The sequence below is a fragment of the Phenylobacterium sp. SCN 70-31 genome (genome assembly GCF_001724605.1).
GTDB lineage: Bacteria > Pseudomonadota > Alphaproteobacteria > Caulobacterales > Caulobacteraceae > Phenylobacterium.
In genome coordinates this window covers 110,087-223,187 of sequence record NZ_MEEX01000001.1, presented here as the reverse complement: position 1 = coordinate 223,187, position 113,101 = coordinate 110,087, and the positions used below count along the sequence as shown (strand labels likewise).

Annotated in this window: 100 protein-coding genes (2 of these 100 cut by a window edge); 60 read left to right on the top strand and 40 right to left on the bottom strand. The window is 70.0% G+C overall.

What is annotated here, in order from left to right; translation table 11 throughout:
* The 5 genes in view from ABS78_RS01050 to ABS78_RS01030 are tightly spaced (at most 59 nt apart) and all read left to right on the top strand, a layout consistent with a single transcriptional unit that may run on beyond the window.
* Positions 1-1,185, top strand: the 3' portion of a protein-coding gene (locus tag ABS78_RS01050; protein ID WP_293373992.1) for a mandelate racemase/muconate lactonizing enzyme family protein. It extends 12 nt beyond the left edge of the window; only the last 1,185 of its 1,197 coding nucleotides appear in the window; its start codon lies off the left edge, out of view; it ends in the stop codon at positions 1,183-1,185.
* Between the two features lie 4 nt (positions 1,186-1,189).
* Positions 1,190-1,405: a 4-oxalocrotonate tautomerase family protein gene (locus ABS78_RS01045; protein ID WP_293373990.1), complete on the top strand. Its 216-nt coding sequence runs from the start codon at positions 1,190-1,192 to the stop codon at positions 1,403-1,405.
* 59 nt (positions 1,406-1,464) lie between these two features.
* Positions 1,465-2,391 carry a DUF4350 domain-containing protein gene (locus tag ABS78_RS01040; protein WP_293373988.1) on the top strand — a complete coding sequence of 309 codons (927 nt, stop codon included), beginning with the start codon at positions 1,465-1,467 and terminating at the stop codon, positions 2,389-2,391.
* A 22-nt stretch (positions 2,392-2,413) separates the two neighbouring features.
* Complete coding sequence (locus ABS78_RS01035) at positions 2,414-3,235, top strand: M55 family metallopeptidase (RefSeq protein WP_293373986.1); 822 nt, start codon at positions 2,414-2,416, stop codon at positions 3,233-3,235.
* A complete protein-coding gene (locus ABS78_RS01030) occupies positions 3,232-4,578 on the top strand; it encodes a hypothetical protein (protein ID WP_293373984.1) in 1,347 nt (448 codons plus the stop codon). Before ABS78_RS01035 ends, ABS78_RS01030 begins: the two co-directional genes overlap by 4 nt.
* Here the strand turns inward: ABS78_RS01030 and ABS78_RS01025 are convergent.
* Positions 4,575-5,021 carry an Lrp/AsnC family transcriptional regulator gene (locus ABS78_RS01025; RefSeq protein ID WP_293373982.1) on the bottom strand — a complete coding sequence of 149 codons (447 nt, stop codon included), beginning with the start codon at positions 5,019-5,021 and terminating at the stop codon, positions 4,575-4,577. The genes ABS78_RS01030 and ABS78_RS01025 overlap by 4 nt on opposite strands.
* A gap of 157 nt (positions 5,022-5,178) precedes the next feature.
* Here ABS78_RS01025 and ABS78_RS01020 point away from each other — a divergent pair, with 157 nt between their 5' ends.
* Positions 5,179-7,530: a transketolase gene (locus ABS78_RS01020; RefSeq protein WP_293373980.1), complete on the top strand. Its 2,352-nt coding sequence runs from the start codon at positions 5,179-5,181 to the stop codon at positions 7,528-7,530.
* The gene (locus ABS78_RS01015) at positions 7,527-8,834 is read left to right on the top strand and encodes a pyruvate dehydrogenase complex dihydrolipoamide acetyltransferase (RefSeq protein WP_293373978.1); all 1,308 of its coding nucleotides are present in this window, start codon (positions 7,527-7,529) and stop codon (positions 8,832-8,834) included. Before ABS78_RS01020 ends, ABS78_RS01015 begins: the two co-directional genes overlap by 4 nt.
* Positions 8,835-9,274: 440 nt before the next feature.
* On the opposite strand, the gene ABS78_RS01010 is transcribed toward ABS78_RS01015, so the two are convergent.
* The 4 genes from ABS78_RS01010 to ABS78_RS00995 all read right to left on the bottom strand — a co-directional run bounded on the left by ABS78_RS01010 (position 9,275) and on the right by ABS78_RS00995 (position 14,268).
* Complete coding sequence (locus tag ABS78_RS01010) at positions 9,275-10,636, bottom strand: PepSY domain-containing protein (RefSeq protein ID WP_293373977.1); 1,362 nt, start codon at positions 10,634-10,636, stop codon at positions 9,275-9,277.
* A gap of 10 nt (positions 10,637-10,646) precedes the next feature.
* Entirely contained in the window at positions 10,647-12,542 is a 1,896-nt protein-coding gene (locus ABS78_RS01005; RefSeq protein ID WP_293374035.1) for a TonB-dependent receptor, read from the bottom strand.
* A 248-nt stretch (positions 12,543-12,790) separates the two neighbouring features.
* On the bottom strand, positions 12,791-13,126 hold the full coding sequence (locus tag ABS78_RS01000) for a DUF2946 family protein (RefSeq protein WP_293374037.1): 336 nt from the start codon (positions 13,124-13,126) through the stop codon (positions 12,791-12,793).
* Between the two features lie 293 nt (positions 13,127-13,419).
* Positions 13,420-14,268: an FCD domain-containing protein gene (locus ABS78_RS00995; RefSeq protein WP_293373975.1), complete on the bottom strand. Its 849-nt coding sequence runs from the start codon at positions 14,266-14,268 to the stop codon at positions 13,420-13,422.
* 107 nt (positions 14,269-14,375) lie between these two features.
* Here ABS78_RS00995 and ABS78_RS00990 point away from each other — a divergent pair, with 107 nt between their 5' ends.
* Genes ABS78_RS00990 through ABS78_RS00965 form a run of 6 tightly spaced genes read left to right on the top strand, consistent with a single transcriptional unit; the run spans position 14,376 to position 20,024 of the window.
* The gene (locus tag ABS78_RS00990) at positions 14,376-16,019 is read left to right on the top strand and encodes an FAD-binding protein (RefSeq protein ID WP_293373973.1); all 1,644 of its coding nucleotides are present in this window, start codon (positions 14,376-14,378) and stop codon (positions 16,017-16,019) included.
* Positions 16,016-16,798, top strand: coding sequence for an alpha/beta hydrolase (locus ABS78_RS00985; protein WP_293373971.1), 783 nt, complete (start codon positions 16,016-16,018; stop codon positions 16,796-16,798). The genes ABS78_RS00990 and ABS78_RS00985 overlap by 4 nt, the downstream gene beginning before the upstream one ends.
* Positions 16,795-17,016, top strand: a complete 222-nt coding sequence (locus ABS78_RS00980) for a ferredoxin (protein ID WP_293373969.1) — start codon at positions 16,795-16,797, stop codon at positions 17,014-17,016. Before ABS78_RS00985 ends, ABS78_RS00980 begins: the two co-directional genes overlap by 4 nt.
* Positions 17,013-18,290, top strand: coding sequence for a cytochrome P450 (locus ABS78_RS00975; RefSeq protein WP_293373967.1), 1,278 nt, complete (start codon positions 17,013-17,015; stop codon positions 18,288-18,290). Before ABS78_RS00980 ends, ABS78_RS00975 begins: the two co-directional genes overlap by 4 nt.
* Positions 18,290-19,369 carry a zinc-binding dehydrogenase gene (locus tag ABS78_RS00970; RefSeq protein WP_293373965.1) on the top strand — a complete coding sequence of 360 codons (1,080 nt, stop codon included), beginning with the start codon at positions 18,290-18,292 and terminating at the stop codon, positions 19,367-19,369. The genes ABS78_RS00975 and ABS78_RS00970 overlap by 1 nt, the downstream gene beginning before the upstream one ends.
* A gap of 31 nt (positions 19,370-19,400) precedes the next feature.
* The gene (locus tag ABS78_RS00965; protein ID WP_293373963.1) at positions 19,401-20,024 is read left to right on the top strand and encodes a TetR-like C-terminal domain-containing protein; all 624 of its coding nucleotides are present in this window, start codon (positions 19,401-19,403) and stop codon (positions 20,022-20,024) included.
* A 6-nt stretch (positions 20,025-20,030) separates the two neighbouring features.
* Here ABS78_RS00965 and ABS78_RS00960 read toward each other — a convergent pair whose 3' ends face one another.
* From ABS78_RS00960 to ABS78_RS00950, 3 genes are all read right to left on the bottom strand, one after another.
* Complete coding sequence (locus ABS78_RS00960) at positions 20,031-21,050, bottom strand: LLM class flavin-dependent oxidoreductase (protein ID WP_293373961.1); 1,020 nt, start codon at positions 21,048-21,050, stop codon at positions 20,031-20,033.
* Positions 21,051-21,087: 37 nt separating this feature from the next.
* On the bottom strand, positions 21,088-21,666 hold the full coding sequence (locus ABS78_RS00955) for an NADPH-dependent FMN reductase (protein ID WP_293373959.1): 579 nt from the start codon (positions 21,664-21,666) through the stop codon (positions 21,088-21,090).
* Positions 21,667-21,739: 73 nt separating this feature from the next.
* Positions 21,740-23,437 (bottom strand): thiamine pyrophosphate-binding protein, encoded by a 1,698-nt coding sequence (locus ABS78_RS00950; RefSeq protein WP_293373957.1) that lies wholly within the window; start codon positions 23,435-23,437, stop codon positions 21,740-21,742.
* Positions 23,438-23,665: 228 nt separating this feature from the next.
* Between ABS78_RS00950 and ABS78_RS00945 the strand changes: the two genes are divergently transcribed.
* Positions 23,666-25,069: an MFS transporter gene (locus tag ABS78_RS00945; RefSeq protein ID WP_293373955.1), complete on the top strand. Its 1,404-nt coding sequence runs from the start codon at positions 23,666-23,668 to the stop codon at positions 25,067-25,069.
* 28 nt (positions 25,070-25,097) lie between these two features.
* Here ABS78_RS00945 and ABS78_RS00940 read toward each other — a convergent pair whose 3' ends face one another.
* On the bottom strand, positions 25,098-25,910 hold the full coding sequence (locus ABS78_RS00940; RefSeq protein ID WP_293373953.1) for a GntR family transcriptional regulator: 813 nt from the start codon (positions 25,908-25,910) through the stop codon (positions 25,098-25,100).
* Between the two features lie 219 nt (positions 25,911-26,129).
* On the opposite strand from ABS78_RS00940, the gene ABS78_RS00935 reads away from it, so the two are divergent.
* The 6 genes from ABS78_RS00935 to ABS78_RS00910 all read left to right on the top strand — a co-directional run bounded on the left by ABS78_RS00935 (position 26,130) and on the right by ABS78_RS00910 (position 33,683).
* Positions 26,130-28,346: a TonB-dependent receptor gene (locus ABS78_RS00935; RefSeq protein ID WP_293373951.1), complete on the top strand. Its 2,217-nt coding sequence runs from the start codon at positions 26,130-26,132 to the stop codon at positions 28,344-28,346.
* Between the two features lie 101 nt (positions 28,347-28,447).
* Positions 28,448-29,656, top strand: a complete 1,209-nt coding sequence (locus tag ABS78_RS00930) for an amidohydrolase family protein (RefSeq protein WP_293373949.1) — start codon at positions 28,448-28,450, stop codon at positions 29,654-29,656.
* Between the two features lie 103 nt (positions 29,657-29,759).
* Positions 29,760-30,959: a CoA transferase gene (locus tag ABS78_RS00925; RefSeq protein ID WP_293373947.1), complete on the top strand. Its 1,200-nt coding sequence runs from the start codon at positions 29,760-29,762 to the stop codon at positions 30,957-30,959.
* 21 nt (positions 30,960-30,980) lie between these two features.
* The gene (locus ABS78_RS00920; RefSeq protein ID WP_293373945.1) at positions 30,981-31,985 is read left to right on the top strand and encodes a Gfo/Idh/MocA family oxidoreductase; all 1,005 of its coding nucleotides are present in this window, start codon (positions 30,981-30,983) and stop codon (positions 31,983-31,985) included.
* A gap of 11 nt (positions 31,986-31,996) precedes the next feature.
* Positions 31,997-32,431: a hypothetical protein gene (locus ABS78_RS00915; protein ID WP_293373943.1), complete on the top strand. Its 435-nt coding sequence runs from the start codon at positions 31,997-31,999 to the stop codon at positions 32,429-32,431.
* Positions 32,432-32,525: 94 nt separating this feature from the next.
* A complete protein-coding gene (locus tag ABS78_RS00910; protein ID WP_293373941.1) occupies positions 32,526-33,683 on the top strand; it encodes a serine hydrolase in 1,158 nt (385 codons plus the stop codon).
* A 171-nt stretch (positions 33,684-33,854) separates the two neighbouring features.
* Here ABS78_RS00910 and ABS78_RS00905 read toward each other — a convergent pair whose 3' ends face one another.
* Complete coding sequence (locus tag ABS78_RS00905; protein ID WP_293373939.1) at positions 33,855-34,364, bottom strand: pyridoxamine 5'-phosphate oxidase family protein; 510 nt, start codon at positions 34,362-34,364, stop codon at positions 33,855-33,857.
* Between the two features lie 316 nt (positions 34,365-34,680).
* On the opposite strand from ABS78_RS00905, the gene ABS78_RS00900 reads away from it, so the two are divergent.
* From ABS78_RS00900 to ABS78_RS00880, 5 genes are read left to right on the top strand one after another with little or no spacing between them, the layout of a single operon-like run.
* Positions 34,681-35,826 carry a Gfo/Idh/MocA family oxidoreductase gene (locus tag ABS78_RS00900; protein WP_293373937.1) on the top strand — a complete coding sequence of 382 codons (1,146 nt, stop codon included), beginning with the start codon at positions 34,681-34,683 and terminating at the stop codon, positions 35,824-35,826.
* A complete protein-coding gene (locus ABS78_RS00895) occupies positions 35,823-36,683 on the top strand; it encodes a sugar phosphate isomerase/epimerase family protein (protein ID WP_293373935.1) in 861 nt (286 codons plus the stop codon). Before ABS78_RS00900 ends, ABS78_RS00895 begins: the two co-directional genes overlap by 4 nt.
* On the top strand, positions 36,680-37,852 hold the full coding sequence (locus ABS78_RS00890; protein WP_293373933.1) for a dihydrodipicolinate synthase family protein: 1,173 nt from the start codon (positions 36,680-36,682) through the stop codon (positions 37,850-37,852). The genes ABS78_RS00895 and ABS78_RS00890 overlap by 4 nt, the downstream gene beginning before the upstream one ends.
* Positions 37,853-37,866: 14 nt before the next feature.
* Positions 37,867-38,781: a PmoA family protein gene (locus tag ABS78_RS00885; protein ID WP_293373931.1), complete on the top strand. Its 915-nt coding sequence runs from the start codon at positions 37,867-37,869 to the stop codon at positions 38,779-38,781.
* Positions 38,778-39,866, top strand: a complete 1,089-nt coding sequence (locus ABS78_RS00880; RefSeq protein WP_293373929.1) for a Gfo/Idh/MocA family oxidoreductase — start codon at positions 38,778-38,780, stop codon at positions 39,864-39,866. Before ABS78_RS00885 ends, ABS78_RS00880 begins: the two co-directional genes overlap by 4 nt.
* Here ABS78_RS00880 and leuD read toward each other — a convergent pair.
* Genes leuD through ABS78_RS00860 form a run of 4 tightly spaced genes read right to left on the bottom strand, consistent with a single transcriptional unit; the run spans position 39,863 to position 44,793 of the window.
* The gene (gene leuD / locus ABS78_RS00875) at positions 39,863-40,507 is read right to left on the bottom strand and encodes a 3-isopropylmalate dehydratase small subunit (protein ID WP_293373927.1); all 645 of its coding nucleotides are present in this window, start codon (positions 40,505-40,507) and stop codon (positions 39,863-39,865) included. The two genes, ABS78_RS00880 and leuD, sit on opposite strands and share 4 nt — an antisense overlap.
* Positions 40,504-41,901, bottom strand: coding sequence for a 3-isopropylmalate dehydratase large subunit (gene leuC, locus ABS78_RS00870; protein ID WP_293373925.1), 1,398 nt, complete (start codon positions 41,899-41,901; stop codon positions 40,504-40,506). The genes leuD and leuC overlap by 4 nt, the downstream gene beginning before the upstream one ends.
* A 7-nt stretch (positions 41,902-41,908) precedes the next feature.
* A complete protein-coding gene (locus ABS78_RS00865) occupies positions 41,909-42,973 on the bottom strand; it encodes an isocitrate/isopropylmalate family dehydrogenase (protein WP_293373923.1) in 1,065 nt (354 codons plus the stop codon).
* Entirely contained in the window at positions 42,973-44,793 is a 1,821-nt protein-coding gene (locus ABS78_RS00860) for an aconitase/3-isopropylmalate dehydratase large subunit family protein (RefSeq protein WP_293373921.1), read from the bottom strand. Before ABS78_RS00860 ends, ABS78_RS00865 begins: the two co-directional genes overlap by 1 nt.
* Positions 44,794-44,974: 181 nt before the next feature.
* Between ABS78_RS00860 and ABS78_RS00855 the strand changes: the two genes are divergently transcribed.
* A complete protein-coding gene (locus ABS78_RS00855; RefSeq protein WP_293373919.1) occupies positions 44,975-46,414 on the top strand; it encodes an MFS transporter in 1,440 nt (479 codons plus the stop codon).
* A 30-nt stretch (positions 46,415-46,444) separates the two neighbouring features.
* Here ABS78_RS00855 and ABS78_RS00850 read toward each other — a convergent pair whose 3' ends face one another.
* Positions 46,445-47,248: an IclR family transcriptional regulator gene (locus ABS78_RS00850; protein WP_293373917.1), complete on the bottom strand. Its 804-nt coding sequence runs from the start codon at positions 47,246-47,248 to the stop codon at positions 46,445-46,447.
* Between the two features lie 265 nt (positions 47,249-47,513).
* On the opposite strand from ABS78_RS00850, the gene ABS78_RS00845 reads away from it, so the two are divergent.
* Entirely contained in the window at positions 47,514-50,792 is a 3,279-nt protein-coding gene (locus ABS78_RS00845) for a TonB-dependent receptor (RefSeq protein WP_293373915.1), read from the top strand.
* Here the strand turns inward: ABS78_RS00845 and ABS78_RS00840 are convergent.
* On the bottom strand, positions 50,778-51,230 hold the full coding sequence (locus tag ABS78_RS00840) for a MarR family transcriptional regulator (protein WP_293373913.1): 453 nt from the start codon (positions 51,228-51,230) through the stop codon (positions 50,778-50,780). The two genes, ABS78_RS00845 and ABS78_RS00840, sit on opposite strands and share 15 nt — an antisense overlap.
* 101 nt (positions 51,231-51,331) lie before the next feature.
* Between ABS78_RS00840 and ABS78_RS00835 the strand changes: the two genes are divergently transcribed.
* The gene (locus tag ABS78_RS00835; protein WP_293373911.1) at positions 51,332-52,594 is read left to right on the top strand and encodes a hypothetical protein; all 1,263 of its coding nucleotides are present in this window, start codon (positions 51,332-51,334) and stop codon (positions 52,592-52,594) included.
* A gap of 9 nt (positions 52,595-52,603) precedes the next feature.
* On the opposite strand, the gene ABS78_RS00830 is transcribed toward ABS78_RS00835, so the two are convergent.
* Entirely contained in the window at positions 52,604-53,563 is a 960-nt protein-coding gene (locus tag ABS78_RS00830) for a phosphoribosylaminoimidazolesuccinocarboxamide synthase (protein ID WP_293373909.1), read from the bottom strand.
* A gap of 388 nt (positions 53,564-53,951) precedes the next feature.
* Here ABS78_RS00830 and ABS78_RS00825 point away from each other — a divergent pair, with 388 nt between their 5' ends.
* Together ABS78_RS00825 and ABS78_RS00820 are read left to right on the top strand one after the other, a co-directional pair.
* A complete protein-coding gene (locus ABS78_RS00825) occupies positions 53,952-55,451 on the top strand; it encodes an MFS transporter (protein WP_293373907.1) in 1,500 nt (499 codons plus the stop codon).
* A 7-nt stretch (positions 55,452-55,458) separates the two neighbouring features.
* Complete coding sequence (locus ABS78_RS00820) at positions 55,459-58,743, top strand: carboxyl transferase domain-containing protein (RefSeq protein ID WP_293373905.1); 3,285 nt, start codon at positions 55,459-55,461, stop codon at positions 58,741-58,743.
* Positions 58,744-58,791: 48 nt separating this feature from the next.
* Here the strand turns inward: ABS78_RS00820 and ABS78_RS00815 are convergent, their stop codons facing one another.
* Positions 58,792-60,414, bottom strand: a complete 1,623-nt coding sequence (locus ABS78_RS00815) for an AMP-binding protein (RefSeq protein WP_293373903.1) — start codon at positions 60,412-60,414, stop codon at positions 58,792-58,794.
* A 162-nt stretch (positions 60,415-60,576) separates the two neighbouring features.
* On the opposite strand from ABS78_RS00815, the gene ABS78_RS00810 reads away from it, so the two are divergent.
* Together ABS78_RS00810 and ABS78_RS00805 are read left to right on the top strand one after the other, a co-directional pair.
* Complete coding sequence (locus ABS78_RS00810; RefSeq protein ID WP_293373901.1) at positions 60,577-63,129, top strand: TonB-dependent receptor; 2,553 nt, start codon at positions 60,577-60,579, stop codon at positions 63,127-63,129.
* A 26-nt stretch (positions 63,130-63,155) separates the two neighbouring features.
* A complete protein-coding gene (locus ABS78_RS00805; protein ID WP_293373899.1) occupies positions 63,156-64,046 on the top strand; it encodes a phytanoyl-CoA dioxygenase family protein in 891 nt (296 codons plus the stop codon).
* 116 nt (positions 64,047-64,162) lie between these two features.
* On the opposite strand, the gene ABS78_RS00800 is transcribed toward ABS78_RS00805, so the two are convergent.
* Positions 64,163-66,406 (bottom strand): CoA transferase, encoded by a 2,244-nt coding sequence (locus tag ABS78_RS00800; protein WP_293373897.1) that lies wholly within the window; start codon positions 66,404-66,406, stop codon positions 64,163-64,165.
* Between the two features lie 105 nt (positions 66,407-66,511).
* Between ABS78_RS00800 and ABS78_RS00795 the strand changes: the two genes are divergently transcribed.
* On the top strand, positions 66,512-67,351 hold the full coding sequence (locus ABS78_RS00795; protein ID WP_293373895.1) for a phytanoyl-CoA dioxygenase family protein: 840 nt from the start codon (positions 66,512-66,514) through the stop codon (positions 67,349-67,351).
* A 58-nt stretch (positions 67,352-67,409) separates the two neighbouring features.
* On the opposite strand, the gene ABS78_RS00790 is transcribed toward ABS78_RS00795, so the two are convergent.
* Complete coding sequence (locus ABS78_RS00790) at positions 67,410-67,832, bottom strand: hypothetical protein (RefSeq protein ID WP_293373893.1); 423 nt, start codon at positions 67,830-67,832, stop codon at positions 67,410-67,412.
* Positions 67,833-68,010: 178 nt separating this feature from the next.
* On the opposite strand from ABS78_RS00790, the gene ABS78_RS00785 reads away from it, so the two are divergent.
* Complete coding sequence (locus ABS78_RS00785; protein ID WP_293373891.1) at positions 68,011-68,694, top strand: TetR/AcrR family transcriptional regulator; 684 nt, start codon at positions 68,011-68,013, stop codon at positions 68,692-68,694.
* A gap of 4 nt (positions 68,695-68,698) precedes the next feature.
* On the opposite strand, the gene ABS78_RS00780 is transcribed toward ABS78_RS00785, so the two are convergent.
* A complete protein-coding gene (locus ABS78_RS00780; protein ID WP_293373889.1) occupies positions 68,699-69,541 on the bottom strand; it encodes a phytanoyl-CoA dioxygenase family protein in 843 nt (280 codons plus the stop codon).
* 86 nt (positions 69,542-69,627) lie between these two features.
* Between ABS78_RS00780 and ABS78_RS00775 the strand changes: the two genes are divergently transcribed.
* The 4 genes from ABS78_RS00775 to ABS78_RS00760 all read left to right on the top strand — a co-directional run bounded on the left by ABS78_RS00775 (position 69,628) and on the right by ABS78_RS00760 (position 76,621).
* Entirely contained in the window at positions 69,628-71,820 is a 2,193-nt protein-coding gene (locus ABS78_RS00775) for a CoA transferase (RefSeq protein WP_293373887.1), read from the top strand.
* A 182-nt stretch (positions 71,821-72,002) separates the two neighbouring features.
* Entirely contained in the window at positions 72,003-73,256 is a 1,254-nt protein-coding gene (locus ABS78_RS00770) for a serine hydrolase (RefSeq protein ID WP_293373886.1), read from the top strand.
* Between the two features lie 176 nt (positions 73,257-73,432).
* Positions 73,433-74,074 carry a hemerythrin domain-containing protein gene (locus ABS78_RS00765; protein ID WP_293373884.1) on the top strand — a complete coding sequence of 214 codons (642 nt, stop codon included), beginning with the start codon at positions 73,433-73,435 and terminating at the stop codon, positions 74,072-74,074.
* Positions 74,075-74,206: 132 nt separating this feature from the next.
* Positions 74,207-76,621, top strand: a complete 2,415-nt coding sequence (locus ABS78_RS00760; RefSeq protein ID WP_293373882.1) for a membrane-bound PQQ-dependent dehydrogenase, glucose/quinate/shikimate family — start codon at positions 74,207-74,209, stop codon at positions 76,619-76,621.
* 23 nt (positions 76,622-76,644) lie between these two features.
* Here the strand turns inward: ABS78_RS00760 and mnhG are convergent, their stop codons facing one another.
* The 7 genes from mnhG to ABS78_RS00725 all read right to left on the bottom strand — a co-directional run bounded on the left by mnhG (position 76,645) and on the right by ABS78_RS00725 (position 82,984).
* Positions 76,645-76,983 carry a monovalent cation/H(+) antiporter subunit G gene (mnhG, locus tag ABS78_RS00755; RefSeq protein ID WP_293373880.1) on the bottom strand — a complete coding sequence of 113 codons (339 nt, stop codon included), beginning with the start codon at positions 76,981-76,983 and terminating at the stop codon, positions 76,645-76,647.
* Positions 76,980-77,258, bottom strand: coding sequence for a K+/H+ antiporter subunit F (locus ABS78_RS00750; protein ID WP_293373878.1), 279 nt, complete (start codon positions 77,256-77,258; stop codon positions 76,980-76,982). Before ABS78_RS00750 ends, mnhG begins: the two co-directional genes overlap by 4 nt.
* Entirely contained in the window at positions 77,255-77,743 is a 489-nt protein-coding gene (locus ABS78_RS00745; protein ID WP_293373876.1) for a Na+/H+ antiporter subunit E, read from the bottom strand. Before ABS78_RS00745 ends, ABS78_RS00750 begins: the two co-directional genes overlap by 4 nt.
* Positions 77,740-79,320: a monovalent cation/H+ antiporter subunit D gene (locus ABS78_RS00740; RefSeq protein ID WP_293373874.1), complete on the bottom strand. Its 1,581-nt coding sequence runs from the start codon at positions 79,318-79,320 to the stop codon at positions 77,740-77,742. The genes ABS78_RS00745 and ABS78_RS00740 overlap by 4 nt, the downstream gene beginning before the upstream one ends.
* Complete coding sequence (locus ABS78_RS00735; protein ID WP_293373872.1) at positions 79,317-79,661, bottom strand: Na+/H+ antiporter subunit C; 345 nt, start codon at positions 79,659-79,661, stop codon at positions 79,317-79,319. The genes ABS78_RS00740 and ABS78_RS00735 overlap by 4 nt, the downstream gene beginning before the upstream one ends.
* A complete protein-coding gene (locus ABS78_RS00730; RefSeq protein WP_293373870.1) occupies positions 79,658-82,564 on the bottom strand; it encodes a monovalent cation/H+ antiporter subunit A in 2,907 nt (968 codons plus the stop codon). Before ABS78_RS00730 ends, ABS78_RS00735 begins: the two co-directional genes overlap by 4 nt.
* 225 nt (positions 82,565-82,789) lie before the next feature.
* Entirely contained in the window at positions 82,790-82,984 is a 195-nt protein-coding gene (locus tag ABS78_RS00725) for a hypothetical protein (protein ID WP_293373868.1), read from the bottom strand.
* A gap of 269 nt (positions 82,985-83,253) precedes the next feature.
* Between ABS78_RS00725 and ABS78_RS00720 the strand changes: the two genes are divergently transcribed.
* From ABS78_RS00720 to ABS78_RS00700, 5 genes are all read left to right on the top strand, one after another.
* On the top strand, positions 83,254-84,150 hold the full coding sequence (locus ABS78_RS00720; protein ID WP_293373866.1) for a universal stress protein: 897 nt from the start codon (positions 83,254-83,256) through the stop codon (positions 84,148-84,150).
* Between the two features lie 45 nt (positions 84,151-84,195).
* The gene (locus tag ABS78_RS00715; protein WP_293373864.1) at positions 84,196-86,904 is read left to right on the top strand and encodes an HAD-IC family P-type ATPase; all 2,709 of its coding nucleotides are present in this window, start codon (positions 84,196-84,198) and stop codon (positions 86,902-86,904) included.
* Positions 86,901-87,884 carry a bifunctional enoyl-CoA hydratase/phosphate acetyltransferase gene (locus ABS78_RS00710; RefSeq protein ID WP_293373862.1) on the top strand — a complete coding sequence of 328 codons (984 nt, stop codon included), beginning with the start codon at positions 86,901-86,903 and terminating at the stop codon, positions 87,882-87,884. The genes ABS78_RS00715 and ABS78_RS00710 overlap by 4 nt, the downstream gene beginning before the upstream one ends.
* Positions 87,881-89,074: an acetate/propionate family kinase gene (locus tag ABS78_RS00705; protein WP_293373860.1), complete on the top strand. Its 1,194-nt coding sequence runs from the start codon at positions 87,881-87,883 to the stop codon at positions 89,072-89,074. Before ABS78_RS00710 ends, ABS78_RS00705 begins: the two co-directional genes overlap by 4 nt.
* Positions 89,075-89,164: 90 nt before the next feature.
* Positions 89,165-90,250 (top strand): ATP-binding protein, encoded by a 1,086-nt coding sequence (locus ABS78_RS00700; RefSeq protein ID WP_293373858.1) that lies wholly within the window; start codon positions 89,165-89,167, stop codon positions 90,248-90,250.
* Positions 90,251-90,255: 5 nt separating this feature from the next.
* Here ABS78_RS00700 and ABS78_RS00695 read toward each other — a convergent pair whose 3' ends face one another.
* Entirely contained in the window at positions 90,256-90,627 is a 372-nt protein-coding gene (locus ABS78_RS00695) for a response regulator (RefSeq protein ID WP_293373856.1), read from the bottom strand.
* Positions 90,628-90,918: 291 nt separating this feature from the next.
* Between ABS78_RS00695 and ABS78_RS00690 the strand changes: the two genes are divergently transcribed.
* The 6 genes from ABS78_RS00690 (at position 90,919) to ABS78_RS00665 (ending at position 94,135) form a co-directional block, all read left to right on the top strand.
* A complete protein-coding gene (locus ABS78_RS00690) occupies positions 90,919-91,527 on the top strand; it encodes a response regulator (RefSeq protein WP_293373854.1) in 609 nt (202 codons plus the stop codon).
* Positions 91,528-91,727: 200 nt separating this feature from the next.
* Positions 91,728-92,156: a winged helix-turn-helix domain-containing protein gene (locus ABS78_RS00685; RefSeq protein ID WP_293373852.1), complete on the top strand. Its 429-nt coding sequence runs from the start codon at positions 91,728-91,730 to the stop codon at positions 92,154-92,156.
* Positions 92,153-92,323 carry a hypothetical protein gene (locus ABS78_RS00680; protein WP_293373850.1) on the top strand — a complete coding sequence of 57 codons (171 nt, stop codon included), beginning with the start codon at positions 92,153-92,155 and terminating at the stop codon, positions 92,321-92,323. The genes ABS78_RS00685 and ABS78_RS00680 overlap by 4 nt, the downstream gene beginning before the upstream one ends.
* A 489-nt stretch (positions 92,324-92,812) precedes the next feature.
* Positions 92,813-93,736 (top strand): adenylate/guanylate cyclase domain-containing protein, encoded by a 924-nt coding sequence (locus ABS78_RS00675; protein WP_293373848.1) that lies wholly within the window; start codon positions 92,813-92,815, stop codon positions 93,734-93,736.
* Positions 93,736-93,894 (top strand): hypothetical protein, encoded by a 159-nt coding sequence (locus ABS78_RS00670; protein ID WP_293373846.1) that lies wholly within the window; start codon positions 93,736-93,738, stop codon positions 93,892-93,894. Before ABS78_RS00675 ends, ABS78_RS00670 begins: the two co-directional genes overlap by 1 nt.
* Positions 93,895-93,928: 34 nt before the next feature.
* Complete coding sequence (locus ABS78_RS00665; RefSeq protein WP_293373844.1) at positions 93,929-94,135, top strand: hypothetical protein; 207 nt, start codon at positions 93,929-93,931, stop codon at positions 94,133-94,135.
* Here ABS78_RS00665 and ABS78_RS00660 read toward each other — a convergent pair.
* Positions 94,128-95,732 (bottom strand): ATP-binding protein, encoded by a 1,605-nt coding sequence (locus ABS78_RS00660; RefSeq protein ID WP_293373842.1) that lies wholly within the window; start codon positions 95,730-95,732, stop codon positions 94,128-94,130. The genes ABS78_RS00665 and ABS78_RS00660 overlap by 8 nt on opposite strands.
* A 165-nt stretch (positions 95,733-95,897) precedes the next feature.
* Here ABS78_RS00660 and ABS78_RS00655 point away from each other — a divergent pair, with 165 nt between their 5' ends.
* Positions 95,898-96,473, top strand: a complete 576-nt coding sequence (locus ABS78_RS00655; RefSeq protein ID WP_293373840.1) for a surface-adhesin E family protein — start codon at positions 95,898-95,900, stop codon at positions 96,471-96,473.
* Between the two features lie 25 nt (positions 96,474-96,498).
* Here ABS78_RS00655 and ABS78_RS00650 read toward each other — a convergent pair whose 3' ends face one another.
* From ABS78_RS00650 to ABS78_RS00640, 3 genes are all read right to left on the bottom strand, one after another.
* Positions 96,499-96,915, bottom strand: a complete 417-nt coding sequence (locus ABS78_RS00650) for a CHRD domain-containing protein (protein WP_293373838.1) — start codon at positions 96,913-96,915, stop codon at positions 96,499-96,501.
* Between the two features lie 77 nt (positions 96,916-96,992).
* On the bottom strand, positions 96,993-98,270 hold the full coding sequence (locus ABS78_RS00645) for a cytochrome P450 (protein ID WP_293373836.1): 1,278 nt from the start codon (positions 98,268-98,270) through the stop codon (positions 96,993-96,995).
* Between the two features lie 144 nt (positions 98,271-98,414).
* Positions 98,415-100,256, bottom strand: a complete 1,842-nt coding sequence (locus ABS78_RS00640) for an alpha/beta fold hydrolase (protein WP_293373834.1) — start codon at positions 100,254-100,256, stop codon at positions 98,415-98,417.
* A gap of 366 nt (positions 100,257-100,622) precedes the next feature.
* On the opposite strand from ABS78_RS00640, the gene ABS78_RS00635 reads away from it, so the two are divergent.
* From ABS78_RS00635 to ABS78_RS00615, 5 genes are all read left to right on the top strand, one after another.
* Positions 100,623-101,612 carry a hypothetical protein gene (locus ABS78_RS00635; RefSeq protein WP_293373832.1) on the top strand — a complete coding sequence of 330 codons (990 nt, stop codon included), beginning with the start codon at positions 100,623-100,625 and terminating at the stop codon, positions 101,610-101,612.
* A 522-nt stretch (positions 101,613-102,134) separates the two neighbouring features.
* Positions 102,135-102,344 carry a cold-shock protein gene (locus ABS78_RS00630; RefSeq protein WP_293373830.1) on the top strand — a complete coding sequence of 70 codons (210 nt, stop codon included), beginning with the start codon at positions 102,135-102,137 and terminating at the stop codon, positions 102,342-102,344.
* Between the two features lie 71 nt (positions 102,345-102,415).
* Entirely contained in the window at positions 102,416-102,712 is a 297-nt protein-coding gene (locus ABS78_RS00625) for a hypothetical protein (RefSeq protein ID WP_293373828.1), read from the top strand.
* Positions 102,709-102,927, top strand: a complete 219-nt coding sequence (locus ABS78_RS00620; RefSeq protein ID WP_293373826.1) for a hypothetical protein — start codon at positions 102,709-102,711, stop codon at positions 102,925-102,927. Before ABS78_RS00625 ends, ABS78_RS00620 begins: the two co-directional genes overlap by 4 nt.
* Positions 102,928-103,309: 382 nt before the next feature.
* On the top strand, positions 103,310-104,410 hold the full coding sequence (locus ABS78_RS00615) for an NADH:flavin oxidoreductase (protein ID WP_293373824.1): 1,101 nt from the start codon (positions 103,310-103,312) through the stop codon (positions 104,408-104,410).
* A gap of 23 nt (positions 104,411-104,433) precedes the next feature.
* Here ABS78_RS00615 and ABS78_RS00610 read toward each other — a convergent pair whose 3' ends face one another.
* From ABS78_RS00610 to ABS78_RS00595, 4 genes are all read right to left on the bottom strand, one after another.
* Positions 104,434-105,345: an SMP-30/gluconolactonase/LRE family protein gene (locus ABS78_RS00610; RefSeq protein WP_293373822.1), complete on the bottom strand. Its 912-nt coding sequence runs from the start codon at positions 105,343-105,345 to the stop codon at positions 104,434-104,436.
* Positions 105,346-105,446: 101 nt separating this feature from the next.
* Positions 105,447-105,965 carry a dihydrofolate reductase gene (locus ABS78_RS00605; protein ID WP_293373820.1) on the bottom strand — a complete coding sequence of 173 codons (519 nt, stop codon included), beginning with the start codon at positions 105,963-105,965 and terminating at the stop codon, positions 105,447-105,449.
* Positions 105,966-106,041: 76 nt separating this feature from the next.
* A complete protein-coding gene (locus ABS78_RS00600; protein WP_293373818.1) occupies positions 106,042-107,538 on the bottom strand; it encodes an amidase in 1,497 nt (498 codons plus the stop codon).
* Positions 107,539-107,617: 79 nt separating this feature from the next.
* Positions 107,618-107,800: a DUF3008 family protein gene (locus ABS78_RS00595; protein WP_293373816.1), complete on the bottom strand. Its 183-nt coding sequence runs from the start codon at positions 107,798-107,800 to the stop codon at positions 107,618-107,620.
* A 118-nt stretch (positions 107,801-107,918) separates the two neighbouring features.
* On the opposite strand from ABS78_RS00595, the gene ABS78_RS00590 reads away from it, so the two are divergent.
* From ABS78_RS00590 to ABS78_RS00580, 3 genes are all read left to right on the top strand, one after another.
* On the top strand, positions 107,919-108,698 hold the full coding sequence (locus tag ABS78_RS00590; protein ID WP_293373815.1) for a potassium channel family protein: 780 nt from the start codon (positions 107,919-107,921) through the stop codon (positions 108,696-108,698).
* Positions 108,699-108,852: 154 nt separating this feature from the next.
* The gene (locus ABS78_RS00585) at positions 108,853-109,110 is read left to right on the top strand and encodes a hypothetical protein (RefSeq protein WP_293373813.1); all 258 of its coding nucleotides are present in this window, start codon (positions 108,853-108,855) and stop codon (positions 109,108-109,110) included.
* A 56-nt stretch (positions 109,111-109,166) separates the two neighbouring features.
* Positions 109,167-109,730, top strand: a complete 564-nt coding sequence (locus tag ABS78_RS00580; protein WP_293373811.1) for a nucleotidyltransferase family protein — start codon at positions 109,167-109,169, stop codon at positions 109,728-109,730.
* On the opposite strand, the gene ABS78_RS00575 is transcribed toward ABS78_RS00580, so the two are convergent.
* The 3 genes from ABS78_RS00575 to ABS78_RS00565 all read right to left on the bottom strand — a co-directional run bounded on the left by ABS78_RS00575 (position 109,697) and on the right by ABS78_RS00565 (position 111,252).
* Entirely contained in the window at positions 109,697-110,125 is a 429-nt protein-coding gene (locus tag ABS78_RS00575) for a hypothetical protein (RefSeq protein WP_293373809.1), read from the bottom strand. The two genes, ABS78_RS00580 and ABS78_RS00575, sit on opposite strands and share 34 nt — an antisense overlap.
* 87 nt (positions 110,126-110,212) lie before the next feature.
* Positions 110,213-110,866, bottom strand: a complete 654-nt coding sequence (locus ABS78_RS00570; RefSeq protein ID WP_293373808.1) for an OmpW family outer membrane protein — start codon at positions 110,864-110,866, stop codon at positions 110,213-110,215.
* Positions 110,867-111,039: 173 nt separating this feature from the next.
* On the bottom strand, positions 111,040-111,252 hold the full coding sequence (locus tag ABS78_RS00565) for a hypothetical protein (protein ID WP_293373806.1): 213 nt from the start codon (positions 111,250-111,252) through the stop codon (positions 111,040-111,042).
* A 237-nt stretch (positions 111,253-111,489) separates the two neighbouring features.
* Here ABS78_RS00565 and ccoN point away from each other — a divergent pair, with 237 nt between their 5' ends.
* Positions 111,490-113,013 carry a cytochrome-c oxidase, cbb3-type subunit I gene (ccoN, locus tag ABS78_RS00560; protein ID WP_293374033.1) on the top strand — a complete coding sequence of 508 codons (1,524 nt, stop codon included), beginning with the start codon at positions 111,490-111,492 and terminating at the stop codon, positions 113,011-113,013.
* Positions 113,014-113,023: 10 nt separating this feature from the next.
* On the top strand, positions 113,024-113,101 hold the beginning of the coding sequence (gene ccoO, locus ABS78_RS00555) for a cytochrome-c oxidase, cbb3-type subunit II (RefSeq protein ID WP_293373804.1). It continues 660 nt past the right edge of the window; only the first 78 of its 738 coding nucleotides appear in the window; its start codon is at positions 113,024-113,026; the stop codon falls past the right edge of the window.

Sequence of the window (113,101 nt, the reverse complement as noted above, 5' to 3'; positions counted from 1 at the left end):
GCCGAGATCGAATGCGTCCACCTGCGCTTCGAGTACGACATGGCCAAGACGTTCAGGACGCCGGCCGGACCGGTGCACGGCCGCTTCGCCAGCCTCGTGCGGGTGCGCACCGACGACGGGCTGGAAGGGATCGGTTCGGCCTACGCCCACCCGGGCGTGGTCCAGGCCTCGGTGGATCACATGGCGCCGTTTCTGATCGGCCTCGCGCCGGATGATGTCGGCCGCCTGGCCGATCGGTTGAACGGGGTCAGCCGCTGGTACGGCCGCAAGGGCGGCGCCCTGGCCGCCATCAGCGGGATCGACACAGCGCTGTGGGACCTGAACGGCAAGCGCCTTGGCCAGCCGGTTTGGAAGTTGCTGGGCGGAACCGAAGGGCGTGCGCCGGCCTACGCGTCGGGCAACCTCTACTCCAGTCCCGAGGCCGTGGCCGACGGCGTGCGCCGCGCCCTGGCGCGCGGATTCCGGCGCGTGAAGATGCGGGTCGGCTGGACCTACGACTACGACGTGGCCGCCATGCGCGCCGCACGCGCGGCCATGGGGCCGGACCACGACCTGATGATCGACGGCACCCAGCGCTTCACCGTCGAGCGCGCTCTCGACTTGGCGCCGGTGCTGGCCGAGGTGAACGCCTTCTGGTTCGAGGAGCCGTTCGGCCCGGATGACCTCGACAGCTACGTGACGCTGCGCGAGCGGCTGAAGCCCTACGGCGTGCGGCTGGCGACCGGTGAGAACGAGTTCGGCCTGCACGGCTTCCGCGAACTGCTGCGCGCCGACGCCATCGACATCGTCCAGGCCGACGCTAGCCGGGCGGGCGGGATCACCGAGGTGATGGAGGTGGGCCGCATGGCCGCCGCGCACGGCGCGCTCCTCGCGCCGCACACCTGGTGCGACGCCGTCGGGGTCGTAGCCAACGCCCACGTCGTCGCCGCCTCGCCCAACGGCCTGACCTGCGAGGTCGACCAGACTGGCAACCGCTTCATCGAGGAGCTGGTCGGCCCGCTGCCGATCGCCGACGGCATGCTCGACCTGGGCGACCGGCCGGGGCTCGGCATCACCCTGAACGAGGACCTTGTCCGCGAGTTGCGCGTCGATCCGTTCCAGATGCCGGACGGCAACTACTGCGACGTGATCTTCGGGCGCGGCCAGACGCGCTACATCGGCGATTACGTGCCCAAGGCGGCCTAGCGGGATGCCGCTCATCCAGATCTCGCTGCGCGCCGGTCGATCGGCGAAGCAGCTCGAGGACGTGGCGGCGCGGGTCACCCAGGCGGCCAGCGAGGCGCTCGACGCCGCGCCGGCTTCGATACGCGTGATCGTGACGGAGGTGCCGCCGCAGAACTGGTTCTTGGGCGGCGTCCCGTTGGCGCCGCCGGAGCGCCAGGCGCGGAACCGCGACCCTTTGTGACCTCGAAGTCATATGGTTCTATCTCGGCCGTGACACGCCTCTCGCTATGCCTGCTCGCCATGGCCGCGATCGCGGCGGCGCCGGCGCGCGCCGACGACGGCGCGCGGCAGGCCGGCGACGGCGCCTTCCGGCCCGCGGTCACAGACCCGCGCTACGCCCTCGAGACGGGCCCTCGCGTCTGCCATGACGAGGCGCACCACGAGTTCCACCGGCTCGGCGCCCGCTTCGCCGCCTTCGCCGCCGTGCTGCGGGCCGACGGCTATCGCCTCTCGACGTTCGAGACGCCGTTCGACGCCGCGGCCCTGCGGCGCTGCGAGGTCCTAGTGATCGCCAACGCCCTGCCGTCGGACCAGCCGTGGGACGACCTCCCGCGGCCGACGCCGCCCGCGTTCACGGCCGCCGAGGTCGAGGCGGTCCGCGCCTGGGTGGCTGACGGCGGCGCGCTGCTGCTGATCGCCGACCACCGGCCGCTGGCGGGCGCCGCCTCCGGGATGGCCGCGGCGTTCGGCTTCCGGTTCGGCGACGGTTACGCTCTGGCCCTGCCGGCCGATGCGCCGCCCGGCCCGATCGTCCCGCGCATGCCCGACCTGTTCGCCGCGAAGACCGGCGCGTTGCGGCCACACCCGATCACCGACGGCCGTCTGGGCGGTCCTCCGGTCACCCAGGTGGCGACTTTCATCGGCCAGGCGTTCCAGGCCGAGCCCGGTGCGGAGCCATTGCTCGTGCTTCCCGAGGGCTTCTTCTCGCTGGATCCCGCCAAGCTCTGGGCGTTCGATGCGGCGACGCCCCGCCAGCCTGTCGCGGGCTGGCTACAGGGCGCGACCCGCAAGGTGGGGCGCGGACGCGTCGCCGTCTTCGGCGAGGCGGCGATGTTCACCGCCCAGGTCGCCTCGAACGGGCAGAAGATGGGACTGGATGCGGCCGGCGCCGAGCAGAACACCCGCTTCCTGCGCAATGTGATCGCGTGGCTGGCGGCGACAGAGTGACAGAGGTCGAGGAACAGGTGGCATGAAGCTCTACATTTCGGCGGACATCGAGGGCGTGGGCGGCATCGCCCACTTCGACAGCGGCACGGCCGGCCAGTTCGACTACGGCGAGGCGCGTCTGTGGATGACCAACGAGGTCGTGGCCGCCTGCGAGGGTGCGCGCGAGGCGGGCTGCGACGAGGTAATCGTCTCGGACTCCCACTACAACGGCCGCAACATCTTCGTGGACCGGCTGCCGTCCTACGCCAGGCTCGTCCGCTGCTGGCCGCGCCCGCTGCTCATGATGGAGGGCGTGCAGGAGGAGGGCGTCGTCGGCGCCGTGTTCCTCGGCTACCACGTCGGCGCCGCCTCCGCCGAAGGCCTGTGCCCGCACACCGTGAACGGGGGCGTGTTCAGCGACATGCGTCTGGACGGCGCCTCGATCTCGGAGACCCACATCAGCGCCCTGACAGCGGGCGAACTGGGCGTGCCGGTGCTGCTGGCGACGGGCGACGACGCCTATGCGCGCCACGCCGTCGAAGTGCTGGGCGAGGTCGAGACCGTCGTCACCAAGACCGCGCTCAGCCACACGGCCGCCGACACGCTGACCCCCGAGGTCTGCTGCGGCCTGATCCGCGAGGCGACCGCCAAGGCCGTGAAACGGCGGGCGGACTTCAAGCCCTACGACCGGCCCTGGCCGATGAACTTCGACATCGCCTTCAAGGGCAACCGGATGGCCGAACTCATGGCGATGCTGCCGCAGTTCGATCGGGTGAACGGCTACACGATCCGCAGCCGGCCCAAGTCGGCGCGCGAGATGTCGGAGATCCTGACCTTCCTGAACCAGATGGTCTCGCTGAAGTGAAGGCAGACGCCGCGGGCGGGGGGCGCCTGCCGATCGTCTTCGTTCACGGCAACGGCGAGACGTCGCAGGCCTGGTCGTCGCTCGCCGCGCGCTTCCGAACCCGGGGATACGACCGGCTGTTCGCCATCGACCTCGACCCGCCGGGCCACGGCTCCTGCGTGGCCTACGCCGAACAGCTCGCGGCCTTCGTCGCGCGCGAGGTGCGGCCGGGCCTCGGCGGGGGGGCGCCGCTTGCCCTCGTGTCGCATAGCCTCGGCGCGCCCGTCGTCCGCTACTACCTGTCGATGCTGGGCGGCGCCGCGGGCGTTTCGCACGCCGTCCACATCGCCGGCTGCGTGTCGGGGGCTCCGGCCTGCGACGTCATGCTGCTGCGCGATCCCGACGGCCGGATCTTCCGCCAGGCGCCCGAGATCCACACCGGCGGCTCACCCTTCCTGCGGGCCCTCGACGCCTGCGGCCCGCCGCCCGGCGTCCGTTGCCTCACGCTCTCTAGCCCCCACGACGCCCAGTACCTCCTGTTCGAGGACGGACCGCAGCTGGCGGGCGCTGACAACCGGGTGCTTCCCGGGCTGGGTCACTGGGGCCTGCGTGAATCGGACGACAGCTTCGCGCTGATGGCGGCCTTCCTGGAGGACGACGCCCATCGCTCAACGATCGGCCTCGGCGCGCCGTCGCCGCCCGACAGCCCGATCGGGACCTGGCTGGCCTGCGAGCCCGAGTTCCAGGGCCTGGAGCTGACCTTCAGCGACCGGGGTGTGGTCACGCGCCGGGCCGAGGGGCGCGAGACGCAAGGCGTCTTCGTCGCCACGCCGTCATTGCCCAGCCATCAGCTCGACCTGCGGTTCGGCGACGACCGCATCCTGGCGCTCTACCGTCTGACGATCAGCGGCGACACCCTGGGCCTCGTCCTGGGCGAGCCGGATGGCCCGCGACCGCACCGCGTCCGGCTGCCGGCCCTGTTCTGGCGCAGCGGGCCGAGGACTCGCCCCGACGCGCTGGTCGGTGCGTGGCGGTCCACCGCGCCGGGGACGCTGGGCGGCATCGGCATGGCGGCGTTCACGCTGCAACTCGCGGCGGACGGCGAATGGTCGATCCAGACCAGCGCCGGCGATGACATCCGGGTCGGAGGGGTCTGGAGCGCGGGCGCCCCGAGCGACGCCGGCCCACTTCGCCTGGACCTGACGATCATGCGCTCGAACACGCCGCGGCTCGCGGAGGGCGCCTGGTGGGGCGGCCTCGCAGAGGTGAAGGACGGCGAGATGCGGCTGGAGCTTCCCGCGGTCACGCGCGGGGCGATCCGGCCGCAGGTCATCGACTACCCGTCGGTGCTGGTCCGTGGCTAGCCGAGGGGCGGGGTGGTCCGCTGGATCACCGCGCGCAGGGCGAAGCTGGACTGGATGTGCGCCACGCCGGGCATCCGCGTAAGCGAGCGCGTGAGGAAACCCTCGTAGGCGGCGATCGACGGCACGACCACCCTCAGCATGTAGTCGGACCCGCCCGTCATCAGGAAACAGCTCATCACTTCCGGCGCGCGCACGATCTCGCGTTCGAACGCGGCCAGCGCATCCTCCGACTGCGCCGACAGGGTCACCGCGACGTAGACGCTGACGGTGTGCCCGAGCCGGCTGTTGTCGATGCGCACGCCGTAGCCGGCGATGACGCCGGCCTGCTCGAGCCTCCGCACACGCCGGAGCAGCGGGGTCTGCGACAGGCCGACCTGCTCGGCCAGTTCCCTCAGACTGGCGCGGCCGTCCTCGGCCAGCGCGGCCAGGATGCGGCGGTCCATAGCGTCGATTTTCGTCGGTGAGCTCATATGCGCTACTGATAGTGAGAACGTAGGTGATTAAGACCTTGGTCAGGCCTGAACAGGCCTGAATTTGGCAAACTCCACTTCGCGACCGAGGCTAATACTCTGCCCGCAAAAGCGTGGGGAGTTCTAGTATATGACTCGTCGGTCAGGAATGCAGGCGCAGAACGACGCGCTGTCGTTGATGACGGACCTGGACCGCAAGGTTCACTGGCTCTCGGCCTGGACGATCCACAACGCCAACCACCTGCGTGAGAGCCGCGACGGCCTGAAGGTGGGCGGCCACCAGGCCTCGTCCGCTTCGATGGCGACCATCCTGTCGGCCCTTTACTTCGGCGTGCTCGATGGGAAGGACCGGGTGGCGGTGAAGCCGCACGCAAGTCCGGCGTTCCACGCCATCCAGTACCTCTACGGGCGGCAGGACCGGGACCAGCTCGAGCGCTTCCGCGCCCTGGGCGGGGCCCAGTCGTATCCCTCCCGCACGAAGGATCGCGACGGCGTCGACTTCTCGACCGGCTCGGTCGGCCTGGGCGTCGCGGTGACGCTCTTCGCGTCCCTGATCCAGGACTACCTCGTCGCGCACCGCCAGATGGACCCCGCGGCGGCGGGCCGGATGATCGCTCTGCTGGGCGACGCCGAACTGGACGAGGGGAACATCTACGAAGCCCTCATCGAGGGCGCGAAGCACGACCTGCGCAAGTGCTGGTGGATTGTCGACTACAACCGCCAGAGCCTGGATGCGACCACCAGCGACCGCATGTTCGAGCGGTTCGACGAGATCTTCCGCGCGTGTGGCTGGGAGGTCTCGACCCTGAAGTACGGCCGCGCGCTGGAGCAGGCGTTCGCCGAGCCGGGGGGCGCGGCCCTGCGCGCCTGGATCGATGCGGCGCCCAACGACCTCTACGCCACGCTGAGCTTCAAGGGCGGCGCGGCCTGGCGCGAGCGGCTGTCGGCCGACATCGGGAGCCATCCCGGCATTCCGGCCCTGCTGGCGCGCCGCGACGACGCGGCCCTCGGCGACCTGATGACTAACCTCGGCGGCCACGACCTGGAGGCCTTACTCGACCTCTTCCGCTCGGTCGACGACGATCGGCCGCGGCTGTTCATCATCTACACGATCAAGGGGTACGGCCTGCCGTTCCAGGGCCACAAAGACAACCACTCGGGCCTGATGACCGTCGCCCAGATGGCCGCCTACCAGGACGCGATGGGTGTGCCGGCGGGCGAGGAGTGGGACCCCTACTCGGGCCTGCCCCGCGACGGCGCGGACTATGAGGCCTTCCTGACGCGCACGGCCTTCGCCGCCAAGGCCGCCCCGCCGGCGCCGTCGGCGATCCCCGTGCCCGACCGCGACGCGTTCCCGCGACCGACGGGGCGCCAGTCGACGCAGGTGGCGTTTGGCAAGGTGCTGAACGACCTGGCGCGGGCCGGCGGTCCGCTCGCGGACGCCATCCTCACGACGTCGCCCGACGTCACGGTCTCCACCAACCTGGGCGGGTTCGTGAACCAGCGGGGGCTGTTTGCACGGGAGCTTCGCGCCGACGCCTTTCGCGACGGCGCCGTCGCCTCGCCGCAGCGATGGCTGATGAGCCCTGACGGCCAGCACATGGAGCTAGGGATCGCCGAGCACAATCTGTTCCTGATGCTCGCGGCGGCCGGCCTCTCCGCGCCGCTGTTCGGCCGGCGGATCATCCCGGTGGGCACGCTCTACGACCCGTTCATCAACCGCGGCCTCGATGCCCTGAACTACGCCTGCTACCAGGACGCCCGCTTCCTGCTCGTGGCCACCCCGAGCGGGCTTACGCTCGCGCCCGAGGGCGGCGCCCACCAGTCGATCCACACGCCGCTGATCGGCATGGCGCAGCCGGGGCTCACCTACTTCGAGCCGGCCTACGTCGATGAACTGGTGGAAGTGATGCGCTGGGCGTTCGACCATCTGCAGGCCGACGAGGGCGGTTCAGTCTACCTGCGGCTTTCGACGCGCGCCCTCGAACAACCCGAGCGAACCCTCGACGACGCACAGGTGGGCGACCTTCTGCGCGGCGCCTACTGGCAGGTTCGGCCGCAGCCGGGGGCGGACCTCGCGCTCGTCTACACCGGCGCCATCGCGCCCGAAGCCCTGGAGGCGTTCGAGGCGATCCGCGAGGACGTGCCCGGGGCCGGCCTGCTCGCGGTTCCCAGCCCCGACCTCCTGCAGCGCGACTGGACCGCCGCCCAGGCGGCGCGCGCCGGGGGTGGGCGCACGCTCAGCCACGTGGAGCGCCTGCTGTCCGACATCGCGCCGATGGGGGCGCTGGCCACCGTGGTGGATGGCCCGCCCGCGACGCTGGCCTGGCTGGGCGGCGTGCACGGCAACCGCGTCGCCCCGCTCGGGCTGCAACGGTTCGGCCAGTCCGGAGACCTGCCGGACCTTTACCGCGCGTACCGGCTGGACGCCGACGCGATCCTCGACGCGGCCGCGACGGCCTTGGCGGGCGCATCGGCATGACGGACATCCTGATGCCCGCCCTGTCGCCCACCATGGAGGAGGGCACGCTCGCCAAGTGGCACGTGAAGAAGGGCGACACGATCAAGTCCGGCGACGTGATCGCCGAGATCGAGACCGACAAGGCGACGATGGAGGTGGAGGCCGTCGACGAGGGCGTGGTCGAGGACCTGCTGATCGCCGAGGGCGCCGAGGGCGTGAAGGTCAACACGCCCATCGCGAAGCTGACGGGGCAGGGCGACAGCGCGCCTGCGCCGAAGGCCGAGGCTCCGAAGGCCGAGGCCACGCCGGCCCCGGCAGCTGAGCCCGTAAAGGCCGAAGCGCCCAAGCCAGCTCCGGTGGCCGCTGTCCCCGCGCCTGCGCCGGCGAAGGTCGCCGACGGGAGCCGCGTCTTCGCTTCGCCGCTGGCGCGCCGGCTGGCCGAGCAGAAGGGGATCGATCTCAGCGCGGTTACAGGCTCGGGCCCGCACGGCCGCATCGTGAAGGCCGACATCGACAACGCCCAGCCGGGCGCTGCGAAGCCGGCTGCCGCGCCCGCCGCCGCTCCGGCTGCGGCCCCCGCGGCCGCCGCCGCGCCGCGTGAGCACAAGACGCTGGAGCAGATGGGCATCGCGCCCGGCAGCTACGATCTCATCCCGCTGGACGGCATGCGGAAGACCGTGGCGCGTCGGATGACCGACAGCTTCCGCGACGTGCCGCACTTCCCGCTGACCATCGACATCGAGATCGACGAGCTGCTGGCGGCGCGCACCAAGATCAACGGCCTGCTCCAGAAGACGGGCGTGAAGGTCAGCGTGAACGACATCGTCATGAAGGCCTGCGCCGTCGCCCTGATGAAGGTGCCCGAGGCCAATGCGTCGTACTCGCCCGAGGGCATCGCGATGCACCACCATGCGGACATCGCCATGGCGGTCGCGATCCCGGGCGGCCTGATCACGCCGATCATTCGCAAGGCCGAGACCAAGAACCTAGCCCAGATCGCCACCGACACCAAGGACCTGGCCGCCCGCGCCCGCGACAAGAAGCTGAAGCCCGACGAGTTCCTGGGCGGCACCTTCAGCGTCTCGAACCTTGGCATGTTCGGCATCAAGACCTTCGCCTCGATCATCAACGAGCCGCAGGGCTGCATCATGTCGGTCGGCGCCGGCGAGAAGCGGGCCGTGGTGAAGGGCGACGAGATCGTCATCGCCAATGTGATGTCGGTCACGCTGACCTGCGACCACCGCGTGGTCGACGGCGCGGTCGGCGCGCGCTTCCTGGCGGCCTTCAAGGAGATGCTGGAAGAGCCGCTCCGGATGATCGTCTAGCCTGCCTGGGACTCGGCGCCAAATGTCGTGCGGCTGGAGCCCGAGTACGAGCCTGCCGGCGAGGAAACTCACCAACGGGTTCTCCACGCCATCAACCCGGTGGAAGGTCGACAGGTCGCGTAACCCCGGCAGGACGTGCGAGCCAGGACGTGCGAGGCCTTGAACTCCGCGTCTCCGGGGTCGTTGGGCATCTCGTCACAGGCAGCCGGGAGCTGATTCCCGTCGTCTGGCCTCGAGTAGGACGGCTCGCGCCATCTGGCGGCTCCTGAACTTGCGTCGGTTCCGCCTACGGCCTTCGACCTGGGACGCCCACCGTCTTGGGGGCATCCCATGCCGTCGGGCAAGGCCCCTTGGGCTCTCCTGGCTACGCTGTCGTGCGATGGACAGCCGCGGTCGTTGTGGCGCCTCCCATCAAGGCATGAGATCTCCCACCTCCCCACCTACGGTCGGGCGGCGGCGTCACGACGCAGGGGGCGCAGAAGGAGATCAAGGCCCAGAACCACGATCAGCGACGCGCCCACGGCCGGGTATAGGAGGCCCAGGGGCGCCAGCACGGCGGCCAGCGCGCCGTAGGCTCCGGGGTCCGCCGGCTTTGGCGGCGCGGCGAGTCGGCCTCTCGGCCGTCGCTTCCACCACATGATCATCGCCGAGATCCCGAGCAGCCAGACGGCGACGCATCCGGCCAGCATCAGCAGGCGGTTGGGCTCGCCGTACTGCTGGCCCTGGTGAGTGTGGATGCCCCACTGGATGGCCTTCGCCGCCGGGCCGTACTGCGCGTAGTCGATGTCGGCGAGCGTGCGGCCGTCCGAGGACAGGTAGAGGCTGCGGGTCTCTTCGACGCGGGATGGGAGGCGCGAGACCGACCAGGCCTTGTCGGGGCTGTCGGGAATCGCGACCGCGAAGGGGCGCGCGACGCCGGCCGCATCGGCGCGCTGGATCGCGCCGGCGAGGGTCAGCAGCGCAGGCTGGATGGCATGGGCGCGGTGCGCCGAATGCATCTCGACGCCCTCCATCGCCCACGGCGTCGCGGGGTCGGAGCCCTTGTCGTGCGCCGCATGCGCCCAGGTCCAGGCCGGGGCCGGCGGTTTCGGCGCCCCCCAGCCGGCGTCATTGGTGAGTTTGCGGACCTCCGCGCCCCAGAAGGCCGACCACGGCATGCCGGTCACCGCCAGGAAGAGAACCACCGCAGCCGCGAAGACGCCCGTGACCGCGTGCAGATCGCGCCAGAAGACCCGTCGGGCGGGCGTGGCGCGCACGGTGACCACCCCGCCGGACGCGCCGCGCGGCCACCACAGGACGACGCCCGTGGCGACCATCACGATGGTCCAACCGGCCACCAGCTCGATCATCATGTTCGGGATCTTGCCGGCGATCGCGAGGCTGTGGATCCGCTTCACCGTGTCCATGACGCCGACGCCGGCGATGCTGCCGGTGACATGCGCGTCCGCCGGATCGACGAAGACGGTGCGCGTCCCGCTGGGGCTCTGGGTCTCGACGCGGATCGCGCGGCCGGCCTCCGCCGGGACTTCGACCCGGGTGGCCTTGCCGCCGGACGCCTGGGCGGCGGCGCGCACCCAGGCGTCCGGCGACGCGGTCGGGACCTTCGCCTCGACGGTCGCCATGGACCGGTAAAGCATACCTTCGATCTCGGTCCTGTAGAGATAGGCGCCGCCGGTCAGCGCCATCAGCATCAGCACCGGCAGGATCAGCAGGCCGGCGTAGAAGTGCCAGCGCCAGAAGGCGCGGTAAACCGCGCCGGCGGCGTCGGCGGCGACCGGATCTGAGGCGTGCGTGGTGGTCATCGGTCCGCCCTCACCAACGGCGCCGCAGGCCGCCGTAAACCGACCGCCCCATGCCCGGATTGAAGAGCTCCGAGGTGGGCGTGGCCGTCCCCGCGATCGCGACCGTGGAGATGTAGCGCTTGTCGGTAAGGTTGCGCCCTTCGAGGTAAGCCGACCAGCCTTGCTTCGTATCGAATCCGAAGCGAAAGCCCAGGAGGGCATAGCGGTCGATGGTCAGGGTGTTGGCGTTGTCGGCGTAGTAGCGCTCGGGCGACCACTCGACGTTCGGGCCGGCGTAGAGGCCGCTGGGGTGGCGGTAGAGCGCCTCGGCGCGCAGCAGGTGCTTCGGCACACCCGGCAGCTCGTTGTCGCCGTAGCGCGCATCGCCGTCGAAATTAAAGTCGTTGAGCGTGTAGGCGACGTTGAGCGAGAGGCCGTCGCCCTCGATGAGGGCCGACTTCGCGACCGGCGCCATGAGGCCCGCTTCCAGGCCCTGGTGGACCGTCCGACCGGCATTGATCGTGCTGCAGGCGCTGAACGGCCCGGTGGTCAGGCACTGCAGCTCGTTCCTGATCTCGGCGCGATAGGCCGATAGATCCCAGGTCAGCTCGCCGCGCCGGCCCCGCGTGCCGGCCTCGTAGGTGGTGGCGGTCTGGGCCTTGAGCTCCGCCGTGCTGACCGGCGTCGCGAACGAGATGGTGTCGTAGCTCGGGACTTCGGCGCTGCGCGAGATGTTGGCGAACACCTGCCAGTCCGGAGCGACATTCCACAGGACGCCGACCTTCGGGCTCCATTCGCTGTAGCTGCGCTCGCCGGATTGATCGCCGTTCGACAGGAAGCGGTCGCGACGGTCGCGGGTGGCGCGCAGATACTGGACGCCCAGGATCAGCGAGAGGTCCGGCCGGACGTAGAGCGCGTTCTCGGCGTAGGCGGTGATGGTCTTCGACGTGTCGACCATGGACGCCACCAGGGCGCCCTTCACGGCGCCGGCGTTGTTCACGAACTGCTCGGTGTCGAGCTTGCCGTTGTTGACGTTCAGACCGGCGACGAGCCGGTTGCGCATCTCGCCGAACTGGCGGTCGTCAGTGGTCCGGACGAAGCCGCCGTAGTCGTCCACCGTGAAGTCCAGATACTGGAAGATCGGGTGGTCGACGCGCCGGTCCAGGTAGTAGGCGCCGACGTCGATCGTCGTGTTTCCCAGGCTGAAGGTCGTCTTGTTGGCGACCCGGAACGAGTCGATGTTCCGCTGCTGGTCCTGCACCACCCAGCCCGGGTTGGCGGCCTTCGGATCGTCGAGCGCCGAGGCCTTGCCGACCTCGCCCGGGATGCGGGCGCGCCAGGCGTAGGCGTTGATGTAGAAGCGGGTCTCGAGCTCGGGTGAGAGCCGGTAGCCCAGGTTGGCGTTCAGGCGCTTGAACGCGCCCTTCGAATGCTCGCGATATCCATCCTCAGACTGGGCCGAGGCGCTGACGAAGCCATCCCAGGCGCCGTCGGCGAATCCGGTGCTGACCTGGCCGCGTACGAAGCCGAAGCTGCCGACATCCAGGCGTCCGTCGAAGCGCTGAGCGTCGCGACCGGTCGGCATGACGAAGTTGATTGCGCCGCCCAAGCTGTTTCCACCGTAGCGAAGGGCGTTCGCGCCCTTGAAGACCTCGACATAGCGATAGGCGCTGGGATCGACCTCCGAGAGGTCGAGCAGGCCGTCAGAGGTGTTGATCGGCACGCCGTCCGCCAGCGCCTGGATCCCGCGGGCGCCGTAGGCGCGAGACAGGCCCGAGCCGCGGATCGAGACCCGCGCGTCGGGGCCATAGCGTGGCTGGGTGATCACGCCCGGCACATAGGCCAGTACGTCCTTGATGGCGGCGGCGGGGCCGCTCTTGAAGGCGCTGTCGGGGATCACCGCGACGCCGCCGGCGGTACGCTGGATATCGGCCGTGGCTTGGGCGGTGGTCGGGACCGTGAGCGCGGCGCGCTCGCCGGAGACGACAACGCGCTCGACGGTGTTCGGGGGTTCCGCCTCTTCGGCGCAGGCGAGGACGGGCCATGCGAGGACGGGCCAGGCGCAGGCGCCGAGCAGGAGGGCGCGGCCGAGCGCGCGGGTGATGAGGACATGTGAATGCAGTTCCAGAACGCAGGATGACGGGCGCGCAAGGGTTCGCGCGCCGGCGAGGTCGATCAGGCGGTGTGGAGCGGGGGGCCTTGTCCGGGCGGGCGTGGCGGTGCGCGGGCGGGCGGAATGCGGAGCTGCGGCGCCGGAGGGGCGTCCTGGATCTCGACCGCGTAGGCTACGCGGGAGACGACGAGGATCGGGGGCGGTGTGTTCGCCGGGGCCGGGCAGAGGCAGTGTTTGCAGTTGTGGCTGACCGGGGGCGCCCCAGGATCGACCGGCGCCGTCTGAAGGCCCATCTCGGTGCAGAGCGTCATCTGTCCGGAGGACGCCGGCGTGGCCGCCGCCAGGGTCGGCAGCAGCGCCTGCACGAGCAGCGCGAAGACCGCGATGATCGCGATCATCGCGCGCCTTTCGGCGCATGCGGTCATGGTCAGTGCTGGCCCCACGGCAGGCTTCCTACACCGAATGGGCGACCAGACAACCGGCTTGTGGTCCGCAATCGCCGCCGCGCCGTGCAATCCACGGCGGACCGCCGTGGAGATCCCGCGGTGTCCCCTGGGAATTCTCGCAGGAAGACGGGCGATGGGCATGGACGGAGCGGATCTCGCACTTTCCACGAGCCGCGCCAGGGACCCGGGGGGAAGTCATCGACGATGAATGGAATCCGGCGGCGCCGGCCTTCCGCCCACGGGCCTCAGTAGAGGTCGAGCACCGTCGCTTCGCCCAGTTCGGACAGGACGACGTCCTTCACGCGGTGCATGTGATAGCGCCAGGTCGCCTCGGCGCCGTCCGGGTTGCGATGCAGGATCATGTCGTAGAGCACGCGGTGGCTCTCGAGCGCGAGCTTGTTCAGTTCCAGTTGGTCGGGCCGCGCCCGGGAGACGAAGTGGGTGACATGGCGGCGGAAGATGTCGTCCAGCATGCCCACCATCAGCGCCAGCGGCACGTTGCCCGCCCGCTGAACCAGGATGCGGTGCAGTTCGGCGGTGGCCAGGGCGAAAACGTTGAAGTCGGCGAGGTGCGCCTCTTCCCATTCGAGGTGCTCGCGCAGGGCGCGCAGGTCGTCCTCGGTCCGTATCTCGGCCAGCGAGCGCATCAGCGACGGCTCGATGATGAGGCGGGCCTGAAGCACCTCCTTCAACGTGGCTCCCCGCATCTGGAGCAGCAGGCCCACCGATTTCGCCGCCGCCTCGTCCTGGGGCACCTTGATGCGCGCGCCGCCGTTGGCTCCGCGCTTCACCTCGATCAGGGTCTCGGCTTCCAGGATTCGGAACGCCTCCCGCAGCGACGCGCGTGAGACGTGGAACTGAGCCATCATCTCGGCCTCGGACGGCAGCGCGTCGCCGGCGAGGAGTTCGCCCAGGACGATCCGCCGACGGAGGGTCTCGGCGATCAGTTCGGCCGCCTTCGGCACGCGGATCTCGGCGTTGCCGGGCGCAGGCCGGGCGATCCGATCGGGAGTCGCCTCGCGCGGCGGGTTCGACGGGCGCCGACGATCCTCGGTCTTCGGAGGCTGCGGCGGGGAGGTGGGGACGGCTTTCACGACATCGACTTTCCACAAGGGAGCGCGCGGCGCAAAGCCCATCTTGCGCCGGAGGCCTTCCGACAGTTATAGTATAATAAATAAACTTATTGGGAGGATTAGGGCCGATGTCGATCGCGTGGGACCATCAGTGCGACATGCTGGTGGTCGGGGCCGGGGGCGGAATGGCGGGCGCCCTCGAGGCCAGCGATCGCGGCCTGGAGGTCGTCGTGGTCGAGAAGTCCGCCTGGATCGGGGGCGCCACCGCCTATTCGGGCGGCACGCTGTGGCTGCTGGACAATCCGTTCCTCAAGGCCAGGGGGATCGCGGAATCCCGGGAGCAGGCGCGCCGTCACATGGACGCGGTGGTGGGGGATGCGGGGCCGGCCTCGAGCCCCGCGCGCCGCGACGCCTACGTCGACGGCGGGCGCGCCCTGGTCGAGCTCATGGCGCGCCACGAGGTGCCCCTCGTCCATTCCGGCTGGGCGGACTACTACGCCGAGCGCGACGGCGGCGTGCCCCAGGGGCGGACGGTCCACACGCTGCCGTTCGACGCGCGGCGGCTGGGCGCCGACCGGGAGCTCCTGCGGCCGGCCGCGATCGTGGTGCCGGCCAATTCCGTGGAGGTGGCGGTCCTCGCGCTGGGACCGCGCACGCCGAAGGCGGCGATGACCTGGCTGCGCGTCGGCCTGCGCACGATCCTGGCCAAGCTCCGCGGAGCGGTCCTGCTCACCCGCGGGCAGGCGCTCGTTGCGCGGCTGTTCGAGGCCCTGACCCGGGCGAAGGTCCCGATCTGGCGGGAGACCCCGCTGGTCGAACTGGTCTGCGAGGAGGGGCGGGTCACAGGCGCGCGCCTCCGCCGCGACGGCCAGTTGGTGTCGATCCGCGCCCGCAGGGGCGTCCTGCTCGCCGCCGGCGGCTTCGCCCGCAACGCCGGGATGCGGCAGGAGCACCAGGCTCCCGTGGGCGTCGACTGGACGATGGCGCCGGTGGACGACACGGGAGACGCGATCCGGCTGGGCCAGGACCTCGGCGCCGCCACCGACCTGATGGACGAGGCGTGGTGGGTGCCGGGCACCAGCCCCCCGGGGTCGGTGATGCTGCACGTCTGGGACCGCTGCTTCCCGCACGCCATCATGGTGGACGCCGAGGGGCGCCGCTTCGTCAACGAGGCCGACCCCTACATGGAGGTGGGCCAGATCATGCTGGAGCGCCAGCGCGCCCTGGGCCGGCCCGGCTGGATGATCCTCGAGAGCCGCCATCGCGACCGCTACGCCTTCGGCATGACGCCGCCGCGGATGACGCCCAAGGCCTGGTTCGAGAGCGGCTACATGAAGAAGGCGTCCAGCCTGGACGAACTGGCCGACCTCTGCGGCCTCGACCGCGAGGTGTTCCGCGGCTCGATCGCCCGCTTCAACGGCCATGTCGCCAAGGGGCGCGACGAGGACTTCCGCCGCGGAGACAGCGTCTACAACCGCTTCTACGGCGACAGCCGGGCCGGGCCCAATCCGAACCTGGGTGCGATCGAGAAGGCGCCGTTCTACGCCGTCCAGGTCCATCCGGGAGACGTGGGGACCGCGGGCGGCCTGCTCACCGACGAGCACGCCCGCGTGCTGCGCGCCGACGGCGTGGCGATCCCGGGCCTCTACGCCGCCGGCAACACCAGCGCCTCCGTGTTCGGGCGCACCTATCCCGGCGCGGGCGCCTCGATCGGAGCCTCGATGGTGTTCTCGATCCGCGCAGCCCAGCATATGGCGGGCGTGAACGCGTGACCGGCGCTCATGATCTCCGCCACCTCCAGACCCGGCTGGGCCGGGTGGCCTATGTGCGCCGCGGGGCGGGACCGCCGCTGGTCCTGCTGCACGGCAATGGCCATGCCTGGCACGAGTTCGAGCCGGTGCTGGACGCTCTGGCCGCCGGCTTCGACGTGGTGGCGTGGGACATGCCCGGCCACGGCGCATCCGACGATCTCGCCGCGCCGCCCACGATCACGGCCTTGGCAGGCGCCCTGGGCGATCTGATCGACGACCTGTCGCTGTCCCGCCCCGCCCTGGCCGGCACCTCCGTCGGCGCGATGATCGCCCTGGCCGCGGCGAACGCCCGCGCCGACGTGCGCGCGGTGGTCCTCGCCGAGGTCCAGTACCGCACCCGAGCCTGGTGGGACGCCGCCTGGCCGCGTGTCGAGCAGTTGTTCGGTCAGCCGGTGCAGACCCGCGACGAGATCCAGCAGCGCTTCGTCTCGCCGGTCGCGGACCGTGTCGCCCAGCGCTGGAACGCCGATCGCGCGCGCGTCGGCGCGACGGGCCTGATCGCGGTGATGGAGGCGATCCGCGGGTTCGACGTGGCGTCCGAACTGCGCGCCCTCCGCCAGCCGGGCCTGATGCTGTTCGGCGAGGCCGGGCCGACCGTCGACATGGCCGACGCCGTGCGGGCCGACCTGCCCGGCCTGCGGATCGAGGTGCTGCCCGGGGCGGGCCATTTCCTCACGGTCGACCAGCCGGCCGCGTTCGCCCGCCTGGTGGCCGAAGCCGTGAATGGCGCGGGCGAATGATCGAGAGCCAGCTTACGCCCGGCCTGCGGGTTCGTATCGACCGGAACCGGTGCGTGTGCAGCGAGAGCTGCGCGCGCCTCGCCCCGAATACCTTCGAGACCGACGACGAGGGCCTGGTGACGCTGCTCGCCGGACCGTTCGACGGCGAGACCGCCGTTCGCGCGGCGGCCGCCAACTGCCCCGTCGCGGCCATCATCCTGGAGCCTGTTGACCGATGACCCTCAAGGACGAGATCTCGCCCGCCGGAGCGAGCGGCGTGGGACGCTACGACTGGGAGCGCGAGACCACCCAGCGGACGGGCGCCGGGGCGGTCGACGATCCCTATCCGCTGATCGCCGTGCGGCGCGCCGAGGGGCCGGTCGCCAGCGACTCGTTCTTCGGCATGTTCGGCCTGCCCGACCCGATGGCCGCCGCGTGGCCGGGAGCGCAGCGCTTCGCCACCCTGTCGTACGCCGCCACCGAGGCGGTGCTGCGCGACAACGTCACGTTTTCCAACGCCGGCATCCGGCGGATGACCGAGGACGTCTTCGGCCCCGTGTCCCTCATGGGCTCGGACGACCCGGAACATCGGCAGTTCCGCCTGCTGATCCAGCCCGCCTTCGGCAAGAAGGCCATGGGGCTCTGGACGTCCTGGGTGAAGCCGCGCCTGGACGAACTGATCGACGGCTTCGTGGAGCAGGGGCGGGCCGAGCTCTACTTCGACTACTGCGCCCAGTTCCCAGTGTTCGTGATCGCCATGACCCTGGGCGTCGCGCGCGAGGATCTGGACCACTTCCACGAACTGGCCGCCAAGCTCCAGATCGGCGCCGCGCCGCCGGACGAGGCCCGCGCCGCTCGCTTCCAGGTCGAGGATTACATGCGCCGGGTCATCGCCGCCCGCCGCGTCCAACCCCGGGACGACCTGATCAGCCTACTGATCGACAGCGAGCTGAAGACCGCGGAAGGATCGGAGAAGATCACCGAGGAGCAGATCCTGGGGCTGGTGTGCAACCTGCTGCCGGCGGGCGCGGGCACCACCTACCGCAGCCTGGGCATCGTTCTCGTCACCCTCCTCCAGCGGCCCGAGCTGCTGGCGCGGCTCTACGGCGAGCGCGACCTGATCCCCCTGGTCATCGAGGAGGCCTTGCGGTGGAATGGGCCGGTGCTGACCGCTCCGTTCCGCCTGGCCACCGCTGACGCCGAGATCGAGGGGGTGAAGATCCCCAAGGGCGCCCTGGTCGAGCCGGGAATCGCCGCGGCCAACCGCGACCCGGCCCGTTTTGACCAGCCCGACGCCTTCGATCCCTTCCGTCCGGCCCAGGCCAACCTGGCGTTCAGCTTCGGCTCGCACTTCTGCGTGGGCGGCCAGGTGGCGCGGATGGAGCTGCGCAGCGCCCTGAACGCCTTGCTGGACCGCCTGCCGAACCTGCGCATGGACCCAGATGCGCCGCCGCCGCAGCTCACGGGGCTGCTCTATCGGATGCCCACGGGCGTCCCGGTGGTGTGGGGCTGATGCGCGCGGCCCTGTTCCTCGAGGCCGGCGCGCCGCTGTCGGTCCAGGACGTCGAGCTGTTGCCGCCGGGCCCCAACGACGTGGTCGTCCGCGTGACCGCCACGGCGCTGTGCCAGACCGACGTCAGCGTACGGGCCGGCAAGTACGGCTATGGCGCGCCGCTGATCATGGGTCACGAGGCCTGCGGCGTGATCGAGGCGCTGGGCGCGGCGGTGACCGGACTGTCGGTCGGCGACCGGGTGGCCACCTCGTCCGCCCCGGCCTGCGGCGCCTGCGAAAACTGTCTGGGGGGGCGCCCGCACGTCTGCGTCCTGGCCCAGGAGGTGCGCAAACCCGTCCGCGCCAGGCTGCCGGACGGCTCGCTGGCCATGGGCCTCTACGGCGTCGGCTCGTTCGCCGAGCGGATGACGGTGAACCAGGCCTCGGTCGTGGCGCTGCGCACGCGGCTGCCCGACGCCGAGCTGGCGCTGATCGGCTGCGGCGTCACCACGGGCCTGGGGGCGGTGCTGAACCGGACCGACCTGAAGCCGGGGGGCTCGCTGGCCGTGATCGGCTGCGGCGCGGTGGGCCTGGCCGCCATCCAGGGCGCGCGGATCGCCGGCGCCGTCACCGTCATCGGCATCGACCCGCGCGAGGCCCGGCGCGCCGACGCCCGCGCCATGGGGGCCAGCCTGACCCTCGATCCCGGTCCATCGGTCGTCGAGGCCGTGCTGGAGGCGACGGGCGGGCGCGGCGTGGACGCCTGCATCGACGGCGTAGGCTTGCCCGCCACGGTCGATCAGGCCTACGCCATGACCCGGCAGGCCGGCAGCGTGGTCATCGTCGGGCTGCCGCCCCAGGGCGCCACCTTCTCCTTCGACGCGTGGCCCTTCTTTCTCTCGGAGAAGCGGATCTCCAGCTCGCTCTTCGGGTCGGCCGACATCCGCCGAGACTTCCCGCGCTACGCGCGGTTCGCCGAGGAAGGGCGGTTGAACCTCGGCGGCCTCGTCTCGAGAACCCTCACCCTGGACCAGGTGAACGAGGGGCTCGACGCCCTGGCGGCCGGCGACGTGGTCCGCGCCGTCATCGTGCCCGATTGAGGCCGTCTCCCACCGGCGCTAGACAACCGGCATGACGTCCCCGCCGCGCAGGGCCGGCGGTCGCCCGCGCGACCCCGCCATAGACCGGAGTCTGGCCGAGGCGGCCCTGGCCGAAATGGCGGCCCACGGCTTCGCGGGACTGTCCATCGACCGGGTCTCCGAGATCACCGGCGTGGGCAAGATGACCATCTACCGCCGCTTCTCCGACAAGAGCGCGCTGGCCGTGGCGGCGCTGGCCTTGCTGACGGCCGAAGAGGGGCCGGCCGACACCGGCGATCTGGCCGAGGACCTGTCGCGCCAGCTCGCGCTCGCCCACGGCAACCTCGAGGGGCGGGGCAGCGTGGCCCTGCTGGGCGCGCTCCTGGCGGAGCGCGAACGGCGGCCGGAACTGATCCACGCCTACCGCGAACGGCTGTTCCGTCCCCGGGCCGAGAAGATCCAGGCTCTGCTCCGCGACGCCCGCGATCGCGGCCGGCTTCGCGCGGACCTGGACGTCGAGGCCGCCGGCCTGAGCCTGCTGGGCTTCCTGGCGGCCAGCTATATCGCCGACGCCCCGGTGGACGCGTCCCGCCTGCGCCGGTCGGTGGACGCATTCCTGGCGGGCGCGCGTCCGGGGCCGGCCCCGGACGAACCGGCCCCGGACGAACCCGGCTGAACCGGGTCAGACCGTCACGGGCTCGCGGCGGAACGCCGGCATCACCTCGCGGGCGAAGAAGCGCAGCCGTTCGATCCCGCCCCAGGGATCGTTGAGCAGCACATAGTCCACGCCCGCAGCCTCCAGCCGCTTGAGCGAGGCGATGCAGTCCTCGGGCGTGCCCACGATGGTGGCCGCCCGCGTCGCTTCGTCCGACGTGTCGACCGCGAAGGGGCCGGTGGGCGCCGCCGGCGCGGGCCGGCCCGGGATCTGCGCCGTGGCGGACAGGTGGGCGATGGCCGCATGGCGCCGCCGGATCTCGTCGTCCACCTTCGCCGGATGGTCCACCAGCATGAGGCCGCGGGTCAGCGCGATCTGGCCCGGCAGGCTCTGCGCGCCGGCCTCGGCCTGCGCCTCGCGGTACCAGCGCACGCGCCGGCCGGTGACTTCGGCCGAGCCGAACTGGTCCAGCAGCAACCGCTGCCCGCTGAGCGCCGCCTGGCGCACCGAGCCTTCACTGCCGGCGGCCACCCAGACGGGGGGCGGCGACTGCACCGGCCGGGGCTCGACGACCACGTCCCGGAACCGCCAGAAGCGGCCATCGTGCGAGAAGCGTTCGGTCGAGCTCCAGCTCTTCAGGACCAGCGCCAGCGCCTCCTCGTAGCGGGCCTGAGCCTCGGCCGGATCGATGGCGAAGCCGTGGAATTCGTTGGCGCGGTAGCCTCGGCCGACGCCGAAATCCAGCCGCCCGTTCGACACCAGGTCCACGGTCGCAGCTTGCTCGGCCAGCAGCAGCGGATGGTGCCACGGCATCACCGTCACGGCGGTGCCCAGGCGCATCGTGCGCGTGCGCCCGGCCAGGTAGGCCAGCAGCGATAGCGAGGCGCTGACCTGACCCGAGCCGGTGAAATGGTGCTCGACCAGGAACACGGACTCGAAGCCGAGCTGCTCGGCCTCCACCACATAGTCGATGAACTTGCCGTACGACTGGCTGTCGCCGGTGTGGCCCGCCGGGCGCGAGGCGCCGCCGAAGAGTCCGAAGCGCATGGGTGTTTCTCCGTATAGATACGATACGGTATCGTATCTATACGGAGCGGGCAAGCTCGGTCTCGGCGGCGTGGCGGCGGCGCACCGCCTGCGCCACCTGCCGGCCGACCGTCCGGAGCTGGGCCTCCACCGTCGCATCGGTGCATCCTTCCTCGGCGAAGAGTCCGGCGCGCACCGAGATCGCCGCGGCGAACGGCGTGGGCCAGCCGCGCAGGGCGTGCGTCACCGCCCGTAGCGCGTCGATGGTGGTCATCGCGGCCTGCGAGCCGAACCCGGTGGCGATGCAGCCCACGGGCAGGTCGTCGAAATAGGAGCGTGGGTCGCGGGCCATGTCCTCGGTGTAGTCGAGGGCGTTCTTCACCAGGCCCGAGATCGAACCGTGGTAGCCGGGACTGGCGACGATCACGCCGTCGGCGCGGCGCAGCGCGGCCAGCAGCGCCTGGGCTTCGGGCGTCCGGTCCGGGTCGGCCGGATCGTACATCGGCATGCGGAGCTGGGGGCCGGCGAAGCACGCCGTTCTCACGCCGTGACGCATGGCCTCGTCCAGCGCGATGCGCAGGGCCGACTCGCAGGTGGACCCGGCGCGCAGCGTGCCGCCCAGACCGACGATCAGCATGAGATCGGCTCCTCGCGAACCTGTTGGGGGACGTGCGGTTCCCGATGGGGGGCGTTGACGGCGATCATCGCCGTCAACCCATCCCGTAGGCGCCCAGCTTCGAGGCGGCCTCCGGGACCAGCAGGGCGTAGTCCACGCTGGGCGACGACAACTCGGAGCTCAACACGTCCAGAACATAGGGCCCCGGCTGGGACAGCGCCGCCGCCAGGCCCTCGCGCGCCTCGTCCAGGGTGGCGGCCCGGCTGGCTCCGGCGCCCATGGCCCGGCCCACGGCGGCGAAGTCCACGGGACGGAAGACGGACTCGGGGGTGATGCCCAGCGACCGCTCGCCCTGGATGACCCAGCCGTATCCGGCGTTGTTGAGCATCACGAAGATGATCGGAAGTTCCATGCGGACAGCGGTTTCGATCTCGCCCAGCCAATAGGCGGCGGCCCCGTCGCCGGCGACGGCCACCACCCGCGTGCCGGCGGGGGAGCCCAGGGCGGCGCCCAGGGCCGCGCCGCCGGCCCAGCCGATTCCCGCCAGCCCACGGGGCGCCAGGAAGCCCCGGCCCGCGCGCCGGATGGGATAGCGCGCGGCCGTCCACCCCGACGCCAGGCTGGCGTCGGTGACGAGGATCGAGTCGTCCGGCGCCAGATCCGCGATGGCGGCCACGACCGCCTCGGGCGCGACCGCCGGATCGTCGGGCGCCGTTCCCGGCTGCGGGGGCAGGACGCCCTGTCGGGTCCAGGCGAAGCGGGGCGAAAGGGCGGTCAGGCCGTCGGCGATCTGCGCCGCGGCTTCGCGGATATCGGCTACGATGCCGATGGCGGCCGGGATGGCGCGGCCCAGTTCCTCGCCGTCGACGTCCACGTGGATCAGGGTCTGCTCGCGCCCGGGCAGGCGCCAGAGGAACGAGTTGAACTGAGCGAACTTGCTGCCGAGCACCAGGACCACGTCGGCCTGTTGCAGGGTCTGGCTGGCGCCCACGTCCCCGAACACGCCCACCACGCCTCCGGCGCGGGGATGCCGCTCGTCGATGATTCCCTTGCCGTTGATGCTGGTCACCACCGGCAGGCCGAACGTATCGGCCAGCCGCGCGACCTCGGCATAGGCGCCGCTGGCCACCGCGCCGCCGCCGGCCAGCACGATCGGGCGTTCGGCGGCGGCCAGCAGGGCCACTGCGCGCGCCACGTCGCCGGCGGCAGCGGCGGGGCGGTGGCGTGGCCATGACGCGGCCTCGGGCGTGAAGCGCGACAGGTCGAAGGCGTCCACCGGCGACGCCATCACATCCTCCGGAATCTCCAGCACCACCGGGCCGGGCCGCCCCGTGGTGGCCACCCGCAGCGCGTGCTCCATCATGTCGGCCAGCATCTCGGGGCGGTGGACCCTGGCCAGCCACTTGCTGACCGGCCGCAGCAGATCGGCCTGTTCCAGCGCCTGCGACGAGACCCCGCGCCGGCGAAGGTGCTCGCGTCCGGTCTTGATGTCGGCCACCAGCGCCAGGACAGGGACCCCCGAGGCGTACGCCTCCGCCAGGCCCGAGACCAGGTTGGTGGCGCCCGGCCCGACGGTGGCGTCGCACATGCCCACGCGGCCGCTGACCCGGGCATAGGCGTCGGCGGCGCACGCGCCGTTCCGTTCGTCATGGACCAGAACATGCCGGAAGCCCCGCGCGCGCGCCGCGCCGTAGAACGGCACGGTCTGCCCGCCCGGCACGCCGAAGCAGGTATCTATGCCGACCGCCTGCAGAATGGCGACGATCTCGTCCGCGACTGTCGAATGGCCCATGAACGCATCTCCCTCATAAAAGGTATAATAATTGTACTATCATGCGGCAAGGCGTGATTTTGGGGTTTGCGCGGAGCCTTTGGCCCCGGGGGACGATGAGGGAGTCCCTCGCGGCCCGGCCCCAAAGGCGAGGCCGCAAAGCTTAGTGCGGTATTTTGGTGCAATTAGTATACTATTTTGAGAAGACGACGCCGGATCGAGCGTCGGAACGACGAAGGGGAACGGAACGTGGCGGTGGATTTCGGAAGCGTACGACGCGCTGCGGCGCCGGCCGGCGAGGCGGCGGGCCAACCCGGGCTATGGCGCCGCCTGGCCTTCGCCGGGCCCGCCTTTCCGCTCTCGGCGATGCTGTTGCCGGTGCTGATCTATCTGCCGGACCATTACGCCCGGAACCTGGGCATGGACCTCGTGGTCCTGGCGTCGGTGCTGATGGCGGTGCGGATCTTCGACCTCTGGTTCGATCCCGTCCTCGGCTTCGTCATCGACAAGACGAACACCCCGATCGGACGCTATCGGCCGTGGTTCGTGGCCAGCCTGCCGATCTCGGTCGTGTCGATCTGGATGCTGTTCATGGCGCCGGTGGGGATGACCGGCTTCTACCTGCTGTTCTGGCTGATCGCGGCCAACGTGGGCCAGTCCATGGGCCAGCTAAGCCACATGGCCTGGGCAGCCGCCAGCGCCCCCACCTACGACCAGCGCTCGCGCATCTACGGCTGGCTGCTGGCGCTGTCGATCTTCGGCACCTTCGCCATCATGGCGACCCCGCCGTTTTCGCGCATGGTGCTGGGCATCGACCATTCGCGCGGGGTGGAGGCGATGGGCTGGCTGGTGGTGGCCGTCCTGCCGGTGACGTTCCTCGTCGCGTTGGCGGCCACGCGGGAGCCGCCGACGCCGCCGGCTGCGGCCAAGCCGAACCTGCGTCAGTATCTCGACATGCTGCGCCGGGGCCGGGTGCTGCGCGTCCTGGTCACCGACATCACCTGGGGCACGGCCCCTGCGCTCGCGGCCACGCTGTTCTTCGTCTACATGGACGCCATCAAGGGCATCCCCCGTGAGGTCTCCAGCCTGATCCTGCTGGTCTATTTCGTGGGCGGGATGGTGGGAGCCCCTGTCTGGACGCGCCTTGCGCGGACCGTCAGCAAGCACAAGGCGATGATGTTCGCCGGCCTGACCTATGCGGTCTTCCAGTCGGCCATGATGCTGGCGCCGGCGGACGCGCCGCTGGTGGTGGCGGGGTTCATGTTCCTGGCCGGACTTGCCAGCACGGCGGGACAGATCCTGTTGCGCTCGATGATGGCCGACGTGGCCGACGAGGAGCGGCTGCACAGCGGCGTGGAACGGACGGGCCTGCTGTTCTCGCTGCTCACGGGCTCGGTGAAGATCGGCTCGACGCTGGCGATCGGGATCGGGCTCTACACCCTCAAGGTGTTCGACTTCGACTTCGCCAAGGGATCCGCCAATCCGCAGGATTCCCTGGTGGCGCTGGGGATACTCTACGCGCTCGTTCCGGCCGGTCTGGGCGTCGCCACCGCGCTGGTCATCAGGGGGCATAAGATCGACGCCGCGGCGCACGCGGAAATCCGCCGCCAACTCGATCTGCGCGACGCCCAACTTCGCGGAGAGGCTGGGTAGCCGGCGGGGGGCTTCGGGGGGCGGGAGGTCAGTAGAGGTCGACCACCGCCGTCTCGCCCAGTTCGTCGATGATGATCTTGTGGAGATCGATCATGTGCGAACGCCAGGCGGTTTCGGCGCCGACCGCGTCGCCGGCCTTCACATGATCGACCATGCGCTGGTGGTTGGTCACCGCGAGCTGGTTCAGCGCGAGCTGGTCCGGCCGGGCGCGGCCGACGAACTGGGTCACGTGGCGGCGGAAGATGTCGTCCAGCATTCCCACCATCAGGGCCGCGGTGACGTTGCCGGCGCGCTCGATCAAGATCTGGTGGAGCCGCGCGGTGGCGAGTCCGAACGCCGCGAAGTCTTCCATCGTCTCGCGCTCGTGCCGCATGTGGGCTTCCAGCGCCGCCACGTCCTCGTCCGTGCGGTGGGCGGCCAGCCGGCCGGCCAGCGGGGGTTCGATGAACGCCCGCGCCTCCAGCACCTCGCCGAGCGTGGCGCGGCGGATCTGAAGCAGAAGGCCGAACGAGCGGGCGGCCCGGTCGTGCTCGGGCAGACAGATGCGGGCGCCGCCGCCGGCGCCTCGGCGCACCCGGATCAGTCCTTCGGTCTCGAGGATGCGGAATGCCTCGCGCAGCGTCGGTCGCGAGACGTTGAACTGCTCCATGAGCCGGGCTTCTGCGGGCAGAGGATCGCCCTCCCGCAGCTCTCCCCGGGCGATCTGGCGCCGGATAACGTCGGTGATCAGCTCTGCGGCCTTCGGAATCTGCACCCGGATCTGGTCCCGTTGCTCGTGAAGGATCGTCGTCGTCCGGGGCTCGGATAGGCCGCGGGGCCGGCGGAACCCTTGGATTTTCATCTCGGGCTCTATCGTGGTGCGGCGCAGCGCGCAATGACCTTGGCGCGGAGCGCCTTCGCCGGGTTTCTCCCAATGCGTTGATCTTCAAGTCGAAATTCGGAGAACGGAAGATTTTGAAAATCAATAAATCTTCTATTGATTAGAATTATCTAACGATTTAAAACGCTCTCAAGCTCCGGGAAATAGGGAGCGGCGTTCAACGCCCAGGGAGGGGACATCATGATGGCATTGCGTGGTCGGCGCGTCAGTCTGCTGGCGGGTGGAGTCCTGACGGCGGCGGCTGTCGCTTTGCCTCCGGCCGCCATGGCCGCGGAGGACTCCGGCGGTTCGACGGTCGGCGAGGTGGTGGTCACGGCCCAGAAGCGCGCCGAGAACGTGAAGGACGTTCCGATCGCCATCACCGCGGCCAGCGGCGAGACCCTCGAGGCCCGCCAGATCACCAACTTCCACGATCTCGTGCGGGTGGCGCCCAGCTTCAACTCCAATCAGCTCGGCGACGCGCGCGCTTCGGCGATGAACCTGCGCGGCGTGTCGTCGACCCAGGGCAATCCCGGCCGGCATTCCTCGCTGGGAGTCTTCGTCGACGGGGTGTTCATGGCCCGCACGGGGATGGCCTCGTCGCAGGACTTCCTGGACATCGAGCGGATCGAGGTGCTCCGCGGCCCGCAAGGCACGCTGTTCGGGATGAACACGGCGGCCGGGCTCGTGCACATCATCACCCGAAAGCCGGACATGAACGCCTTCGGTGGCTACGGCGAGGTGGTCTACGGCAACTACAATCTGATCGAGGGGCGGGCCCGGATCAGCGGTCCGATCATCGCCGACACCCTGGGTTTCAGCCTGTCGGCCGGGGCGAAGTCGCGCGGCGGCTTCACCTACAACGCCACGACCGGGCGGGACGTGGACGACGAGAAGAAGTTCAGCGTCCGGGGCAAGCTGTTCTACAGCTCCGAAAATTTCGACGCGCTCCTGAGTGCGGACTACGCCAAGGAAGACACGGAGTGCTGCGCGGCGGTCGTCTACAAGCTGCTGCCCGGAGCCAGCCTGAACGGCGTTCCCACGGCGCCGATCGCGCCTCCGGGCCTGGCCTACGATCGCGTGACGCTCCAGAGCGGGATCAACACGAACCCGGTGCGCGGCGACGGGATTTCGCTGGAGATGAACTGGACCGTCGGCGATCACACCTTCACCTCGCTCACCGCGAAGCGCTTCTGGACGCTTCAGCCCCTGAACGACCCCGACGCGCTTCCCCAGCGCTTCATCGACAACTTCCTGATCGACCAGGGCCACCATCAGTTCAGTCAGGAATTCCGGCTGACGTCGCCGTCGGACGGTCGCCTCAACTACATCGTCGGCCTCTTCTATTTCGACCGCCGATCCACGGATTACGAAGACATCCGGCTCGGGCCGGACGCGCCGGCGGCGCTCAAGATTCCCGGCACCAACGCCGCGACGATCACCGATGCGCGGGTGAAGGACCGGACCTATTCGATCTTCGGCCACGCCAGCTATCACTGGACCGACAAGTTCACGACCTCGATCGGCCTTCGCTACACCCACGAGCCGCAGTCGGTGGTCTTCAACCAGACGTCGAACAACCGGGTGTTCGCGAATCTGGGAGCCACGGTCGACAAGCGCAGCGACGACGCGGTGACCTGGAAGGTCGACGCCAGCTATCGCTGGACTCCGGATCTAACGAGCTATGCGTCCGTCGCGCGCGGCTTCAAGCCCGGCGGCTTCGAGATCACGCGTCGCTCGAACATGCGGGGTTTCCAGTTCGATCCCGAGACCAACATCAACTATGAGCTGGGACTGAAGGGCGCCTTCCTGGACCGTCGGCTGTCGCTCAATGTGGCCGCCTTCTACACCCTGTACCGCGACTTCCAGACGCTCGCCTTCAACGGCACCTCGTACACCACCGCCAACGCCGAGGAGTTCAAGACCCAGGGCATCGAGGTGGAGGCCGAAGCGCGTCCGATGGACGGGCTCTGGGTGACGATGGCCACCAGCTTCGTCGACGCCAAGTACACCGACTTCAAGAACGGCGCCTGCCCGCCCGGCGTGGCGGGGGTCTGCGATCTGTCGGGCAAGCGGCTGAACGGTTCGGCCAGATTCAACTTCAACGGCGCGGTCCGCTACGAGCGCCCGGTGACCGACACCTGGTCCGCCTATACCCTGGTCGACTACCACTACAAGAGCAGCGTCTACATCGGCCAGAACCTCGATCCCAACACGCGCCGCGGCGGCTACGGGGTCTTCAACGGCCGGATCGGCGTGCGGGACAACGACGGCCTGTCGATCGAGGCGTTCGCCAACAATCTGCTGAACCGGGACTACGTGAACTTCATGTTCCTCGCCCCGCTCTCGCAGGCCACCTACGTCGGCTACGTCGGCGCGCCGAGGGTCTACGGGATGCGGATGTCCAAGAGGTTCTAGGGCCGGCTGCGGCCAACGTCCGGATCACGAGCCTTTCACTTGATCCGAATAAATAGTGCTATAATTGCTCTACTTTAAGCTATCTGCGTTCGGAGGAAGCCATGCCCTACGTCGAGAACGAGATCATCCACGACGCCGATGCGCATATCGTGGAACTGCCCGACTGCCTGGACGACTACATCGAACCCCGTCTGAAGGACGCCTATCACGCCGCCCGCAACGCCGAGCCCGAGTATGCGGCCCGAATGCTTGGCCGGGAGGCGCTGATCAGGGAGAAATTGAGCGCGAAGCATGCCGATCCCGAGTTCCGGGCCGGCGCTGCTGAGAACCTGATGTCGCGGAAGGGCCACGAGTCCCTGGGCGGCTTCCTGGCCGAGGACCGGCCCCAGGCCCTGGACCTGCTGGGGTTCGCCACCCAGCTGATGTTTACGTCGATCGCGCTGCGCAACTTCAACCTCGACACCGGCGACGACATGGACTTGTGCTACGGCGCGGCGCGGGCCCACAACCGGATGATCACCGACTTCTGTTCGGTCGACCGGCGAATGCTTCCGGTGGCTTACATTCCGATCGCCGACATGGAGCGTGCGCCCGAGGAAGCCCGCTTCGCGCTTGAACTGGGCGCCAAGGGATTCATGATCCCGCAGCAGCCGCCCAAGACGCATTCCCCGAGCCATACGGGCCTGGACCCGCTCTGGGCCATCGCCCAGGAGGCCGGCGTGCCGATCCTGTTCCACATCAACGGCACCGACCTGAACCCGTCCTACCGCGAGAACGGCAAGCCCAACGTGGTCATCGTCAGCGGCGACGGCGACTCGAACTCGCTGGGCTACATGTCGATCCCGCAGCCGGTGCAGACCACCCTGGCGGCCCTGATCTTCGACGGCGTCATGGATCGCTTCGAGAACCTCAAGTTCGGGGCCATCGAACTGGGCGCTTCGTGGGTGCCGAGCTGGCTGCGGCTGATGGACAACTCGTTCGAAGCCTTCGCCCGCCACGAGGAGCGGCTGCGCAACCTCAGCGCCCGGCCCAGCGAGATCGCGCGCCGCCAGGTGCGGGTGACGCCGTTCCCCACCGACGACGTGTCGTGGATCATCCAGAACTCGGCCGAGGAGATCTGCATGTTCTCGTCCGACTACCCGCACGTCGAAGGCGGCCGCAATCCGCTGAAGCGCTTCCGCGAGAATCTCGTGGGCTCGTCGCTGTCCCAGCGGGCGATCGACGGTTTCTTCCGCGACAACTACATCGACATGATGGGCAAGGCGCTGCCGGAGGACCTCCGGTATCCCAAGCACCTCGTCGCGGCCTGATCCTCCCCGGAACTGGCGCCCCGTCCCGAAGGTCGAGCATCGGCGGCGGGGCGCCGCTCATTTTTACGGAACAGGAGGCCGCGACGGCCTCGGGGGAATGACGATGTCGCTGCAAGGTGCGCCGCTGGCCGGCGTGAAGGTCCTGGAGATCGGCCACTACATCGCCGCGCCGCACTGCGCGATGATGCTCGCCGACCAGGGCGCCGACGTGATCAAGGTCGAGCCGGCGGGCGGCGAGCCTGGCCGCAAGGCGCCTCCCTACAGCGCCGCCGGCGAGAGCCTGGCCTTCGCCTGCCACAATCGCGGCAAGCGCAGCGTCGCGCTGGACCTGCGCCGGACCGAGAGCGGTGAGGCTCTGGAGGCGCTGCTGCGCTGGGCCGATATCGTCGTGACGAACTACGCCTACGGGATTCCCGAAAAGCTGGGCTTTGGCTTCGACCGCCTGTCCCAGGTCAATCCGCGAGCCCCGATGATCCACATCACCGGCTTCGGCCAGGAGGACGACCGGCGCGACTACCTGGCGTTCGACCCCGCCATCCAGGCGATGAGCGGGTTCTCGGACCTCACCGGCGACGCCGAGGGCCCGCCGACCATCAGCCAGTTCTTCGTGGCCGACCACGCCGCCGGGATGGTGGCCGCCTATGCGGCCATGTGCGCCCTGTGGGAGGCGCGCGCCACGGGGCGGGGCCGCTTCGTCCCTGTCTCGATGCTGGAGGCCATGACCTCGCAGCTCAGCTATCACATCCCCACGCGCGGTGCGGCCGGCAAGTCGCCCACGCGCTTCGCCCGCGCCCCGGAGGCCTTCGACTTCTTCCCGACCCGCGACGCGCCGATGTACCTGGCCGCCGGGACGCCCGCGAGCTGGCGCGCCTTCAGCCAGCTGATGGGGCGTCCGGAGTGGGCGCCCGATCCGAAGAAGCGCCCCAACCTGCTGGAAAACCCGGACCTCAAGGCAGAGGTCGACGCCGTGGCCGGCGCCTGGTTCGCGGCCCGCACCTCAGCCGAGGCGCTGGACGCGCTGCAACGGGCGGCCATTCCGTGCGGCGCGGTGCGCAGCGTAGCCCAGCTCTACGATGAGGAGGTGGCCGCCGGCTCGGCGGTGGTGTCGTTCGTGGATCTCGCGGGTGGCGGCCCACCGGCTCCGGTGCCGGGTCCGGCCGTGACCTTCCCCGGCGCGCCCGCCGATCGGGCGCGCGTGGCCTCCCTGGGCGAGCACAATGCGGCGGTCCTCGCCGAACTGGGCGTCCCGGCCGACATCGTCGCAGCCCTGACCGCCGCCGACCGCCCCGCGGTTCCGGCCTGATCGCGGATCGGGAGGCGCAGGATGAACAAGGTCAGGATCGGCGTCCTTGGCTGCGCGCGGATCAACAAGGCCGCCGTCCTCGACGCCGCGGTTGAGGTTCCCGGTTTGGAAGTCGCGGCCGTCGCCTCACGCGACGCCGCCCGCGCGGCCGACTACGCGGCCCGTCACGGCGTGGCGCGCAGCTACGGCGCCTACGAGGCCCTGCTGGCCGATCCCGACATCGACGTCGTCTACAATCCGCTACCGAACAGCCTGCACGCCGAGTGGTCGATCCGGGCGCTGGAGGCGGGCAAGGCGGTGCTCTGCGAGAAGCCCCTGGCCTCCAATGCGGACGAGGCCGGGCGGATCGTCGAGGCGGCGGGCCGCGCGGGCCGGCCGCTGATCGAGGCGTTCCACTATCGCCACCATCCCGTCGCCGCCCTCATCCTCGAGACCGTGCGGTCGGGCGCTCTCGGCCGGCTGACGCACATGCGCGCGGCGATGAAGGTGCCGGGCGGCCTGCTCGCCGCGGACGACATCCGCTTCCAGCTCGCCCTGGCTGGTGGCGCGACGATGGACCTGGGGGCCTATGGTCTGAACCTGATGCGCTGGGTGGCCGGCGCCGAGCCGCAGGTGGCCGAGGCGCGGGCCGAGCTGGCGGCGCCGGACGTCGACGCCGCGATGCACGCGCGGCTGATCTTTCCCGGTGGCCTGACGGGCGAGCTTGACTGCGCCCTGGCGGCGTCCGAGTTCGAGGCGGGCCTGACGGTGGAAGGCGAGCGAGGCCGCGTCCATGCGGTCAACCCGTTCCTTCCCCAGCGGGGACACAGCGTGACCATCGAGACCGGTGGCGAACCCGTGGTCCATCGCCTGGACCGCACCTCCACCTATGTCTTCCAGGCGCGGCATCTGGTCGAGGTTGTGCGTGACGGCGCGACGATCCGCACGCCGGGCGAGGACGGCGTGGCGAACATGGCGGCGATCGACGCCGTCTACCGGGCCGCCGGCCTGAATCCCCGTGGCGCGCCCGTCGCGTCGCCTGCCTGACGGAGTCCCAGATGGACCGCCTGCCATTCGCCTCGCCCGCCTGGGTGGCCCTGATGCACGGGACGTTGGAGGAGCTGGTGGCCGCCGACCGGGATGCGCTGCGCGACGTGGACTTCTCCATGTGCGAGATCATCAGCCGCGTCCCGCCCGACGATGGCGCCGTCGTCCTCGGCGCGCGGTTCCGCGACGGCGGCGTGGCGTTCTTCGAAGACGCCGAGGCCGGGGCCGACTATGTGGTGCGCGGCGACTACGAGGCCATGCTGCCTGGCGCCCGGCTGGTCCATCGCACCGCCACCCCGGACGACATGGCGGCCCAGGCCGCGCGTCGGCGGGAGATGGCCGCCGCCGGCCGCCTGTCGTCGTCGGGCGACATGAGCCGCGCCTCGAAGCCGCTGTTGCGGGTGCTGGCGCGGATGCACGACCGGATGGCCGAGCGGACGGCCTGAACGATGGGCCCGAAGCCGGTGGCCTGCATCGGTCCGCGGGGGAGAGCCGCCATGACCGGTCGAAGGATGTATCGAACAGGGATCGGAGGGCGTGATGCCGCTGCTTTGTGGACTGGCCTGCGCGGCCGTGCTGGCCGGAGGGGTCGAGACGGCGCCGGCGCCCGAGGTGTCCGATATGCGTAGCTGGACGCCGCAGCAGCGCGCCCTGGCCTTCCGCAGCGTCGAGAAGATGTTCCCCGTCGCCGACGTGAAGCGCGGCGAGAGGGTTCGGCCGCTGCCCGTCGCGGATCGTCAGATCGCGCCCACCTTCACCTATGGCGGCCAGAGCCACGACGTGGCCAGCTTCATGGCTGCGCAGGACGTCTCGGGCCTGCTGGTGCTCCAGGACGGCCGGATCGTGCTCGAACGCTATGGCCTGGGCCGTGGCCCCGACGACCGCTGGACCTCGTTCTCGGTGGCGAAGTCGGTGACCTCCATCCTCATGGGCGCCGCGATCGCTGACGGCCGGGTCGCCGGCCTGGACGCCGAGGTCACCGAGTACGTGCCCGAGATGAAGGGGAGCGGCTACGACGGCGTCACTGTCCGCCAACTCCTGACCATGACCTCGGGGGTGCGCTGGAACGAGGACTACACCGACCCGAACGCCGACGTCGCGCGGGTGGGCGCGGCCGTGACGGAACCGGGGGTCAATCCGGTGGTCAGCTACATGCGCAAGCTTCCGCGGGCGCATACGCTGGGCGAGGCGTTCACCTACAACACCGGCGAGACTGACCTGGCCGGCGTCGTGGTCTCGCGGGCCGTGGGCAAGCCCCTGGCCCGGTACCTGTCCGAGAAGATCTGGGCGCCGTATGGCATGGAGCAGGACGCGATCTGGCTGCTGGACGCCGGCGGCCACGAGCGGGGCGGCTGCTGCATGAGCATGACCCTGCGTGACTACGCCCGCATCGGGCAGTTCATGCTGGACGGCGGCGTGGCGGGCGGACAGGCGGTGCTGCCCGCGGGCTGGATCGGCGAGGCGACGGGCGCCCTTGTGCGCACCGACCAGCCCGAGCGCGAGGCCTACGGCTATTTCTGGTGGGCCCAGGGCGACGGTTCGTTCGCCGCCATAGGAATCCACGGCCAGGCGATTATCGTCTATCCCGCCGAGCGCCTGGTGGTCGCGATGAACGCGGCCTGGAAGGACGCCCGGTCCGAGGACCGCTATCGCGAACGCGACGCCTTCGTGCAGGCGGTGCGGGCGGCGCTCCGGTAGGCCCAGCCGTCCATATATGGCCAGACGGGCGAGAGTATTCTCGTCCCGTCAGGGCTCTCAGGTCGCCGTCTCTGCGTCGAGATTGGCTCGACCACCCGCTCACCGAACCTTGCAGGTTCGCTGCGCGCCCCGCGGCGGTGACCATCCAGGAGTTGGCGCGCGATCGACGACCTAGAGCGGCGTCTTCGCGTTGTCTCCCATGTGCGGCGCTTGGCCCGTCACGGCCGCGACGGCCATCTTGACGAGGGCGACGGCCTTGCCGGGGCTGTCCCACAGCTCGCCGGCGTCCGGCGTCAGGGTCAGGAGCCGGATGGTCGGGTCGGTGGCGTCCTCCCACCAGGCCTTGTCGAAGTCCGTCCACAACGCCGCGATCTTCTCGCGGTCGTTGGACACTCGCGCCTCGCCCGAGATCAGGACGTACTTGTAGTTCCGGTTGTCGGCCCAGACGCAGGACACCGCCGGGAAGCGGTCGATCTCTGCGTTCTTTCCCCCGTCGGCGTCGACCAGGAAATGGACGGCGTGCTCGTCGCGACGGACGCGCGCCGAGAGCGGCCGGCTGCGCTGCTGTTCCCCGTCCCAGGTCGTGAACATGCAGATGTCGATCTTCTCGGCGAGTTCCCAGATCCGGTCCTGCACCTCGGCGGGGGATTTGGGATTGTCGTTGGGGCGTTCCTTGGCCATCGGGGTCTCCTCCAGGGCAAGTCGTCCAAACGCGCACACTCCGCCCCCGTTGCAGGCGGTCGGCGCGGCGTCGTGATTCACGGCGCGATGTCGGTTGCTCGCGACAGGGCGGTGGTTCCCGAGGAGTGCGAGCACGCGACGGTCGGCGTCGTCCGCCGGGGCTGAATCCGAACGTGCATGCGCGCCGGCGGAGCCCGGCTTCCGCCATGCGGGAAAAGGGGCGCGTCTTCGGCCTCGGCGCTGTCAAGACGCGCCGTTCGCAAATAGATGCGCCGCCCGTCAGGCCCTCTCGGGCCCTCCCAGCGAGGACTTGCGAATGAAGCGGCGCAGCATCGGCGTGATCATGAACGGTGTGACCGGCCGGATGGGCGGCAGGGACCACCTGGAACGCTCCATCATGGCCATACGCGCCGCCGGGGGCGTCCGGGTCGGCGACACCGAACTCTGGCCGGAACCCGTCCTGATCGGCCGCGACCCCACGCGCCTGCGGGCGCTGGCCGACCGCCACGGCCTCGATCGCTGGGGGCTGGATCTCGACGCGGCGCTGTCGGACTCTGCCAACGAAATCTACTTCGACGCCCAGGCCACGGTGCAACGGGAAGCCGCGGTCCGGCGTGCGATCGCCGCGGGCAAGCATGTCTATGTGGAGAAGCCGGCGGCCCTGACCAGCGCGTCGGCGCTGGCCCTCGCCACCGAGGCCGACGCCCGGGGCGTCCGCCACGGCGTGGTGCAGGACAAGCTGTTCCTCCCGGGGATCCTGCAACTTTCCCGGCTCATCGAGGAAGGCTTCTTCGGCCGGATATTCTCGGTCCGGGGCGAGTTCGGCTACTGGGTCTTCGACGACATCGTCGGCGGCCGGCAGAGGCCGTCGTGGAACTATCGGGCCGAGGACGGGGGCGGGATCGTCCTCGATATGTACGCCCACTGGCGCTACCTCTTCGATGAGCTGTTCGGCGGCGTGAAGGCCCTGGTCAACCGGTCGGAACGCCATGTCCCGATCCGGGCGGACGAGACCGGACGGCGCTACGACGCGACGGCCGACGATGCGGCCTACGCGATATTCGAACTCGGAAACGGCGCGATCGCGCACTTCGTCTCGTCGTGGTGCGTCCGGCCCTATCGGGACGACCTGTTCGTCATGCAGGTGGACGGCGAGCGCGGAAGCGCCCTGGCCACGCTCCGCGACTGCAAGATCCAGCCCGCCGCCGCGACGCCGGTGGCGCGCTGGAATCCGACGGGACCCGCGCCGGAGCTCCGCGCGGGGTGGATCGCGGCGCCGGAACGCGAGGAGCCGATGAACGCCTTCCGGGTGCAATGGGAGCACTTCCTCCGGCACGTCGTGCTGGACGAACCCTATCCCTGGACGCTGGCGGCCGGCGCCCGGGCCATCCAGCTCGCCGAGCTGGCCCAGGTCTCCTCGGCCGAAGCCCGATGGGTCGCCGTACCGGACCTCGTGGCATGACGCGGGATCTCGCAACGCCGTGGCGGGAGCGGTTCAGCCTCAACCAGGCCACGGTTCCGCGGTGGAACGCCGTGGAGGTCGTGGAGGCGAGCGCCAGGGCCGGTCTCCGCTGGGTCGGCCTCTGGCGTGATCCCGTGGCCGAAGTCGGCCTGCCGGCCGTGCGGAAGGCGCTGGAACACACCGGCCTGGCGGTGTCCTCCCTCTGTCGCGGTGGCTGGTTCGGAGCCTCGACGCCCGCCGAGCGACGGCGGCGGCTGGAGGACAACTTCCGCGCCGTGGACGAAGCGGCCGCGCTCGACGCCGAGACGCTGGTGCTGGTGGTGGGGCCCCCGGTGGGGGAGTCGCTCTCGGACGCGCGGCGCAGGGTCGCCGACGCCGTCGCCCAGACCGCCGCCTATGCGAAGACCGCGGGGGTGCGTCTCTCGATCGAGCCGCTGCACCCCACGTACTGCGCGGACAGATCGGTCATCGTCTCGCTCGTCCAGGCCCTGTCGCTGGCCCGGGCGAACGAGGGCGTCGGGGTGATGCTCGACAGCTATCACCTCTGGTGGGACCCCGAGTTGCCCGCCGGAGTTGAAGCGTCGGCAGAGCACATCCACGGCCTCCAGCTCGCCGACTGGCTGTCGCCGCCGCCGGATCACCTCAACGGGCGCGGCATGCCCGGGGACGGGTGCATAGATATCGCCGGCTTCGTCGCACTGGGGGAGGCGGCCGGCTATCGCGGCCCCATCGAGGTGGAGGTCTTCAATCCGACCGTATGGGCCCGGGATCCCCAGGAGGTCCTGGATCAGGCCCTGGACGGTCTGCAGCGTCACGTCGCCGTCGTGCTCGAGTCCCGCGAGGTTCGCCGCCCATGAACAACCGCACCGTCCGCCTCGTATCCGAAAGCGGCGATCTCACCCTCTTCACGCTTTCCGAACCGGTGTCGACGCCGAGAACGGCCAGGCCACCGGCGAGCCGTCAGGCGTTCGCCGCCGCCCACGTGGTGGCCGACCCGCTCGACACGCCGTCGAGCGATGGGCGAGCGCGGCTCGACTGGGACGCCACCCTCGCGCTCCGCCGCGACCTCTGGGGCCTGGGCTTCGGCGTGGCCGAAGCCATGGACACGGCCCAGCGGGGCTCCGGCCTCGACTGGCCCACGGCCCTGGAGCTGATCCAGCGCAGCGCCCGTGATGCCCGCGCCCTCGGCGGACGGATCGTGGCGGGCGCGCAGACCGACCATTGCCCGCCCGGCAGCCTGGGCGCGCTGGACGAGGTGGTCTCGGCCTATCTCCTCCAGGCGCGGGCCATCCAGAGCGCGGGCGCGGGGGTCGTGCTGATGGCCAGCCGGGAGCTTGCGCGTCTGGCGCGGAGCCCCGACGACTACGCCACGGTCTACGGCCGGGTTCTCGCCGAACTGGACGACGGCGTGATCCTGCACTGGCTGGGCCCGGCATTCGATCCCGCCCTGGCCGGCTACTGGGGGGATGCGGACCTCGATCGCGCCACCGAGGCCTGCCTGGACGTATTGGGCGCTCACGCCGGACGGGTGGCGGGCATCAAGCTCTCGCTTCTGGACGCCGGCCGCGAGATCCGGATGCGTCGCCGTCTGCCCGAAGGGGTGCGGATGTTCACCGGCGACGACTTCAACTTCCCCGAACTCATCGCGGGCGACGCCGAAGGCCACAGCGATGCGCTGCTGGGCGTGTTCGACGCCATCGCCCCGGCGGCGGCGGACGCCTTCGCCCGGCTGGACGCGGGTGACCCTGATGGCTTCCGGGCGCGGCTGGAGTCGTGTGTCCCCTTCGCGCGTCACGCCTTCGCGGCGCCCACCTACTTCTACAAGACCGATCTGACCTTCATCGCCTTTCTCGCGGGGCGTCAGCCGCACTTCCGCATGATCGACGGGCTGGAGGCGCGGCGTTCGATTCCTCACCTGTGCCGCCTGGTCGTCCTGGCCGATTCGGCCGGGCTGCTGTCCGATCCCGAGCCGGCGGCGCGGCGCCTGAGGGCGTTCCTGGAGACGGCCGGAATCGCACAGCCATGACGGAGGCCACGCCCGTGACGCCGAGATTCGACGACGCGGGCGTCGACATCCTGCGCGACGGTCTGACCCTGGCCCGCTACGTCTTCCGGCCGGACGCCCGCCCTGCGTATGCGCCAAAGCCCTATCTCGCGCCCGTCAGGTCCCTGACCGGCGAGGACGTGACGGTGGTGCGACCCCACGATCATCCCTGGCACAACGGTTTCCAGCTCGCCTTGCCCTATGTGGGCGACTGGAACTTCTGGGGTGGGCCGACCTACGTCGCCGGCGAAGGCTACGTCGATCGTCGCAACAACGGCTGGATGCGCCATGAGGCCTTCGACCACATCGTGGCGCAGGGCGCCCGACTGGACCTCGGGCAGACCCTGTCCTGGCTGGCGCCGTCCGGAGCCGAGGTCGCCGCGGAAGCCCGGACCCTGACGTTCGACGCCGCAGGGGCGGCGCAGGGCGTCTGGCGGCTCGGGCTGGACAGCCGCATCGTCAACCGCACGTCCGGGCCGCTGCGTCTCTCGAGCCCTACCGTGGAAGGCCGCCCGGCCGCGGGGTATGGCGGCTGGGTCTGGCGGGGTCCCAGGAGTTTCACAGGCGGGCAGGTCGTCGCCCCGGAACGCGTGCCGGACGCCATGGGCGCCCGGCTGCCCTGGCTGGCCTTTGTCGGTCGGCATGACGGCAGCGGGCGCGCCACCACGTTAGTGATGCGCGTTCCGGATGACGCCCCGCCGCCGCCCTGGTTCGTCCGGAACGAGCCCTACGCGATCATGGGGCCCGCGCCGTTCTACGCGGCGCCGCAACAGCTCGCCTCGGGAGAGACCCTGCGCCTGACGTGCGAGGTCCACATCGCTGACGGCCGGCTGACCGCGCCTGCGATCGCGTCGCTCCTGGCCGCCGCTGCGCCAGACGGCGGCGGCGTTGGAATGGGGACGGGGGCGTGACCGCGGTGCTGGACACCGTGATCGTGGGCGCCGGCCAGGTCGCTCAGGCGCATGCTCGGGCGTTGGCGGCCTCGCCCCATGTCCGGCTCGCCGCCGTGGTCGAGCCCGATCCGGTGGCGCGGGAAGCCTTCGCCCGCCGCCACGGGGCGCCGGCGGCCTATGCGGATCTCGACACGTTGTTGACGGCCATGCGACCGGACCTGGCTCATATCTGCTCCCCGCCCGGGGTTCACGCCGATCAGGCCATAGCCTGCCTGGACGCCGGAGCCTGGGTCATGTGCGAGAAGCCGCTCTGCGGCGGCCTGGCCGAACTGGACCGGATCGCGGCCGCCGAACGCCGGTCGGGCGCGCGATGCGCCGGGGTCGCGCAATGGCGTTTCAGCCCGCGGACGCAACGGCTTCGAGATCTGATCGATCGCCAGGCGTTCGGACGACCCTTGGCGGTCAGCGTCGAAACCGCCTGGTTCCGCGACGAGGCCTACTACGCCGCACCCTGGCGCGGGCGCTGGGAGAGCGAGTTGGGCGGTCCCACGGTGGGCGTCGGCATCCACCTCATGGATCTTGCGCTGTGGCTGCTCGGGGACTGGGTCGACGTGGCCGCCCTGGCGTCGACCCTGGATCGCGAGATCGACGTGGAGGACGTGTCGGTGGCGGCCGTGCGGTTCGCGAGCGGCGCCTTGGCCACAGTGGTCAACAGCGTACTTTCCCCGCGGGAGGAGTCGCGGCTCCGTATCGATTTCCAGTACGCCACCGTCGAGTTCAACGCGCTCTACAGCGAGGCCCCCGGCGATTGGCGGCTGACGGCGAGGCCAGGGTACGAGCCCCTTCTGAGCGCATGGGAACGGGAAGCCGGAGCCGGACCCAGCCGCATGACACGTCAGTTCGGCCGGTTCGCGTCGGCGGCGCTTGGCGAAGGCGACGTCGAGGTCTCTCTCGACGAAGTCCGGCCGGTCCTCGATCTGGTTTCGAGCCTGTACAAGTCTGCGGCCACGGGGAATGTCGTCCGGCGCGGATCGATCGCGCCCGGCGACCCGTTCTACGCGCGCGTGTCGGGCGATCTCGGACCCGGGGCGTTCCGCCCTTAACGCCCGTCGGAGAGGTTCGGCGCGACGGCGGCCGAGGGGCGGACGGGAGACACCCAGGGCCGGAGAGCGCGATCCGCGGCCTCGAACGCGGCGATGTCCCCCAGGCGGCCTAGGATCAGGTCGAGTTCGTCCACCCCCCTGAGGAGACCTTCGCGCCGGAAATCGGAGATCGGAAAGGTGAGGCGCGTACGGCCGTCGTCCACGCTGCGGGCGTCGAGATCCAGGCTCAGATCGCCGCCGTCCCGCGCGGTCTCGGCCAGGGCGCGAACGGCGTCGGACGGAAGGCTGACCGGCAGGATGCCGTTCCGGAAACAGTTGGACTCGAAGATGGCGCCGAAGCCCGTGGCGACGACGGCCCGGAACCCGAGAGCCTTCACCGCCCACGCCGCCGTCTCGCGGGAACTCCCGCATCCGAAGTTGGCGCCGGCCAGCAGGATCTCCGCCCCCTGGAACACAGGGTCGTTGAGCGGGCAGTCGGCGCGCGGCGCGCCCGTCTCGTCGAAGCGGAGAGGTTCGAAGGCGTACTTCACCATCGCCTCGCGTCCCTGCAGCACGCGTCCGATGGGCGTGATGATGTCGGTGTCCACGTCGTCCAGCAGCAGCGGAACGGCCTTGGAGGTCAGTCGTGTGAACGCCGTCATCGCAGTATCTCCCTGACGTCGACCAGGGCGCCCGCCACCGCCGCGGCCGCGGCCATCTGCGGACTGGCGAGATGCGTCCTGGCCCCTGGGCCCTGGCGGCCGACGAAGTTTCGGTTCGAAGTGGACACGCAGCGTTCGCCGGGTGCGACGACGTCGCCGTTCATGCCCAGGCACATCGAGCATCCGGGCTCCCGCCAGGCGAATCCGGCATCGAGGAACACGCGATCCAGGCCCTCGGCGCGGGCCGCCTGGCTCACGGCCTGAGACCCGGGGACGATCCAGGCGCGCACATGCGCCGGCACGCGACGGCCGCGCACGACATGGGCGGCGGCCTGGAGGTCGCCGAGCCGTCCGTTTGCGCAGGACCCGATGAAGACGTTCTGGATGGCCACACCCGAGATCGGCGCCCCAGGTTGAAGACCCATGTAGTCGAGGGCCGCCTCCCAGCGCCGTCGGGTCGCCGGGTCCGGCGCCGCGGCGGGATCGGGGACTCGTCCGTCGATTCCAGCGACGTCCTGTGGGGTGACGCCCCAGGTCACCTGCGGCGCGACGGCGGCGGCGTCGGCCACCACTTCGCTGTCGAACGTCGCTTCCGGGTCGGTCGGCAGCCGGCGCCACGCCGCCACCGCGTCGGTCCATTCCGCGCCCCGCGGCGCATAGGCGCGGTCGCGCACGTAGGCCTCCGTCACCGCGTCCGGCGCGATCAGGGCGAAGGTGGCGCCCAGCTCGGTCGCGAGGTTGCATAGCGACATGCGGTCCTCCATCGACATGGCGTCGATCGCGGTCCCGGCGAACTCGACCGCGTGGCCCGACGCGCCGGCCGTCCCGAGGCGGCCGATGAGCGTGAGGATCAGGTCCTTCGCGGCCACGCCGGGCGCCAGCCGCCCCTCGCAACGGATGCGCATGGTCGCGGGCCGCGGCACGACCAGCGCCTGGGTGGCCAGAACGTGCAGCACTTCGGTGTTGCCGACGCCCCACGCCAGGGCGCCGAAGGCTCCGTGGGTGGAGGTGTGGCTGTCGCCGCAGACGATCGAGAGACCCGGCAATGTCAGGCCGAGTTCCGGCCCTGTGACGTGCACGATGCCCTGTTCTGCGGACCCCAGGTCGAAGAGGCGCACGCCGTGACGGGCGCATGCGGCCCGCAGAGCCTGGAGCGCCCGCTCGTTGCCTTCGAGCCATGCGCCCGGAGCCGTGGGAACTCCGTGGTCGGCCATCGCGAAGGTCAGTTGCGGGGCGCGCACCCGCAGCCCTCGGTCGCCAAGCATCTTCAGCGACAGGGGGCCGCTGAGGTCGTGCAGGAAGTGGCGGTCGATGCGGATCAGGTCGGCCCCGTCGCCGACGTCGGCGATGCGATGGGCGTTCCAGAGCTTCTCGAAGAGGGTCGCTGGGCGCATGCGGGCCTCACAGTTCGCCGATGAGCGCGCGGCAGAAGTCGCCGGTCGTCGCCGAGCCGCCCTGGTCCGGCGTCAGCCAGCGACCCGCCGCATAGACGCGGCCGAGCGCTGCGCGCAGGCGCTGGGCGCCGGGCTCCAGTCCGATGTGTTCCAGCATCATCGCGCCGGCCAGGAGCGTCGCCGTGGGGTTGACGCGACCACGCCCGGCGATGTCGGGCGCGGTTCCATGAACCGGTTCGAAGTAGGCGTAGTCCGGCCCGTAGCAGCCGCTCGGCGCCACGCCCAGGCCGCCGGTCAGCGCCGCGGCGGCGTCCGACAGGATGTCGCCGTACAGGTTGGGCAGCAGGATCACGTCGAACCGGCCCGGCGCCATCACGAGCTTCTGGGCGAGGTCGTCCACCAGCAGCGTGTCGAATGCGATGTCGGGATAGTCGGCCCCCACGGCCCGGGCGACCTCCACGAAGAGGCCGTCGCTCTGCGGCAGCATGTTCCACTTGGCCCCCGCCGTGACCCGGCCTGGCCCGCCGGCCGCCTTTCGCCGCCGGGCGACCTCGAATGCGAACCGGGCGATACGCCGCGAGCCGGCCTCGGTGATCGCCTTGATGGCGTAGCGGCCTGGTCCCAGCTCGTGCGCCTTGCGGCGCAGGGGGCGGCTCGCCAGATCGAGCGGTTCGAGATCCCGCAGGTCGCCCTCGAGGCGCACATAGGCGTCCTCCAGGTTTTCCCGCACGATCACCAGGTCGATGTCCTCCGGCGCCCGCAGGGGGCTGGCGCATCCCGGCCACCAGCGGGTGGGCCGGACGTTCGCATAGGCGTCCTTGCCCCAGCGCAGGTATGCGAGCGCCGCGAACGATCCACCGTCGGTCGCGCCGAAGAAAGTGGCGTCCGCCGCGTCGATGCCCGCGCGCGCCTCGGGCGACAGGCCGGCCTGGCCGTCGGCGCCTGCCGGGACGGCGGCGAGCGGGAAGCTGAAGTCGGCGGCGAGCGCCATCTGTTCGAGGACGCCCAGGGCCGCTTCCATGGCCTCGCGCCCCCCGTCTTCTCCGGGAATGACCGCTATGCGTTTGCGCATCAGTTCGCCGCCTCCAGCTCGGAGACGCCTGGGGCGCCGGATGGCCAGAGTTCCCGTGGATCGGTGATCCTGCCCGTGACGGCCGACGCCGCCACGGTGGCGGGCGAGGCGAGGTAGATGTGGGCGTCGGGGCTGCCCATCCGCCCGCGGAAGTTCCGGTTCGTGGTCGACAGGCAGACCTCACCCGGCCCCACCACGCCCCCGACGCTGCCCGCGCAGGCGCCGCATCCCGCCGGCGTGATGTGGGCGCCCGCCTCGATCAGCGTCTCGATGTAGCCGCGACGAAGCGCCTCGAGCATCACCGTCTGCGACGCCGGCGTGACCACCAGCCGTGTCCCCGATGAGACACGGCGGCCGCGGAGCAGCGTCGCCGCGATCGCGAAATCCTCCAGGCGGGCGTTGGTGCAGGAGCCGAGAAAGGCTTGCTGGATGGCGACGCCCGCACACTCTCCGACCGGGCCGCTGTTGGCCGGATCGTGCGGCCGCGCCACGTACGGCGGGATCGCCGAGACGTCGATTTCGTGCCGCGCCGCGTAGGTCGCGCCCGGGTCGGGGCCGAAAAGCTCGAGGTCGGCGGACGTCCGCGGGCGCAGATACTCGAGCGTGCGCGCGTCGGCGGCGAACATGGCGAACTTCGCGCCCATCTCCACCCCCATGTTGCAGAGGGTCATGCGGCTCGAAACCGTCATCTGGTCGGCCCAGGCCCCGCCGAATTCGACCGACCGGTACTGGGCGTGATCGCTGCCGAACCTATGCAGGAGGTGGAGGATGATATCCTTGGCCATGACGCTGGCTCCCGGCCGGCCGCCCAGCTCGAAGCGGACGCTTTCCGGAACCTGAAGCCAGGTTTCCCCCCGGGCCAGGAGGTAGGTGAGGTCCGACATCCCGAGACCGGAACCGGCCGCCCCGACGGCGCCGTACGTGGTGCTGTGCGAGTCGCTGCCGAACATCAGGCTCCCGGGCAGGGCGTCGCCCTTCTCGACGATCACCTGGTTGATGATGCCGTCGTGCGGATAGAAGCGATCGACACCGAGTTCGGCCGCGATCTCGCGAATGCGGACATGGAGGGTGGCCGTTTCGGCGTTCGGCGCGGGGAAGGCGCCGGTCAGGGTCGCACTGACCCGGTCGGGATCGGGAAGCTTCGTAATGCCCGCCCGCTTCAGTTGCTGGGCGCAGTAGTAGAAGTACTCTCCGAGCACGACGCGATCGGCGCGCGCCATGACGAAGTCGCCCGGTCTGGCGTCCGCGCCGCCGGACGTGCGTTGCAGCACCTTCTCGGCCATCGTGCGTGCGCGGGTCGGGGCCGCGGAAGCCGCCTGTGCGGGACGCCGGGGAGGCGGATCGCCCAGGGTGTTGAGAATGCCGCCGGCTTCGAGGATCCGCAGCACCTCCGGGGTCGGCGGAGCGGTGTGGAGGGTCGAACCTCGCGTCAGGTTCCGCACCACGCCGGCGGCCAGGTCGATCTCCACCTCGTCGCCGTCCTCGACCGCGTCCGCCACGCCCGGACAGATGACGCAAGGCAATGCGACCGCGATGGCGTTCCGGTAGAAGATGCGCCCGAACGACTCCGCCACGACCGCGGACAGTCCGAGCCGTTTCAGGTTGAGCGGCGCCTGCTCGCGGCTGGAGCCACAGCCCCAGTTCCGTCCGGCCACCACCATGTCGCCAACCGCCGCTTCGCGCGCGAAGTCCGGCCGGGCAGGCAGCATCGCGGCGCGGGTCGTTTCCCAGTCGGCCGAGAACGTCCGCAGCGGCGCCAGCTGATCGGTGTCGATATTGTCCCCGAAGCGCCAGGCCCTGCCTGAAACCACCTTCCGCACTCCGGACTCCTGTAAGCTGCCTCTGGGACCCGCGCCCCTCGACTGCATAGCGCCGGACCGTCGGGCAGGACGATCACCGCGATGTCCGAGGCGTTCCGCATCGCGGGAAAGCCGTCCGCGGGCCCGGGGAGGCGGCGGTCGCGTCGGCTAGGACCGGCGCATCATCCGACGGAGCCGACACGTGAAGACCGCGCAGCAACCCGCTTCTCCGTCACGGGCGACGCTCTTTTCCTACGCGCTGGGCGCGGTTCCGTTCGGCATCAAGGACGGCGGGTTCTCGGCCTTCCTCCTGATCTTCTATGCGCAGGTGATGGGCGCGCCGACCCAGGCCGTGGGGCTGGTGATCATGGCCGTGCTCATCTTCGAGGCCTGTCTGGACCCGCTGGTCGGCCGCCTGTCCGACAACCTTCGGTCCCGCTGGGGCCGGCGCCACCCGTTCATGTATCTCTCGGCGATCCCGGCCGCGGTGACGTTCTGCCTCCTCTGGCGTCCTCCCGAGCACCTGGGCGAGGTTGGGCTGGTCGCCTATCTCGGGCTGATGGCGCTCCTGGTGCGCACGTTCATCACCGGCTACGAGATTCCCTCGGCGGCGCTCGCCCCGGAACTGGTGAGCGGCTACGACGCCCGCACTCGGCTTCTGTCCTATCGCTACCTCATGGGCTGGCTGGGCGGCCTGGCCCTCTACATCGCGGCGATGAAGGTGTTCCTCCGGCCCGACGCCGGCCATCCCGTGGGCCAGCTCAATCCAGCGGGCTATGCGGACTATGGGGTGGCCGCGGCCCTGGTGATGCTGGCGACGATGCTGGCGTCGGCGATCGGCACGCAGCGCCGGGTCCTGATCTCGCGGGCGCCTCCGGCGACCGGGCCCCAGTTGCGGCTCGGGCCCGAGATCCTCGCCGTGCTTCGGCACCGTACGTTCGCCTCGGTGCTCGCCGCGACCCTGTTCTGCGCCGCCGCCGCCGGCCTGTCCCGCGCAGCGTCGCTCTATTTCAGCCTCTACTTCTGGGAGTTCACCGCAGACCAGATCGCGCTCTTCGCGGTGGCGGGCGTGGGATCGGCGTTCATCGCGGTCGCCCTGGCGCAGGTGGTGGCCCGGCGGGTCGAAAAGCCGGTCGCGGCCCGCGCGCTTCTCGTCGTCGGCGCTGCGGTGGCGAGCGGCGCCGTCGTGCTGCGCCTGCTCGGAGTCCTGCCGGACAACGGCAGTCCCTGGTTGTTTCCCCTGGTGCTGACCCAGGACGTCGTCGCCGGCGCTTGCACGATCACGGCGACGATCCTGTGCTCGTCCATGGTGGCTGATGTCGTCGAGGACTGGGAGTTGAAGACCGGCCGGCGATCGGAAGGTCTGTTCTTCGCCGCCGTGGCCTTTGTGAACAAGGCGGTCTCAGGCATCGGAATCTCGGCGGCCGCGCTTCTTCTCGCGCTCGCGCAGTTCCCGCAGCAGGCCCGTCCGGGCGAGGTGCCGGCCGACGCGCTCCTGAGGTTGGGCATGACCTATGCGCCGGCGATCTTCCTTCTCTACGCCGCCGCCGCCTATGCGTTGCGCGGCTATGGCATCACCCGGCGGATGCATGAGCAGACGCTTCGCCGACTGGCGGAGCTGCGCGAGGAGAAGGGAGAATGAGGTGCGCCGAGCCGTCGAGGGCCCGCAAGGCTATTCGAGCGCCCAACCCGCCGTGTGGGCCGCGAGGCCGCGGGCGGCCTCGTCGAGGGTCGGGGCGAGCGCCTGCATCCGCATCTCGGGCATGCGGTCGGAGCGACCGCTGACCGACAGCGCGCCGCAGACCTGTCCCCGGGCGTTGAACACGGGGACGGCCACGCACCGGAGTCCCGTCACGCACTCCTCCTTGTCGAACGCGACTCCATCGTCGCGAACCCGACGGAGCTCATCCGCCAGACCGGCCCGGGTCGTGCGGCTGGCCGGCGTCAGGCCCGTCAGCCCGACGTCGCCGAGGAGCGCCTCGATCTCGGTCTCGCTGAGATGGGCCAGGAAGGCCTTGCCCACGGCCGTCGCGTGGAACGGCAGCGACTGGCCAGGCCGCAGCGGACCGCGGCCGGTCGCGCCCTCGAGCTGGGCGGCGTAGTACAGCGCGCCGCCCACGGGGACGGCGAGGCTCACCGTATCGCGCACCTTGAACTGCAACGCCCGGAGCAGGGGCCGCGCCAGTCGCGGCAGGCCGCGAAGGCGGCCGTAGGCGTTGCCCAGGGAAAACGCCCTGACGCCGACGAGCCATCGATGCGTGGCCGGATCGAACTCGATGTACCTGAGAGTGCTCATGGTCGTGAGCAGGCGATGGGCCGTGGAGCGCGGCAGATCCACCAGCCGCGCGAGTTGGGTGAGCTTCAGGCCTTCGTCGTGCGCCGCGAGCTGGTCCAGCATCGCGAACGCTCGGACCAGCGACTGGACAAGCTCGGCGCCGTCCTCGCCGCGCGCGCGCGGCGCGTCGGTTGAACTCATATCCGGCCTCACCAAAGCGGTCGTCCTCTCTCGCGAAAGGAGGTGCGCTGCTAATATATATCTGTCAAGATGCATCTTCTCGGATGCGGATTGAGGGGGTCGCGAGCGGCCGTCCCGCCATCCGGAAAAGTTTGGGGGCGACCGTTGCCGCGTATCGGCGCCACGCCCTAGCCATCGCGGCGAAGCGCCACCGAGAAGGCGAACGCCACGAACGGAGCGCGCCAGCCCGGCCCCTGAGCCGGAGGCGGAACATGGAGGGGACGAGATGAAGAAGTTGCAACGGCTCCGGTCGATTCTGCTGCTGGGTGCGGCCCTGCCGACGGCCGCCTGGGCCCAGGCGGCGCCGTCCGAGGTCGAGGAGCTCGTCGTGACGGGCTCGCTGATCGCCGGCACGCCGGCGGATGCGCCATCGCCCGTGACCGTCATCGGTCGGGAGCAGATCCAGGCGCAGGGCGCGGCGACCATCTGGGACGTGGTCAAGAACCTGGAGAGCAACCAGGGCTCCACCACCAATTCCAATCCCGACGAGAACGGGACGATCGAGGGCACGGCCAACATCAACCTGAGGAATCTCGGCCAGAACTCGACCCTGACCCTCGTCAACGGCAAGCGCCAGGTCGTGGCCGCGGCCCTGACCCAGGACGGCAGCGAGTTCGTGGACATCAACGCCCTGCCGGCCGTGATGATCGAGCGGATCGAGGTGCTCACCGACGGCGGTTCGGCCATCTACGGCTCCGATGCGGTGGCCGGTGTGGTCAACCTGATCATGAGGGATCGCTTCGACGGGCTTGAACTGAGCGTCGGGCGACACGTGATGAGCAGCGGTTCGAACCCTGCGGACACCACGTTCTCGGCCGTTGCGGGCCGGAGCCTGAACGCCGGTCGGACGCGCATCGTGGTCGGGGGTGAGTATTTCGAGCGCGACGCCGTCCGGCTCCGCGACACGCCCGGCTTCGACCCTTCGAGCACCCAGGTCTTCAACAGCGTCTCGAAGGTCGCCGGCATCCTCAGCGGCACGCCCAACCCGATCTGGATCAACCAGCCCCTCACGACGCTGCGCCGGTCGCTGGATCCCTCCTTCGGCGCCACCAGCGTGCTCTACACCGACCCCCTGTGCAGCCAGCTCGGCTTCACCGCCGACCGGGCCTTCGACCCGAGCCAGAAGGCCTCGACCCCCGGGTCCGACTGCGGGCAGGACATCACCCATCTGCGCTTCGTGAACCCCGCGCAGAAGCGATTCAGCGGCGCCGTGTCGTTCGCTCACGAGGTAAGCGATTCCTTGAAGCTCTACGGGTTTGCGCAATACGCCCACAACTCGGTCCGCCGGGCGGATACGGGCGGCATGCGCTCGCAGGGACCGGCGCTGATCCTTCCCACCGGCAGTCCGATCTTCGGTCTCGGATCGAGGAGTACGGGGGCGTTGAATCCGTCTCTGGCGCCGCCGGTCATCGGCAACGTCCCCAACGATCGCGCGAACGGCGGTCTGGGCGTTCCGGCCCTCGTCTACTTCAACACCGATTTCCCGTTTTCGGGGGGCGACGACTCGCGGAACACGTCGACCACGCGCGGCCTGCAGTTCGGGCTGAAGGGCGATTTCCCCGCCTTCGGGCGGTCCTTCCGCTACGACTTTTCCTACAGCTACAGCGACACCCGGCTGAAGCGGGTCGAGCGCACCATCAACCGATACAACGCCGAACTGGCGATCAACGGCCTGGGCGGTCCCCGGTGCGTTCCCAACGGGGTCACGACCTACAACCTCAACTCGGACCCGTTCTTCGGCAACGCGACGCTCAACAACATTCTGTTCCGCGAGTACCAGCCCGGCTTCCCGCAAAGCCTGCGGGAGACCGTCTCCCTCGCCGTCACCAGCACCAATCAGGGGCAGGGCGACTGCCACTTCCTCAATCCCTATCTGACCGCCTTGAGCAACCCGGCGCTCGCGAACGATCGCGAGATGCTGGACTGGATCAGTCCGCTGGTCCCGGCTTCCGACCGGCGCAACGAGTTGCAGTCGTTCGATCTGGTCGTGAGCGGCGATCTGTTCGATCTTCCCGGCGGCCAGGCGGCCTTCGCCGTCGGCCTGCAACGCCGCGAGGAGGACAAGCGGGCGCTGTCCTACGACCTGGTGGAGCCAGGTCTCCAGACGCTGGTGACCTACGCATCGTCTTCGCGGCCGGCCACCTTCCGGTATGCCGCCAACGACGCGTTCTTCGGCGGCTACTTCACACGGTCGTTCCGGGACCGCCGTACGGTCGACGCCGCCTTCGCCGAACTCCAGCTGCCGTTCCTGGAGTCGATCCAGACGCAGTGGGCGATCCGGTACGAGGACTACGGCGGCGGCATCGGCGCCGAGACGACGCCCAAGGTCGCCGTTCGCTGGCAGGCGCTGGAAGCCCTGGCGTTCCGCGCCTCCTATTCGAAGTCCTTCCGCGCCCCCAACACGGGCATCGTGTTCAACGGCAACGGCGCGGACAGCGCGATGGTGATCGACCGGCTGTCGAGCCAGGACGTACGGGCCGGACTGAGGCCGGCGACCGTGCAGAACGGCCAGAACACCAGCATTTTCTTCCGTTCCCTGGCGTCGCCGAACGTCAAGTCTGAAACCGCCGACACCTACAACGTCGGCCTGATCTTCCAACCGCGGGGCGGGGCGCTGGACGGCCTGTACGTGTCCGTCGACTACTGGAGGTTCGACTTCAGCGATCGGGTCGTGCCGCAGCCGATCGTCCAGGCGCTCGACGCCGAGGTGGCCCGGTTCAACGCCGCGGTCGGAAATCCCGCCAACTACGTCGAGGCCGCGTCGACCGCGCTCGGCGTGGCGAACCCCTACGTCGCTTGCAATCCCAACGCGTTGCGGGCGGGCCTGGTCCGGCGCGATTGCATCGTGGACCCCCGCCTCTACGCCACGGACGGCGTGTCGCGGGCGCTGACGCAGGCCGCGACGCTCCAGACCGTCGACATCGTCTCGGTCAACGCCGGGCGTGTCCTCACCGATGGTGTGGACGTGGCGGCGCGCTACCGCTTCGGAACGGACTGGGGCGACATCCTGCTGGAGGGTGGGTTCACCTATGTGAACCAGTACAAGATCCGCGGGCTTCCGGGCTTCGAGGACGGCTTCCTGGGCACGGGCGTGACGGACGCCGCCGGCACCACCGGCGACGGCAAGATCGCGCGTTCGCTGCCGGACAAGAAGGGCCATGTGTCCGCCACATGGAGCCGGGGTCCCGCGGCGGCGAACGGCACGGTCCGCTATGTCTCGGGCTACGACAATCTGGCCTATGAGGCGACGATCGACGACGCCCAGCCCGGCATCCTTGCCCTGGCCACGCGGCGGTTCGACTCCTACGTCACCTTCGACGTTCAGTTCGCCTACGACTTCGCCGAATGGCGTGGGGGCGTCGAGGGCCCGCGGCTCACGGTCGGGGTTCTCAACCTCTTCCAGAACAAGCCGCCGTACTTCGTGGAGAACGACCAGCGTTACGATCCCACGGTGTACGACCCGCGCGGACGGCGGTTCTACCTCAACGTCTCACAGCGGTTCTGACTCTCGGGCGCGTGCGGCCTGTTTCAGCCTCTCATGGAGAAGCTCGAGCGCCTGGAGGACGGATCGCCGTTCCCGGGCGCTCAGGTTCACGCCGAGGGCCTGCAATACGGTGTCGGCCGAAGCGCCCATTCCCGCCAGGACCTCGGCGTCGAGGGTGGCGCTGGACGTCAGGATCGATCGGCGGCGGTCCGTCGGGTCCGGCCGCGCGTCGATCCGCCCGCGCTCGCGCCATTTCTGGACCGCGGCCGAAACCCGGCTCTGGGCGATCTGCGTGCGCCGGGCGATGTCCTGAATCGAGGTCGGGGCGGACTCGACCAGATCCTGCAGGATGATCCGCTCCGTGGCCGGCAGTTCGGCGAGTTGCTCCTGCGGATCTATCGCATGGCGGGCCGCCGCCAGGAGATGCCGGGCCACGAAGTAGACCGCCGCAGAATCCATTTCCGTTCTCTCTATATGCATCTTAGAAGATGTATCCATCTTCCACAGTCCGGGCGACGCCGCAATGCGCGTCGCGTCCGGCTGACTTCGCGGAGGCTTCGATGAGGCTGGTGCTTCTTTCCCTGGCGGCCATGCTCGTGGCCGCGCCATCGGGCTATGCGACGACGCCCGGGCCTGGCTCTGTCCCCGGACCGGGACCTGACGCCGCGCGCCTGGAAGCCGACTTCCTGGCCTTCGATCCCGGATATGTGGAGGCGCGTCGCAAGCGGACCGACGCCACGCGCACCCTGGCGGCGACGCTGATCCGGGGGGAGCGAAAGGGGCGGGTGAACACCTGCGCCCATCAGATCCTGTTCGAGGTCATCTCGCTGATACCCACCTCCGCGGATTTCGAACGCATCGACGAGCGCATCGCGGCGCTTCAGGCGGCCATGACCGCTCCGCAGGACGATCGGCCGGACGCCGACGGCCTGTGGGGAAGCTGCTTCAACCAGTGGTATCTCAAGCTCTACGCGACCTACGATCGTCTCTCCACGCAGGGCGCGCCGCCCACCGAGCCACAGCCGCTGCCCGCCTTCCTCGAACCGGTCGCGACGCCCGAAAAGCTCCGCCGTCGCCTCGAGGCGCTCGCCGTTTCGGATGTGCGGACCACCGGGCTCGATCACGGCCGGGAGTACAACGAGACTCTGTCCGTCCTGATCCGGATGCTGGTCCATGGCCGGCCCCAGAACTACAGCCCCGATCCGGCCCTGCGACAGGCGCTGCTCGATATCGTGGCGCAGCAACAGGATCCTGCGACCGGGTTCTGGGGGCAGCAATATCGGCAGGAGGACGGCTTCCGCTTCGGCGGAGACCTCAGCACCACCTTCCATGTGATTTCGTACCTTCGGGGCGAGGTGCCGAACTGGCCCCGGATCATCGAGACGACCCTGGCGGTTCGGGACTACGACTATCCGCAGGGCTGGCGGTGGCGCGGACGCTACTGGAACCACATGAGCATGGATGTGGTCACGATCTTTCAGTACGCGTGGCCGCACGCCACCGCCGACCAGCGGGCGCGGATGACGACCGAGATCGAAGCGATGCTCGCGTGGTGCCTCACCGAATCCCTGCAGGCGGACGGCTCCTTCGAACCGAGCCTGGCCGACGGCTCGTCGCAGGATAGCCAATACTACGGGGCGTCGTTCCTGGCCCGGATCGGCTACTTCGATCCCGCGCGCCGCTTCTGGACGGACCGTGAGTTTCCAGAGGCCGCCGAGGTCCGAGAGCGGATCCTGAAGTACGTGCGGGCGCAGGTCGGAACAGGGTCCAGCGCCGGCTACAGCGGCGTCTTCGAGGCGCTCGGGGCCAGCCCGACGCCCTGAGCGGCGCGGTCAGGGGCGGTAGGGCGCCAGGTTGCGGCGGATGCGATCGAGCACCGGTTCGCCCGCCGCCGGTGGCTGAAACGTCTGGCCCGTGATCGTCTCGAAGGCGTCAACGTAGACTTTCGAGGCGCCGGCGACCAGTTCGTCCGGGATCTCGGGAATGGGATCGACATAGGGATCGCAGCGGGCCGCGACCCAACTGCGCACGTAGTCCTTGTCGAACGAGTCCGGGCGCTCTCCCGCGGCGAACCGCTCGGGATAGGTTTCGCCGATCCAATAGCGGCTGGAGTCCGGGGTGTGGATTTCGTCGGCCAGGACGATCCGGCCTTCCGTGTCGAGCCCGAACTCGTACTTCGTGTCGACCAGGATCAGTCCCCGGTCCTCGGCGAGCCGCCGGCCGCGATCGAACAGCGCCAGGGCGTAGGCCGAGACGGTCTCCCACTGCGTCGCCGTCAGCAGCCCGCGGGCCAGGATTTCGTCCGCTGTCAGCGGCTCGTCGTGGCCCCCGTCGAACGCCTTGCTGGTGGGCGTGATGATCGGTTGAGGCAGGCGCGCATTGTCGCGCAGGCCGTCCGGAAAGGTGTGGCCGTACAGGCTGCGCCGACCCTGCTTGTAGAGGCTGAGGATCGAGGTGCCCGTCGTTCCGGCGAGATAGTCGCGCACCACGATCTCGACCGGAAGGATGCTCAGCCGCCGTCCCACGACCACATTGGGGTCGGGATAGTCCAGGATGTGGTTCGGGCAGATGTCCGCCGTCTTCTCGAACCAGTATCGGGCCGTCTGTGTCAGCACCTGACCCTTGTGGGGAATGGCCGCCAGGATCCGGTCGAAGGCGCTCAGCCGATCCGACGCGATGATGATGAGCCGCCCGTCGGCGAGGTCGTAGGTGTCTCTCACCTTGCCCCGATAGTGGTTCGGGAACTCGGGAAGATGGGCGTCGGACAGGGCGGATGATGTGGCCGGGAGCATAGGCCCGGTATTGCAGTGAGGTCTTGCGCGTCAAGGCGCCGCCGCCATGCTTCACGGTGCGTGGATTCCCGAGGACTGGCGTCGCTCTGCGCGATCGTGCCGGCCGTGTGGGTTTCGTGGCGAGAATCCCGCAGGCGTGGGGGCGTCGCGCAACGCTTGCGGCCATCAAGATAACTCGTTACCAAGCTGGGCGCGGCGTTCCTCCCCGTTGCGAAACTCAAGGGACGCGAGGCGATGGTCTCCGTCTTTCGGGCGGCTCTTCCCCAGGGAGCCGCCCCATTTCGGCGCCCGAGCGGGACGGTTCTCCGACAGGTTCCACTTGACCCGACGCCTCGGGGTCGGCGTTACTGGTAACAAATTACCAACAACAGATGGGGCGGGGATCTTCATGGCGAGCGTGGTGGAGGCGGCGAGCGACCCGAAGCCGGCGAACCTTTCGGAGAGAGAAGGACGCCTGCCCCTGGCCACAAAGCTGAGCTACGGCCTGGGCGAGGCGGCGGAGGGCGTGAAGACCGCCGCCCTCGAGACGTTCCTGTTCTTCTTCTATGTCCAGGTCGTGGGCCTGTCGGGCTCGCTCACGGGGCTGGCCCTGCTGATCGCCCTGGTGTTTGACGGGATCACCGATCCGATCATCGGCAACATCTCGGACAACTTCCGATCCCGCCTGGGCCGGCGACATCCGTTCCTCTACCTGGCGCCGGTTCCGCTGGCGATCTGCCTGTTCCTGCTCTTCAGCCCCCCGGACACGCTGGGCCAGTGGGGCCTGTTCGCCTGGCTGCTGGGATTCACCGCGGTGGGCCGGTTGATGCAGTCGTTCTACTTCGTGCCCCACATGGCTCTGGGCGCCGAACTGAGCAGCGACTTCAAGGAGCGGGTGTCGGTCAGCGGCTATCGGGCGATGTTCGCCTATATCGGGCGGCTGGCGGTGCTGGGCCTTGCGTTCAGCCTGTTCTTCCGCCCCACCGAAGCGTTTCCGAACGGCCAGCTCAATCCCGAGGCCTACCAGCCCCTGGCGCTGTTCTGCGGCGCCATCGTGATCGTGGTGATCTTCGTCTCGGCTCTGGGCACCCAGCGCCGCGCCCAGGAAGGATATGCGCGCGGCGCCGCGAACGGCAGCCTGGCGATGGGCAGTGGGGGCCTGATCCGGAACCTGCTCACGGCGTTCCGACTGAAGGCGTTCACGATCTATTTCGTCGCGATCCTGATCTCGTACGTGCTGGGGGGCGTGCAGGCGGCGCTGAACATCCACTTGAACACCTACTTCTGGAGGCTGCCGCCGACGGGCGTCCAGATGGTGCTGGTGGCCAATGTCTTCGGTTTCATGGCCGGCGCCTTCATCGCCCGCGCGCTGGCGCACCGGTTCGACAAGAAGCCGGTCTATGTGGCGTGCGTGGTCTTTTCGGTCATCGTCCCGGCGGCAACGATCGGCCTCGGGCTGGCGGGGGTCATACCGCTGGAGGACAAGGGGCTGCTGACCGTCATCCTGGCGACCAGCACCTTCGTATCGGGCTTCATCGGCGGTCCGGCCGTCGTGGTGGCGGGCGCCATGCTGGCGGATGTGGCCGACGCCTATCATCACCGGTTCCGCGGGCGATCCGAGGGCTTCCTGTTTGGCGCCAGCGCGTTCACGCGCAAGGCTTCGCTAGGCGTCGGCGGCGCGATCGCGGGGGTGGCGCTGGATGTCATCCGGTTTCCGCGGGGCGTTCCGGTCGACGCCGTGCCGCACGAAGCCACGGTGCAACTGGCCGTTCTCTACGGCCCGGCCATGCTGATCTTCACCTGCATCTCGATGAGCATCATGTGGGCCTACCCGCTCAGCCGGCAGCGGCATGCCGAAATCCTGGCCGACCTGGAGCGCGAGGAACGCGCGGCGATGCAAAGGCAGTAGGGGTTCCGTGGAAAAGCTTCTGATCGCCAATCGCGGCGAAATCGCCATCCGCATCGCGCGTACGGCCGCGCGGCTGGGGCTCCCGACCGTCGCCGTGCACTCGGAGGACGACGCCCGCGCCCTGCATGTGCGCCGGGCGGACGAGGCCGTGGCGCTCAGCGGCGTCGGACCGGCCGCATATCTGGATGCGGCGGGCGTTCTTGCGGCGGCCGCGGCCGCCGGCGCCGACGCCGTCCACCCCGGCTACGGCTTCCTCAGCGAGTCGGCGGCGTTCGCGCGGGCCTGCCGAGACGCCGGCCTCACCTTCGTGGGGCCGGAACCCGAGACCCTCGACGCGTTCGGCGACAAGGCCGCGGCGCGTCAGATCGCCCGCCATTGCGGCGTCGCCACCCTGGACGGCACACAAGGGCCGACGAGCCTTGCCGAGGCCGCTGCGTTCCTGCGCGACCTGGGACCTGGCGGCGCCGTGATGGTCAAGGCTGTGGCCGGCGGCGGCGGGCGAGGCATGCGGCCCGTCGAGCGGCCCGAGGACCTGGCGGCGGCCTATGAACGCTGCGCCTCCGAAGCGCTGTCGGCCTTCGGTGTCGGCGACCTCTATGTCGAACGGCTGATGCCCCGCGCGCGTCATATCGAGGTGCAGATTCTGGGCGATGGCTCGGGACGGGTCATCCACCTGTGGGATCGCGACTGCAGCGTCCAGCGCCAGCGCCAGAAGATCGTCGAACTGGCGCCCGCCCGAGGACTGGACCCGGCGGTGCGGCTGCGGCTGTTGGAGGCGGCGGTCGAGCTGGGTCGGGCGGTGCGCTATCGTGGGGTCGGCACGATCGAGTTCCTGGTGGAGCCGGGCGGCGGACACGCCTTCATCGAAGCCAACGCCCGGCTCCAGGTGGAGCATACCGTCACCGAAGCGGTGACGGGCCTGGATCTCGTAGACCTCCAGCTCGCGGTGGCCAGCGGGCGCAGCCTGGCCGACCTGGGTCTCGCCGATGGCCCGCCGCCTGTGCGCGGCGTCGCGGTCCAGGCCCGGGTGAACCTGGAGCGGATGGCCGACGACGGGACGGCGCGTCCGGCCGCCGGCGTCCTGGCCGCCTACGAGCCGCCGTCGGGCGCCGGCGTCCGCGTGGATGGCTTCGGCTACACCGGATACGCGACCAGCGTCCGGTTCGATTCCCTGCTGGCCAAGGTGATCGTCCACGATGCGGCAGGCGACCAGGCCGCGCTCTATCGCGCCGCCGACCGGGCGCTGGCCGAGTTCCGGATCGAAGGCGCGCCGACCAACATCCCGTTCCTGCGCGCCATCCTGCGCGATCCGGTCTTCGTGGCGGGGGATTGGACCACGGCGCTCATGGAGACGCGGGCCGGCCAGCTGGCCGCCGCCGCGGAGCTTTCGGCGCCTTCGGTGAACTTCGAGCTGGACGCCTCGGGCGCCGCCGACACTCGCGCGGCCGACGTGACGGGGCCGCCCGGAACCCAGGCGGTCGAGGCGCCTCTTCAGGGAACGGTGGTCAGCCTCGCCGTCGCGGTGGGCGCGGAGGTCCGGGCGAACGAGCCCGTCGCGGTGCTGGAGGCCATGAAGATGGAGCACCTCGTCGCCGCCGGCGTCGATGGCGTCGTGCGTCTCCATGCGGTGGCGGTGGGCGACACCGTGTCGGAAGGCCAGAGCCTGGTGTTCGTGGAGCCGGCCGACCTCGGCGAGACGGCGGCCGACGATGGCGACGCCATCGACCTCGACCATGTCCGCCCCGACCTGCGCGAGGTCCTCGACCGGCACGACCTTCTGCTCGACGTCGCCCGACCCGAGGCGGTGGCCAAGCGGCGCAAGCTGGGCTTCCGCACAGCGCGCGAGAATGTGGACGACCTGTGCGACCCAGGTTCGTTCGTGGAGTACGGGGGGCTGGTGATCGCCGGGCGCCGGCTGCGCAATCCGGTCGAGGAACTCATCCGCACGACGCCGGCGGACGGCATGGTCACCGGCGTCGGCCGGGTGAATGGCGACATCTTCGGCCCTGAGGCGTCCCGCTGTGTGGTGATGTCGTACGACTACATGGTGCTGGCCGGCACCCAGGGCATGAAGAACCACGAGAAGACCGACCGCCTGTTCGAACTGGCCGAAAAGTGGCGGCTGCCGGTCATCTACTTCTCGGAGAGCGGCGGCGGGCGGCCCGGCGATACCGACCGCGTCTCGGGCGGCGGCATCTTCAACGTGAAGGCGTTCATGCTGCAAGGCCGCCTCAGCGCCCTGGTTCCCCAGATCGGGATCACCAACGGCCGCTGTTTCGCCGGCGCGGCGGTGCTGCTGGGCTGTTGCGACGTCATCATCGCCACCGAAGGTTCCACCATCGGGGTCGGTGGGCCGGCCGTGATCGAGGGCGGCGGGCTGGGTGTCTATACCCCGGACGAGGTGGGGCCGCTCTCGGTGCAGGTTCCGGGCGGGGTCGTCGATATCGTGGTCCGCGACGAGGCCGAGGCGGTCGAGGCGGCCAAGCGCTATCTGTCGTACTTCCAGGGACGGCTGCCGACGTGGTCGTGCGCCGACCAGCGGCGACTGCGCCACCTCATCCCTGAGAACCGGGTGCGCGTCTACGACATCCGCGAGGTGATCGAGACGCTGGCCGACGAAGGAACGGTGCTGGAACTGCGCAAGGGGTTCGGACTGGGCATGGTCACCGCCCTTGCGCGGATCGAAGGCCGGCCGGTCGGGATCATCGCGAACAATCCGGCGCACCTGGGCGGCGCCGTGGACTCGGAGGCCGCCGACAAGGCCGCCCGCTTCATGCAGCTCTGCGACGCCTTCGATATTCCCCTGGTGGTGCTGGCCGATACGCCCGGCAACATGGTGGGACCCGAGGCCGAGAAGACCGGGCTGATCCGCCACTGCTGCCGGATGTTCGTGACGGGCCCCAACCTGACGGTGCCTGTGTTCACCATCGTGCTGCGCAAGGGGTACGGCCTGGGCATCCTCGCCATGGCCGGCGGGTGCTCGCACGCTTCGTTCTTCACGATCGCCTGGCCGAGCGGCGAGTTCGGCGGCATGAACCTGGAGGGTTCCGTGAAGCTGGGCTACCGCAAGGAACTGGAAGCCATCGCCGACCCGGAGGAACGCGAGGCCGCCTTCCAGAAGATGGTGACCAACGCCTACGAGCAGGGCAAGGCCCTGAACGTGGCCATGGGCTTCGACTTCGACGACGTGATCGACCCGGCCGAGACGCGGACATGGATCGTCGCCGGTCTCGAAAGCACGCCGATCCCCCGACGCGAGGGCAAGAAGCGGCCGTTCATCGACACCTGGTGAAGAGTCGGCATGCCGAGGCGGGCGCCCCCGCCTCGCGCCCGGTCGGTCTCAGCGGGGGATTTCGATCCCGGCGGCCTCGCGGTCCCAGACATCGGGGCCGAGGCCCGCCTCCCGCAGCACCTTCTTGCGCACCTTCTGGGTGGGCGTGAGGGGCAGGGCGTCCATGAACGCCACATAGCGCGGCGTCATGAAGCGCGGCATCCGCGGAATGAGCCAGCGGATCAGGTCCTCGGCCGAGAGCGATTGTCCGGCGACGCGCTGGACCACGATCTTGATCTCCTCGTCGGCGCCGGCGTGCTCGTTCTTCTTCACCGCGACCGCGGCCGAGAGCGCCACCGCGGGATGCGCGTTGACGTAGGCCTCGACCTCGAAGCTGGAGATGTTCTCGCCACGCCGGCGGATGGCGTCCTTGATCCGGTCGAGGAAGAAGAAGTTGCCGTCGGCGTCGCGGTACATGGCGTCGCCCGTGTGGAACCAGCCGTTGCGCCAGGCTTCCGCGGTGGCCTCGGGATTGTTGAGGTAGCCCGCGTTCATCACCCAGGGACGGTCGGCGCGGACGATCAGCTCGCCGGGCTGGCCGTCCGGTACGGGCTGGTCGTGCGCATCGACGATGCGCGCGTCATAACCCTCCCGAAGAACGCCGCAGCTCATCCGACCCGCCTCGTCGTGGACGGCGGCGTCCCAGTCCCGGAACTGGATGGGCGAACTGACCTCGGTCATGTTGAACACGCCAAAGCGCCGGCAGCCGAACCGGCGCGCGAACGGCTCGGCCGCGGGGTCGCGGTAGGGGGTGAGCAGGAATTTCAGCGGCCTTTGCGCATCGTCGGGCTGCTCGGGCTCGGCCAGCCAGTCATGGACCACGCCGCCGACGGTGACGCCGAACTGCAGATATTCCGAGGCCACGGCGCTGCGGCTGATGAAGGGACGCATCAGGTGTCGGCCGCCGCAGAGCGCCGCCAGGTAAGGGAACACCTTGGCGCCGACATGGTAGGTCGGGCCGGCGTTGTAGACGACCTCGTCGGGCCCGAAGTCCTCGATCCGGAACGATCCCGTCACCATCGCGTGCATCTGGGCCCAGGGCAGGCGGACGGCCTTGGACGGCCCCGTGGTGCCCGAGGTGAAGAGCACGTTCATGATGTCCCAAGGCGCTGGGATCTCCAGGTCTGTTGGCGCTTCGGCTCCGGCGAGGAAGGCCTCGCCGGCCGTGACCTCGAAGTCCGCGCAGGGTCGGGCCGGACCGTCGATCACCACGATGGCGCGAAGATGCTCCAGCCGGTCGGCCACCTCGGCGATCCGATCGAGGAACCGGTCCAGGACGAGCACCACCCGGGCCCGGGTCAGGTTGAGGGCGTGGGCCAGAAGGTCGCTGCGGTAGTCGGTGTTGACCGGCGCCTCGACGGCCCCGAGCCAGGCCAGTCCCAACCAGCCCAGAAGGGACTCGATGGTGTTGTACTGCATGGTGACCACGTGGTCGCCCGCCGACACGCCCGCGCGCCGCCAGGCGCCGGCCCATCGCTGCGCCGCCGACACGGTCTCGGCATAGGTGAGCGTGCGTCCTTCGATGTCGACGACATAGGCCTTGTCCGGGGTGGAGTCGGCCCTCTCCGTGAGGGTGCGGATGAGGCTCACATCGGGCGTCCTCGCCATCTCCATCTTTCTGTCCGAGAGCATGCTTCCTCCTCAAGGGGCGTCGGGGCAGACGGCTTTTCAACGCCTTGCCTACCCGGGAATAACGCGTTACCTTCGGGCAATAAAACACGTTACCACTCAGCGAGCCAGGACTTCAGACAGGCGTCCAGAAGGCTGGGGTGGCGACAACCAGAGGGGGAATTCATGTTCACCAGAAAGCTCGCGCTCCAATACGGCTCGGCCATCGGCGTCCTCGTCGTCAGCCTGGCGGCACCGCCCGCACTCGCCGAGGTCGTGGCTGACACGCCGTCGGCGACGTCGCTCGACGAGGTCATCGTCACCGCCCGCCGGCGCGAAGAGAATCTTCAGGACGTGCCCGCGGCCGTCACCGCGGTCAGCGGGCAGGGACTTCAGGACCGCCAGATCTACAACGCCAGCGACCTTCAGGTTGTGATTCCGTCCTTGTCGGTCGGTGGCGCAAACTCGGTGTTCAGTCGCAACTCGGCCAACTACTCGATCCGCGGGATCGGCCAGGGCCTGTTCGGCGGCGGTTCGGTCACTTCCTATTTCGCCGAGGCGCCGTTCGGCCCGACCGGCCCTTCGATGCCGTTCTTCGACATCGGTTCGGTGCAGGTTCTGAAGGGGCCGCAGGGCACCCTGTTCGGCCGGGCGACGGCCGGCGGCGCCGTGCTCATCGGGCCCAATGCGCCGACCGCCGACGACTTCTACGGGTCGGTCAACGGCAAGTTCGGCAATCTCGACCGCAGCGACCTGAATCTGGTGCTGAACGTGCCGATCATCGAGGACGCCCTGGCGTTCCGCCTGGCGCTGAACCGGACCCATCGCAAGGGCTATGTCGAGAACACCATCACCGGCCAGCACATGGACGGCGACGACAGCCGCTCGCTGCGCGCCAGTCTGCTGTTCAAGCCGGCCGACTGGTTCAAGAACACGCTCTTCTACAACTACTACGACTTCGACTCGACCACGGCCGCCCGGGTCACGATCGGCGCCAACCTGGGTCTTGCGAACCTGAATCGAAACGCCGCCGCCTTCACCGCTGTCTGCGGCCAAGCCGTGCAGTTCGGCTTCTCGGCCGATGTGGCGACCTGCCAGGCGCAGCGGGTGCAGATCCTCGCCGACATCCGCGCGGCCCTGGTGACCGAGGTGGAGAACAGCCGCCGGGGTGGGGACAACCTGCGCCGGATGACCACGGGCACGGCCTATCCGAACCGCGAATACATCAACCGCCACGACCTCGTGAACACGACCGAGATCACCCTGCCGTCGGTGGGAGCCTTCGAGTTCGGCGTGAAGAACATCTTCAGCTTCCAGCAGGCCCGCAACCTGGTGGCCGGCAACTACTCGGCGACCCCGTTCGACCTCAACGCCTCGGCGTTCGGCACCTCCAGCCAGTCGCAGTGGATCAACGGCCAACTGGTCGGCGACACCGGCAAGTTCAACAAGACGTTCACCAACGAATTCCAGATCAACGGCTCGGTCTACGACAACGCCCTGATCTGGATCGCGGGCTACTACTATCAGAACCAGCCCGTCTCCGAGGGCCTGCGCGGCAGCACCAACCTCAACCGCACCTTCGGCGGCGTCGGCACGCCGAACCTGGGGCCCATTTCGGCGACGCCCATGGCGCTGGCCGGCCACAATCGCGAGACCGCCTACTTCGGACAGTTCACCGCCGACCTGGGACGGGTGGGCCTGGAAGGGCTGAAGTTCACGGCGGGCTATCGCAAGACCCACACCGAGGTGACGAACGTCAGCGCGGCGGCGGTGGTGTCCTATCCCTCTGGGCTGGTCACGCCGGGCGCCGTGAGCCGCTCGATCACCAAGGGCAGTGGCCCCGGCTATACCTTCGCTCTGGACTGGAAGGTCAACGACGACCTGCTCGTCTATGCCACGCGCCGTCGTGGCTACAAGCCGGGCGGTCTCAATACGATCCAGGGCGCTGCGGCGGTTCCGGGCTTCGTGCCGCAGTATGAATCGGAATCGGTGATCGACACCGAGATCGGGGCGAAGCTGGACTTCTTCCTGGGCGCAGCCCGCGGCCGCCTGAACGTCGCCGCATACAAGGACGACTATTCGAACATCCAGCGGGGCGTGAACGCGATCACCCCGGCCGGCCAGAACATCGCCTTCACCGCCAACGTGGCCGCGGCGACGATCAAGGGCTTCGAGGCCGAAGGCTTCCTGATGTTCGACCGGGTGAGTCTGATCGGCACCTACAGCTACACCGACGCCGAATATACGAAGTGGACCGGTTCGGATCCGCTCGGCGCTGCGCCTGCCGGGACCAACATCGACCTGTCCAACAACCCCTTCGCCAACACGCCGAAGCACAAGCTCAGCGTCACCGCGCAGTACGACGTGCCGATGCAGGAGGAGTATGGGGCGCTGAAGGGCTCGGTGACGGCTTCATGGCAGTCGCGGTCGTGGCTGAGCGACCAGGCCCAGCGCTACATCGAGGTCTACTCCAACAATCCGACCGTCATTCTGGCCGAAGGCTCGATGAAGGACACGGTGTCGGAACCGGGCTTCCTCGTCATGAGCGCTCGGCTTGACTGGACCGGGGTGTTCGGGCGCGAGAACGTGGACGCCGGACTGTTCGTCAAGAACCTCACGGACAAGACCTACGCCTTTGCCGGCGCGCTCGCGCTCCAGAGCCTCGGGGTCGCCCAGAAGCTGTACGCCGAGCCCCGCACGTTCGGGGTGGAGCTCACCTACCGCTTCGGCGCCCGCTAGCCGCCCGAGAGGAAGGAGACCAGACCATGAGAATCTCGGACTGCGGGGCGTCGCCCCACGCCGACGCCATCATGCGTGAGATCGCCCGATACGACCTGTTCGAGCATGTCGTGGAACTCGAAGCGTATGGCTTCACCGTCGTGCCGCCCGAGAAGATCCGGTCGGCGGACGGCTTCGCCGAGCGGTTGCGCGACGCCATGCTGCGCACCTGCGAGAAGCGGAACGGCATCCCGATCGGAGATCCGCTGACGGCTTCGCCGTCGAAGGCGGCGATCGATCCCAACAAGTGGGACGTGCTGGAGGAGGACGAGGTCTTCGTCGAGGCTGCGACCAACCCGGTGATGCTGGCCCTCGTTCGCTGGCTGTTGGGCGAAAGCGCGATCCTTTCGGGGCAGACCTGGATCATCAAGGGCCGCGAAGGTCGCACTCACGCGCTGCACAGCGATTCCCACGGCATTCCGCCGGGCGGCGGCAGCATCGCCCACATGTGCAACGCCTCCTGGCTTTGCACCGACTATGCGGGCGAAGAGGATGGTCCCACCATCTTCGCGCCGGGCAGCCACAAGTACGGCCGGGCCACCCTGCCGTACGAGGCCGACATGGAGACCTCTCCGATCCGCACCGTTCCGCTGATCGCCAGGGCCGGTTCGCTGGCCATCTGGAACGGCGCCACGTGGCATGGCTCGCTGCCGCGCAACAAAGACGGCCTGAGGATCACCCTGGTCCAGAACTACATGCGCACCTACATGCGTCCTCAGGCGCTGTACGACCGTACGGTCTCGGCCCAACTCCGGCAGAAGTATCCGGAACTGGACCGGCTGGTGGGCCGGCCCCTCTATCCCTACGTCGATCCGCAGAACGTGGACGGTGAGCGCGTGGCGCCCTTCATCCATACGGGCACCGACCCCTACGCCTGACATGCGCGGCGCGCCTGGGCGACCTCGGGGTCGCCCAGAATCCTTCGCCAAATCCTTCGCCGAACTCTTCCCACATTTCCGCCAGTCTTCGGGGGGCCTTCGCGCTAGAGACGTGGCTAAGCCTCCAGCGCTTCGCGAGGCCTTTCGGCGATGTCGAGAGCACTCAGGACCCGGTTCGTATGTTCCCCCAGAAGGGGCGCGGGCGACCGTAGCGCGGGTCGCACGCCGTCGATGCGATAGGGCGGCGCCAGCATCATATGGGATCCGACGTGGGTTCGGGTCATCCAGCCCCAGGTGGCGTTCGCTCTCGCATGCGGGTCGTGGGCGAGATCGTGCGGTGCGAGCACCGGGGCGGCGCAGGCGCCCGCCGCCTGCAGAACCGTCGCGGCCGTCCGAGCGTCGCGGCCGGTCGTCCAGGCCGCGACGACGGCCTCGATCTCCGCGGCGCGGGCGTTGCGTCCCTGGGGCGTGGCCAGGTCTGGGTCGGACAGCCAGTCCACGCGGCCGATGGCGTGGGCGAGCGCGCGCCATGACGCCTCGTCAGGGCAGGCGATGGCGACCCAGGCGTCGTCGCCTGCCGCCGGCGCCACGCAGCGTGGCGCCATGTCGGGATTGCGGCTGCCCATGCGAACTCTCGGCCCTTCGACCTGCATGCGGATGAGGGATTCCGCGCCCAGCTGGAACAGGCACTCCACCTGCGACAGGTCGATGTCGGCCCCGCCCAGGGTCTCGCGCCCGAACAGCGCCGCAAGGGTCATCGCCGCGGCATAGATGCCCGCGATGGGGTCGCCATAGGCCAGGTGCTGGAGGCTGGGGGGCCAGTCCTCTTCGCCGTTGAAGAAGGGCAAGCCGCTGGCGTGCTCGACCGTCGAGCCGTAGGCCCGGAACGAACGCCAGGGGCCGGTCGCCCCGAACGCGGCCATCGAGATGAACACCAAGCCTGGCCGGGCGGCCCGGAGAACCTCCTTTGAAAGTCCCAGCTTGTCCATCACGCCGGGGCCGAAGTTTTCGATCACCATGTCGGCGCCGGCCACCAGCGCCTTGGCCCGCGTACGACCTGCAGGAGTCGAGAGATCGAGGGCGACGCCGCGCTTATTGCGGTTCATCAGGTTGAAGGCCGAGGCGATCTCGTGGGCCGGCGGATCGGATCCCGGCACGGGCGCCCAGCCCCGCGCCCAGTCGAAATGGTCCTCGGTCTCGATCTTGATGACGTCGACTCCCAGGTCGGCCAGATGGCGGGTGGCGAGGGGGCCGGCCCAGCCCATCGAGAAGTCGATCACGCGCAGGCCGGACAGCGGCCCCGGTCCGTGTCCGGGTCGGGGGGCCTCGGTTTGGCCGTCGAACGCGACGCGCATGGGGAGGCCCGGCGCCTGGACGCCCGCGGCTCCCGGGAGCGGACCGAAGCTGCCCCGCTCGCGCCAGTGGTCGGTGGCGATGAGGGCGTCGGGATCCGGCACGGGCGCCAGCGGAACGCGGAGACGCTGCCCGGCTTCGAGCCATTGGCCGGTGGCGCCGGTCGCGAAGATCGGGCGCAACTCCTGATCGAGGGCGGCCGCGTTCGCGACGCGGTCGGGTCCGGTGGCGAAGCGCGGGTCGTCGGGCAGGTCGGGGCGGCCGACGAGTTGGCAGAGCGACCGCCATTGGGCGGGCGTGTGCGCCGTGACGCCGATCCAGCCGTCCGAAGACGGATAGGCCACGGTGGGATAGCCGGCGCCGTACCGGTTGAGTCCCTTTCGGGTGGAAGGCTCGCCGGAGACGGCGATGGCCGGCGGCCCATGTTCCGTGAAGCAGAGGCAGGCTTCGAGAACGTCCACGTCCACGCGGCCGTGCGTCCGGCCCGTGCGACGACCCCATAGCGCCGCGAGTCCCGAGAGGAACAGCGTGGCGCCGCCCAGCATCTGGGGCGCGCGTCCCTGGGCCAGCAGCGGAGGCCCCTCCACGGGGCCGAAGCCGTGAGCGGTCCCCGTCAGCGCCAGGATCAGGGCGTCGTCTCCCTGCCAGTCGGCATACGGCCCGTTGCGGCCGAACCAGGTGAGGTTGAGGCGGAGAACCTCGGCCTTGAGCGCCCGCAGGTCGGCGTCGGCCCTGGCGACCCAGGTGTGATCCTGCCCCGCGATCGCCACCTCGATGCGCGCGCCGCGGGTCGTCAGGGCGGCGAGCGCTTCGCCGGTCGTTTCCGCGAAGGTCTTGCCCTCGTCCAGCCAGAGGTCGAAGGCGGAGGGCCGGCCGCCGCCCGCACTCACCCGCACCACGGTGGCGCCGAGGACCGAAAAGAGCCGGCCGCAGTAGCGGACTCCGGCGTCCACGCCGAACTCCACAACACCGATGCCCGCAAGGGGACGCCCGCCTGTCGTCGTCACAGCAACCTCCCGGTGTGTCGGCAGCCGTTGCTTGACGCCGCCGTTGCGCAGGATGATAACGCGTTACCAACCCAATGCAACGAACGGATTCCGGGGAACCCTCAAATGCCGCTCGACACTGCCGACCCCTATGAAGTTCCCGAGTTCCTGGCGCCGAAGATCGACGCGCTGGGCCTCCGGGAAAACGTCCGCGAACTGGTCGATCAGGGCTACACGATCATCCAGGATCCGGTGGCGCACGCCCTGACCGATCGGGTGCGCGAAGCGATCGTGCGCCTGGCCGAGGAGACGGGACCGCCGCGCACCGGCCAGAGCGCCGCCCTTCTGCTGGGGCGGGACCCGGTGTTTTCGGAAGCGGTCCTGGTGCCCCGGCTTCTGGCCTTGGTGGAGTTCCTGGTGGGACGCGGCGCGATCCTCAGCCAGCTCACCAGTTCGATCCGCGGCGAAGGCGCGGCGCCGTTGGTGCTGCATGCCGACAACAGCTGGTTCCCCGCGCCGTTCCCGAACTGGGAGATCATGGCGACGGCATGCTGGGTGACGGACGAGTTCACCAAGGAAGGAGGCTGCACCTCCATCATCCCGGGAACCCACGTCCTCAAGCGCCATCCCAGCGAGGAGGAGTGCCGCATCCAGGAAGGGATGGTGCCGATCGTGGCGCCCAAAGGATCGCTCTGCCTCTGGGACGGCTCGGTGTGGCACGGCAACTACCCGCGCGAGATTCCCGGCGACCGCGTGGTGATGCACATGACCTACACCCGCGTCGGGTTCGCGCCGGTCGAGGATTACAGCCATCTGGACGACGCCTGGGTCGCCAGCCAGCCCGAAGGGATCGCCGACCTCCTGGGCCGCAAGCTGTTCCTCGGCGCGACGACCGTGGAGAGCGGGGGCGCCGATCCGGTGAAGCTGCGCTACACCCAGCGCATCGCCCGCAGCGGCAAGCCGTAGGCCGGCGAGCCGGAACTTGCGTCCGGGCGGCGGTGCGCGCGCCCGGACGGGGGCCAGATCAGGCGGTGATGACCGCCAGCCGGTTGTGGAGTTCGGTCAGCCACCGCGGGGCGCGCGACCAGTCGCCTTGCTGGCTGGGAAGTTCGCCTCGCTCGCGCTTGGCCCGGCGCTCGGCGATGACCTCGGGCGTGTAGACCAGTCGCGCGACGGGCAGGGTGGCGACGTAGTCGGCTGTCACGGTCGCATCGGCGTCGCCGATCTCGCCGGCGCCCACCTCGACCGTCTGGCCGTCCAGCCGGAACCACCACGCGGCGAGGCCGGAGGGCGAGATTTCGACCGGGGCGTCCGTGAATCGCTCGCACAGGCTGAAGCGCTGGCCCGCTTCGCCATGTGTCGCCGCGAGGTCCTCAAGGATGGCTTCGGCTGCGGCGATCCATTCCGGTCCGGCGAAGGCGAGTTTCGTGTCCGTGATGTCGGTCAATGCGTTTCCTTCCGCCGCGCGGAACCTTCGAGCCTCTGTACGCATGAATGATAACTCGTTACCAATCTCGGTCAACGTAGCTTGCCGATCCTTTGCAGGTCATGGTTGCGTCGCGCAGGGAATGATGGCGGCGGCGGGTTTTCCGCGGCCGACTGTAGGGTGAGAAGTAAAAGGCTTCATGGAAGCATCAAGGAAATCGACCGAGGATCGGTCGACGCGCATCCTCAGGGTGGCGCGCGAGATCATCCGGGAAAGTGGTGGCTTCGAGCTGTCCATGCGCGAGCTGGCGGCGCGGGGACAGGTGAGCCTGCGCACCCCCTATGAGCTGTTCGGTTCGAAGGTCGGCATCATCCGGGCGCTGCTCAAGGAAGAGCAGGCGATCTTCCAGACGCGCCTCTGGCCGATCGGCGACACCGACGTGTTCGACTTCTTCTTCGCGACGCTGACCGTCGGCGTCGCATTCTACGCCGAGAACCAGCCTTTCTACCGGGCGCTGTTCCGCGCGACCCACGCCTATTCCGGTGGCTCCGAGACCGAGCCCGGTCGCGAGAATCCCGAGCGATTCGAGGCCGCCATGCGTCGGGCGTACCGGGCGGGGATGCTGGACGACGACATCGACACCCGGGTGCTTTCCGAGACGCTGATGGACATCTTTGCGGCCAATGTCCGCACCTGGGCCAGCAGCACCTACGACATCAGCTACGTCGAGCCACGCATCGGCTTCGGGTGGGCGGTCATCCTGGCCGGCGTCGCGACCGAGCCTCACGCCGCGCGTCTGCGCGACCGTGCAAAGCGCTATCAGGACCAGCTTCTGGATTTCCAGGCGCCGACGCGCGAGGTTCTCGGCGGCGGTGACGCCTGACGGCTCAGGCCCGGAACCCCGGGCCGTGCACCTGCTGGTAGGTCTCCTTCAGAAGCTCGCGATCGTTCTGCTTCCAGCCGTGACGGCGGCCGAGGAAGTTGTGGCGGCCGAGCAGGGTGGGGAGCGCCGGGTCCTTGTCGGCGAACCATGTCTCGTCCAGGTGATCGTAGGTCTCGATCGGCTGCATTCCGACGCGGGTGTAGGTCATGTGGAGGACGACGCGCTCGCCGGGAAGCCGCCGGGGATAGTTGCCGTGCCAGACCGAACCGTTCCACAGGCAGATGGAGCCCTTGGGCGCCACGATGGGAACCGCGCCCTCCAGACTTTCCCGCCGTTCCTTCGGCGGATGGTCCTTCAGCTTGTGGGTGCCCGGGATCACCAGGGTGGCGCCGGATTCCTCGGTGAATTCGTCGGTGACGAAGCAGCCGGTCGCCATGATCTCCCAGTCGGGAAAGGGGGCGGGGAACCAGCTGTTGTCCGCGTGCAGTCCCAGGGACTGAGGCCCCGGCCGGCGGCGTGAACCCGAAAGCTGCGAGAACAGCGCCCCGCGACCCAGCAGGTATTCCACCAGCGCCAGCAGTTTCGGGGTGGTGATCGCCTCGGCGAACACCGGGTCCTGATCGAGCAGGGTGAAGCGGGTCGGCGCCTTCGCCTCGGGGGCGGCGGGCACGCAGCGGATGATCGCCTCCCGCACCTCGTCGGCAAGGGCGATGGCCTTTGGGTCCCGGATGACCGTGTAACCCTGGTCCACCAGGTCCACGATGTTCTGGCGCAGGTCCAGCGCGTCGATGCGGGCCGCGAGGTCGTCAGGAACGGCATAGGGGTCTCGATCGACATCCAGCGACATGGGCCTGTTCCTCCACGATTGTATTGGTAACACATTACCAGTAAGCAGGAGGGTGTAAAGCGCGCAACCGTTCTGGGAGGGCCGTGATGCATCGACTGCTCGAGGGGCTCGTCGTGGTCGAAGCGTCACGCGGTGTGGCCGTGCGCTACTGCGGCCGGCTGTTCGCCCGGCTCGGGGCCACCGTGACGCGGGCAGCGGGCGGCGACGACGCCGCCATCGGCTACGCGGGTGAGGCCGGGCGCGCCTATGGCCGCTGGCTCGATCAGGGAAAGGTCGCGGGCGCGCCCGCGTCGGCCGACCTCGTCATCGGAGGTCAGGACCCGGCCGACCTCGTCGAGGCCGCCGCCCTGGCCGGCAGGCTGGACGCCGTCCTGCTCGAACTGACCTGGTTCCATGCCGAAGGTCCGTGGACGCAGTGGCGGGGAACCGACGAACTGATCCAGGCGCTGACCGGCGTCACCTATCCGTTCGGCCCGAAGGACGGACCGCCGATCCTGTCGCAGGGACATGGCCCGCAGATCACGGCCGGCGTCACCGCCTTCAACGCGGCGCTGGGCGCGCTCCTCGCCCACCCTCGACCCGGTCGTGTGTCCGTGAATGTCTTCGAGGCCTTCATGTGCCTGACCGAGACGGGGGCCGTCTCGGCGTTGATGGAAGGCGGCGGTTCGGTGCGCCTCGGGGTGAACCGTTTCGTCCCCACCTATCCCTGCACCAGCTACCGCACCGCCGACGGCTGGCTTGGGGTCTCGACGCTGACGCCCGCCCAATGGAAGGGCCTGTGCGGCATATTGGGCCGCCCGGAGCTGGCCGAGGCGCCGCGCTTCGCAACCACGGTCGAGCGCCTGCTGGCCGCCGACGAGATCGACGCCTTGCTCGCCCCGCTGTTCCTCGCCCGCTCCACCGCCGAGTGGGTCGCGCTGTCGGATGCGGCGCGGATTCCGGCGACGCCCATGCCCGATCTCGCCGAACTGCCGAAGGTGGACCACTGGGCCGAGCGCGGCGCCTTCGGTCCCTTCGGCGAAGGCGAGATCACCGCGCCCAATCTTCCCTGGCGGATGATGTTCGGGGGGGCGGCTCCGGCGTTGGAATCCGGCCCGCCGCAGGCGCCTCTGCGCGGGGTGCGCGTGGTCGACTTCTCCATGGGCTGGGCCGGCCCCCTCTGCGCGCGCACCCTCGGCGATCTGGGAGCCGACGTGGTGAAGATCGAATCCGAGAGCCATCCGGACTGGTGGCGCGGATGGGAGGCGGACGAGGCGGGCGATCCGCCCCCGCGCGAGACGAAATTCAGCTTCATCTCGATGAACCGCAACAAGCGGGGCGTGGTTCTCGATCTGCTGACCCCCGACGGAGTCTCGAAGGCCAGGGAACTGGTGGCGGGCGCCGATGTCGTGGTCGAGAATTTCGCGGCCGGCGTCATGGACAAGCTCGGGCTGGGCAGCGCCGTCCGGCGCGAGCTGAACCCCGGACTGGTGGCGGTCTCCATGCCCGCCTTCGGCGCCGGCGGGCCGCTGTCGGGCATCCGCGCCTATGGTTCGACGGTGGAGCAGGCGTCGGGCCTGCCGTTCGTCAACGGCTGCGACGGCTGGGCGCCCTGCCTGCAGCATGTGGCGTTCGGCGACCCGATCGCGGGACTCTTCGCCGCGGCGGCCGTACTTTCGGCCCTCTACGCCCGAGAGCGTGCGGGCGGCGCAGAGATCGATCTCGCGCAGGTCGCCTGCCTGTTTCAGTTCGCGGCGGACGCCGTCGTCGCCCAGCAGTTCACCGAGGGGCCGTTACCCCGGACCGGCAGCCGCCGGCCGCGAGCGGCGCCGACAGCGGTGGTCGCCGCAGGCGGGGAGGATTGCTGGCTGGCCGTGGCGGTGGACGGACCCCGGGCCTGGCGCGCCCTCTGCGGCGTCCTCGGCCGGGACGACTGGGCGGACGATCCGACGTTGTCGCGGGTCGAGGGACGGGCGGCGCGGGCCGATGCGATCGAGGCCGCGCTGGCGTCCTGGGCCGCGCCGCAGGACGCCGAGTTCGCCGCCGGGCGGCTTCAGTCGGCCGGCGTCCCCGCCGCGCCCGTGCTTCGAGGCGATGTTCTGGCCTATCTGCCGCAACTCGCCGAGGCCGGCTTCTGGCCCGAGATGGAGCGGCGCTACGTCGGCCGCCATGTCATCCCGGCGGCGCCCTTCGCCTACGACGGTGTCCGCCCGGCGCTGCTCAGGCCCGCGCCCATCCTCGGCGAGCATACGGAGGAGGTCCTGGACGAGCTTCTGTCCGCCGGCCGAACCCGCGCATGAGCCGCGCAGAGGCCGCGGCGACGAGGTCGATGGATACGGGTTGCGGCGAGCAGCAGGGCCGTCATTACGTCGCTCCCCACGGCCCCCTCCACGGCTTCGGCGCGTCCTGACGTGGCGACCGCCTTGCGGTTCCGGCGGGAAGGGGATGGGATGGGGGCTTCCCGTCCTCAGAGGCGTCCGCCATGCCCGACTCCGTCCAACCCGCCCCGACCGCGGCCTCGACCGATCCCGCCGCGCTCGCCGTGATGCGGGGCTTCCCGCCGCCGCCCGAGAAGACCGTGCGGGCCGTCGACACAACGAGCTGGCGCTTCCCCAACACGCGCTGGAGCTTCAGTCACCAGCGCGAACTGGGACCATCCGCCGCCATCCGGCGCGGGCCGGCGTCCGCCACGGTTCTGCCGCTCAGCCTGCGCGACGATCTGGACGCCGTGCCGTTCGTCACCCTGGACGGTCGTCCGACGACCTGGGGCGAGAGCGTCGAGGAGATGTTCACCGACGGACTCGTGGTCCTGCACCGCGGGGCGGTGGTCTACGAGACCTACCGCGGCGCGCTCCAGCCGCACATCCCGCACCTGGCCATGTCGGTGACCAAGTCGTTCGCCGGCCTGCTCGCCGCTGTCCTCGCGCATGAGGGGGCGATCGACCCCGGCGCGCCGGTGACCGAATATGTCCCCGAGCTCGCCGGAAGCGCGTTCGGCGACGCGACCGTGCGCCACGTCATGGATATGACCACGGGCGTCCGCTACCGGGAGGACTACGTCGATCCAGACGCCGAGGTGCGCTTCTACGGCGTCGCCGCCGGCTGGTCGCCGCCGCCCAAGGGCTATGCGGGACCGACGACCATCTTCGATTTCCTGAGAACGCTGCAGAAGCAGGGCGAGCATGGCGAGGCCTTCGCCTACAAGACCTGCAACACCGAGGTGCTGGGCTGGATCGTCCAGCGCGCGGCGGACAAGCCGTTCGCGGAACTGGTGTCGGAGCGCATCTGGCGGAATCTGGGGGCGGAGGAAGACGGCTACGTCATGGTCGATTCCACGGGCTTCGCGCTGTGCGGTGCCGGCCTGAACGTCACCACGCGCGATCTCGCGCGCTTCGGCGAGATGATGCGGCTGGGCGGCGCCGTGGCCGGGCGGCAGGTGGTCCCGCGCGCGGTCGTCGACGACATCGCCGGCGGCGCCCGCAAGGAGGACTTCGCCAAGGCTGGCTATGTCACCCTGCCGGGCTGGAGCTACCGGAACCAATGGTGGGTGAGCCACAACCGGTTCGGGGCCTATTCCGCGCGGGGGATCCACGGTCAGGTCTGCTACGTGGCGCCGGGCGCCGAGATGGTGATCGCCCGCTTCGCCTCCCACCCGACCGCCGCCAACGGGAACGGGCCACTCGATCGGGTGTCCCTGCCGGCCTACGAGGCGATCGCGGCCCACCTCAACGCCTGACCCGTCCGCAGGCCGGCTCGTCGCCGATCTTCCGGCCCGCGTCCGGTGTCGAAGCCCTGTCGCCGGCGTTCCGGTCACTTCGCCGGGAACCTTCCGCGGCCGGCTGCGTAGCTTTCCCGGCCGGGCCGGCGCCGCCGAACGCCCGGACCCGATCTGGCCTGGAAGCGAGGACGCCAATGACTGCCCAGACGATGACCCGCACCCGAAAGCCCTCCGCCATGCCCTCGGGGGCGCCGGGCCGGGCGCAACGGGCCAAGAGCGCCGCGGTCGAGAAGGCCAAGGCCATGGCGCCTGAACTGCCCGTACGCCTCGGCAGCACGCCGAAGACGAAGTTCCGGGGCGACCCCGACGTCTTCGGGCGCCTGGTCGAGGATCACGACCGGCACCGCGCGCTGCTGGCCATGATCGAGGAGACCCACGGAAACTCGGATACGCGGCAGAGACTGTTTCGCGAGCTGGTCCGCGAACTCAAGGCCCACGCCGCCGCCGAGGAGCAGGCGCTGTGGTCGACGGTGCTGCGCGATCCCGCGACGACCGACTTCGCGCGCCACGCGGTGGCCGAGCACAAGGAGATCGACGACATGCTGGCGGACCTCGCCGCCCGCGACATGGGCTCGCCGGGGTGGCTGCGGCGCTTCGCCGGGCTGAAGGCGGAATATCTGCACCACATCGGCGAGGAGGAGCAGGAACAGTTCGTCGCGGCCGAGAAGCGCCTGGGCGACGCCGACCTCCGCCACATGCGCCGGGTCTTCGAACAGCGGAAGAAGGCCGAGAAGGCCGACGTCACGATCGAGAAGAAGATCAGGCTCAAGGACTGACGCCCGCGCCCTCAAGGACTGACGCCCCCGTCCGCGGTCTTCAGTGCACGAACTCGACTGTGACAGGGTCTGGAACCCGAGCGCCCCAGGCCTGTTCTAAGTTGCAGCCGAGGGCATCGAGGGAGGCGTGCGATGAATCCCCTTCACGGGTGGGGCCCGCGCACGTTCGGCCAATGGCTGGCGGCTGCGTTCGCCGCGCTGTTGGCCTTGATCGGCCTTGTGCTCCTGTCGGGGGGCGCCTGGCTCACCGTGATCGGCGGATCGCCCTACTATCTGATCGCCGGAACGGGCCTGATCGTGGCGGCGGTGTTCTTCGGGTTCGGGCGCGTGCTGGGCGCCTGGGTCTATGCCGCCGTATTCGCCGCCACTCTGGCCTGGGCGGTCTGGGAGGTGGGGTTCGACGGCTGGGCCCTGGTCCCGCGCGTGGTCGGGCCCGCGGTCCTGTTCCTGATCGCCATGGCGCTGGTCCCGGCGCTCTCCCGCTCTCGGCTCGCGCGCGGCGCCGCGCTGGGCGGGGTCGCGGCCCTGGCCGTGGCCGTCGTCATCGGCGGCGTCGGGATATGGATCTCGGGGCGGGCGGCGCCCGGTGCGCTGCCTGCCGCCCAGCTCGTCATGGGGGACCCGTCGCCGGCGCCGGCGGGCCGGGACTGGCCGGCCTACGGGGGCTCGTACGCCGCCCGGCGCTACTCGCCCCTCGCGCAGATCATGCCACAGAATGTGCGCCAACTGGAGCGGGTGTGGCTGGCGCATACCCGCGACCTGCCCAGTGAGCGCGCGCGGAACAACTACGGCGCCGAGACCACGCCGCTGAAGGTGGGCGACACCCTCTACCTCTGCTCGGCCAAGAACATCCTGATCGCGCTCGACCCGGCGACCGGCGCCGAGCGCTGGCGCTACGATCCCAAGGTCTCCGACGACTGGATTCCCTACACCGCCGCCTGTCGCGGGGTGACCTATTTCCGAGTCCCCGCCGCCGACCCGACCCAAGCTTGTGCAGCGCGGGTCGTCGAGGGCACGCTGGACGGCCGGTTGATCGCCGTGGACGCTCGGACGGGTGCGCCCTGCGCCGACTTCGGGCGCGAAGGCCAGGTCGACATCAAGCAGGGGATGGGCGACGTCGAACCGGGCATGGTCTCGATCACCTCGCCGCCCGTGATCGTCCGCGGCGTGATCGTCACCGGCCATCAGGTGCTGGACGGCCAGCAGAACGACGCCCCGTCCGGGGTCATCCAGGGCTTCGACGCCATCACCGGCGCTCAGCGATGGGCATGGGATCTCGGCCGGCCGGGCCAGACGGCGCCGGCGGCGCCGGACGTCACCTACACCCGTGGCACGCCCAACAGCTGGACCACCGCGACCGGGGACGAGACCCTGGGCCTGGTCTATCTGCCGATGGGCAACTCGGCGGTCGATTACTGGAGCAGCGACCGCTCGCCTCAGGAGAACGCCTTCTCGACGTCGCTGGTGGCGCTGGATGTGGAGACGGGGAACCCGGCGTGGCGCTTCCAGACCGTCCGCAAGGACGTCTGGGACTACGACCTCGGCAGCCAGGCCACCCTGGTGGACTTCCCGACCGCCGCCGGCGCGATCCCCGCCCTGATCCTTCCCAGCAAGCAGGGCGACCTCTATGTCCTGGATCGGCGCACCGGCCGCCCCCTGACCCGGGTGGACGAGCGGAGGGTCCCTCAGGGCGGCGTCGAGCCGGCGCAGCGGGCGGCCACCCAGCCGTTCTCGGCCTACCATACCCTGGCCCGGCCCCGGCTGAGCGAACGCGACATGTGGGGCATGTCGCCGATCGACCAGATGATCTGCCGCATCCAGTTCCGCCGGGCGGCGTACGAGGGCATGTACACGCCGCCCACCGCGGACCGCCGGTGGATTCAGTATCCCGGCTACAACGGCGGCTCGGACTGGGGCGGCGTGGCCGTCGATCCCCGGCGCGGCGTGATCGTCGCCAACTACAACGACATGCCCAACTACAACCGTCTGGTTCCCCGCGCGACGGTCGACCGGAAGGGCTGGACCCCGCGCAGCCAGGCCCGTGGCGGGGACCTGGGCGGCGCCGAGGGCGCGGGCGACCCGCAGGTGGGAACGCCCTACGGCGTGGACGTGAACGCCGGATGGCGCTTGCCGGTCACCGGCCTTCTCTGCAAGCGCCCGCCGTATGGCGGCGTTCGCGCCATCGACCTGAGGACCGGTCGTACGCTCTGGGACCGGCCGCTGGGCGAGGCGCGTCGCAACGGCCCGTTCGGCATTCCCTCGATGCTGTCCGTCGAGATCGGGACCCCCAACAACGGCGGGGCGGTGGTGACCGCCGGAGGCGTGGTGTTCGTCGCAGCCGCCACCGACAATCTGATCCGGGCGATCGACCTGCGGACGGGGCGCACCCTGTGGCGCGATGTCCTGCCGGCCGGGGGCCAGGCCACGCCCATGACCTACGAGTGGGGCGGCCGCCAGTACGTGGTGATCATGACCGGGGGTCACCACTTCATGGAGACGCCGGTGGGCGATCAGGTCATCGCGTACGCCCTGCCGGCCCGTCGCTGAAGGCGGTCGGTCAGGCGCCGGGGTCAGGGCTCGGGGTTCTTGCGCTCATCCTCGGCCCGGTCGCGGAACAGGGCCGCGCGGGCCAGCAGGATCAGGGTGACGGGCGTGGTGACGGTCAGGAAGGCGCCGATCAGCAGCTCGCGCGGCAGGAAGCGCTGTTCGACCAGTCCGAAGAACAGCGCCGAGGCCGAAAGGACCAGCACTGTGCCCAGCGTGGCGCCCAGGGTGGGGGCGTGCACCCGCTCGTAGAACGACGTCAACCGCACCAGGCCCGTCGCTCCGAGGAGGGAGATCGCCGAGCCGGCGACCGCCAGGACGACGACCGTCACCACGGCCCAGGCGGGAAGATCGGCGGGGATCATTCGATCACCTCGCCGCGCATGAGGAACTTGGCCAGGGCCACCGTGGCGGCGAAGCCCAGCATGCCGATGATCAGCGCCGCCTCGAAATAGAGCGGGCTGCCGGTGCGGACGCCGAAGACCACGATCAGCAGCATGCCGTTCAGGTAGAGCGTATCCATTCCGAGGATGCGGTCCTGCGCCCGCGGGCCGACGACGATCCGCCACACCGCGACGCCCATGGCCGCCACGAGCATCAGTTGCGCCAGGGCGAGCCCCCAGACGAAGAGCATCGTCATTCGAAGATCTCCTTCAGCAGCCGCTCGTACCGGTCCTTGATGAGCCGGATCCAGGTCTCCTCGTCCACGAGGTCGAGCACATGGAGAAGCAGGCGGCCGTTGGCCCGCTCGTACTCCACCCACAGTGTCCCGGGCGTGCTGGTGACGATGATGGCCAGCACGGCCAGGGCGTGACGGTCCTTGAGGTCCAGCGGGACGTGGATGAAGCCCGAGACGCGCTCCCGTCGCCGGCCGGACAGGAGGATCTGCCCGACCGCCCAGTTGGAGCGGAGGATGTCGGTCAGGACGATGACCGTGAGCTGGACGAGCGCGCGGGGCGACCGGATCCGGACCGGGTCGATCCGGAAGGGCCGCATCAGCTGGGGCGCCACGACGGCGGCGAGGGCGGCCAGCGCCAGGGCGGGCGGGCCGGTCGAGGCGCTCATCAGGATCGAGGCGACGAAGACGCCGAGCGACAGCAGGGGATGGGGTAGCAGGCGTCTCATCGGCCGTCCCCGGCCAGCACGGCGTTCGCGTACGCCTCGGGCCGCGCCAGCCACTCGGCCGTGTGCTGGGCGTACAGCACCCCGGCGTTGCCGAAGATCGCGAGGAGGACGCACGCCGCGAGCAGGACGCCGAGGCCGGCGAATTCCGCGGCGCCGACGACGAAGGGCGGCCGGTCGCCCTCGGTGGCCCAGATGGCGCGGATGCCCAGCCGGACCAGTCCGATCAGCGCGCCCAGGCTGGAGAGGGAGAGTAGGGCGATGATCCACCAGGCGGCGGTGTCGCCCACCTGCATGAGCGCGTCCATCATGGCCAGCTTGCCGACGAAGCCCGCGAGCGGCGGCAGGCCGGCCACCATCAGCGTGCAGACCAGGAAGGCGCCGGCCACGGCGGCCACGGCGGCGGGAATGACCAGGCCGGGTTCGTTGCGTTCCTCGTCGTCGAACGGGTCGTGGTACTCGTCGTCGAAGACCGCGCGGCCCGTGTCGGCGTCGGCCTCCTGGCTGCGCTGGAGGATCTCGCCCACGAGGAACAACGCCCCGCAGGCCAGGGTCGACCCGACCATGTAGAAGATGGCGCCGGCCAGGGCGTCGGGATGGCCCGATCCCAGGATCGCCAGAACCGTGCCCGACGACACCATGACGGCGTAGGCTGCGGCGCGGGAGAGGTCGCGCGCAGCCAGCAGGCCGGCCGTGCCGAACGCGATGGTGGCCAGACCGCCGACCAGCAGCCACGCCCCGCCGAACCCTGCCGAAGCCCCTGCGCCCGCGCCGAACAGCAGCAGGCCCAGCCGCATGACCACATAGACCCCCACCTTCGACAGAATCGCGAAGACCGCCGCGGCGGGCGCGCTGGCGGCCGCGTAGGTGGGCGGCAGCCAGAGGCCGAGCGGCCACATGGCGCACTTCACCAGGAACGCCACGCCCAGGATGGCCGCGCCGGCGTGGAAGAGGCCGCGGTCGGCGTCGGGGATCGCCGGGATACGGGCGACGAGGTCGGCCATGTTGAGCGTGCCGGTTACGCCGTAGATCAGGGCGACGCCGATCAGGAACAGCAGCGAGGCCGTGAGGTTCACGGCGATGTAGCCCAGGCCCGCCTTGATGCGCGCCTCGCCCGACCCGTGCAGCACCAGGCCGTAAGAGGCCGCCAGCATGATCTCGAAGAAGACGAACAGGTTGAACAGGTCGCCGGTGAGAAACGCGCCGTTCACCCCCATCACCAGCAGGAGGAAGATGGCGTGGAAACGCGGCCCCGCCCGATCCCAGCGCGCGAGGGCGAACACCAGGGCGCAGCCGCCCAGCACGCTGGTCAGCGCCACCATCAGGGTCGAGAGCCGGTCGGCCACCAGCACGATGCCGTAGGGCGCGGCCCAGTCGCCCAGGCGGTAGACCCGGGCGGTCTCGCCGCTGGCGCTCTCGTCCAGCAGGATCAGCGCCATCGCCAGGATGGCGGTCATCGCCACCAGGCTCATCACGCCCTTGAGGACGCGCCGGCGCTCGTCGAACAGCAGCATCGCCGCGGCCATCGCCATGGGCAGGACGATGGGGCCGATGACGATGTGGTCGTGCCAGTCCGTCATTCCTGCGGCTCCCGACCGTCCACATGGTCGCTTCCGGTCACGCCGCGGGACGCCAGCAGGACCACCAGGAACAGGGCGGTCAGCGCGAAGCTGATGACGATGGCGGTCAGCACCAGGGCCTGCGGAGTCGGGTCCGCATAGGCGGCGACGTCTTCGGCGCCGGTTCCTGTGACCGGGGGCGCTGCGGTCTTCAGCCGGCCCATCGAGAAGATGAAGATGTTCACCGCATAGGACAGCAGCGACAGCCCCATGATCACCTGGAAGGTGCGGGGCCGCAGCAGCAGCCAGGTTCCCGAGGCCGACAGAACGCCGATCGCCAGGGCCAGCACGATCTCCTTCACGCCGCGCCCTCCGGTCCCGTTTCGTCGGCCTTGTGGGCCTTGCGGAGCGACTGGTGGGCGAGCGCCACCAGGACTAGGACCGTCGCGCCGACGACCAGGACCACCACGCCCAGGTCGAAGATCACCGCGCTGGCCAGCGGCACGCGCCCCAGGAGCGGCAGATCGGCGTACTGGAAGGCCGAGGTCAGGAAGGGCGCGCCGAAGAGCCAGGCCCCGGCGCCGCTCGCCGCGGCGATCAGCAGGCCGATTCCGATCCAGGCGATGGGCCGGATCGTGAGCCGGTCTTCAACCCACTGGGCGCCCGACGCCATGTACTGGAGCACGAAGGCGATCGCCACCACGACACCGGCCGCGAAGCCGCCGCCCGGCAGGTCGTGTCCGCGCAGGAACAGGTGGGCCGCCAGCAGGATGACGAACGGGAACATCCAGCGCATCACCACCTGCGGGATCAGCATGGTCTCCTTCAGGGTGTCACCCGCGTTGCGGCCCTCGCGCCGATTGTCGGACGCGTCCTGCAGGCGCATCTGCGGCGGCCGTGGCAGGCTGTCGCTCGCGGGTCGGAACCGGCGCAGCACGGCGAACACCGTCAGGCCGACCACGCCCAGGACCGTGATCTCGCCGAAGGTGTCGAACGCCCGGAAGTCCACCAGGATCACGTTCACGACGTTGCGGCCGCCGGCGTCCTTGTAGGCGTGCTCGACGAAGTAGCGCGACAGGCCTTCGACCGGGGGGCGGGTCATCACCGCGTAGGATATGGCCGCCAGCCCCGCCCCGACGGCGGCGGCGATCACCAGGTCGATGCGCCGGCGTCGCTTCGAGCGGCGCTCCTCGTTCGGCGCGGCGCGGATGGCCTCGTTCCGCTTGGGCAGCCAGCGCAGGCCGAGCAGGAGCAGGACCGTGGTCACCACCTCGACCACGAGCTGCGTGGTCGCCAGGTCGGGCGCCGAAAGCCAGATGAAGGAGATGCAGCTGGCCAGCCCCGCGCCGCCCATCAGCACCACCGCGGCCAGCCGGTGATACTTGGCCTGCCAGGCCGCGGCGAAGGCGCAGACCCCGCCGATGATCCACAGGCCGGCGAAGGCGAAGTCCCCGATGCGCGGCGCCAGCGGCGGGGGATTCACGGCCAGACCGGCGCCGACGACGGCCACGAAGGCGGATCCCAGGGCCGTGAGCACGATCACGCGGATCTGGGGTTGCAGCCGCCGGGTGCCCGCCACCTTCTCGACCACCATCGCGCCCGCATTGAGCTGGGTCATGGCGCGCTCGAACAGGTAGCCGCCGTTGAAGCGGCGCAGCCCCAGGGCGCCGCCGGGGTTGGCGTTGATCGTCTTGCCGAACGCCAGATAGAGGCCGACGCCTGTGGCGAGCGCGGTCACGCTGAGCAGCAGCGGCAGGTTGAAGCCGTGCCAGATCGCCAGGCTGTAGTAGGGCGGGTCGAGGCCGACCACCGAGACGACCGCGCTGCGCAGGAACGGGCCGACGGTTATGGCCGGCAGCACGCCCACCAGGAGGCAGAGCGCGACCAGCACCTCGACCGGCCGGCGCATCCAGGTGGGCGGCTCGTGTGGGGTCTTCTCCAGCTCGGTCGGCGGTGGCCCGAAGAAGGTCTGGTGGATGAACCTCAACGAGTAGAGCACGCTGAAGGCGCTGGCCACGGTGGCCAGGACCGGCAGGACGGCGAACAGAGCGTGCCGCTCGGCGCCCGCGAGGGCCTCGGCCAGGAACATCTCCTTCGAGAGGAAGCCGTTCAGCAGGGGAACGCCCGCCATCGCCGCCGCCGCGATGATCGCCAGCGCGCCGGTGAAGGGCATGTAGCGCAGCAAGCCGCTCAGCTTGCGCATGTCGCGCGTGCCGGTCTCGTGGTCGATGATCCCCGCCGCCATGAACAGCGAGGCCTTGAAGGTGGCGTGGTTGACCGTGTGGAAGATGGCTGCGACGGCGCCCAGCTCGCTGCCCAGGCCCAGCAGCAGGACGATCAGGCCCAGGTGGCTTATGGTGGAATAGGCCAGAAGGCCCTTCAGGTCGTGCTGGTAGATCGCGCACCAGGCGCCGAAGAGCAGGGTGAGCAGACCCGCTCCGCCCACCACGATCTCCCACATCTGGGTGTCGGCGAAGATCGGCCAGATGCGCATCAGCAGGAAGACGCCCGCCTTCACCATCGTCGCCGAGTGCAGATAGGCGCTGACCGGCGTGGGCGCGGCCATGGCGCGCGGCAGCCAGAAGTGGAACGGGAACTGGGCGCTCTTGGTCAGCGCCCCCAGAAGCAGCAGGCCCAACGCCAGCGGGTGCAGCGGGTCCGCCAGGATCGTGTCGCGGGCCGCCAGCACCACGTCCAGGTCGTAGCTTCCCGCCATGCGGCCCAGCAGAACCGCCCCGACCAGCATGGCCAGCCCGCCGGTGGCCGTGACGGTGAGCGCCATTCGCGCGCCCTCGCGCGCCGAGGCGTTCTGGTGCCAGTAGCCGATCAGCAGGAACGAGAAGAGGCTGGTCAGCTCCCAGAAGACCACGAGTTGGATCAGGTTGCCCGACAGGACCAGGCCTTGCATCGCGCCCATGAAGGCCAGCAGGAACGAGAAGAACCGCGGCACGGGGTCCTTGGGCGACATGTAGTAGCGCGCATAGAGCACGACGAGCGCGCCGATCCCCAGGATCAGGGCGCTGAACAGCCACGACAGCCCATCCAGGCGAAGCACCAGCGACACGCCCAGCGCGGGCAGCCAGTCGATCTCCTGCCGGATGACCTCGCCGTCCTGGAACGCCGGCCAGAGCGCCGCCAGACAGATGACGTTCGCCAGGGCGACGCCCCAGGAAAGGATGGCCGCGGTTGTCCGGGCGTTACGGGGCAGGCCGGCGGCGATCACGCTGCCGATGAACGGCAACGTCAGAACGACGATCAGGAGCATGCCGACGGACATCAAGGTACGGAACGACCCCTCGCGGTGAAACCCTGATGGGACGTGTCATAGTCCGGGTCGTCCTGTCCAGAATTCGGCAGGTGTTTTCGGAAGGCCCCTTCTCAAGGACCTGTCGGGCGAACCGGCGGGTTCGCACAATAAAAGAAACGTGAGGTGGCGCGGGCGATGTCGTGGACCCGCGTTCAACGTGCGTGGGCCGGGCCGGCGGTGGGATCAGCCCTCGGGTGTCCCGGGTGCGCCCGCACGGCCTGAGGTCGCCCAGATCCTCATCGGCAGCAGCCACATCTGGCTCACGACGGCCGCCCAGTCTCGGACGATGTCGGCGCCCAGCGTGGCCTCGGCCTGCGCCGCCTCGACGGGGTCGCCTGCCGTCGCCATGCGGCCCCAGAACCGCGCGTAGTCCCGCATCAGGTGGTCTCCCAGCCAGACGGCCGCGAACGGCCACGGCATCGGCGAGGCGGTGGCCGTGGAAGGCGAAGGCGGGGAAGGCGAAGGCGTTGAAGGCGAGGGGGCGTCGATCATAGCGGTCTCCTGGCTCCGGACCTTCATTGTGCCGCCGCCGTCCACCCGGCGACTTGAGCGAGGTCAAGCCGCCGCCGCCGTTCGCGCGTTACCTTTCCGCCGTCCGCATCTGGCGGCAGGGACATCGTCTAATGGAGTGAAGCGTGGGTGAGAACATGTCCGAGCCGACTTGGAGACAGGGGCCTCCGCGAAAGATCCTCCTCGCCACGGACCTGAGCAGCCGATGCGATCGGGCCCTGGATCGCGCCGCCCAGTTGGCCGGAATGTGGGGATGCCCCGTGGTGGCGCTCCATGTCCTCGACGCCGCGCCGGACGCCCTGACTCAACGTCGCCTCGAGGACCTCCCGTCCTGGCGCCGTCCGCCGGACCGGGCGCCGGCGATCGCGGCCCAGCTCCGCCGCGATCTGGCCGCCGATCTGCCGGGCCTCGAGGTGCGCGTGGAGGAGGGGCCGACCGCCGAGACCATCGACGCCGTGGCGTCCGAGACCGGCGCGGACCTGATCGTCACCGGCGTGGCGCGAAACGAGACGTTCGGCCGCTTCTTCCTGGGTGCCACGGTGGAGCGGCTGCTCCGCCGGACGCGGGTCCCCGTGCTGGTGGTCCAGAACCGGGTGCGGCCCTATGGCGAGATCCTGGTGGCCACCGACTTTTCGGACTCCTCGCGGCATGCGCTGGACGCGGCGGCGGCGTTCTTCCCGGATTCGCCCCTGACGCTTCTCCACGCCTATGAGACACCCTTCGCCCTCCATCTCGACAGCGACGATTTCGGCAAGCAGATCCGCAGCATGGAGCAGAAGGCCAGCGACGAGTTCGTCGCCGCTTCTCCCCTTTCTCCGGAACAGCGGCGGCGCCTTCGGGTCCTGGTGGAGCACGGACGCCCCGAGGCCCTGATCGGGGCCTACATGCGCGACCGTCCAGCCGATCTGGTGGTTCTGGGCAGTCATGGTCGCGGCGCCGTGTTCGAGGCGCTGATCGGCAGTACGGCGAAGCGCATCCTCGAGGCGGCGCCCGGTGACGTCCTGCTGGTCCGCGATCCCCGCTCGGTGCGGTGAAGATCACAATCCCTTTTCCCCGTCGACTCTGGAGGACGCCTGTCGATGGCCGCCCCTGAGACTGCGTCCCCCCAGACGACGCGCGTCGAGCCTGCGCCGTGGCACCAGCTTCCCGTGGAGGACGTCCTCGCGGCGCTGGGCGGACATCCCGACGGCCTGGACGGCTCGGAAGCGGCGCGGCGCCTCGACGCGCAGGGGCCCAACGAACTCCCGAAGGCCCGGGGCCGTTCGGCGCTGCGGCGCTTCCTGGCCCAGTTCAACAACGTCCTGATCTACTTCCTGCTGACGGCGGCGCTGGCGGCGGCGGTTCTGGGCCATGCCGTGGATGCGGCGGTGATCGTGGCGGTGGTGATCGTCAACGCCATCGTCGGGTTTATCCAAGAGGGGCGGGCCGAGCGGGCCCTGGACGCCATCGGCGATCTGATCGCGCCCGTCGCCGCCGTCGTGCGGGACGGGCGACGCCTGCAATTGCCCGTCCGCGAACTCGTGCGCGGCGACATCGTGCTGCTGGAGGCGGGCGACCGCGTCCCCGCCGACCTGCGACTGATCCGCGCCCGCCGCCTGCTGATCGACGAGGCCCTGCTGACGGGCGAATCCCTTGCAGCCGAGAAGCACGACGCGCCGGTTGCGGCGGCCGCTCCTCTCGCCGAGCGGAGCAGCATGGCCTACTCGGGCTGCCTCGTGGCGGCCGGTCAGGGCGCGGGCGTGGTGGTCGAGACCGGGGTGGCCACCCAGATCGGCCGCATCAGCTCGATGCTCCAGTCGGTGACCGCGCTCAGTACGCCGTTGCTGCGCCAGATCGACGCTTTCGCCCGGCGCTTCACCGGCTTCGTCCTGCTGGGGGGCGCGGCGCTGTTCGCCTTCGCCGTCCTGGCGCGCGGCTACGACTGGGTCGAGGCGCTCATCGCCGTAGTCGCGCTGGCGGTGGGCGTCGTGCCGGAGGGCCTGCCCGCCGTCATCACCATCACCCTGGCGATCGGGGTGCGGCGGATGGCGGCGCGCAACGCGGTCATCCGCAAGCTGCCGGCGGTGGAGACCCTGGGCGCCACCTCGGTCATCTGCACAGACAAGACCGGAACGCTCACCCGCAACGAGATGACCGCCCGCCGGATCATGACACCGTCGCATCGGGTGCTGGCCGAGGGGGCGGGCTATGCGCCGCAGGGCGCCCTGCGGTCCGACTCGGCCGACGATGTCGCCGCGGTGGCGGCCTGCGCCGGGGTCTTCCGCTGCGGCCTCCTCTGCAACGACGCCGACCTGCTCCAGGCCGAGGCGGGGTGGCAGGTGATGGGCGATCCGATGGAGGGCGCGCTGGTCGCGCTCGCGCTCAAGGCCGGGCTGGACCCGGGCCACGTGCGTTCGGAATGGCCGCGTCTCGACGCCATCCCTTTCGATGCGGCCTACCGGTTCATGGCCACCCTGCACCGCAGCCCCGACGGCGAGTCGGTGGTGTTCGTGAAGGGCGCCGCCGAGGCGCTGCTTGCGCGCGCCCGGCCGTCGGCCGCCGCCCCCGACTGGAACGCCCGCATCGACGAAGCCGCGGCCGAAGGCGAGCGCGTGCTGGCCTTCGGCGTGAAGATCCTTGCGCCCGGGACCGCGAGCCTGGACTTCGCCGACCTGGAAGACGGCGTGGAGCTGCTGGGCCTGGTCGGCTTCATCGATCCGCCGCGGGCCGAGGCCAAGGCCGCCATCGCCGAATGCCGGGCCGCCCGCGTGGCCGTGAAGATGATCACCGGCGACCACGCCGGTACGGCGGCGGCCATCGCCCGCCAGCTCGACATCGCCGACGATCCGAAGGTGGCGACCGGCGTCCAGGTCGACGCGCTGACCGATGACGAACTGCGCGCGACGGTCGAGGGCGTGTCGGTGTTCGCCCGCGCCAGCCCCGAGAACAAGCTCAGGATCGTGCGTGCGCTCCAGGCCAACGGCCGCATCGTGGCCATGACCGGCGACGGGGTGAACGATGCGCCGTCCCTCAAGCAGGCCGACGTGGGCGCCGCCATGGGGATCAAGGGCGCCGAGACCTCGAAGCAGGCGGCCGAGATGGTCCTGCTCGACGACAACTTCGCCTCGATCGTCGCGGCCGTGCGCGAGGGGCGCACCGTCCACGACAACATCCGCAAGGTGATCTCCTGGACCATCCCCACCAACGGCGGCGAGACGGTCGCGGTAGTCCTGGCGATCCTGGCGGGCTTCGCCCTGCCGATGTCGGCCACCCAGATCCTCTGGGTGAATCTCGTCCTCGGGGCGACCCTGGGGCTGGTGTTGGCCTTCGAGCCGCCGGAGCCCGGGGTCATGCAGCGCCCGCCCCGCGCGCCCGACGCCCCCCTGTTGTCGCCGTTCCTGCTGTGGCGGGTGGTCCTGGTGTCGGCGCTGCTGGCCGGCGCGGCCCTGGGAATCTTCTTCCACGCGCTGGGTCGGGGCGACAGCGTGGAGACCGCCCGGACGATGGTGGTGAACATGTTCGTCGTCGGCGAGATCTTCTATCTCTTCAACGTACGCTATCTCCGATCCGGCTCGCTGAGCTGGCGGGGCGCGCTCGGGACCCCGGCAGTCAACCTCGCCATCGTCGTCCTGGTCGCGGCGCAGCTCCTCTTCACCTATGCTCCCTTCATGCAGGCCATATTCGACACCCGCCCCCTGAGCCTCGCCGACGGGGCCCTGATCGTCGCCGTGGGCGTAGGGCTCATGCTCCTGCTGGAGGTGGAGAAGGCGGTGATGCGGCGTCTCCGGTGGTTCGAGGACCTCGCGTGAGCGGCGCGTCCGTGGCCGAGGCTTCCGCCGCTGGGGTCGGTACGGGGGCCAGCGACCCCGACTCCCAGCTCGAGCGGCTGCTGGCGCTGGGTCGCGCCCGAACGGCTGCGCCCACCGCCGTGGTGCACCCCTGTGACCCCGTCTCGCTGTCCGGCGCGTTGGAGGCGGCGCGGCTGGGACTGATCTCGCCGGTCCTCGTGGGTCCGAAGGCGCGGATCCTGGCCGCGGCCGGCGAAGCCGGAGAGGACCTGGGCGACACCCGGATCGTGGACGTGGAGCACAGCCACGCCGCCGCTGCGGAGGCCTGCCGCCTGGCCCGCGTGGGCGAGGTGGCGGCCCTGATGAAGGGCAGCCTCCACACCGACGAACTGCTCGAGGCCACGGTCCACCCCCAGACCGGCCTCAGGACCGACCGCCGGATGAGCCACGTCTTCATCCTGGACGTGCCGACCTATCCGCGCCCGCTGTTCGTGAGCGACGCGGCCATCAACATCGCGCCCGACCTCGCCATCAAGAAGGACATCGTCCAGAACGCCATCGACTGCGCGCTGGCCCTGGGCGTCGAGCGGCCGCGCGTGGCGGTGCTGGCCGCGGTCGAGACGGTGCATCCCAGCATGCCCGCGACCCTCGACGCTGCGGCCCTCGCCAAGATGGCCGACCGGGGGCAGATCGTCGGCGGCCTCGTGGACGGTCCGCTGGCCTTCGACAACGCCATCTCGGAAGAGGCGGCGCGGACCAAGGGCATCGCCTCGGAGGTCGCCGGCCGGGCCGACATCCTCATCGCCCCCGACCTGGAGGCCGGCAACATGATGGCCAAGCAACTTGCCTACCTCGGCAACGCCCAGTCGGCCGGCCTGGTGATGGGCGCGCGCGTGCCGATCATCCTGACCAGCCGCGCCGACGGCCGCCTATCGCGTCTGGCGTCGTGCGCGGCGGCCATGCTGGTGGCGCAGCATCAGCGGTCGAAGCCGGCGCGGTGAGCGGCGTCCTGGTTCTGAATGCGGGCTCGTCCAGCCTCAAGTTCGCGCTGTACGAGGCTGGGCCCGAGACCTTGCTCCGTCTCAAGGGCGCGGCCACCCGCCTGGGCGGCTCCGAGGCGCGGCTTCGCATCCGGGTCGGGGAGGCGGTCGAGCTCGACCGCGCGCTGCCCGGGCCCATGCCCGCGACCGCCGCCGCCGAGATCGTGTTCGACGCCCTGGCGGAAAGAGGCCATCTGGCCGGCCTGGACGCCATCGGCCACCGGATCGTCCACGGGGGGCGGACCTACACCCGCCCCTGTCGGCTGGACGGCGCGGTGCTGGCCGACCTCCGTCGCCTGACGCCGCTGGCCCCGCTGCACCAGCCCTACAACCTCGACATCGTCGAGGCCGCGGCGCTGCGGTTTCCCGACGTGCCCCAGGTGGGCTGTTTCGACACCGCCTTCCACGCCGACCGTCCGCGGCTGGAGCGCCTCTATGGCCTGCCGCGCGCCCTGGCGGACGACGGCGTCCTGGCCTACGGCTTCCACGGGCTGTCCTACGAGTACGTCGCCGGGGTGCTGCGCCAACGCGATCCGGCGACGGGCGGCGGCCGGGCGATCGTCGCCCATCTGGGCAGCGGGGCCAGCCTCTGCGCCATGCGGGACGGCCGCAGCGTCGCCACAACCATGGGCTTCTCGGCCCTGGAGGGTCTGGTGATGAGCACCCGCAGCGGTTCGCTGGACCCCGGCGTGATCCTCCATCTGATTCAGGATCGCGGGATGTCGGCGGACCAGGTGACCACCATGCTCTACCAGGAGTCCGGGCTCCTGGGCGTCTCGGGCCTGTCGGGCGACATGCTGACGCTCTCGGCCTCGCCGGCCCCCGAGGCGGCCGAGGCGATCGACCTCTTCGTCTACCGGGTGTCGCGGCAGATCGGCTCGCTGGTCGCGGCGCTGGGCGGCCTCGACATGCTCGTGTTCACCGCCGGCATCGGCGAGAACGCACCCGACATCCGGGCCCGGATCTGCGCGTCGGCCGGCTGGCTCGGAGTGGCCGTAGACCCCGCGCGCAACGCCGAAGGCGCCGGGACGATCGCCGCGGCGACATCCAAGGTCGAGGTCCTGGTCGTCCCCACGGATGAGGAACGGGCGGTGGCCCAGGCGGCGTTGCGGGTGCTTGAGAGTCGTTCGGGCGAGAGGTGCAACCAGTGATCTAGTTCGGCCCCTTCTCTACACCTGCAGGATGTGAAATGCTCGTGATCCCGCGGGTGTTTCGCGCTGGGGTAGGGAAGGCTGGTCGAAGTGACCTCGGTCATGCGCGTGTTCCGCTGGCTTCCCCGGGAGGTCGTCGCGACCGTCCTGGGTGTCTTCATCATCTCGCTCCGTCTGGCGTTCACGGGCGTGCCGGACGGCGAGATGCCGTTCGCGCTCGTGTGGCTGGGCGTGCTCGTCGCGGCCTGGGTCGGCGGCTTCGGGCCGGCGACGGTCGCCAGCGCCGTCGGCCTCGCCATCGGGCAGTACATTCTGGTGTCGGGCGGCAAGTCCGGCATCGGCTTCACCGGCCTGGCTTTCTATGCGCTCTTCTCGCTGATCCTGATCGTCCCGGCTGAGATCTATCACCGCATGAAACGCCGACGGCAGGCGGATCAGCGGCTGCTCGCCGACATGACCGAGCGTCTCAACCGTACGGGACGGCTGAACGCCATGGGCGAACTGGCCGGTGCGCTGGCGCACGAACTCAACCAGCCTCTCACCGCGATCGCGAACTACGCCGGGGCCGCCCAGTACCTGGTCCGGAACAATCCCGCGGCGGCCGAGGATGTCGCCGGCCTGCTCGACAAGATCGTGGGCCAGATCGATCGGTCGCGCGGCATCATCGGCGGCGTCCGGCGCCGCCTCGCGGGGGATGACCTGCAACTGGCGCCGGAATCCCTGAGCGCCATGTTCGAGGAGGCCGCCGAGATCGCCTTGTCCCCCTCGGCGCGCGAGCCCGTCTCCGTGCGCTACGCCTTCGACCGCGACGCCGACCGGGTGATGGTCGATCGCATCCAGATCCAGCAGGTGATGGTCAATCTCGTCCGCAACGCCGCCGAGGCGATGGCCGGCTCGCCCCAGCGCGAGCTGCGCATCGGCAGCGCGCTGACGGCGGAGGGCCTGGTCGAATGCTACGTGGCCGATCGCGGACCCGGCGTCTCGTCCACCATGCGCGAGAAGCTGTTCCAGCCCTTCGCCACCGACAAGGCCGAGGGGATGGGTGTCGGCCTGGCGATGTCGCGCACCATCGTCGAGGCGCACGGCGGCCGCATCTCGGCCGATCCCAACCCGGTCGGCGGGGCGATCTTCCGCTTCTTCCTCCAGCCCGCGCAGGCGTCGGCCGGTGGCTCCTGAGGGTCCTAGCCGCACCGAGCGCGGGAGAGGGCCGCCACGATCTGGTCCAGGCTGAACGGCTTCTCGACGAAAATCGCGCCCAGGCGTGCGGCGGCGTCCGCGATATGGGGCGTCCCACGGCCGGTGATGACCACGGCGGGCCAGGTCACGCCGGCGTCGAGCAGGGCCTGAAGCATCTCCAGGCCGTCCATGTCGGGCATCTGGACATCGGTCACGATGCAGCCGAGTTCGAGATCGGCCGCAGTCTGTGCGAACAGGCGGGACGAGGCGTGCGTGACCACGCGATAGCCGTGCGTGCGCAGCAGGATGGCCAGCGAATCCCGCACAGCCTCGTCGTCGTCGACGATATGGACCAGTTCTTGATCGGCGGAAGTCATGTCGTATGCGGCGTGTCCGGGGCCTTCGGGTGGCCGAGGCAAGGGCGTGGGAACCTGCCGCGAAGCCCGCTGGACTTCACCCTGGGACGAATACGGTATGGCCTCCGCCAACCGTCGCGGGTCGTCAATTCGAGGGCGTAGCGGGCTTTTCTACAGCCTTCGGATGTGAAACTCTCGTGCTTGTCCGAACTGGGTCCGCCGGATCGGGGAGAGTGCCGTGTACCTGCGTTCCGAAGGCCTCAGTAGGCCTCCTGTCGTCGATCCGTCGACCACCGCCCAAGCGGAGCGGCGATGACTCCCCTCGTCCATGTGATCGACGACGACGACGGCGTACGGGACTCGCTCGCCATGTCCCTCGGCGTGCGAGGCGTGGAGGTCCGCACCTTCGCCTCGGCTCTGTCGTTCCTGGAGCAGGCCGGCGATACTGCGCAAGCTTGCGTGGTGACCGACGTCAACATGCCCGAGATGACGGGCCTGGAGCTGCTGGAGCGGATGGCGGGCCGGCTGGACGCCTGTCCCGTCATCGTGCTCACCGGGCAGGCCGACGTGCCGATGGCGGTCGAGGCGCTGAAGCGCGGCGCGTCGGACTTCCTCGAGAAGCCCGTGAGCAGCGATGCGCTGTTCGCGGCCGTCACCGCGGCTCTGGGACGTGTCTCCCGGCGCGCCGAGGAGGCCGCGCGGCGGGCCGAGGGGCGCCGGCGCCTGGAGGCGCTGACGCCGCGCGAACGCAATGTCTTCGACGGCGTCGTCGCCGGCCAGTCGAACAAGGAGATCGCCCGCGCGCTGGCGATCAGTCCCCGGACCGTCGAGGCCTATCGCGCCAGCCTGATGGTCAAGATGCAGGCCGACAGCCTGTCTGACCTCGTGCGCATGAGCCTGGCCGCCGAGGAAGCCAGATAGGGCGGCCATGCCCGCCGCGGTGCGTCGCGGCGTCGCGCGGGGAGCCCCGTAAGTACATCTACGATAGTAGGCGTCCGGAATTTCGCGCGCCTCTTCCGGTCGGCATTCTCCTGTCTGACGGAGCCGGGACGACGGGCGCTAGGCGTCTCACCCCGGATGAACTCGAAACAGGGAGCCGCCGGTCGCCGGCGGTCGAGCGCATGGCCAACGCCTACAAGAGACCTGCCGAGGTGATCGCCGAGCAGCAGGACCTGATCGCCGACCTGGATCGGATGATCGAACTCCTGAAGGGCGCCCTGGCGGCGGCCGGCATCGAACGTCCGCCGGCGTACCGTCCCTGGATGAAGGGCCTCACGCCGCAGGAGCGGGGTCTGCTGGGGGCGCTCTACAGCCACTATCCGAACCCGGTCGACAAGCATGCGCTGCTGGAACACATGCCGGGGCAGGACCATGTCGAGGATCGTCAGGTCCAGCTCGTCGCCCTGAAGGTGCATCATCTCCGCGGCAAGCTGGGTCACGACGCCATCGAGAGCATCCGCGGACTGGGCTATCGTCTCAGCGCCGCCGAATACCACGCGATGCGCGAGGCCGAAGGTGCGGCGGTCGTACCGTTCAAGGTGGCGGCGTGAGCCCCCCGGTCTCGATCGCGGCGGGACAGGCCACCGGCTTCGTCCGGGCCGCCGCGCCGGCCCGCGGGCGGAAGCTGCCGGTCGGGGTGGGCCTCCTCGCCGGGGCCGGCGTCTCGGCCGCCCTTTGGCTCGGTCTCATCGGCGGGGCGATGGCCCTGTTGGGCTGAGACGTCCCGCAGCCTTCGCTACGTGGAACCTGCCGTCGGTAGGTATCCGATATCCAGTCAGCCTCCGGCCGGGCCGCTCGCGCGCTCCGCCGGAGGCTTTTTGTTTCCGGGCCTCCAGGCCGACGCTCCGCTCGGCGCGCAACCCGTGCGGTCGGGGGACTGCAACTTGAAGAGGCTTTCGGCGCTGCGGCGCCGTTCTGGACCGTCGTGAGCGCCGCCTTCCATGAGCGGCTCTCACGGCTGTTGATCAAAGTAGAATTGACTGTTGGTTAAGGTTGTTTTCTGAAAAATCTTGAGTTCATAACTCATTAATGTCTCGGAATTCCCCATGAATTTCGGGAATGCTCCGTTGAAACCGAAAGGTGGCGTCGTCCGCCTGTGACAAGCCGCCACAAGCGGATTTCCTACAGTGGAATCCCGTAGGGGTTGCTTCGGAATATTAACCGCGGAACAGCCGTGCCATTTTCGATCGTGACGAGGGAGACGGTCATGTCCGCGATCGATTGCGACAACCTTTGGGCGATCCGGCCCGCCTGGGCCGAGCCCGGGACACGCGGGAATTCCCCCGCACGACGCGGCTTCGACACCGCCCGGCGCGGCCGCGCCGGGCCTTCGCGGCGTCCCGCGCCGTCCGCCGCCATGTCGTCCGCCGCCATGCCGGCGTCGACCGCAACGCTGCGGATGCTGTCCGAACTCCAGGCCGAGCGCCAGCGGGCCGAGCGCATGTGCGACGCGCTTTCCAAATATGTGCCGCCGCAACTGGTCGACCGCCTGATGGCCAGTCCCGACGGGTTGAGCCTGGGCCACGAGACCCGCGACGTGACCATCCTGTTCGCGGATATCCGGGGCTTCACCGGGATCGCCGAGGCGATGAAGGGCCAGCCCGACCGCCTGGCCGACGTGGTCAACGCCGTGCTGGAGCCGCTGTCCGACATCGTGCTGGCCCACGGCGGCGTGCTCGACAAGTACATGGGCGATTGCATCATGGCGTTCTGGGGCGCACCGGATTCCGATCCCGACCACGCGCGCCGCGCGTTCGACGCCGCCCGCGCCATGATCGAGCGGATGCCGGCCATCGACGCCGAGGCCCGAGCAGTCGCCGGAGACGACGTCCGCCTGCCGCGGATCGATATCGGGGTGGGCCTGAACTCCGGCGACTGCGTCGTCGGCAACGTCGGCAGCCGGCGACGCTGGGACTACTCCGTGCTGGGCGATCCGGTGAACATCGCCTCCCGCCTGCAACAGCTTTGCAAGACCTACGGCCGCTCGCTCCTGGCGGGCGAAGCGACCGCCCGCCGCCTGATCGGCGCGGCGGACCTCGTCGAGATCGACCGGACCACGGTGCGTGGCCGCTGCGAGGCCCAGGGGATCTACGCCCTTGCGTCCGCCGCGGCCGACGGGAAGGCGTCGTGATGCGCCTAGCCCGATCCTTCGGCCCGATCCTTGTCGCCCGTCCGCTGCGATCCCGTGCGGCGCGATTGCCCCGTGGAATCGGGCTGCTGTGCGCCGGCGGCCTCTCGCTGGGCCTGTGGGCCGGCCTGATCCGGTTCGCCTGGCTGGTCGTCGCCTGAACACCGCGCGTGGTCGCGGTCAAAGGAGGTTTCCATGAGACCTGTCTCTTGCATCCCGGCGTTCGCCCTGGCGCTTCTGGTCGCGCCCGGGGTTCTGGCGACCGTCCGGCAGCCGGCTCCTCCCGCCGCCGGCGAGGAGGCGGGGTTCGCGCCAGCCGATGCGCCCGTGGTCCGGCGTCAGCCTCTTCCCGTCGTCCTCGCCACGGGCGGTGCGACCCTGATCCTGCCGATGGTCAGGTAGCTGCGGCCTTCGGCAGGGAAAAGCAGAACACCCCGCCGTCACCCTCCTCGGTCCAGATGCGGCCGCCGTGCGCCTCCATGATTCCGCGCGAGATCGAGAGCCCTATGCCCAGGCCTTCCGCCTTCGTGGTGGTGAAGGGTTCGAACAGCTTCTCCCGCACCTCGGGCGCGAGGCCGGGTCCGGTGTCGGAGATCCGGACGACCACCTCCTTCGCCGAGGCGCTCACGGTGATCTCGACCCGCCGCTCGGTGCGGCTTTCCACGGCTTCGAGCGCGTTGCGGATGAGGTTCAGCGCGACTTGCAGGATCTGGGTGCGGTCGATGCGCACCGTCGCCGGCGCGTCGTCCGGCGCCTCGATCCGCAGGTCCGTTTCCCGGTGGCGAGGGTCGAGCCGCGCCAGTTCGAGGGCCTCGTCCAGCAGCGCGCCCATGTCCTCCAGGCGAGGTTCGGTCTCATCCCGCGTCGCGACGCCCCGTATGCGTCGCAGGATCTGCCCGGCGCGTTCCACCTGCGCCTTGGCCCTGCCCGTGAGGTCCAGGATGTCGTCGGGTGAGGTTTCGGGGCGCCGGGCCTGGAGCGCCGCGGCCGTGAGGTAGTTGCCCGCCGCCGTCAGCGGCTGGCCCAGTTCGTGGGCGATCGCCGCGCTCATCCGGCCCAGTTCGCTGAGCCGGCTGGCATGCCTGAGCGAGGCCTGGAGTTCGTCGATCCGATCGCGCGCCCGCCTCGCTTCCGTGACGTCGGAAACCACGCCGGCGATGCGCGCCACCCGATCTTCCGCGTCCCGGATCGCCGCGCCACGCAGTTCGATCCACCTGACGCCGGCCCCCTCGGCGGCGGTGCGGACTTCGACCTGGAACGGCGCCCGTCCCGCGCGCGCCTCGTTGAACAGCCGCTGGCTGCGCTGCAGGTCGTCGGGGTGGATGGCGCGAAGCAGGTCGGTCTGGTCGAGGGCGGCGTCGGCCGGCCAGCCCAGGATCTCGCGGCACCGCGGCGAGGCGTCGAGCGCCAGGGTCGACAGGTCCAGTTCCCAGGCGCCCAGCCGGCCGGCGTCGAGGGCCAGGCGCAGCCGCGCCTCGTTCCTCCGGGTCTGCATGCGGGCCATGACGGCGTCCACGGCGGCGGTTGTGGCCCGCGCGAGGCCCTCGACCAGGGCCAGGTCGCCGGGCGTGAACTCGCGTTCCGTGGCCCAGTACGAGCCGATGGCGCCCAGCGGCGCCTCGGGGCGGACCGGCGCCATGATGAGGCTCTTCACGAAGGTAGGGCGGTAGGCGTCGTGCGGGATGCGGGGATCGACGTAGATGTCGGGGATGACCGCCGGCTCGCGGTTCAGCATGCACCATCCCGAGATGCAGGCGGTGAGCGGGAAGCGCCGCCCTTTCCAGAGCGGCCCGATGGCGTTCTCCTCCACGTAGTGGCACTGGTCGCCGTCTCGCAGCACGAAGGTGACGCCGTCGGCGCCCGAGACCCGCCGGGCGGCGTCGCGCACGATGCCGATGATCGCTTGCAGGTCCTCGGCCGCGGAAAGCCGCTCGACGACCGATACCAGGGCGAGCCACTTCTCGTTGGGGCCGTCATGCCCGGCCCGCTTCGCCTCCATCGCCGCCCATCCCCGTACGCCGCTCGAACTCGATTACTCGGAGCGAACGCATACAATCACCGGATCATGACTTTCACAAACCAACTTCGAGTTGAATGGCGACGGAGTCGCGGGTGGGGTGAAGACGGTAGGCGCCGTTAAGATGTGCGGTCTAAGTTGCCGGGCATGATCGCACGCGGCGTCCTCGTCCTTGGCGCGGCCCTGGTGGCCGGGAGCTTCCTGGCCCCTGGCGCCGCCGCGGCCCGCACGTTCTACGTCGTCCAGTCCGGCGCCGACGCCTGGACGGTGATGGACCCCGAGGGCATCGAGCGCGTGGGCGACAGCGCCGTGCGGCGCGCCTGGTCGGTGCGTGTCCAGCGCAACATCCTGACCGGAGATCCGCCGACGCCGGGATACGTCCGCACCCTCAGCGAATACGACTGCGCCGTGGGTCGCACCCGCTGGCGCGAATTTTCGGCTTTCTCCCGCGCGGGCTCGCTTCTAGTCAGCAAGGTGAATCCCAATCCCGAGTGGGGTCCGGCCGAGGAGGCGAGCGACCTCTACTCGGCCTATCGCGTGGTCTGCGAAGGCGGGGGCGGGGGCGCGGTGGTCTCGGCCGAATCCGTGGCCAAGGTCGTGATCAGCCTGATGGGCGCCTGGGATCCGCCGCCCCAGCCCGCCGCGCCGCTCGCGCCTGCGCCCAAGGCGCCGCTCCCGAAGGCCCCGGCGCCGAAGACCCCACCCGCCAAGGCGTCGCGCTGACGCCCTGGGCGCGTCTGCGAGATCTCTACTTCGAGAGCTGGCCCCGGATCGCGCCGGCGGGGTGCTCGGCGTTGTGGACGTTGACGTAGTAGCCGCCGGGATTGGCCAGGATGTCGGCCACGACCGGCTGGCCCGCCGTGGCGCAACCGGTGGCCTTGCCCGCGGCGTCGGGCGTCGCAAGCGGCACCACCACCGGCCCGGAGGCGCCCGCGGCGCCCTTATGGATGTGGGCCATGGTGGCCGGCGCGATCTTCTCGACCGTCAGATCGTAGCAGACCTCGTTCTTGGCGCTGTCGATCCGGAAGCTGGCGTGGCCCGCTCCGTCGGTGTCGGGCGATCCGGCGCCGCCCAGATGGGCAGACAGGCGGGTCTCGGCGGCCAGGGCGGACCCTGCCGCGGCGAGGCTGGTCGCTGCGACGATGAGGGTGAGTGTCTTGAGCATTGGCGTCTCCTTCCCGTCCCGACCTGAGGCCGGGAGGGAAGCGCGGTCGGAACCGCAGGTCAACGCCTGTCGGCGCCTCAGTTTCGGGTCGGCAGAATGACCGGCAGGTCCTCGTAGCCCTTCACGAACGACGAGAAGACGCGGCGGGGCGGGCCCACCACCTCGATCCGCGGGAAGCGGGCCAGGATCTCCTCCCAGATGATCTTGAGCTGGAGTTCGGCCAGTCGGTTGCCCACGCAGCGGTGGATGCCGAAGCCGAACGACAGGTGCTGGCGCACGCGCGGCCGCTCGATCCAATAGTCGTTCGGGCGGTCGATGACCTCTTCGTCGCGGTTGCCCGAGACGTACCACATGGCGAGCTTGTCGCCTTTCCTGATGGTCTTGCCGCCCAATTCGTAGTCCTGGAGCGCAGTGCGGCGCATGTAGGCCAGCGGCGTCTGCCAGCGGATGGTCTCCGACACCATGGCCGGGATCAGGGCCGGGTTGTCGCGCAGGATGCGGTTCTGGTCCGGGTTCTGGTGCAGGGCCAGGACCGAGCCTGTGATCGTGTTCCGAGTGGTGTCGTTGCCGCCCACGATCAGCAGGATCAGGTTTCCCAGGTATTCCATGCGGTCCATGTCCCGCGTGGCCTCGCCGTGGGCCAGCATCGAGATCAGGTCGGGCTGCGGCGGGGCGTTCACCCGCTCGTTCCAGAGCTTCATGAAGTAGTCGACGCACTCGAACAGCTCCTGGCGCCGCTCCTGCTCGGCGATCTCGGGATCGGTCGAGCTGAACAGGCCGGAGTCCGGCGAAGCGGTGGCGACGTCCGACCAGCGGGTCAGTTTGCGCCGGTCCTCCCACGGGAAGTCGAACAGGGTCGCCAGGGTCATGGTGGTCAGCTCGATCGACACCTTGTCGACCCAGTTGAACGTCTCGCCGATCGGCAGGCTGTCCAGAATCTCGCCCGCGCGCTTGCGGATGATCGGCTCGAGATACGAGAGGTGGTGCGGGGCCACGATCGGCTGGACCGTCTTGCGCTGCACGTCGTGCTTCGGCGGGTCCATGGCGATGAACATCGGAAGCGTGAAGTCTTCCTTCGGATCGGGCAGCACGATGGTGGGTTCGGACGAGAACGCCTCGTGGTTCGTGTCCACGGCCATGATGTCGTTGTACTTGGTCACCGACCAGTAGCCGCCCACGTCGTCGAACCCGGACTCGGCCCAGTGGACGGGGTCCTCCTTCCGGAGGCGCTCGAAGTAGGGCCACAGGGTGTCGGTGCGGAACAGCTCGGGGTCGGCCGGGTTGATCTCGCTGAGCGGCATCGAATAGGCCGCGTCGCGGGCCGCGCGGTGCAGGTCGATCGAAGCGTCGTCCATGAGATCCTCCGTAGGGGCCTTGAACGGCCCGCTCTGCGTCAGCGCGAACGATGGTCCCTGAGGCGCCGCAAGTCAACGAAAGATGACGACCCCGTCAACTTTTCCGCGCCGCAACACGTGGGACTAACGCGGGGCGGCCCGGCGTCAGAACAGCGCGGCGATCTCGCGGGCATGGGTGTCCTGGATGAACCGCCCGCCCGTCTCCAGCCTCACATGGCGCAGGCCAGGCAGGCGCCGCCAGGGGTCTTCGCCGTCGGCCCGGGACCATAGCGGGTCCAGGCCGCCCGTCACCACGGTCCAGGGCGCGGAGCCGGACAGCGTCGGCGGAGACCAGGCCGGATAGGCGGTCTGCTCGGCGCTCAGGCCGTCCGCAGTCCGCGCGCCGCAGGTCAGCAGTTCGGCCACCGCCGCATGCCGCCACGCAGGGTCGGCGATGAGCGCCGCGTCCGCCGGATGGCCCGAGAACAGCCGCGCCATCAGCAGCTCGGTGAGGCGCACACCGGCGCGCCGCCGCAGCAGGCCGTGCACGGCGACGATCGCGCCGGGGCGCTCGATCCCCATCCGGACCCAGTCGCGGACCAGCTTCGGCCCCGTCGGGATGGCGCGCGGCGGCCGGGGCGAGATCAGCAGGCCCGAACCGACCCGGTGCGGATACAGCGCGGCGAAGGCCAGCGCGGCGGGCGCGCCGCCGTCGCGCGACAGAACCCGCACGCGGTCCAACCCCATCTCGTCGAGCACGTGCGCCATGTCGCGGGCCGCCGCCTCGAAGGGATCGCCGCCTCCGGCGACGACGTCGGTCAGGCCGAAGCCGGGGCGGTCCAGGCCGATCGGTCTCAGGCCGCGCTGCTGCAACGCCTCGCGCAGCCGCCACGCCACCCGCCGCGATCCCATGCCGCCGTGGACGAACAGCACCGGCTCGCCCCGCGGCGGGCCGAAGTCGGCGGCCGCGACCTGGCGATCCGCGTGCTGGAAGATGCGGGTGACGCCCAGCAGGCCTTCCCGGTCCGAACGGCCGGTCTCGTCCGCCTCGGCGAAGGCGACGAGCGCCCGCGCTTCGGCCAGGTGCCGGGGCAGGTCCGCCACGCGCGACAGGCCTGTTCGCGCCAGCAGCGCCCGGGCCTGGTCGCGCACGGTGTGGGGGCTCAGGCCCAGCCCGGCCGCAGCCTGCGGCAGGGTGCAGCCCTCGGCCAGGACGTGGGCCAGGCGCATCTCGGCCGGCGCCAGGCCCAGGGCGCGCCGCAGTCCGACGTCGCGGGCCCAGTCGCAGACGCTCTCGTCCGCCACCAGTCGTGTCAGTCGCGCCAGCAGGGCGCCGCGGCGGGGCGCGCCCGTCCGCCGCAGGAGGGCGCGCACCCGTTTGCGCGCGGCCGGCTCGGACAGGCCCAGGCGCGCGGCGGCGGTGTCCAGGTCGTGCGACGCGACGAGTTGGGTCAGCAGATCGTGCTCGGCGGCGCTCAGGCCGTGGGCCCGGGCGGCGACGTCCGCGAATCCGGCCATCCGGGTCGGGGCGAAGGCCATCGCCAGCACCACCCCGGGCCTCCCGTCGCCCGTCGCACCGTCCCTCCGGCCGTCGCCCGCGTCGCGCCAGGCCTGCGCGACCGGCCAGGCCGCCGCGACGGTGCGACGGGCGAAGGCGCACAGGACGGGCTGGCCCTGCCGGTCCGACAGCGACGCATAGGCGATCGCGGTCCGTGGCGGGCGCAGCGGCAGGTCCGGGCCGTCCTCGCCGAAAAGGTCGCGCCACGCCTGGCCGGTCCAGATCGGCCGTTCGCCCTGGAAGGCCGCCGCGGCGAGGCCCCAGCCCGGCGCCAAGGTCCGGCAGGCGAGAGGCGTCTCGTCCATCCGGCGCAGGACCTCGAGCGCGGTTCCGGTGCTGCTCGCGTCAGTCTCGCTGGCGCCGGTGTCGTCGCCGAGGCGGTTCCAAAGCTCGAAGAAATGCTCGGGCTCCAGCCCGCCGCTGGAGGCCTGACCATCGGGACGCTGCACCAGAACGACCTTCCGCGACTTGCCGGTGGACGAGCTTAACCTCGTCACAGGCCCCGCGGCCACTTCCGCTGCGCTCCAGGGTCCGTCACGACGGACGACTGGGCGGCCGGTCGCCGATCGCGGCAGGGGCGGACGGCCGGTCGTGGATCGCGGGCGGGGGTTGCAGGACGCCGTCTCCTTCGTGGCGTCCGTCAGGATCGATGTCGCGGACGCCGGAGCGCATCCCCCCTTCGGATATCCCGCCCCTCGTGTGTCCGGCGGGGATGTCCACGGCCTCGTCCGCGCGGGTCAGGTATCCAATGCGGGGATGCGCCGGCCCGGTTCCCGGCCGCACCCTGTCGTCCTGGGTGTTTGCAGGAGCCGGTCATGAAGTGGGTATTGGGCGTCGCCGGAATGTGGGCGTGCATGGCGGGCGCTGCGGCAGCCCAGCCGCTACCCGCCTCGCTTGCAGCGCCCATCGTGCTGCCGTCCCAGCCGCCGGCGAAGTTCACGCGCAACATCCTGGCCGGTGACAAGGTGCGGACCCGCGTGTTCGTGCCGTCGTACCGGGTCTCGTTCATGGTCAGCGCCGGAGCCCAGGCCCGGACGACGGACACGACCGCCAGCGCCGACACGGTGCTCAGCGGCGCCGAACCGGCGCTCATCCAGGCGATCACCGACCGGGCCTACGCCGATTTCCTGGAACGGCTCGCGGCCGCCGGCTTCACCGTGGTGACGCCCGAGGAATGGCGGGCGGCGGCGGGCGCCGACCAGCTCAAGGCCGGCGCCGGCGACATCGAGATCCAGAAGATGGGGAACCTGGGCGCCCGCCAGGCTTACGCCCTGGTCCATCCGACAGGTCTCGGCTCGTGGCCCGAGAGCGCGATGCCGGTCAATCTGGGGCCGGTCCGCACCATGACGAGGGTTCTGGACGCGACCATGCTGGCGCCGCGCTTCACGGTGAACTACGCCCATGTGAAGGCGTCCGGCGGCGGACCGATGGCCATCGTCTCCCGCGGCGCCCAGGCCTCGTTCCAACCCGGCATCCACGGCGGCCCGGTGATCGGCGGGTTCTCGATGGAACCCTGGCGCGTGCGTGTCGGCCAGCACGGCGGCTTCCTGGAATACAAGGTCGACGGCTCGCTGGAGGCGCCGGGCGCATTCGGCTCGGTCAGCTCGGGGCGCGGCCCCGCCGTCTCGACCGCAGCCGGCGCGCGCGCGGTCGACACCTGGAGCGGCCGCCTGGGCTATGTCTCGCACGCTTCGGCGACGGGACGCTTCGAGGTGGACCCCGAGGCCTACGCGCGCCTGGCGCTCCAGGCCCTGGCTCTTCAGAATCAGGTCGCGGTCAACGAGCTGGCCAAGGCCCGCCGCTGAGCGTCGGCGGGCCCGCGTACCGCGCCTGCATCATCACGGCATGCGACGGCCGGCTGTCGCACCGGCCATTCTGAGGTCCCGGTTCTTCAGCCTCGAAGGAAGGCGGTTTCACCCTGCACCGTCACCTGACAGGCGCGGCCGGCGTCGAACAGCGTCCGGGCCCTCCGCAGAGCGCCGGCGCGGGAGATTTCCTTGTCGAGGGAGTAAGCGAAGAGCTCTCCTTCGAACTCTGCGGCCCAGCCACCTTCGTGCCGGAGAACATGGATGACGACGCGGCTTGCTTCTGACCTCATGGCCCTCAATAGCAGGGGGGTGTCCCTATTGGAAAAGTATTATTCTAGACAAGACTTGCGAAATTCGTTTCGTGAGCCCATATTCCAGAAATCAAATATCGCTTTGGCTCACTTGGCGTCGCGTCTCAATTTCGAATTGACGTGCCGCATCACAGATCGACCCTCACCGAAAATTTGATCTTCCCGCCCGATTTCGGGTGCGAGAACTCATGTCCGGAAAGGGACGATTATGCAAACTGGCACTGTAAAGTGGTTCAATGGCCAAAAGGGCTTTGGCTTCATCCAACCGGAAGACGGCTCGAACGATGTCTTCGTCCATATCTCCGCCGTCGAACGGGCCGGGATGGTGTCGCTGCACGAGGGACAGAAACTCGCCTTTGAACCTCAGCGTGACAGCCGCAGCGGCAAGCTCGCGGCCGAGAATCTGCAGGCCGCCTGACGGCCGCAACAGGCGTTCGTCGGCGGTGTCGTTGGCGAACGCTTCGTTTTCACATGTCCTCGGAGGTGGCGATGTCAGAAGTCTCGAAGCGGTCGGCCGAGTACCGGACCCATGCCGCGGAAGCTGCCAGAGCCGCGGAAGCCACGTCGCTGGCTCAGCTTCGGGCGAAGCATGAAAGCGCGGCCGAGGCCTGGACCAAGCTCGCGACCGAGGAAGAAACCCGCGAGGCCACCCGGGAGCGCCGGGCGCAGATGGACGCCGCGCGCCAGGCGGAACGCGACGCCTCGCAGGCCGAGCCAGACAGCCCCGCCGCCGAGTCCTTGGACGAGTCCTCATCCGAGCATTCGGTCGATCAAGGCGCGGGATGAAGGAATCTGGCGCGCCACCCCCCGAGGGCCGGCTGCGCCGCGGGGGCGGCGCGCTCATGGCTGGTGTCAGCGCCAGCGGCGTGATCCTGCTGGCCGACCTCGTCGCCTCGCGTTTCTACCGGCTCGACCAGGGTGATCACTGGCTGCTGACGGTGTCGGCCATGACCGGCGCCTTCGTCTTCGCCCTCTTGGCCCGCCGCCGTAAACGCGACTGACGGGTCTGCGGCGGACGCGCAGCTTGAAGGATCTCGAACGAGTTCGAGGCGCCTCACCGATCCGCTGGCGAAGCCGCTGAGCGCCCCTCCTTCCAAAGGCGAAAAGCACGAAAGCGCTCGGCTCCCCCAACGGGTGGGGCTTCAACATGCCCTTCGTCTCCATCGGGCATTTCGGGAATCCCAAGATGGACTCCGCGATCCCGCAGGCGTCACCTCCGCTGCGCGCGCCCCAAACCCGCTCCTCTCCCCATCTCCGGCCCTTGACCGCGCCTGCGATGTCCAGCGCCCAGCAACGCTCTCGGAGCGGCGCCAGGAAATCTGTGGGTGGCCCGGCGGTGAGGGTCGGATAAACACCCGTTTGAACCTCATGCGGGGAGCGCAAATGTCCGCCGACGTCCTCTTTACCCCCTTCGCCATCAAGGGCCTGAACCTGCCCAACCGGATCGCCATGGCCCCCATGACCCGGTCGTTCTCGCCCGATGGGGTCGCCACCGCCGATGTCGCCGCCTACTACCGCCGCCGCGCCGAGAATGGCGTCGGCCTGATCATCACCGAGGGTACGGGCGTCGACCGCCCCGCCTCGCTCAACGATCCGAACATTCCGCGCTTCCACGGCGACGCCGAGCTTTCGGCCTGGAAGCGTGTTGTGGACGAGGTCCATGCCGCCGGCGGCAAGATCGCCCCGCAGCTCTGGCACGTGGGCGCCGTCAAGACCCGCAGCGAGACCTGGACCCCGCCCGGCCCCTACGACAGTCCCTCGGGCCTCTCGCGTCCCGACAAGGTGTTCGGCCAGCCCATGACCGACGCCGAGGTGGCCGACGCCATCCGCGCCTTCGCCGACGCCGCCGCGGCCGCCAAGGCCCTGGGCTTCGACGCCATCGAACTGCACGGCGCGCACGGCTATCTGATCGATCAGTTCTTCTGGGACGGCACGAACGTCCGGGAGGACGCCTACGGTTCGAAGGAGCTGTCGGGTCGTGCCCGCTTCGCCGCCGACATCCTGCGCGCGGTGCGCAAGGCGGTGGGCCCAGACTACCCGGTCATCATCCGCGTCAGCCAGTGGAAACAGCAGGACTACGCCGTGAAGCTGGCCGACACGCCCCAGGCGCTGGAGGCATGGCTGGGCGCTCTGGTCGACGCCGGCGCCGATGTCATCCATTGCTCCCAGCGCCGCTTCTGGGAGCCCGAGTTCGACGGCAGCGACCTCAACTTCGCCGGCTGGGCGAAGAAGGTGACCGGCGTGCCCACCATCACCGTCGGCTCGGTGGGCCTCTCGGGCGAGTTCATCGCCTCCTGGGGCGGTGAAAAGTCCGAGCCGGCGTCTCTGGAGCGCCTGGAGGCCATGCTGGAACGCGGCGACTTCGACCTGGTCGCTGTGGGCCGCGCGCTGCTCCAGGATCCCGAGTGGGTGCTGAAGATCCGCGACGGCCGTCAGTCGGAACTCCAGGCCTACGACCGCACGGCCCTCGCGACGCTGTATTAGTCCTCCCGGCGCAGGGCCGGCGGCTATGCGTTGAAGTTCAGCTTCAGTCCCGGCCGCGGCCAGCGGGCCCGGTAGAGCTTGCCGGTGGCCGACGCGGTGATCCAGGCCGTGCGCATGTCGTCGCCGCCGAAGCAGATGTTGGTCGTGATCAGGTCGGGCACGGGATAGTGCTCGACCGAGCCGTCCGGGTCGAAGGCCGTGACCCCGCCGTTGATAATGGTGGCCACGCACACCTTGCCCGAGGCCTCCACGGCCAGGCTGTCCAGGAGCTGGTAGCCGGGCAGGTTGCAGATCACCCGGCCAGGCGCGAAGCCGGGGTTGGGCGCGAGTTCGCCCGGCGCGGTCACGTCGAACGCCCACAGGCGGCCGAGCTGGGTGTCGGCCACATAGACCACCGTCTCGTCGGGCGAGAGGCCGACGCCGTTGGGCGAGATCATGTGCCCCCGGTGCTGGCGGATGTGGCCACCATCGGTGCGCGCGTAGAAGACGCCGCCGTTCTTGCGGCCGTCAGGCGTCGAGCAGCCGTGGTCGGTGAACCAGAAGCCGCCGCTCTTGTCGAAGACGAGGTCGTTGGGGCCGACCAGGCGCTTGCCGTCGCAGGAGTCGTAGACCGTCTCCAGCTTGCCGGTCTCGAAGTCGTAGCGCTGGATCATGCCGCCGGTGTGCGCCGGCGGCGTGGGGCCGGGGATGGTCAGGCCGCCGTTGTCCAGCCAGACGAACGATCCCCCGTTGTTGGTGATCCAGAGCGCGCCGTCGGGGCCGATCGCCGCGCCGTTCGGCCCGCCGCCGGTCTCGACCACGGTCTCGCGTCGGCCGTCCGGCGTGACGCGCGAGATCCGCTGCGCCTTGATCTCGGTCAGGATCACCGACCCGTCCGCCATCGCGACCGGACCCTCCGGAAACGCCAGCCCTTCGCAAACCAGTTCGAGTTCCATCCCGTCGTCCCTTCCGCGTCGTTGCGGTGACTATCTCTGCGCCGCCGCGCTGGGTGAAGCCCGAAATCCGGTCTCACGTCGCGTCGGTCCGGGCCGTCCTTCTAGCGCCGGTCGAGCACGCGGACGGTGAAGGGATATTCGTCCGCCTCCGAGGCGGGATGCGCCTCGCGCCGCACCTCGATCCAGCGGCTCTCGTCGATGGGCGAAAGCACGACGTCGCCCTCCACCTCGGCATCGACGTCGGTCAGGTACAGCCGTCGCGCCTTGGGCAAGGCCAGTTCGAACAGCGACGCCCCGCCGATCACGCAGACCTCGCTCGCGCCGTCGTCCTCGGCCTGCTCGCGGGCGATGCCCACGGCCTCGGTGAAGTCTTCGCACACGATCGCGCCCTGCGGTTCGAACGAACCGTCGCGCGAGAGGACGATGTTGGTCCGCCCCACCAGCGGCCGCTTCGGCAGGCTCTCCCAGGTCTTGCGGCCCATGATCACCGGCTTGCCCATGGTGACGGCGCGGAAGATGGCGAGATCCGTCTTCAGCCGCCACGGGAGCGTCCCGTCGCGCCCGATCACGCCGTTTCGGGCGCGGGCGATGGGGCCGGCGGCGAGGATGACCTGTGACATGGCGTGCTAACTAGCGCGAACCTTCGCCGCCGTCATGGCCCGGCGCGGAAGGCGGACGGCATCCCGGGCCGCCGGGTCAGGCGCTGACCGGCGGCTTGCGGTGCGCCCAGGGCTGCGCGCCCTCGAGCTGATAGGCAAGCTGGAGGAGCAGGCCCTCCTGGCCGGCCCGCGCCGCGATCTGCGTGCCGATCGGCAGGCCGGACTCGGTCCAGTGCAGCGGCACGCTCATCGACGGCGCGCCCGCCACATTGTGCAGGGTGGTGTAGCCCACGTAGCGGATCAGGCGCTCGATCAGGGTGTCGAAGGCCACGTTCGGGCCGACGTAGCCCAGCAGGGGCGGGGGCGCGGCCAGCACGGGCGACAGGACCACATCGAGGCCGCCGTCGGCGAACCAGGCGTCATAGGCCCGCACCGCTTCGGTCAACCGTCCCACCGCCGCGGGCAGGGCGTCCGGCGCCGCCTTCGCCGCCATCTCGGCCATGCCCAGGCTGAAAGGCTCCAGCACCGAGGTGTCGGCGGGACGTCCCGCGGCCTGGGCGTAGGCGTCGGCGATCTGCTTGGCGCCCGAGGCCCAGAGCAGCAGGAAGTCCTGGATGAACGTGGTGGCGATCGGCCACTTCGTCGGCGTGACCCGGTGGCCCAGGCCTTCCATCAGCTTCGCGGCGCGCTCGGTGGCGGTCCGCACTTCGGGGTCGGGCGCGTCGCCCGCGCCGCCGTCGAGGATCAGGCCCACGCGCAGCCGCCGGCGCAGCGGCCGGGTGACCAATCCCACCGGGGCGAACCGCGCGCCCGGTCCGGCATCCTCGGTGGCGGCGAAGGCGGTGGCCGAGTCGCGGACGCTGCGGCTGACCACGTGCTCGACGCTGATGTCCGAGACCTGCTGCTCTTCGCGGGTTCCGACCATGCGGCCGCGCGAGGGCTTCAGCCCGAACAGGCCGCAGCACGAGGCCGGGATGCGGATCGAGCCGCCCCCGTCGCTGGCGTGGGCGATGGGCACGACGCCGGCGGCCACCGCCACGGCCGCTCCGCCCGAGGATCCGCCGCTGGAGCGGGCGGGATCCCAGGGGTTGCGCGTGGGGCCGAAGGCGACCGGCTCGGTCGTCGGCAGGAAGCCGAACTCCGGCGTCGACGACTTGCCGATGACCACGAAGCCCGCGCGATCGCAGGCGTCGCCGAAGGGCGTGCTGGCGGTCGCCGACGGCTGGCCGAGCTGGATGCGCGACCCGGATCTCGTCGGCAGGCCCGCATAGTCGTCCAGATCCTTGATGAGGAAGGGCACGCCCGCGAAAGGTCCCGACGCCGGGCGCGCTTGGGCCTTGGCGATCGCCCGGTCGAAGTCGGACGCGACCAGGAACCCCAACTGCGGCTGCAGGCGGACCGTGGCGTCGATGGCGGCCTTGACCGCCTCGGCGCTGGTGGTCTTGCCCGACCGGATGGCCTGGGCGGTCTCGACCGCGTCGGGCCATGCGCTCCGCGCCGCCGGCGCCTTGGCGTGGGCCTGCGCCGCCAGCGTCCCGAACGACAGCGCGCCCGCCGAAAGGCCGCCGAACGCCCGCCGCGTGATCCGATCCATCTTCCCCTCCCGTGGCCTCGCTCTCGCGGCGGGCCTCAGGGACGCAGGTTGGCCGGTTCGGGCGGCGGACGGCAAGGCCTCAGTTGCGGACGTGCTCGGGCTTGCCCTTGCGCGGCGTCGAGGCCATCCGCTCCAGCTCGGCTTCGGACATCGAGAGCATCGACTTCGACGCGCCCTTCAGCCTGCCTTTGGGCGTGTCGCCGCGCTTGGCGGACAGGGCCGCGCCGGCGGCCTTCTGCTGGGCGGCGGACTTGGCGGGCATGGGTTTCTCCTGCACTTTCCGCCGGCGCCGGATTGCGCCGACGCGGGATCAACCCGCAAACTCGTCTGAAGTTCAGGTTTGCGGACGGAGTCGCGGCGTGACGGAACAGGCGGCCGACATGGCGAAACGGCGCCGGCTTCCGCGTCTGCGCGTGAAGCTGCGCGAGCTGTACCACGGCAAGACTCCCGGGGCGGTGCGGTTCCGCCTTTCGGTGATCGCTCTGGACTTCCTGCTGATCGCCTTCTTCATCGCCGCGCCGTTCCTGCGGGGATCGCCCGCATATCTCGTCGTGGACTACGCCGTGGCGCTGATCCTGGCGGTGGACCTGGGCGCGCGCGTCCTGGCCGACACCAGCGTGAAGACGCTGATCCGACGGCCGGTCCTCTGGGTGGACCTGTTCGTCCTGCTGACCCTGCTGTTCCCGCTTTGGCTGTTCAACCTGGCCTTCCTGCGGGTGCTGCGGCTCTGGTCGCTGTTCCACAGCAACCTGTTCTGGGAGACCATCGGGCGCCGCTACGACGACACCCGGGTGGAGGATGTGACCAAGACCCTGGCGACGTTGGTCACCTACGTCTTCGTGGTGACGGGTTTCGTATACGCCGGTTTCGCGCGGGAGCACCCCGGCATACAGACCTATGTGGATGCGCTGTACTTCACCATGGCCACCATCACCACGACGGGCTTCGGCGACATCGTCCTGCCGGGGGCGTGGGGCAAGCTCCTCACCATCGTCATCATGGTTTCGGGGATCACCCTGTTCGTCCGGCTGGCTCAGACGCTGATGCGGCCCGACAAGGTGCGGTTCCCATGCCCGACCTGCGGCCTCATGCGCCACGACCCGGACGCGGTGCACTGCAAGGCGTGCGGCGAGCAGCTCAATATTCCCAACGACGAGTAGGCAGGCTGAGCGTATCCGCCCACAACTTTTGCGCGTCTCATGCAACAAATGCTGGCGGGCGTGATGAGGCGGGTGCAACCTTCCGAAGGCTGTTCGGGAAGGAAGGAATGATCCACCTCTGCTGCTGCTGCGGGCCTCCGGCTTGACGGGCCGGTTGGCATGCATCGCCTACGTCGCCGCCTGCGCGGCGGCGCTGGCGGCGGGTGCGGTCGTGGCGGTCGGATGGATGGGGCCCGGACCGGGTCGCGTCGCGCTCGCGGTGGTGTTCGGCCTCAGCCTGCCCTGGAGCCTGCTGGCGTATGAGGTGGCCGGCGCCGGCCCCGTCGGGCGTCTCGTCATGAGCGCGGCGGCGATGGCGCTGAACCTCGCGATCGCCGGCGCCGTCGTCGCCAGGTTCCTGCGACCCCGCTGAGGCGTGAGCGTGGCCGTGCGGTTGCCGGGCGGCCGGCGACCGAGGCAAAAAGGGACATGAACCTGGGCGCCATCATCCTGACCGGGGGGCGCTCCACGCGGATGGGCGTCGACAAGGCCCGCCTGATCTGGGCCGGCAGACCGGCTGTGGAGCGCCTGGCCGAGACTGCGCGAAACGCAGGAGCCACCGTCGTCCTGACGGTCGGGGGCGACGATCACGGCTTGCCCGGCGCGCCCGATCCCGAACCCGGCCTGGGGCCGACGGCTGCAGTGGCCGCCGGGGCGCGGGCGCTGGCGGCGCAGGGTCTGGCGCGGATGCTCGTGCTGGCGGTGGATGCGCCCACATTGAGCGCGGCCGACCTCGCGCCGCTGGTGTCGGCGCCGTCGCCCGGCGCGGCCTACGCGGGCCTGCACCTTCCGTTCGTCGTGGACCTCGGCGCCTTGCCGCCGGGCGGGGAGGCGGGCGGCGCGCTGGGAGGGGTGCTGGAGCGGGCGGGCCTGCGGCGGCCGCCGGTCCCCCAGGCCGCGGCGCTGCGCCTGCGCGGGGCCAACACGCCCGAAGAACGCGCGATCCTCGAGGCCGAGCTTCAGGCCCGCGAGAGGTCCTGGCCGGCGCGGTAGACCACTGCGATCTCGCTGCCGCCGAACAGGCGGGCGCCCACGCGGGCGAAGCCGCCGAGGCGGGCGGCCAGCGCCTCGATCCGCCCGAAGCCCTCTGGTGCGTCCTCGGGCGCGCCCATGCCGTCGTTGCTGACGCTGAGCTTGATGCGCCCGCCGTCGCGGGTCAGGCGGATCCAGACGTGGCCTGCGCGTCCGTCTGGGAAGGCTCGGGCGATCGTCAGTTCGACCGCGACGGCGGCGATCTCGCCCAGCGCGGCGACGTCGCCGGCCGGCAGGTCGAGGCCGGTGTCGCACGCGAGGTCGACACGGTGCGGCCCGCCTGCGAAGGCTCGGGCCACGGCTTCCAGCGCCGCATGTGCGGCGCTGGAGTCCAGCTTTTGGTCGATCGCGTTCATCCGAGCCTCCGGTATGGTCCGCGGCCATCGGAGGGCGGACGGCCCGCGCCCGCCTTGATCGGCGTCAAGCCGCCGACGGCCGAACGGTCAGAAGCGGTAGCCGAGACCGGCCGAGATCACCCAGGGGTCCAGGGTGACCTTCGTCTTGAGGCCGTTGACGGCGTCCTTCGCGTCGGTGTCGAAGAAGATCTTCTTCACGTCGAGGTTCACCGCCCAGCGCTCGCCCGTGGCGATGTCGACTCCCGCCTGGAGGGCCGCGCCGAACCCGTCGTCGATCGCGAGGTCGAACCCGTTCTTGTCCGAGCCGCCGTAGAACAACATGTAGTTCACCCCCGCGCCCACATACGGGCTGATCCTCGCGGTCGGGGCGAAGTGATACTGGAGCGAGACGACGGGCGGGAGGACCCAGGTGTCCCGCACCTTGATGTCCGTCGCCGGTCCCTTGGCGCGAACGGTGTGCCTGGTGGTTCCCGCGATGGCTTCCACCGCCACGTTGTCGGTGAGGAAATAGGTCACGCCCAGCGTCGGCATGACGTCGTAGCTCGCCTTGGCGCGCAGACCGGTGGCCGCGCCGGCGAGGGTGTAGATCGGGTCGCTCCCCTGCGGCGCCACGTCGGTGACGCGGACGTTCAGGATCACGACGCCCTTGGCTTTGGGTCGGATATCCTGGGCGACGGCGCCGGAGGCCGCGGCTCCGAAGACGAGCGCCGCGATCCCGGCGGCGGCGAGAGAGTGTCTCATGTCTATCCCCTTGTCTTGGCGGCCGTGGCCGCGGGGGAGAGGTCTCAGGCTTCGCGGGATCCGGCCTTGATCTCGAACAAACCGGCTTTTCGAGCCGATTCAGCTCACGCCGCGGACTCCATGACCCAGGCTCTTTCCATACGCGACGACACGCCGTTCGACGCCGTCGTCCTCTACGTCTTCACCGGGCTCGCCGCGCCGAGGCACCAACCACAATGGGGGTGGGGGCCGGCGCCACAGACTGTGCCGATCGACGCCATGTGCATCCGCGCCAGATCCGCCGCGAGGATCGCGCTGGCCGTCAGCGTCGCGCCCGTGAGGGCGGCGCCGGTCCGGAACAGCCGGTCTTCGGTGAGGGCGGCGCGGAAGCGCATCGTGCGGCGCATCGTCGGTCTCCGATAACGAAGCCAGGATGCCGTGGGGCGCGCGGGGCTGCCTTGACCTGGATCAAGGCGACTCTTTCAGCTCACGCCGCGGACTCCATGACCCAGGCTCTTTCCATACGCGACGACACGCCGTTCGACGCCGTCGTCCTCTACGTCTTCACCGGGCTCGCCGCCCTGGCCGCCATCGTGGCCACGGCCTTCAGCCCCGACCCCAGTTTCCGGTTCCACGGCTGGGTGATGATCGCCGGCTTCGTCGGCGCGTTCCTGATCCTGTCGGTGGCCATCGCCAGCGGCCGGATGCGCGCCGATCCGACGCGCTATGCCGACGGTGTCATCCGCGCCGGCGTGATCGCCACCATGTTCTGGGCCGTCGCCGGCCTCGCCGCCGGGGTGGTCATCGCCGCTCAGTTGAGCTGGCCCGAAGTCTTCTACTGGCCCGAGGCGCCGTGGCTGAACTTCGGCCGTCTGCGCCCCCTTCACACCTCGGCGGTGATCTTCGCCTTCGGCGGCAACGCCCTGATCGCCACGTCCTTCTACGTGGTCCAGCGCACCTGCAAGGCGCGGCTGGCGGGCGGCGCGTGGCCCTGGTTCGTCTTCTGGGGCTACCAGCTTTTCATCGTGCTGGCGGCCACCGGCTATCTGGCCGGGATCACCCAGTCGAAGGAGTACGCCGAGCCCGAGTGGTACGTGGACCTGTGGCTGACCATCGTGTGGGTCGCCTACCTGCTGGTGTTCCTGGGCACGATCTGGAAGCGCAAGGAGCCCCACATCTATGTGGCCAACTGGTTCTACCTGGCCTTCATCGTCACCATCGCCATCCTGCATCTGGTGAACAACGCAGCTCTGCCCGTGGGCCTGCTGCACGCGAAGAGCTATTCGGCTTACGCCGGTGTCCAGGACGCCCTGGTCCAGTGGTGGTACGGCCACAACGCCGTGGGCTTCTTCCTCACCGCCGGCTTCCTGGCGATGATGTACTACTTCGTGCCCAAGCGGGTGGAACGGCCGGTCTATTCGTACCGGCTGTCGATCGTCCACTTCTGGTCGCTGATCTTCATCTACATCTGGGCCGGCCCGCACCACCTGCACTACACCGCGCTGCCGCAGTGGACCCAGACCCTGGGCATGACCTTCTCGATCATGCTCTGGATGCCGAGCTGGGGCGGCATGATCAACGGTCTCATGACGCTGTCGGGCGCGTGGGACAAGCTGCGCACCGACCCGGTGGTCCGGATGATGGTGGTGGCCATCGCCTTCTACGGCATGGCGACCTTCGAAGGCCCGCTGATGTCGATCCGGGCGGTCAATTCGCTCAGCCACTACACCGACTGGGGCATCGGCCACGTCCATTCCGGCGCCCTGGGCTGGGTGGGCTTCATCAGCTTCGGCGCGATCTACTGCCTGGTCCCCTGGCTGTGGAAGAAGGATCGCCTCTACTCGAACGCCCTGGTCGAGTGGCACTTCTGGATCGCGACCACCGGCATCCTCCTCTACATCGCCGCGATGTGGGTCTCCGGCATCATGGAGGGCCTGATGTGGCGGGAATACACGCCGCAGGGCTACCTCGCGAACGCCTTCGTCGAGACCGTTGCGGCCAAGCACGTCGAGAACGTCATCCGGACGGTCGGGGGCCTCATGTACCTCGCCGGCGCGGTGATCATGTCCTTCAACCTGTGGCGGACGATCCGCATGCCGAGCGCGGCGCCCGCGCCGCTGGCCACGCCGGTCGCCACGCCCACCCCCGCCCTTGCGGCGGCCGAGTAGGGGCTCTCCCATGTGGAAGCGTCACGAGAAGTTCGAACGCCACTCGCTGTGGCTGGTCATCGGGATCATCATCACGGTCTCGATCGGC

What these genes read in the sequence shown, in the direction of transcription:
- ABS78_RS01045 (WP_293373990.1), top strand. Translation starts at nt 1,190, where the DNA reads ATGCCGCTCATCCAGATCTCGCTGCGCGCCGGTCGATCGGCGAAGCAG.
- ABS78_RS01040 (WP_293373988.1), top strand. Translation starts at nt 1,465, where the DNA reads ATGGCCGCGATCGCGGCGGCGCCGGCGCGCGCCGACGACGGCGCGCGG.
- ABS78_RS01035 (WP_293373986.1), top strand. Translation starts at nt 2,414, where the DNA reads ATGAAGCTCTACATTTCGGCGGACATCGAGGGCGTGGGCGGCATCGCC.
- ABS78_RS01025 (WP_293373982.1), bottom strand. Translation starts at nt 5,021, where the DNA reads ATGGACCGCCGCATCCTGGCCGCGCTGGCCGAGGACGGCCGCGCCAGT.
- ABS78_RS01020 (WP_293373980.1), top strand. Translation starts at nt 5,179, where the DNA reads ATGACTCGTCGGTCAGGAATGCAGGCGCAGAACGACGCGCTGTCGTTG.
- ABS78_RS01015 (WP_293373978.1), top strand. Translation starts at nt 7,527, where the DNA reads ATGACGGACATCCTGATGCCCGCCCTGTCGCCCACCATGGAGGAGGGC.
- ABS78_RS01010 (WP_293373977.1), bottom strand. Translation starts at nt 10,636, where the DNA reads ATGACCACCACGCACGCCTCAGATCCGGTCGCCGCCGACGCCGCCGGC.
- ABS78_RS01000 (WP_293374037.1), bottom strand. Translation starts at nt 13,126, where the DNA reads ATGATCGCGATCATCGCGGTCTTCGCGCTGCTCGTGCAGGCGCTGCTG.
- ABS78_RS00990 (WP_293373973.1), top strand. Translation starts at nt 14,376, where the DNA reads ATGTCGATCGCGTGGGACCATCAGTGCGACATGCTGGTGGTCGGGGCC.
- ABS78_RS00980 (WP_293373969.1), top strand. Translation starts at nt 16,795, where the DNA reads ATGATCGAGAGCCAGCTTACGCCCGGCCTGCGGGTTCGTATCGACCGG.
- ABS78_RS00975 (WP_293373967.1), top strand. Translation starts at nt 17,013, where the DNA reads ATGACCCTCAAGGACGAGATCTCGCCCGCCGGAGCGAGCGGCGTGGGA.
- ABS78_RS00970 (WP_293373965.1), top strand. Translation starts at nt 18,290, where the DNA reads ATGCGCGCGGCCCTGTTCCTCGAGGCCGGCGCGCCGCTGTCGGTCCAG.
- ABS78_RS00965 (WP_293373963.1), top strand. Translation starts at nt 19,401, where the DNA reads ATGACGTCCCCGCCGCGCAGGGCCGGCGGTCGCCCGCGCGACCCCGCC.
- ABS78_RS00960 (WP_293373961.1), bottom strand. Translation starts at nt 21,050, where the DNA reads ATGCGCTTCGGACTCTTCGGCGGCGCCTCGCGCCCGGCGGGCCACACC.
- ABS78_RS00955 (WP_293373959.1), bottom strand. Translation starts at nt 21,666, where the DNA reads ATGCTGATCGTCGGTCTGGGCGGCACGCTGCGCGCCGGGTCCACCTGC.
- ABS78_RS00950 (WP_293373957.1), bottom strand. Translation starts at nt 23,437, where the DNA reads ATGGGCCATTCGACAGTCGCGGACGAGATCGTCGCCATTCTGCAGGCG.
- ABS78_RS00940 (WP_293373953.1), bottom strand. Translation starts at nt 25,910, where the DNA reads ATGAAAATCCAAGGGTTCCGCCGGCCCCGCGGCCTATCCGAGCCCCGG.
- ABS78_RS00935 (WP_293373951.1), top strand. Translation starts at nt 26,130, where the DNA reads ATGATGGCATTGCGTGGTCGGCGCGTCAGTCTGCTGGCGGGTGGAGTC.
- ABS78_RS00930 (WP_293373949.1), top strand. Translation starts at nt 28,448, where the DNA reads ATGCCCTACGTCGAGAACGAGATCATCCACGACGCCGATGCGCATATC.
- ABS78_RS00925 (WP_293373947.1), top strand. Translation starts at nt 29,760, where the DNA reads ATGTCGCTGCAAGGTGCGCCGCTGGCCGGCGTGAAGGTCCTGGAGATC.
- ABS78_RS00920 (WP_293373945.1), top strand. Translation starts at nt 30,981, where the DNA reads ATGAACAAGGTCAGGATCGGCGTCCTTGGCTGCGCGCGGATCAACAAG.
- ABS78_RS00915 (WP_293373943.1), top strand. Translation starts at nt 31,997, where the DNA reads ATGGACCGCCTGCCATTCGCCTCGCCCGCCTGGGTGGCCCTGATGCAC.
- ABS78_RS00910 (WP_293373941.1), top strand. Translation starts at nt 32,526, where the DNA reads ATGCCGCTGCTTTGTGGACTGGCCTGCGCGGCCGTGCTGGCCGGAGGG.
- ABS78_RS00905 (WP_293373939.1), bottom strand. Translation starts at nt 34,364, where the DNA reads ATGGCCAAGGAACGCCCCAACGACAATCCCAAATCCCCCGCCGAGGTG.
- ABS78_RS00900 (WP_293373937.1), top strand. Translation starts at nt 34,681, where the DNA reads ATGAAGCGGCGCAGCATCGGCGTGATCATGAACGGTGTGACCGGCCGG.
- ABS78_RS00895 (WP_293373935.1), top strand. Translation starts at nt 35,823, where the DNA reads ATGACGCGGGATCTCGCAACGCCGTGGCGGGAGCGGTTCAGCCTCAAC.
- ABS78_RS00890 (WP_293373933.1), top strand. Translation starts at nt 36,680, where the DNA reads ATGAACAACCGCACCGTCCGCCTCGTATCCGAAAGCGGCGATCTCACC.
- leuD (WP_293373927.1), bottom strand. Translation starts at nt 40,507, where the DNA reads ATGACGGCGTTCACACGACTGACCTCCAAGGCCGTTCCGCTGCTGCTG.
- leuC (WP_293373925.1), bottom strand. Translation starts at nt 41,901, where the DNA reads ATGCGCCCAGCGACCCTCTTCGAGAAGCTCTGGAACGCCCATCGCATC.
- ABS78_RS00865 (WP_293373923.1), bottom strand. Translation starts at nt 42,973, where the DNA reads ATGCGCAAACGCATAGCGGTCATTCCCGGAGAAGACGGGGGGCGCGAG.
- ABS78_RS00850 (WP_293373917.1), bottom strand. Translation starts at nt 47,248, where the DNA reads ATGAGTTCAACCGACGCGCCGCGCGCGCGCGGCGAGGACGGCGCCGAG.
- ABS78_RS00845 (WP_293373915.1), top strand. Translation starts at nt 47,514, where the DNA reads ATGAAGAAGTTGCAACGGCTCCGGTCGATTCTGCTGCTGGGTGCGGCC.
- ABS78_RS00840 (WP_293373913.1), bottom strand. Translation starts at nt 51,230, where the DNA reads ATGGATTCTGCGGCGGTCTACTTCGTGGCCCGGCATCTCCTGGCGGCG.
- ABS78_RS00835 (WP_293373911.1), top strand. Translation starts at nt 51,332, where the DNA reads ATGAGGCTGGTGCTTCTTTCCCTGGCGGCCATGCTCGTGGCCGCGCCA.
- ABS78_RS00830 (WP_293373909.1), bottom strand. Translation starts at nt 53,563, where the DNA reads ATGCTCCCGGCCACATCATCCGCCCTGTCCGACGCCCATCTTCCCGAG.
- ABS78_RS00825 (WP_293373907.1), top strand. Translation starts at nt 53,952, where the DNA reads ATGGCGAGCGTGGTGGAGGCGGCGAGCGACCCGAAGCCGGCGAACCTT.
- ABS78_RS00815 (WP_293373903.1), bottom strand. Translation starts at nt 60,414, where the DNA reads ATGCTCTCGGACAGAAAGATGGAGATGGCGAGGACGCCCGATGTGAGC.
- ABS78_RS00810 (WP_293373901.1), top strand. Translation starts at nt 60,577, where the DNA reads ATGTTCACCAGAAAGCTCGCGCTCCAATACGGCTCGGCCATCGGCGTC.
- ABS78_RS00805 (WP_293373899.1), top strand. Translation starts at nt 63,156, where the DNA reads ATGAGAATCTCGGACTGCGGGGCGTCGCCCCACGCCGACGCCATCATG.
- ABS78_RS00795 (WP_293373895.1), top strand. Translation starts at nt 66,512, where the DNA reads ATGCCGCTCGACACTGCCGACCCCTATGAAGTTCCCGAGTTCCTGGCG.
- ABS78_RS00785 (WP_293373891.1), top strand. Translation starts at nt 68,011, where the DNA reads ATGGAAGCATCAAGGAAATCGACCGAGGATCGGTCGACGCGCATCCTC.
- ABS78_RS00780 (WP_293373889.1), bottom strand. Translation starts at nt 69,541, where the DNA reads ATGTCGCTGGATGTCGATCGAGACCCCTATGCCGTTCCTGACGACCTC.
- ABS78_RS00775 (WP_293373887.1), top strand. Translation starts at nt 69,628, where the DNA reads ATGCATCGACTGCTCGAGGGGCTCGTCGTGGTCGAAGCGTCACGCGGT.
- ABS78_RS00770 (WP_293373886.1), top strand. Translation starts at nt 72,003, where the DNA reads ATGCCCGACTCCGTCCAACCCGCCCCGACCGCGGCCTCGACCGATCCC.
- ABS78_RS00765 (WP_293373884.1), top strand. Translation starts at nt 73,433, where the DNA reads ATGACTGCCCAGACGATGACCCGCACCCGAAAGCCCTCCGCCATGCCC.
- ABS78_RS00760 (WP_293373882.1), top strand. Translation starts at nt 74,207, where the DNA reads ATGAATCCCCTTCACGGGTGGGGCCCGCGCACGTTCGGCCAATGGCTG.
- mnhG (WP_293373880.1), bottom strand. Translation starts at nt 76,983, where the DNA reads ATGATCCCCGCCGATCTTCCCGCCTGGGCCGTGGTGACGGTCGTCGTC.
- ABS78_RS00750 (WP_293373878.1), bottom strand. Translation starts at nt 77,258, where the DNA reads ATGACGATGCTCTTCGTCTGGGGGCTCGCCCTGGCGCAACTGATGCTC.
- ABS78_RS00745 (WP_293373876.1), bottom strand. Translation starts at nt 77,743, where the DNA reads ATGAGACGCCTGCTACCCCATCCCCTGCTGTCGCTCGGCGTCTTCGTC.
- ABS78_RS00740 (WP_293373874.1), bottom strand. Translation starts at nt 79,320, where the DNA reads ATGACGGACTGGCACGACCACATCGTCATCGGCCCCATCGTCCTGCCC.
- ABS78_RS00730 (WP_293373870.1), bottom strand. Translation starts at nt 82,564, where the DNA reads ATGCTCCTGATCGTCGTTCTGACGTTGCCGTTCATCGGCAGCGTGATC.
- ABS78_RS00725 (WP_293373868.1), bottom strand. Translation starts at nt 82,984, where the DNA reads ATGCGGGACTACGCGCGGTTCTGGGGCCGCATGGCGACGGCAGGCGAC.
- ABS78_RS00720 (WP_293373866.1), top strand. Translation starts at nt 83,254, where the DNA reads ATGTCCGAGCCGACTTGGAGACAGGGGCCTCCGCGAAAGATCCTCCTC.
- ABS78_RS00715 (WP_293373864.1), top strand. Translation starts at nt 84,196, where the DNA reads ATGGCCGCCCCTGAGACTGCGTCCCCCCAGACGACGCGCGTCGAGCCT.
- ABS78_RS00695 (WP_293373856.1), bottom strand. Translation starts at nt 90,627, where the DNA reads ATGACTTCCGCCGATCAAGAACTGGTCCATATCGTCGACGACGACGAG.
- ABS78_RS00690 (WP_293373854.1), top strand. Translation starts at nt 90,919, where the DNA reads ATGACTCCCCTCGTCCATGTGATCGACGACGACGACGGCGTACGGGAC.
- ABS78_RS00685 (WP_293373852.1), top strand. Translation starts at nt 91,728, where the DNA reads ATGGCCAACGCCTACAAGAGACCTGCCGAGGTGATCGCCGAGCAGCAG.
- ABS78_RS00675 (WP_293373848.1), top strand. Translation starts at nt 92,813, where the DNA reads ATGTCCGCGATCGATTGCGACAACCTTTGGGCGATCCGGCCCGCCTGG.
- ABS78_RS00670 (WP_293373846.1), top strand. Translation starts at nt 93,736, where the DNA reads ATGCGCCTAGCCCGATCCTTCGGCCCGATCCTTGTCGCCCGTCCGCTG.
- ABS78_RS00665 (WP_293373844.1), top strand. Translation starts at nt 93,929, where the DNA reads ATGAGACCTGTCTCTTGCATCCCGGCGTTCGCCCTGGCGCTTCTGGTC.
- ABS78_RS00660 (WP_293373842.1), bottom strand. Translation starts at nt 95,732, where the DNA reads ATGGAGGCGAAGCGGGCCGGGCATGACGGCCCCAACGAGAAGTGGCTC.
- ABS78_RS00655 (WP_293373840.1), top strand. Translation starts at nt 95,898, where the DNA reads ATGATCGCACGCGGCGTCCTCGTCCTTGGCGCGGCCCTGGTGGCCGGG.
- ABS78_RS00650 (WP_293373838.1), bottom strand. Translation starts at nt 96,915, where the DNA reads ATGCTCAAGACACTCACCCTCATCGTCGCAGCGACCAGCCTCGCCGCG.
- ABS78_RS00645 (WP_293373836.1), bottom strand. Translation starts at nt 98,270, where the DNA reads ATGGACGACGCTTCGATCGACCTGCACCGCGCGGCCCGCGACGCGGCC.
- ABS78_RS00635 (WP_293373832.1), top strand. Translation starts at nt 100,623, where the DNA reads ATGAAGTGGGTATTGGGCGTCGCCGGAATGTGGGCGTGCATGGCGGGC.
- ABS78_RS00630 (WP_293373830.1), top strand. Translation starts at nt 102,135, where the DNA reads ATGCAAACTGGCACTGTAAAGTGGTTCAATGGCCAAAAGGGCTTTGGC.
- ABS78_RS00625 (WP_293373828.1), top strand. Translation starts at nt 102,416, where the DNA reads ATGTCAGAAGTCTCGAAGCGGTCGGCCGAGTACCGGACCCATGCCGCG.
- ABS78_RS00620 (WP_293373826.1), top strand. Translation starts at nt 102,709, where the DNA reads ATGAAGGAATCTGGCGCGCCACCCCCCGAGGGCCGGCTGCGCCGCGGG.
- ABS78_RS00615 (WP_293373824.1), top strand. Translation starts at nt 103,310, where the DNA reads ATGTCCGCCGACGTCCTCTTTACCCCCTTCGCCATCAAGGGCCTGAAC.
- ABS78_RS00610 (WP_293373822.1), bottom strand. Translation starts at nt 105,345, where the DNA reads ATGGAACTCGAACTGGTTTGCGAAGGGCTGGCGTTTCCGGAGGGTCCG.
- ABS78_RS00605 (WP_293373820.1), bottom strand. Translation starts at nt 105,965, where the DNA reads ATGTCACAGGTCATCCTCGCCGCCGGCCCCATCGCCCGCGCCCGAAAC.
- ABS78_RS00600 (WP_293373818.1), bottom strand. Translation starts at nt 107,538, where the DNA reads ATGGATCGGATCACGCGGCGGGCGTTCGGCGGCCTTTCGGCGGGCGCG.
- ABS78_RS00595 (WP_293373816.1), bottom strand. Translation starts at nt 107,800, where the DNA reads ATGCCCGCCAAGTCCGCCGCCCAGCAGAAGGCCGCCGGCGCGGCCCTG.
- ABS78_RS00590 (WP_293373815.1), top strand. Translation starts at nt 107,919, where the DNA reads ATGGCGAAACGGCGCCGGCTTCCGCGTCTGCGCGTGAAGCTGCGCGAG.
- ABS78_RS00580 (WP_293373811.1), top strand. Translation starts at nt 109,167, where the DNA reads ATGAACCTGGGCGCCATCATCCTGACCGGGGGGCGCTCCACGCGGATG.
- ABS78_RS00575 (WP_293373809.1), bottom strand. Translation starts at nt 110,125, where the DNA reads ATGAACGCGATCGACCAAAAGCTGGACTCCAGCGCCGCACATGCGGCG.
- ABS78_RS00570 (WP_293373808.1), bottom strand. Translation starts at nt 110,866, where the DNA reads ATGAGACACTCTCTCGCCGCCGCCGGGATCGCGGCGCTCGTCTTCGGA.
- ABS78_RS00565 (WP_293373806.1), bottom strand. Translation starts at nt 111,252, where the DNA reads ATGCGCCGCACGATGCGCTTCCGCGCCGCCCTCACCGAAGACCGGCTG.
- ccoN (WP_293374033.1), top strand. Translation starts at nt 111,490, where the DNA reads ATGATCGCCGGCTTCGTCGGCGCGTTCCTGATCCTGTCGGTGGCCATC.